Annotated in this window: 79 protein-coding genes, 2 rRNA genes, 2 pseudogenes and 1 riboswitch (1 of these 84 cut by a window edge); of the genes and pseudogenes, 59 read left to right on the top strand and 24 right to left on the bottom strand. The window is 41.4% G+C overall.

Annotated features, from left to right (window positions below; genetic code table 11):
* The 10 genes from ABVF21_RS16010 to ABVF21_RS15965 all read left to right on the top strand — a co-directional run.
* Positions 1-231, top strand: a 23S ribosomal RNA gene (locus ABVF21_RS16010); the annotation flags it as partial.
* Positions 232-464: 233 nt separating this feature from the next.
* Positions 465-581: ribosomal RNA gene (gene rrf, locus ABVF21_RS16005) — 5S ribosomal RNA — on the top strand.
* Between the two features lie 840 nt (positions 582-1,421).
* Positions 1,422-1,724 carry an urease subunit gamma gene (locus tag ABVF21_RS16000; protein WP_303533629.1) on the top strand — a complete coding sequence of 101 codons (303 nt, stop codon included), beginning with the start codon at positions 1,422-1,424 and terminating at the stop codon, positions 1,722-1,724.
* A 15-nt stretch (positions 1,725-1,739) separates the two neighbouring features.
* Entirely contained in the window at positions 1,740-2,063 is a 324-nt protein-coding gene (locus tag ABVF21_RS15995) for an urease subunit beta (protein ID WP_303533631.1), read from the top strand.
* Entirely contained in the window at positions 2,060-3,766 is a 1,707-nt protein-coding gene (gene ureC, locus ABVF21_RS15990; RefSeq protein ID WP_303533633.1) for an urease subunit alpha, read from the top strand. Before ABVF21_RS15995 ends, ureC begins: the two co-directional genes overlap by 4 nt.
* A gap of 12 nt (positions 3,767-3,778) precedes the next feature.
* A complete protein-coding gene (locus tag ABVF21_RS15985; RefSeq protein WP_303533635.1) occupies positions 3,779-4,219 on the top strand; it encodes an urease accessory protein UreE in 441 nt (146 codons plus the stop codon).
* Complete coding sequence (locus tag ABVF21_RS15980; RefSeq protein WP_303534001.1) at positions 4,212-4,898, top strand: urease accessory protein UreF; 687 nt, start codon at positions 4,212-4,214, stop codon at positions 4,896-4,898. The genes ABVF21_RS15985 and ABVF21_RS15980 overlap by 8 nt, the downstream gene beginning before the upstream one ends.
* Before the next feature lie 21 nt (positions 4,899-4,919).
* Complete coding sequence (gene ureG, locus ABVF21_RS15975; RefSeq protein WP_303533638.1) at positions 4,920-5,537, top strand: urease accessory protein UreG; 618 nt, start codon at positions 4,920-4,922, stop codon at positions 5,535-5,537.
* Complete coding sequence (locus ABVF21_RS15970) at positions 5,534-6,343, top strand: urease accessory protein UreD (RefSeq protein ID WP_303533640.1); 810 nt, start codon at positions 5,534-5,536, stop codon at positions 6,341-6,343. The genes ureG and ABVF21_RS15970 overlap by 4 nt, the downstream gene beginning before the upstream one ends.
* A gap of 18 nt (positions 6,344-6,361) precedes the next feature.
* Positions 6,362-6,994, top strand: a complete 633-nt coding sequence (locus tag ABVF21_RS15965; protein ID WP_303533642.1) for an urease accessory protein UreH — start codon at positions 6,362-6,364, stop codon at positions 6,992-6,994.
* Positions 6,995-7,048: 54 nt separating this feature from the next.
* Here the strand turns inward: ABVF21_RS15965 and ABVF21_RS15960 are convergent, their stop codons facing one another.
* Complete coding sequence (locus ABVF21_RS15960) at positions 7,049-7,492, bottom strand: Hsp20/alpha crystallin family protein (RefSeq protein ID WP_194222445.1); 444 nt, start codon at positions 7,490-7,492, stop codon at positions 7,049-7,051.
* Positions 7,493-7,727: 235 nt separating this feature from the next.
* On the opposite strand from ABVF21_RS15960, the gene ABVF21_RS15955 reads away from it, so the two are divergent.
* The 14 genes and pseudogenes from ABVF21_RS15955 to purD all read left to right on the top strand — a co-directional run bounded on the left by ABVF21_RS15955 (position 7,728) and on the right by purD (position 21,419).
* Positions 7,728-8,255 (top strand): DUF2179 domain-containing protein, encoded by a 528-nt coding sequence (locus tag ABVF21_RS15955; RefSeq protein WP_194222444.1) that lies wholly within the window; start codon positions 7,728-7,730, stop codon positions 8,253-8,255.
* Positions 8,256-8,258: 3 nt separating this feature from the next.
* Entirely contained in the window at positions 8,259-8,453 is a 195-nt protein-coding gene (locus ABVF21_RS15950) for an NETI motif-containing protein (RefSeq protein ID WP_303533645.1), read from the top strand.
* A gap of 78 nt (positions 8,454-8,531) precedes the next feature.
* Positions 8,532-8,633: riboswitch (purine riboswitch) on the top strand.
* A gap of 140 nt (positions 8,634-8,773) precedes the next feature.
* A complete protein-coding gene (gene purE / locus ABVF21_RS15945) occupies positions 8,774-9,259 on the top strand; it encodes a 5-(carboxyamino)imidazole ribonucleotide mutase (RefSeq protein WP_371018570.1) in 486 nt (161 codons plus the stop codon).
* Positions 9,256-10,368, top strand: coding sequence for a 5-(carboxyamino)imidazole ribonucleotide synthase (gene purK / locus ABVF21_RS15940; RefSeq protein ID WP_371018569.1), 1,113 nt, complete (start codon positions 9,256-9,258; stop codon positions 10,366-10,368). The genes purE and purK overlap by 4 nt, the downstream gene beginning before the upstream one ends.
* 25 nt (positions 10,369-10,393) lie before the next feature.
* Complete coding sequence (gene purB, locus ABVF21_RS15935; RefSeq protein ID WP_303533653.1) at positions 10,394-11,686, top strand: adenylosuccinate lyase; 1,293 nt, start codon at positions 10,394-10,396, stop codon at positions 11,684-11,686.
* Between the two features lie 22 nt (positions 11,687-11,708).
* A pseudogene (purC, locus tag ABVF21_RS15930) lies at positions 11,709-12,413 on the top strand (phosphoribosylaminoimidazolesuccinocarboxamide synthase); the annotation flags it as partial.
* 9 nt (positions 12,414-12,422) lie between these two features.
* Positions 12,423-12,674: a phosphoribosylformylglycinamidine synthase subunit PurS gene (purS, locus tag ABVF21_RS15925; protein WP_098446125.1), complete on the top strand. Its 252-nt coding sequence runs from the start codon at positions 12,423-12,425 to the stop codon at positions 12,672-12,674.
* Positions 12,671-13,354, top strand: a complete 684-nt coding sequence (gene purQ, locus ABVF21_RS15920; RefSeq protein ID WP_303533656.1) for a phosphoribosylformylglycinamidine synthase subunit PurQ — start codon at positions 12,671-12,673, stop codon at positions 13,352-13,354. Before purS ends, purQ begins: the two co-directional genes overlap by 4 nt.
* Positions 13,338-15,563, top strand: a complete 2,226-nt coding sequence (gene purL / locus ABVF21_RS15915) for a phosphoribosylformylglycinamidine synthase subunit PurL (protein WP_371018568.1) — start codon at positions 13,338-13,340, stop codon at positions 15,561-15,563. The genes purQ and purL overlap by 17 nt, the downstream gene beginning before the upstream one ends.
* Complete coding sequence (gene purF, locus ABVF21_RS15910; protein ID WP_303533661.1) at positions 15,539-16,951, top strand: amidophosphoribosyltransferase; 1,413 nt, start codon at positions 15,539-15,541, stop codon at positions 16,949-16,951. Before purL ends, purF begins: the two co-directional genes overlap by 25 nt.
* 15 nt (positions 16,952-16,966) lie before the next feature.
* Positions 16,967-18,007 carry a phosphoribosylformylglycinamidine cyclo-ligase gene (gene purM / locus ABVF21_RS15905; RefSeq protein ID WP_303533663.1) on the top strand — a complete coding sequence of 347 codons (1,041 nt, stop codon included), beginning with the start codon at positions 16,967-16,969 and terminating at the stop codon, positions 18,005-18,007.
* A complete protein-coding gene (purN, locus tag ABVF21_RS15900; protein ID WP_303533666.1) occupies positions 18,004-18,564 on the top strand; it encodes a phosphoribosylglycinamide formyltransferase in 561 nt (186 codons plus the stop codon). Before purM ends, purN begins: the two co-directional genes overlap by 4 nt.
* A 32-nt stretch (positions 18,565-18,596) precedes the next feature.
* Positions 18,597-20,135, top strand: a complete 1,539-nt coding sequence (purH, locus tag ABVF21_RS15895; RefSeq protein WP_303533668.1) for a bifunctional phosphoribosylaminoimidazolecarboxamide formyltransferase/IMP cyclohydrolase — start codon at positions 18,597-18,599, stop codon at positions 20,133-20,135.
* A gap of 15 nt (positions 20,136-20,150) precedes the next feature.
* A complete protein-coding gene (gene purD, locus ABVF21_RS15890; RefSeq protein WP_303533670.1) occupies positions 20,151-21,419 on the top strand; it encodes a phosphoribosylamine--glycine ligase in 1,269 nt (422 codons plus the stop codon).
* Here purD and ABVF21_RS15885 read toward each other — a convergent pair.
* Together ABVF21_RS15885 and ABVF21_RS15880 are read right to left on the bottom strand one after the other, a co-directional pair.
* The gene (locus ABVF21_RS15885) at positions 21,397-21,498 is read right to left on the bottom strand and encodes an EYxxD motif small membrane protein (protein ID WP_336622850.1); all 102 of its coding nucleotides are present in this window, start codon (positions 21,496-21,498) and stop codon (positions 21,397-21,399) included. The two genes, purD and ABVF21_RS15885, sit on opposite strands and share 23 nt — an antisense overlap.
* Positions 21,499-21,566: 68 nt before the next feature.
* Positions 21,567-21,812, bottom strand: a complete 246-nt coding sequence (locus ABVF21_RS15880; protein WP_303533673.1) for a YgaP family membrane protein — start codon at positions 21,810-21,812, stop codon at positions 21,567-21,569.
* Positions 21,813-21,899: 87 nt separating this feature from the next.
* Here ABVF21_RS15880 and ABVF21_RS15875 point away from each other — a divergent pair, with 87 nt between their 5' ends.
* From ABVF21_RS15875 to ABVF21_RS15850, 6 genes are all read left to right on the top strand, one after another.
* Positions 21,900-23,645, top strand: coding sequence for an adenine deaminase C-terminal domain-containing protein (locus tag ABVF21_RS15875; RefSeq protein WP_303533675.1), 1,746 nt, complete (start codon positions 21,900-21,902; stop codon positions 23,643-23,645).
* A 158-nt stretch (positions 23,646-23,803) separates the two neighbouring features.
* Positions 23,804-24,100, top strand: coding sequence for a YerC/YecD family TrpR-related protein (locus ABVF21_RS15870; RefSeq protein ID WP_136948324.1), 297 nt, complete (start codon positions 23,804-23,806; stop codon positions 24,098-24,100).
* A gap of 625 nt (positions 24,101-24,725) precedes the next feature.
* The gene (locus ABVF21_RS15865) at positions 24,726-25,415 is read left to right on the top strand and encodes a heptaprenylglyceryl phosphate synthase (RefSeq protein WP_303533680.1); all 690 of its coding nucleotides are present in this window, start codon (positions 24,726-24,728) and stop codon (positions 25,413-25,415) included.
* A gap of 63 nt (positions 25,416-25,478) precedes the next feature.
* Positions 25,479-27,701, top strand: a complete 2,223-nt coding sequence (gene pcrA / locus ABVF21_RS15860; protein WP_371018567.1) for a DNA helicase PcrA — start codon at positions 25,479-25,481, stop codon at positions 27,699-27,701.
* Positions 27,702-27,726: 25 nt separating this feature from the next.
* Complete coding sequence (gene ligA / locus ABVF21_RS15855) at positions 27,727-29,727, top strand: NAD-dependent DNA ligase LigA (protein WP_371018566.1); 2,001 nt, start codon at positions 27,727-27,729, stop codon at positions 29,725-29,727.
* A 13-nt stretch (positions 29,728-29,740) separates the two neighbouring features.
* Complete coding sequence (locus ABVF21_RS15850) at positions 29,741-30,988, top strand: CamS family sex pheromone protein (protein WP_303533687.1); 1,248 nt, start codon at positions 29,741-29,743, stop codon at positions 30,986-30,988.
* Positions 30,989-31,029: 41 nt separating this feature from the next.
* On the opposite strand, the gene ABVF21_RS15845 is transcribed toward ABVF21_RS15850, so the two are convergent.
* Positions 31,030-31,980: a metal ABC transporter solute-binding protein, Zn/Mn family gene (locus tag ABVF21_RS15845; RefSeq protein WP_303533690.1), complete on the bottom strand. Its 951-nt coding sequence runs from the start codon at positions 31,978-31,980 to the stop codon at positions 31,030-31,032.
* A 648-nt stretch (positions 31,981-32,628) separates the two neighbouring features.
* Here ABVF21_RS15845 and putP point away from each other — a divergent pair.
* The 7 genes from putP to ABVF21_RS15810 all read left to right on the top strand — a co-directional run bounded on the left by putP (position 32,629) and on the right by ABVF21_RS15810 (position 40,900).
* Complete coding sequence (gene putP / locus ABVF21_RS15840; RefSeq protein ID WP_303533693.1) at positions 32,629-34,092, top strand: sodium/proline symporter PutP; 1,464 nt, start codon at positions 32,629-32,631, stop codon at positions 34,090-34,092.
* A 234-nt stretch (positions 34,093-34,326) separates the two neighbouring features.
* The gene (gene gatC / locus ABVF21_RS15835; RefSeq protein WP_226616418.1) at positions 34,327-34,617 is read left to right on the top strand and encodes an Asp-tRNA(Asn)/Glu-tRNA(Gln) amidotransferase subunit GatC; all 291 of its coding nucleotides are present in this window, start codon (positions 34,327-34,329) and stop codon (positions 34,615-34,617) included.
* Positions 34,618-34,631: 14 nt separating this feature from the next.
* Positions 34,632-36,080 carry an Asp-tRNA(Asn)/Glu-tRNA(Gln) amidotransferase subunit GatA gene (gene gatA / locus ABVF21_RS15830; RefSeq protein WP_303533695.1) on the top strand — a complete coding sequence of 483 codons (1,449 nt, stop codon included), beginning with the start codon at positions 34,632-34,634 and terminating at the stop codon, positions 36,078-36,080.
* A 16-nt stretch (positions 36,081-36,096) separates the two neighbouring features.
* The gene (gene gatB / locus ABVF21_RS15825; protein WP_303533697.1) at positions 36,097-37,530 is read left to right on the top strand and encodes an Asp-tRNA(Asn)/Glu-tRNA(Gln) amidotransferase subunit GatB; all 1,434 of its coding nucleotides are present in this window, start codon (positions 36,097-36,099) and stop codon (positions 37,528-37,530) included.
* Positions 37,531-37,837: 307 nt separating this feature from the next.
* Positions 37,838-38,785 carry a diacylglycerol kinase gene (locus ABVF21_RS15820; RefSeq protein WP_194222420.1) on the top strand — a complete coding sequence of 316 codons (948 nt, stop codon included), beginning with the start codon at positions 37,838-37,840 and terminating at the stop codon, positions 38,783-38,785.
* A 214-nt stretch (positions 38,786-38,999) separates the two neighbouring features.
* A complete protein-coding gene (gene rlmD, locus ABVF21_RS15815) occupies positions 39,000-40,367 on the top strand; it encodes a 23S rRNA (uracil(1939)-C(5))-methyltransferase RlmD (protein WP_371018564.1) in 1,368 nt (455 codons plus the stop codon).
* A 221-nt stretch (positions 40,368-40,588) separates the two neighbouring features.
* A complete protein-coding gene (locus ABVF21_RS15810; protein WP_303533702.1) occupies positions 40,589-40,900 on the top strand; it encodes an iron-sulfur cluster biosynthesis family protein in 312 nt (103 codons plus the stop codon).
* Positions 40,901-41,000: 100 nt separating this feature from the next.
* Here ABVF21_RS15810 and katG read toward each other — a convergent pair whose 3' ends face one another.
* Both katG and ABVF21_RS15800 read right to left on the bottom strand, forming a co-directional pair.
* Positions 41,001-43,238: a catalase/peroxidase HPI gene (katG, locus tag ABVF21_RS15805; RefSeq protein WP_303533704.1), complete on the bottom strand. Its 2,238-nt coding sequence runs from the start codon at positions 43,236-43,238 to the stop codon at positions 41,001-41,003.
* Between the two features lie 301 nt (positions 43,239-43,539).
* A complete protein-coding gene (locus ABVF21_RS15800; protein WP_371018563.1) occupies positions 43,540-44,364 on the bottom strand; it encodes a Cof-type HAD-IIB family hydrolase in 825 nt (274 codons plus the stop codon).
* Positions 44,365-44,752: 388 nt separating this feature from the next.
* Here ABVF21_RS15800 and ABVF21_RS15795 point away from each other — a divergent pair, with 388 nt between their 5' ends.
* On the top strand, positions 44,753-45,403 hold the full coding sequence (locus tag ABVF21_RS15795) for an SDR family oxidoreductase (protein WP_371018562.1): 651 nt from the start codon (positions 44,753-44,755) through the stop codon (positions 45,401-45,403).
* 172 nt (positions 45,404-45,575) lie between these two features.
* On the opposite strand, the gene ABVF21_RS15790 is transcribed toward ABVF21_RS15795, so the two are convergent.
* The 7 genes and pseudogenes from ABVF21_RS15790 to hxlA all read right to left on the bottom strand — a co-directional run bounded on the left by ABVF21_RS15790 (position 45,576) and on the right by hxlA (position 51,591).
* A complete protein-coding gene (locus ABVF21_RS15790; RefSeq protein ID WP_371018561.1) occupies positions 45,576-46,610 on the bottom strand; it encodes a hypothetical protein in 1,035 nt (344 codons plus the stop codon).
* A gap of 156 nt (positions 46,611-46,766) precedes the next feature.
* Positions 46,767-46,853 (bottom strand): annotated as a pseudogene (locus ABVF21_RS15785) (YjcZ family sporulation protein); the annotation flags it as partial.
* A gap of 419 nt (positions 46,854-47,272) precedes the next feature.
* Positions 47,273-47,872 (bottom strand): response regulator transcription factor, encoded by a 600-nt coding sequence (locus ABVF21_RS15780; RefSeq protein ID WP_194222401.1) that lies wholly within the window; start codon positions 47,870-47,872, stop codon positions 47,273-47,275.
* Positions 47,869-49,005, bottom strand: a complete 1,137-nt coding sequence (locus ABVF21_RS15775; protein ID WP_303533718.1) for a sensor histidine kinase — start codon at positions 49,003-49,005, stop codon at positions 47,869-47,871. Before ABVF21_RS15775 ends, ABVF21_RS15780 begins: the two co-directional genes overlap by 4 nt.
* 132 nt (positions 49,006-49,137) lie before the next feature.
* The gene (locus ABVF21_RS15770; protein ID WP_194222399.1) at positions 49,138-50,196 is read right to left on the bottom strand and encodes a fatty acid desaturase; all 1,059 of its coding nucleotides are present in this window, start codon (positions 50,194-50,196) and stop codon (positions 49,138-49,140) included.
* 204 nt (positions 50,197-50,400) lie between these two features.
* Positions 50,401-50,955 carry a 6-phospho-3-hexuloisomerase gene (gene hxlB / locus ABVF21_RS15765; RefSeq protein WP_194222398.1) on the bottom strand — a complete coding sequence of 185 codons (555 nt, stop codon included), beginning with the start codon at positions 50,953-50,955 and terminating at the stop codon, positions 50,401-50,403.
* A gap of 6 nt (positions 50,956-50,961) precedes the next feature.
* Positions 50,962-51,591 carry a 3-hexulose-6-phosphate synthase gene (gene hxlA / locus ABVF21_RS15760; RefSeq protein WP_194222397.1) on the bottom strand — a complete coding sequence of 210 codons (630 nt, stop codon included), beginning with the start codon at positions 51,589-51,591 and terminating at the stop codon, positions 50,962-50,964.
* 185 nt (positions 51,592-51,776) lie between these two features.
* On the opposite strand from hxlA, the gene ABVF21_RS15755 reads away from it, so the two are divergent.
* Positions 51,777-52,139 carry a winged helix-turn-helix transcriptional regulator gene (locus tag ABVF21_RS15755; RefSeq protein WP_371018559.1) on the top strand — a complete coding sequence of 121 codons (363 nt, stop codon included), beginning with the start codon at positions 51,777-51,779 and terminating at the stop codon, positions 52,137-52,139.
* Positions 52,140-52,182: 43 nt separating this feature from the next.
* Here the strand turns inward: ABVF21_RS15755 and ABVF21_RS15750 are convergent, their stop codons facing one another.
* The 5 genes from ABVF21_RS15750 to ABVF21_RS15730 form a co-directional block, all read right to left on the bottom strand.
* A complete protein-coding gene (locus ABVF21_RS15750) occupies positions 52,183-52,983 on the bottom strand; it encodes an alpha/beta hydrolase family protein (RefSeq protein WP_303533725.1) in 801 nt (266 codons plus the stop codon).
* Between the two features lie 134 nt (positions 52,984-53,117).
* The gene (locus ABVF21_RS15745) at positions 53,118-53,306 is read right to left on the bottom strand and encodes a spore germination protein (RefSeq protein ID WP_371018558.1); all 189 of its coding nucleotides are present in this window, start codon (positions 53,304-53,306) and stop codon (positions 53,118-53,120) included.
* A 143-nt stretch (positions 53,307-53,449) separates the two neighbouring features.
* The gene (locus tag ABVF21_RS15740; protein WP_371018557.1) at positions 53,450-55,099 is read right to left on the bottom strand and encodes a lactate permease LctP family transporter; all 1,650 of its coding nucleotides are present in this window, start codon (positions 55,097-55,099) and stop codon (positions 53,450-53,452) included.
* Positions 55,100-55,131: 32 nt separating this feature from the next.
* Positions 55,132-56,082, bottom strand: a complete 951-nt coding sequence (locus ABVF21_RS15735; RefSeq protein WP_371018556.1) for an L-lactate dehydrogenase — start codon at positions 56,080-56,082, stop codon at positions 55,132-55,134.
* Positions 56,083-56,270: 188 nt separating this feature from the next.
* The gene (locus ABVF21_RS15730) at positions 56,271-56,513 is read right to left on the bottom strand and encodes a hypothetical protein (RefSeq protein ID WP_303533730.1); all 243 of its coding nucleotides are present in this window, start codon (positions 56,511-56,513) and stop codon (positions 56,271-56,273) included.
* A gap of 176 nt (positions 56,514-56,689) precedes the next feature.
* Here ABVF21_RS15730 and ABVF21_RS15725 point away from each other — a divergent pair, with 176 nt between their 5' ends.
* The gene (locus tag ABVF21_RS15725) at positions 56,690-57,517 is read left to right on the top strand and encodes a nucleotidyltransferase (protein WP_371018555.1); all 828 of its coding nucleotides are present in this window, start codon (positions 56,690-56,692) and stop codon (positions 57,515-57,517) included.
* Positions 57,518-57,566: 49 nt separating this feature from the next.
* Here the strand turns inward: ABVF21_RS15725 and ABVF21_RS15720 are convergent, their stop codons facing one another.
* The 5 genes from ABVF21_RS15720 to ABVF21_RS15700 form a co-directional block, all read right to left on the bottom strand.
* A complete protein-coding gene (locus tag ABVF21_RS15720) occupies positions 57,567-57,716 on the bottom strand; it encodes a hypothetical protein (RefSeq protein WP_283153130.1) in 150 nt (49 codons plus the stop codon).
* Between the two features lie 63 nt (positions 57,717-57,779).
* Entirely contained in the window at positions 57,780-59,237 is a 1,458-nt protein-coding gene (locus ABVF21_RS15715; protein WP_303533737.1) for a carbon starvation CstA family protein, read from the bottom strand.
* 137 nt (positions 59,238-59,374) lie between these two features.
* The gene (locus tag ABVF21_RS15710; RefSeq protein WP_303533740.1) at positions 59,375-60,103 is read right to left on the bottom strand and encodes a LytR/AlgR family response regulator transcription factor; all 729 of its coding nucleotides are present in this window, start codon (positions 60,101-60,103) and stop codon (positions 59,375-59,377) included.
* Positions 60,104-61,840, bottom strand: a complete 1,737-nt coding sequence (locus ABVF21_RS15705) for a sensor histidine kinase (RefSeq protein ID WP_303533742.1) — start codon at positions 61,838-61,840, stop codon at positions 60,104-60,106.
* 184 nt (positions 61,841-62,024) lie between these two features.
* Positions 62,025-63,401: a sigma-54 interaction domain-containing protein gene (locus ABVF21_RS15700; protein WP_371018580.1), complete on the bottom strand. Its 1,377-nt coding sequence runs from the start codon at positions 63,399-63,401 to the stop codon at positions 62,025-62,027.
* A gap of 296 nt (positions 63,402-63,697) precedes the next feature.
* On the opposite strand from ABVF21_RS15700, the gene ABVF21_RS15695 reads away from it, so the two are divergent.
* Complete coding sequence (locus ABVF21_RS15695; RefSeq protein WP_303533744.1) at positions 63,698-64,900, top strand: ornithine--oxo-acid transaminase; 1,203 nt, start codon at positions 63,698-63,700, stop codon at positions 64,898-64,900.
* A gap of 106 nt (positions 64,901-65,006) precedes the next feature.
* Here ABVF21_RS15695 and ABVF21_RS15690 read toward each other — a convergent pair whose 3' ends face one another.
* Positions 65,007-65,384 (bottom strand): PH domain-containing protein, encoded by a 378-nt coding sequence (locus ABVF21_RS15690; protein ID WP_194222382.1) that lies wholly within the window; start codon positions 65,382-65,384, stop codon positions 65,007-65,009.
* Between the two features lie 214 nt (positions 65,385-65,598).
* On the opposite strand from ABVF21_RS15690, the gene ABVF21_RS15685 reads away from it, so the two are divergent.
* From ABVF21_RS15685 to ABVF21_RS15600, 18 genes are all read left to right on the top strand, one after another.
* A complete protein-coding gene (locus ABVF21_RS15685) occupies positions 65,599-66,405 on the top strand; it encodes an alpha/beta fold hydrolase (protein WP_303533747.1) in 807 nt (268 codons plus the stop codon).
* 292 nt (positions 66,406-66,697) lie between these two features.
* On the top strand, positions 66,698-67,996 hold the full coding sequence (locus ABVF21_RS15680) for an extracellular solute-binding protein (RefSeq protein WP_303533749.1): 1,299 nt from the start codon (positions 66,698-66,700) through the stop codon (positions 67,994-67,996).
* Positions 67,997-68,060: 64 nt separating this feature from the next.
* A complete protein-coding gene (locus ABVF21_RS15675; RefSeq protein WP_194222379.1) occupies positions 68,061-68,936 on the top strand; it encodes a carbohydrate ABC transporter permease in 876 nt (291 codons plus the stop codon).
* Positions 68,937-68,957: 21 nt separating this feature from the next.
* Positions 68,958-69,842 carry a carbohydrate ABC transporter permease gene (locus ABVF21_RS15670; RefSeq protein ID WP_371018554.1) on the top strand — a complete coding sequence of 295 codons (885 nt, stop codon included), beginning with the start codon at positions 68,958-68,960 and terminating at the stop codon, positions 69,840-69,842.
* Positions 69,843-69,878: 36 nt separating this feature from the next.
* Positions 69,879-71,660 (top strand): sensor histidine kinase, encoded by a 1,782-nt coding sequence (locus tag ABVF21_RS15665; protein ID WP_371018553.1) that lies wholly within the window; start codon positions 69,879-69,881, stop codon positions 71,658-71,660.
* A gap of 1 nt (position 71,661) precedes the next feature.
* Positions 71,662-73,197 carry a response regulator transcription factor gene (locus ABVF21_RS15660; protein ID WP_303533756.1) on the top strand — a complete coding sequence of 512 codons (1,536 nt, stop codon included), beginning with the start codon at positions 71,662-71,664 and terminating at the stop codon, positions 73,195-73,197.
* A complete protein-coding gene (locus ABVF21_RS15655; protein ID WP_371018552.1) occupies positions 73,194-75,728 on the top strand; it encodes a beta-mannosidase in 2,535 nt (844 codons plus the stop codon). The genes ABVF21_RS15660 and ABVF21_RS15655 overlap by 4 nt, the downstream gene beginning before the upstream one ends.
* Before the next feature lie 68 nt (positions 75,729-75,796).
* A complete protein-coding gene (locus ABVF21_RS15650; protein WP_303533759.1) occupies positions 75,797-76,570 on the top strand; it encodes a sugar phosphate isomerase/epimerase family protein in 774 nt (257 codons plus the stop codon).
* Positions 76,567-77,643 (top strand): mannonate dehydratase, encoded by a 1,077-nt coding sequence (uxuA, locus tag ABVF21_RS15645; RefSeq protein WP_371018551.1) that lies wholly within the window; start codon positions 76,567-76,569, stop codon positions 77,641-77,643. Before ABVF21_RS15650 ends, uxuA begins: the two co-directional genes overlap by 4 nt.
* Before the next feature lie 188 nt (positions 77,644-77,831).
* Positions 77,832-80,399, top strand: coding sequence for a beta-mannosidase (locus ABVF21_RS15640; RefSeq protein ID WP_371018550.1), 2,568 nt, complete (start codon positions 77,832-77,834; stop codon positions 80,397-80,399).
* Positions 80,400-80,529: 130 nt separating this feature from the next.
* Complete coding sequence (locus ABVF21_RS15635; RefSeq protein WP_371018549.1) at positions 80,530-82,467, top strand: BglG family transcription antiterminator; 1,938 nt, start codon at positions 80,530-80,532, stop codon at positions 82,465-82,467.
* Positions 82,468-82,570: 103 nt separating this feature from the next.
* Complete coding sequence (locus ABVF21_RS15630; RefSeq protein ID WP_371018548.1) at positions 82,571-84,520, top strand: fructose-specific PTS transporter subunit EIIC; 1,950 nt, start codon at positions 82,571-82,573, stop codon at positions 84,518-84,520.
* 207 nt (positions 84,521-84,727) lie between these two features.
* A complete protein-coding gene (locus ABVF21_RS15625; protein WP_371018547.1) occupies positions 84,728-85,762 on the top strand; it encodes an ATP-grasp domain-containing protein in 1,035 nt (344 codons plus the stop codon).
* 15 nt (positions 85,763-85,777) lie between these two features.
* Positions 85,778-86,446 carry a vWA domain-containing protein gene (locus tag ABVF21_RS15620; RefSeq protein WP_371018579.1) on the top strand — a complete coding sequence of 223 codons (669 nt, stop codon included), beginning with the start codon at positions 85,778-85,780 and terminating at the stop codon, positions 86,444-86,446.
* Between the two features lie 261 nt (positions 86,447-86,707).
* A complete protein-coding gene (locus ABVF21_RS15615) occupies positions 86,708-87,313 on the top strand; it encodes a TerD family protein (protein ID WP_194222368.1) in 606 nt (201 codons plus the stop codon).
* A 30-nt stretch (positions 87,314-87,343) separates the two neighbouring features.
* Positions 87,344-87,925, top strand: a complete 582-nt coding sequence (locus ABVF21_RS15610) for a TerD family protein (RefSeq protein ID WP_194222367.1) — start codon at positions 87,344-87,346, stop codon at positions 87,923-87,925.
* A 71-nt stretch (positions 87,926-87,996) separates the two neighbouring features.
* The gene (locus ABVF21_RS15605; RefSeq protein ID WP_194222366.1) at positions 87,997-88,575 is read left to right on the top strand and encodes a TerD family protein; all 579 of its coding nucleotides are present in this window, start codon (positions 87,997-87,999) and stop codon (positions 88,573-88,575) included.
* 88 nt (positions 88,576-88,663) lie between these two features.
* On the top strand, positions 88,664-88,840 hold the 5' portion of the coding sequence (locus ABVF21_RS15600; protein ID WP_306558473.1) for a TerC family protein. The gene runs 549 nt beyond the window's last position; only the first 177 of its 726 coding nucleotides appear in the window; it begins with the start codon at positions 88,664-88,666; the stop codon falls past the right edge of the window.

The following is an 88,840-nucleotide window of genomic DNA, read 5'->3' as shown; positions in this document are numbered from 1 at the left end:
GATGGACACACCGCTGGTGTACCAGTTGTTCCGCCAGGAGCATAGCTGGGTAGCTACGTGTGGAAGGGATAAGTGCTGAAAGCATCTAAGCATGAAGCCCCCCTCGAGATGAGATTTCCCACAGCATCAAGCTGGTAAGATCCCTTAGAGATGATGAGGTAGATAGGTTCGGGGTGGAAGCGTGGCAACACGTGGAGCTGACGAATACTAATCGATCGAGGGCTTAACCTAAACGAAAAGCGAAGTAAGCCGTTTAAATCCGACAAGCGTTGGAGGCTTTTGAGTCAGACGCGCTTTATGCGTCAGAATTAAAAGGTGAAACGATCGAGGATTTGGCTTACGTAGCTGGACATATTGGAAAGTTGTGCGTGCTATCTAGTTTTCAGGGAACACCTGAAATAAGGAAGTTCGATTAAGTGCCACCACGTCCTGTGGTGAACACCGAACGGCTAACATCCTGTTAGTCTAGTGATGATGGCGAAGAGGTCACACCCGTTCCCATGCCGAACACGGAAGTTAAGCTCTTCAGCGCCGATGGTAGTTGGGGGATCTCCCCCTGCAAGAGTAGGACGTCGCTGGGCAACTAAGAAAAGCGAGAGACCAAATGGTTTCTCGCTTTTTTGTATTCAAAAAATGTTGAAAGCTCGTAAGAGAAAAAGCTGCTGGAAAGACAATCAAAAACTTCTTCGAAAGCTTCGTAGGGGTGGGAGAAGCAAGAAATTCGAGGAAGCAAGTGATGTCAGACCGGAGTGGATATTCGTGAGATCCATGAGGATCTGGCATCGCGCAGCTGACGAAGAAGTTCGCCGCTTATCGCGCCCCGTATGAGAACACGGAAGTTAAGCTCGAGCGCCGATGGTAGTTGGGGGATCTCCCCCTGCAAGAGTAGGACGTCGCTGGGCAATGAAGAGAAGCGAGAGACCAAATGGTTTCTCGCTTTTTTATATGTTTTTTCACGTTCGCGGAATAAATCTCAAATTCGTGGGATTATCATGGAAAAGCACGGAATTATATAAAATATCTCGGAATCACCTTTCATTTCTAAGTTATTCACCTGATTCATTCACCATCCTCGTATTAAAAGTCCTGCATCTCAAAAAACTACATTAAAACTTGGAAATCTAACGAGTAATATTTCATAAGTAGGATGATGGGAGAAGCGAATTGCTTCTTTTTTTTATGTTGATCTTGCTGATTGTCAGTTAATCTAACATATTATTTTCAAATGATTTCATCTAGGAAATAGAAATTGTATACGCAGTCAAAACCTTATATGTTAAGGATTTTAGGTAGAAGAGAAGGCATAACTTAAAATAAGATTTTAACACAAAACATCCAAAACATATTTTTTAACTTACTATTTTATGTATAATATGAATTATCTTAATTTTCGGTTTCTATGTGCGGGAGGAGAAATTTCTTTGAAGCTAATGGCGAGAGAACAAGAAAAATTGATGATCGTTGTGGCGGCAGATTTGGCGAGAAGAAGACAGGAGCGAGGGTTAAAGCTCAATTACCCGGAAGCTATTGCGATTATTACATATGAAGTACTTGAAGGGGCGAGAGATGGGAAGAGCGTTGCAGAATTGATGCAGTATGGAAGAACGATTTTAGCAAGAGAAGATGTAATGGAAGGTATCCCAGAAATGGTCACAGATATTCAGGTAGAAGCTACTTTTCAAGATGGAACAAAATTAGTAACCGTTCACGATCCAATTATATGAAAGGGGTTCTGAGCATTGATTCCAGGTGAATATAAGTTAAGATCTTCTTCTGTTACATGTAATGTTGGGAAAGAATCCATTGAAATTGAGGTAACCAATATTGGCGATCGGCCAGTGCAAATTGGATCTCATTTTCATTTCTATGAGGTAAATGATGCTTTAAAGTTTGAACGTGACCTTGCTTTTGGGATGCATTTAAATATTGCTGCAGGTACTGCTGTCCGCTTTGAACCTGGGGATGCTAAAGAAGTCACGCTAGTCGCGTTTTCAGGTGATCGAAAGGTGTTTGGACTTAATAATAAAACAAACGGTTCGTTAGATAGAGAGGTAGATCAATGAGTTTTGAACTTTCAAGAAAAGCGTATTCTGATATGTTTGGTCCGACGGTTGGGGATCAAGTTCGGTTAGCAGATACAGAATTGTTTGTTGAAGTAGAACGAGATGAAACTTCTTATGGTGATGAAGTGAAATTTGGTGGCGGCAAGGTGATTCGCGATGGAATGGGTCAACATCCACTTGCTACGAGAGGCGAATCTGTAGATCTTGTTGTAACGAATGCGTTGATCATTGATTATACGGGGATCTATAAAGCGGATATCGGTGTGAAGGATGGTCATATTGCTTCAATTGGAAAGGCAGGTAACCCTTATTTGATGGACAGCATTGATATAGTGATTGGTGCTTCTACAGAGGTTATTGCGGCAGAAGGAATGATTGTAACAGCAGGTGGAATTGATTCTCATATACATTTTATATGTCCACAATTAATCGAAACCGCGATCGAGTCTGGAATTACAACGATGCTTGGAGGAGGGACAGGTCCAGCGACTGGGACAAATGCAACAACTTGTACTCCAGGGGAATGGAACATTCACCGTATGCTTGAGTCAGCAGAAGCTTTCCCTGTTAATCTTGGGTTTTTGGGCAAAGGAAATGCTTCAGGTGAAGAAGCTTTACGCGAACAAATAGAAGCGGGTGCGATAGGCTTGAAGCTTCATGAGGACTGGGGAACGACGGCAGCTTCCATTGACACGGCATTAACCGTGGCGGATGAATATGATGTTCAGGTCGCGATTCATACCGATACATTAAATGAGGGCGGTTTTGTAGAAGATACGTTGAACGCGATTGATGGGCGCGTCATTCATACATACCATACAGAAGGCGCAGGTGGGGGACATGCCCCAGATATTATTAAAGCCGCTTCTTATGAGCATATCCTTCCATCCTCGACGAATCCTACTAGACCATTTACAACAAACACAATTGCGGAGCATCTTGATATGCTGATGGTTTGCCATCATCTTGATTCTTCCGTACCGGAGGATGTGGCATTCGCTGACTCAAGGATTCGAAAAGAAACCATTGCTGCAGAAGATATTTTGCATGACATGGGTGTCTTCAGCATTATTAGTTCAGATTCACAGGCAATGGGACGAGTTGGAGAAGTGATTTCAAGAACGTGGCAAACGGCGGATAAAATGAAAAAGCAACGTGGGGCATTACCAAAGGGTTCAGAAAACGATAATGAGCGGGTGAAACGTTATATTTCGAAATACACGATAAATCCGGCCATTGCCCATGGTATATCAGACGAGGTGGGGTCCATAGAAGTAGGGAAACTAGCGGACTTTGTTCTATGGAAACCTGGTTTTTTCGGAGTAAAGCCCGAACAGGTCGTTAAAGGGGGGATGATTGCTTGGAGTGTAATGGGGGATCCGAATGCATCCATTCCTACTCCTCAACCAGCTCTCTATAGGCCGATGTTTGGCCAATACGGGAAAGCGAAATTCAGAACCTCCATTACCTTTTTATCACAATCGGCTATTGAAAAGGGTGTTCATAACCAGCTTTCGCTGCAGAAAATCATTCGTCCTGTTCAGAATATTCGTAAGCTAAAAAAGAAAGACATGAAGTACAACGGTGAGACTCCTGATATTCAGGTGGATCCGCAAACGTATGAAGTCTTGGTGGATGGTGAGCTAGTTACGTGCGAACCGGCAACGAGCGTACCGCTTGCACAAAGATACTTTCTATTTTGAGGTGGTAAACAGATGATCATTAGTGAGATAAAAGGAAACATTCGTGACGAAAAGGATACGCTACCGCATGTAGAAAGAGTTTATCTTCGAAGTGATGAACTTGTGAAACGAATTCAGCGAGTAAAGACCGATCACGGAAAAGAGCTTGGGATTAAACTTTCTAAGCCAAAAGATTTAGTCGATGGTGATATTCTGTATCGTGCGGATGACAATATGATTATTGTCAGTGTGATGGAAGATGAAGTGATCGTTATTTATCCTAATTCTTTGAAACAAATGGGAGAAGTCGCTCATATGCTAGGCAATCGCCATTTGCCAGCACAATTTGAAGGAGATGAGATGATTGTGCAGCATGATTATCTAGTTATTCAGTTGCTAACAGAATTAAATATCTCTCATGTGATTGAAAAACGAAAAATGAAAGTAGCTTTTAAATACATTGGGCATGACTAATGCACTCTTTCCGATCCTTCAATTAAGTGATTCTCAGTTTCCGTCGGGGGCCTTTTCGCATTCGTTTGGAATTGAAACATATATTGCAAATGGCACCATTCATGACTCTTCTACATTTCAACAAGTTCTTGAGCTTTTTTTAATGAACCAGCTAGTTTATACGGATGGACTTGCCTGTCGATTAGCGTATGAAGCCTTAGAAGTGGATGACACGGATCGTCTATGGGAGCTGGATCAATCACTGTATGCGTTGGGGATGGCTAGGGAGACCCGAGAAGGGAACAGAAGAATTGGTAATCGCTTAGTTAAGGTAGTTTCCGCCCTTTATCCGAACGCGATATTTAATCAGTATATGGATGCAATGAAGGAGAAAAAGGTGTACGGCCATGGGGCACTGGTATTTGCGATTGTATGTTATCACCTTGGTATTGATGTTGAAAGTGCGGTTTCATGCTACGGATTTGCAACTGCTTCGTCACTCGTTCAAAACGCCGTTCGAGGCGTCCCGCTTGGTCAAACAGAAGGACAGCAAATTCTTGTTTCGATTCAGCCACTTTTAACAGATTGTGTGAAGCAGATCATGTCTCTTGAAGACAGTGACTTTGGGATAGGCGCTCCTGGCCTTGAAATTGCACAAATGAAGCATGAGGCGATCAATGTTCGTCTATTTATGAGTTAATGAAGAAAGGATGATTGAAAAATGAGTGAGCCTATACGAATAGGAATTGGCGGACCAGTTGGCGCTGGCAAAACACTATTAGTGGATCGCTTAACAAGAGCGATGAATAACGAATTTAGTATGGCTGTCATCACAAATGATATTTATACGAAAGAAGATGCGATGTTTTTGAATAAGAACGGGATTTTGCCTTCGGACCGCATCATCGGCGTAGAAACAGGAGGATGTCCGCATACGGCGATTCGAGAAGATGCATCGATGAACTTTGCTGCTATTGATGAATTGAATGAACGTCATGAAGATCTTGATCTCATTTTTGTTGAAAGTGGTGGCGATAATCTAGCTGCAACTTTCAGTCCTGAGCTTGTTGATTTTTCGATTTATATTATAGATGTGGCGCAGGGAGAGAAAATCCCCCGTAAAGGCGGTCAGGGGATGATTAAGTCGGATTTGTTTATTATTAATAAAACGGATCTTGCTCCATATGTTGGCGCCAATCTTGATATCATGCGAGAGGATACGTTGAAATCAAGAGGAGATCGTCCATTTTTCTTTACTAACTTAAAGAATGAAACTGGCGTTAGTGATGTTGTACAGTGGATTAAGGAACAGGCGTTTTTTGTAGGACTTGAGCAGTGACCTACACAGGTTATCTCAAGATAGAAGCAACTGATCGATACGGGAAATCCGTGCTTTCGGATGCTTACTATAACGGTGTTTTTAAGATTTCACGCCCTACTTACAATGAGGATGGACTTCCTCTGTTGCAAATGATTCATGTAGGTGGAGGATATGTAGACGGTGATACGTATTATACGGAGATTCTTGTGAAGGAGAAGGCTCGGTTAGCTGTTACAACCCAGGCTTCCACTAAGGTTTACAAAACACCAAATAAGCAAGTTATACAAAAAGCGTTCTATAAATTAGAAGAGCATAGTGAATTACATATGAAGCTGGATCCGCTCATTGCTTATCGGGATGCTCGCTTTACGCAAGAAACAGAAGTTCACATGGATGAAAGTGCTGTTTTCTTTTTGACAGACATTGTAACGCCGGGATGGTCAAAGGATGGCGTCCTCTTTCCTTATGAGTGTATAACCTCTAAGGTGAAAATCTATCAGAATAAGAACCTCAAAGTATATGATCATTTGCGGTTGAAGCCTGAAGAAGATATGAAGAGGTTGCTTCAGTTAGAGGGGAACACACATATCGGTTCATTGTACTTTATTCATTCGAACGTAACAGAGGAGTGGATAGAGAAGTTAAGAGAGTACCTTGCTTCGTTCGGTGATACTCAATACGGAATATCGTTGTTGCAGGTTCCGGGGTGCTGTTTCCGAATTCTTGCGAAGCGAACGGCACATATTGAGAAGGTTTTTGCTGCTATCGAAAGGTTTATTCATAACACCATTTACAATAGGAATGCGATTTCCTGGCGGAAGTAGTGTATATAGGAGGAAAAAATGGACGCTAGTTTATTATCAATTTTAGTGATTGGATTTCTACTTGGAATCAAACATGCTATTGAACCAGATCATGTAATAGCCGTATCGACCATTGCGAGTAAAACACGTAGTTTGTGGAAATCTTCATTAGCTGGAGTGTATTGGGGGATTGGGCATACCACCACGCTTTTCCTAGTAGGAATGCTTCTATTTCTCTTCAATACGACGATAACAGATACATGGGCGATGTCGCTTGAGATGATTGTTGGATTTATGCTCGTATTTCTAGGGATAAAAACCTTACGTACAAAAACGGCAAATACAGGATTGAAAGGAAACCAAACATACGTACAGTCTGGAGTGATCGGGTTTATCCATGGATTAGCTGGAAGTGCCGCGATGGTTTTGTTGACGATGAGTACGGTTGAAACGATGTTTCAAGGAGCTATCTATATACTAGTGTTCGGTGTAGGGACATGTGTTGGTATGCTCGGGTTTACAACCATTCTTGGACTTCCGTTCGTCGCAACGAGGAAGCAGTTAAAGCTCAACCATCGATTAACTCAAGTGACTGGGATTCTCTCGGTCGGGTTTGGATTCTATTATATTTATCGTATTGGTATAACTGATGGATTATTTAGCTTTTTATAAAGTGATTCATAATAAACAGAGACGATCGATATCGCTTATCGATCGCCTCTGTTTTTAGGTTTCATCTGATTCTACGTCTTTAATCTTTAATCGTTTTTTCTCTTCCTTCGATTCAATAAGTCGGTGAAGATGAATTAAGAGTATGCCCCTACTGTAACTCGCATCAATCGGTTTTTCGCGAACGGGGAATGGTAACTCAACGATGCGTTCGAAGGGACCGTGCTTATATTCTTCCTGAACATTACGATAGCCTTTAAGGTTCATCGCTGTTTGGCCTTTTACTTTAAGTGTCCGATAATGGATATACACGTCAACATCATCGATTTTCTTAATTCCAGGAAGATAAACTGTGCAGATGAGTTCGTTTCCGGCTTCATAGAGATTAACGAGAGGTCCATTTGATACGAACATATCCTGAAAATCCGTCCAAAAATCATCTCCCATAAATTTATTCATTTTATTGCGCCAGTCATACATTTGTCCCCAATGGTCTCCCATGAGGTCACCTCCTGGGCTTTTTGCCAGTATATGCACCGAAAAGTGGAATGTTAAAAGAACGTCACGCTGGTATAAAACCTTTTAAGGAGTGGATGGGAAAGAAATAGGGGAAGTTTGGAAAAAATAGTCGAAAATTATTAGTCAAATTCGATAAATATCGCATGCGGTTTCAGGTTTCCTCGTGTTATGCTAGGGAAAGTTCGAGTTTGAACGATAAGGGAAAAGGAGGATGGACATGCTGGATACAGGTCTTGGCATGGTATTGACCATTTTTGTTATCAATATCTTTTATGTATCGTTTCTCACGATGCGTACGATACTTACACTTAAAGGTCAGCGATACCTTGCAGCTGTTACAGGAACAATTGAGATAGCGATATATGTTGTAGGGCTTGGTCTCGTCCTCGATAATCTAGGGCAAATTCAAAACGTTATTGCATACGCCCTTGGTTTTGGTGTAGGAATTATCGTTGGCATGAAGATTGAAGAATACCTTGCGCTTGGTTATATTACAGTGAATGCCATTACAACAAAGCTTGAAGATGATATTCCCAATAAATTAAGAGATGTCGGTTACGGTGTTACACATTATCTTGCGCACGGGCGTCAGGGAGAACGTCTTGTCATGCAAGTTCTAACATCGCGTAAATCGGAGCGTAAGCTTTATCAGGCTATTGAGGAACTTGATCCTAAAGCCTTCGTTATCTCTTATGAGCCCCGTACCTTCCAGGGTGGATTCTGGGTTAGAAAAATTCGGAGGTAATGTATGGAAAAGAAAGCGAAGAAAAAGAAGTTTGAAGTTAAAGAAAATGAATCACTTTCTGACTGCTTAAAACGAATGGACGACGAAGGGTACATGCCCGTTAGACGCCGGGAAGAACCAGTCTTTAAAGAAGGCAAGGGTTCTAAAGAACCTGAGCTATGCGGTCAGAAAATTGTTTTTGAAGGAAAGTTAAAGTAAAAACCGAACATTAGACTAAATACAAAACACATCGTTCGATTTTCGTTGACAGTTGAACGTCGCTCTTGTTACTATGTAAGAGGAGCAAAAAGGATACCTCATATAATCTTGGGAATATGGCCCATAAGTTTCTACCTGACGACCATGAATCGTCGGACTATGAGGGGGAAAGTCGTGTTTTGCATTCGCAGAACAGGATGGATGTGTTTTCGCCCGAGGTAGAAGCTTCTTCTAAATAAATAGAAGAATTCTATCTCGGGCTTTTCTGTTATTTTCACACTATTTTGATTAATTAGCACCTTCATTTAAGGAGGAATAGCATGAACACAAAAGTTGGCGTCATCATGGGAAGCACTTCAGATTGGGATACGATGAAGCATGCCTGTGACATACTAGAAGAGCTTCAAGTGCCATTTGAGAAAAAAGTTGTTTCGGCCCATAGAACGCCGGAATTGATGTTTGAATATGCAGAATCAGCAAGAGAACGCGGTTTGAACGTCATTATTGCGGGAGCAGGTGGTGCCGCTCATTTACCAGGGATGGTCGCTGCTAAAACGACACTGCCAGTCATCGGCGTACCCGTACAATCGCGGACGTTAAATGGATTAGATTCGCTTCTATCAATCGTGCAAATGCCAGGTGGCGTGCCTGTTGCGACAGTTGCGATTGGAAAAGCGGGAGCGAAAAATGCAGGACTACTAGCTGCGCAAATACTAAGTACGGGTGATGAAACGATCGAGAAGAAGCTTAGCGACTATCGAAATCAGATGAAAGAAACAGTACTCGAAAGTAGTGACAGCTTATGAGGAAAACCATTTTACCCGGTAGCACAATTGGGATTCTAGGCGGTGGACAATTAGGAAGAATGATGGCGTTAAAGGCAAGAGAGATGGGCTACCAAATCGCCGTTCTCGAACCGAAAAAAGATTCTCCCTGTGGCCAGGTCTCTAATCATGAAGTGGTTAGTGGTTATGATGATTTGGATGGCGCTCGTAAGCTAGCTGATCTAAGTGATGTGATCACTTATGAATTTGAAAACATTACACACGATACTGCAAAGTGGTTGGAAGAAAATGCGTATATGCCTCAGGGTGGAGAATTGCTTCGCGTAACGCAGGATCGCTATGTTGAGAAGACAGCGATTCAGAAGTCGGGACTTCAAGTAGCACCTTTTGAAGCGGTCGATTCTCATCAAGATCTTAAGGATGCGCTCGAGAAGATCGGTTTCCCTTCAGTCCTTAAAACACGTACTGGTGGTTACGATGGAAAAGGCCAGTGGGTTTTAAAAACAGAAAAAGATGTTGAAGCTCTCTCTTTTCCTAATGTACCTTGCATTCTGGAGAGTTGGGTACCGTTTCAAAAAGAATTGTCAGTGATTGTGACACGCAGCGTAACTGGGGAAACAACAACGTTCCCTGTAGGTGAGAACATTCATGTGAACAACATTCTTCATCAAACCATCGTACCAGCTCGAGTAGACGAAGCGGTCATTACGAAAGCGGATGGAATCGGAAAGAAGATTGCAAATACCCTACAGCTTGTCGGTACACTTGCAGTTGAGCTGTTTCTTAAAGATAATGAGATTTATGTAAATGAGCTTGCACCACGACCACATAATTCTGGTCATTATACGATGGAGGCATGTGAGACATCGCAATTTGAGCAGCATATTCGAGCAATATGTGGACTACCACTTGGAAGCACTGAACTTCTAAAGCCGGTTGTCATGGGGAATTTGCTCGGTCAGCACGTCACACCGCTAATGGACAGTATAGAAGAGCTCGGTGATGCAAAGCTTCATTTATATGGGAAAGACGAAGCAAAGCCTAATCGGAAGATGGGACACATTAACTTTCTTGCACCTTCAACAGAAGAAGCAATTAAGCGAATGAACTCATGGAAGTTATGGCAGTAAAGACAAGAGACCAGGAGGACTTACAATGATTGAACGTTATACCCGCCCCGAGATGGGAGCCATTTGGACAGAAGAAAACCGCTATAACGCGTGGCTTGAAGTCGAGATCCTAGCATGCGAAGCGTGGGCAGAACTTGGCATTATCCCAAAAGAAGATGTACAAAAGATCCGTGAAAATGCCGGGTTCAATGTCGATCGCATTCACGAAATTGAAGAGGAAACGCGCCATGATGTTGTGGCATTCACAAGAGCGGTATCTGAAACGCTTGGAGAAGAACGGAAATGGGTTCACTACGGTTTAACATCAACGGATGTCGTTGATACAGCACTGTCTTATCAGTTGAATCAAGCGAACGACCTTCTGATTAAAGACATTGAGAAGTTCATTGAAGTCCTAAAGGCTAAAGCGCAGGAACATAAATACACGGTCATGATGGGAAGAACGCACGGTGTCCACGCAGAACCAACAACATTTGGTCTGAAATTGGCGCTATGGTATGAAGAAATGAAGCGTAACCTTGAACGATTCAAAACAGCTTCAGATAACGTTCGTTTCGGCAAACTATCTGGTGCAGTTGGAACATATGCCAACATCGATCCATTTATCGAGCAGTATGTTTGTGAAAAGCTTGGCTTAGAACCAGCACCGATTTCAACCCAAACGCTTCAGCGCGATCGTCATGCTCATTACATGTCGGCTCTAGCACTTGTGGCAACATCCATTGAAAAGTTTGCTGTTGAAATTCGTGGTCTACAAAAGAGCGAAACTCGTGAAGTAGAGGAGTTTTTCGCAAAAGGACAAAAAGGGTCATCCGCAATGCCGCATAAGCGTAACCCGATTGGTTCTGAAAACATGACTGGCATGGCGCGTGTGATTCGTGGCTATATGACGACAGCTTACGAGAACGTTGCTCTTTGGCACGAACGTGATATTTCTCACTCATCAGCAGAACGCGTTATTCTTCCGGATGCAACGATTGCGCTCAACTATATGCTGAATCGTTTTGCAGGAATTGTTTCGAAACTAACGGTCTTCCCTGAGAACATGAAGCGCAACATGACAAGAACATACGGCTTGATTTACAGCCAGCGCGTTCTTCTTTCTCTTATTGATAAAGGCATGGCACGTGAAGCTGCCTATGATCTTGTTCAACCAAAAGCAATGGATGCTTGGGAAAGAGGCATTCAATTTAGAGAGCTTGTTGAAGCTGACCCTAAGATTACAGATCAGCTGAGTGAAGCAGAAATTGAAGATTGCTTTGACTACAATTACCACCTAAAGCCGGTGGATATGATTTTTGAACGTCTCGGACTTTAATTAAGCATCGGAGGGGATCACCATGGAAAAGCAAACATTGTTGTACGAAGGAAAAGCGAAGAGAATTTATGCAACAGATGAAGCGGAGGTTGTCTGGGTCGAGTATAAAGACTCAGCAACCGCTTATAACGGGGAGAAGAAAGCAACAATTACAGGCAAAGGTCGCCTGAACAATGAAATTACAAGCCTGCTCTTTGATTATTTAAAAAGTGCTGGAATCCAAAGTCATTTTATTGAAAAGCTTTCTTCTACTGAACAGCTTGTGAAACGCGTTTCGATCATTCCACTCGAAGTGGTTGTTCGAAACATCGCAGCTGGGAGCTTTTCCAAACGCACGGGTGTGGAAGAAGGGAAGTTACTAAAACAGCCGATCGTTGAATTTTATTACAAGAATGATGACCTTGGTGATCCTCTTCTTACGCTTGATCATGTGTTAGAACTTGAACTTGCAACAGAAGAAACCGTTCAAGAATTAAAAGAACGCGCGTTAAAGATCAATACGCTATTACGCGAATACTTCCTTGAGCGTGACGTGAAGCTCGTTGATTTTAAATTAGAGTTTGGTGTAACACCGGAAGGCAAGATTATGTTGGCGGATGAAATCTCTCCAGATACTTGCCGCTTATGGGATAGTAAAACGAATGAGAAACTAGATAAAGACGTGTTTCGAAGAGATATTGGAAATTTGACAGAAGCGTACGAACAAATTTTAACTCGCCTGGGGGGGCTCCGAATCATGTACAAAGTAAAAGTCTATGTAACGTTAAAAGAAAGTGTTCTAGATCCACAAGGAAGTGCCGTAAAGAATTCATTGCACAGTCTTTCATATCATGAAGTGGAAGACGTACGGATCGGGAAATACATGGAACTCACAGTGAAAGATACGGAAAACCTGGATCAGCGAATTAAAGAAATTTGCGAAAAGCTTCTTGCGAATACGGTTATTGAAGACTACACCTACGAAATCGAGGAGGGAGTCGCACAGTGAAATTTGCGGTGATTGTGTTCCCGGGTTCTAACTGCGATGTGGATATGTATCACGCCATCAAAGATGAGCTTGGAGAAGAAGCGGTTTATGTCCGGTACGATGAGCAAAATCTAGCAAACTATGATGCGATCCTTCTCCCAGGCGGTTTCTCTTACGGCGATTACCTTCGAAGTGGTGCCATTGCACGCTTTGCACCGATTATGACTGAGGTCGTGAAGGCAGCTGAAGCAGGGAAGCCAATTCTAGGTGTTTGTAATGGATTCCAAATTCTCTTGGAAGCAGGTCTGTTACCAGGAGCGATGAAACGAAATAAGAACTTGAAGTTTATGTGCCGACCGGTTACACTTCGCGTTCAAAACAATGAAACGATGTTCACTTCAACTTATGAAAAAGAAGAAGAAATCACGATTCCAATCGCACATGGTGAAGGTAACTACTATTGCGACGAAACAACACTTACTATGCTGAAGAATGAAAACCGTATTGCCTTCACATACGCGGATAATCCGAACGGATCAGTGGAAGATATAGCTGGAATCGTAAACGAAAAGGGCAATGTCCTCGGGATGATGCCTCACCCTGAACGAGCGGTAGATGAGCTTTTAGGAAGTGCAGATGGATTAAATCTATTTAAATCGATACTACGCAACTGGAGGGAATCCCATGTCACACATGCATGAACCAACACCTGAGATGATTAAAGACCAAAAGCTCTATAGTCAGATGGGTTTAACAGATGACGAGTTCGGTATGGTGGAAGCGATTCTCGGCCGTACACCGAACTATACGGAGACGGGGCTATTTTCTGTTATGTGGTCGGAGCACTGTAGCTACAAGAATTCAAAGCCAGTGTTAAAAAAATTCCCTGTTACGGGTGAGCGCGTTCTTCAAGGTCCTGGTGAAGGAGCTGGAATCGTTGATATAGGTGATGAACAGGCGGTGGTATTTAAGATTGAAAGCCATAACCACCCGTCAGCTATCGAGCCGTATCAAGGTGCTGCAACAGGAGTTGGCGGCATTATCCGTGATGTCTTTTCGATGGGTGCACGTCCTATTGCCCTTCTTAACTCGCTTCGTTTCGGAGAGCTGAGCAATCCAAAAGTGAAGTATCTTTTTGAGGAAGTTGTAGCCGGTATTGCAGGATATGGAAATTGCATTGGTATTCCAACAGTTGGTGGGGAAGTTCAGTTCGATTCTTCTTACGATGGAAATCCTCTTGTAAATGCGATGTGTGTTGGCTTAATTGATCATAAAGACATTCAGAAAGGGATCGCATCAGGAGCTGGGAACACGGTCATGTACGTTGGCGCGAGCACGGGACGTGACGGGATCCACGGCGCAACCTTCGCATCTGAAGAATTGACAGATGCTTCTGACGAAAAGCGTCCTGCCGTTCAAGTTGGGGATCCATTCATGGAAAAGCTTCTGCTTGAAGCATGCCTTGAACTTGTTCACTGCGAGTCACTTGTCGGTATTCAAGATATGGGAGCAGCTGGACTAACGTCTTCAGCTTCCGAAATGGCGAGTAAGGCAGGCATGGGACTTGAAATGAATCTTGATGAAGTGCCACAGCGTGAAAAAGGAATGACGCCATACGAAATGATGCTTTCTGAATCTCAGGAGCGTATGCTCGTTGTTGTGAAAAAAGGTCATGAAGATGAAATTAAAGCTATAACAGATCGCTGGGGTCTTTTAGCGAAAGAGGTTGGTGTAGTAACGGAAGATAAGCGATTCCGTCTCCTTCATAAAGGAGAAGTCGTTGCGGACGTTCCTGTGGATGCATTAGCAGAGGAAGCACCTGTTTATCACAAACCATCTCGTATCCCAGAATATTATATTGAAAATCAGCAGCTTTATAAGCCAATTCCAAATGTGGAAGACGCGAAGGAAATGCTCTATACCTTGTTAAGTCAGCCGACAATTTCAAGTAAGGAATGGGTTTTTGATCAGTACGACTATATGGTGCGAACAAATACAGTTGTGTCACCTGGGTCAGATGCCGCTGTTGTTCGAGTGCGTGGAACAAACAAAGGGTTAGCGATGACAACGGACTGTAATTCCCGTTATTTATATCTTGATCCTGAAGTAGGCGGTCAAATTGCAGTTGCAGAAGCAGCGCGTAACATTGTCTGCTCGGGTGGCGAGCCACTAGCGATTACAGATTGCTTAAACTTCGGTAACCCTGAGAAGCCAGAGATCTTTTGGCAAATTGAGAAAGCGACAGACGGAATGAGTGAAGCGTGTCGTATGCTGAACTCACCAGTTATTGGTGGGAATGTCTCACTTTATAATGAAACAAACGGCATCGCTGTTTATCCAACACCGGTTGTTGGAATGGTTGGCCTTGTCCACGATCTGGATCATGTGACAACACAAGCCTTTAAAGAAGAAGGAAACTTAATATATATGCTAGGTGAAACGGGAGAAGATTTTGGCGGTAGTGAGCTTCAAAAGTATCTTGATGGTAAGATCTCAAGTCAAGCTCCTACACTTAATCTTGAAATTGAAAAAGAACGTCAAAACCAACTTCTAACAGCGATTCAAGATGGACTTGTTGAATCAGCTCACGACCTCGCAGAAGGTGGCCTTAGTGTTGCACTTGCGGAATCGCTCATTGGAACAGAATTTGGTGCTAATGTACGGATTGACGGAGATACGACAACAGATCTTTTCAGTGAAACACAATCTCGTTTTCTTGTAACCATCAAGGGGGAACATCAGCAGGCATTTGAGCAGCGTACAGGAGCGAAGCTGATCGGTGAAGTAACCGGTACTGGCGTATTAACGATTATGCACGAAGATGAAACGCATATTTTCGATGCTCCGGTTCAAGAGCTTGAAGCAGCCTGGAAAGGAGCTATTCCATGTTTGGTGAAATCAAAGGCTTAAATGAAGAGTGTGGCGTATTTGGTATCTGGGGTCACCCTGATGCTGCTTCGCTAACGTATTACGGACTGCATAGTTTACAGCATCGTGGCCAGGAGGGAGCGGGCATTGTCACAACTGACGGTGATCGCCTCTATCATCATAAAGGACTTGGACTAGTGAATGATGTGTTTGGACCTGGTGATCTTGATCAGCTTAAAGGCAATGGTGCGATTGGTCATGTGAGATATTCGACAGCGGGTGGCGGCGGATATGAGAATGTTCAACCCCTTGTATTTCGCTCGCAGAATGATGGTCTTGCGCTTGCGCATAACGGAAACCTTGTAAATGCGAATGCTCTTAAGCATCAGCTTGAAGGACAGGGAAGCATTTTTCAGACGACTTCAGATACAGAGGTATTGGCTCACCTTATTAAACGAAGCGGCTACTTGAGTCAGCGTGAAAAGGTTAAGAATGCTCTTACAATGGTGAAGGGTGCTTATGCCTTTATTATGATGACAGAGAAAGAAATGATGGTGGCGCTAGATCCACATGGCTTAAGACCACTATCACTTGGTATTTTAGAAGGGGCTTATGTTGTTGCTTCAGAAACGTGTGCGTTTGATTTAATCGGTGCGGAATATATCCGTGACGTGCAGCCAGGTGAGCTTTTGATTATTAGTGAGAACGGACTTGAATCAGAGAGGTTCTCGTCTTCAATCTCACGTGCGATTTGCTCGATGGAATACATTTATTTCTCTAGACCGGATAGTAACATTGAGAATATTAACGTTCACACAGCACGTAAACAGCTTGGTAAGCAACTCGCTAAAGAAGCCCCGATTGAGGCAGATATTGTAACCGGAGTGCCGGACTCAAGTATTTCAGCAGCAATTGGCTATGCTGAAGAATCTGGTATTCCATATGAAATGGGATTAATTAAAAATCGCTATGTTGGCAGAACCTTTATTCAACCTTCTCAAGAGTTGAGAGAACGTGGTGTGAAAATGAAGCTTTCGCCTGTTCGAGGAGTTGTTGAAGGTAAGCGTGTTGTTATTGTCGATGATTCGATTGTACGTGGTACAACTAGCAGACGAATCGTGACGATGCTTCGAGAAGCGGGGGCAAAAGAAGTACACGTTCGAATCAGTGCGCCACCAATTATTAGCCCATGCTACTACGGCATTGATACATCCAATTCGGGTGAATTAATAGCGGCGAAGATGAGTGTAGATGAGATGTGTGAAGAAATTGGAGCCGATTCCCTGACGTTTCTGACAACGGATGGGATGACTACAGCGATTGGAAGAGAAGAAGACGGCTCATCGTGCGGTCAATGCCTTGGCTGTTTTACAGGAAATTATCCGACTGAAATTTATCCTGATACCGTACATCCTTACGAAAAAGTCTAACTGAAGGAGGCCGTTATGGCACAAGCATACAGGCAGGCAGGCGTTAATATAGAAGCAGGTTATGAAGCGGTAGATCGGATTAAACCGCATGTGAAAAAAACGATGCGTAAGGGAGTTATGGGAGGACTTGGTGGCTTTGGTGGCATGTTCGATCTGTCAGAACTCAATTATGAGAAGCCAGTTCTCGTTTCAGGGACGGACGGAGTAGGCACGAAGCTCATGCTTGCGATCCAACTCGATCAGCACGACACAATTGGGATTGATTGTGTTGCGATGTGCGTAAATGATGTTGTCGCACAAGGCGCAGAACCGCTCTATTTCTTGGATTATATTGCAACCGGTAGGCTTGCACCAGAGCGGATCGAACAAATTGTGAAAGGCGTTGCAGAAGGCTGCTCACAGGCAGGATGTGCACTCATTGGTGGTGAAACGGCTGAAATGCCTGACATGTACCAAGAGAATGATTATGACCTTGCTGGCTTTACAGTTGGCGCTGTAGAGAAGTCTCAGTTGATTACAACAGAGAATGTGACAGAAGGTGATGTTCTCATTGGCCTCGCATCAAACGGTATTCATAGTAATGGCTTTTCCCTTGTACGTAAAGTGCTTCTCAAGGATAATGATATGGATTTGAAAGCGTCATATAACGAACTTGGTATGACGCTTGGAGATGCTTTGCTGACACCGACGCGTATCTATGTTAAACCTGTTCTAAATGTTCTTCAATCTAACACTGTTCATGGGATTGCACACATTACAGGCGGAGGTTTTGAAGAGAATATTCCGCGTATGCTTCCTGAAGGGCTGGCTGCACAAATTGATTATGGTTCATGGCCGGTTCCTCCTATTTTTGATTTGATCGAAAAGAAGGGAAGTCTCGCTCGTAAGGAAATGTTTACAACATTTAATATGGGTATCGGGATGGTCCTTGCTGTTCCAGAAGATGTTGCGGTTAATGTCATCAAAGCACTTGAGCAGGATGGTGAGCGTGCTTACATGATTGGACGCGTTGTAAAGGGAGAAGGAATCGAATTCGGAGGCGGTGACTTGTCGTGAAGAAGCTAGCCGTATTCGCATCTGGGAGCGGCTCGAACTTTGAAGCGATTGCCGCAGCGATTGAAAAGGGACAGCTTGAAGCAGAAGTGGCACTCGTAGTCTGTGATCGTCCTGGAGCTAAGGTTGAAAAAAGGGCAGAACGCTTTGGCATTCCTGTCCTTTCCTTTTATCCTAAATCGTATGAATCGAAAGCTGACTTTGAAACATTTATTCTTCAGCAGTTACATGATGCTGGTATTGAGTGGATTATTCTCGCAGGTTATATGAGGTTAATCGGTCCAACATTGCTTCAAGGCTTCGAAGGAAGAATTGTGAATATCCACCCATCTCTTCTTCCTTCTTTCCCCGGAAAGGACGCAATCGGACAAGCATTTGAAGCAGGTGTTAAAATCACAGGCGTAACCGTTCATTTCGTGGACGAGGGAATGGATACCGGAAAAATCATTGATCAAGACAGTGTTCGGATTGATGAGGGCGACACGAAGGATGACCTGGCAAGTAAAATCCAGGCAGTAGAGCATCTTTTATACCCTGCCGTCATCCGTTCCCTTCTTTAGGAAAAAAACAAAAGGTAGTAGGAGGAATCATTATGGCTATTAAACGGGCGTTGATTAGCGTTTCTGATAAAACAGATATTACAGCATTTGCAAAAGGACTTGCGGACAAAGGGGTTGAGGTGATCTCAACAGGGGGGACAAAGCGTGCTCTAGAAGAAGCTGGTGTAGACGTGATTGGCATCTCTGACGTAACTGGTTTCCCAGAGATTCTAGATGGTCGCGTAAAAACCCTTCATCCAAACGTACATAGTGGTCTTCTAGCTGTGCGTGATAATGAAGCTCATCAGAAACAGTTGGATGATCTTAATATCAAGCCAATTGATCTTGTTGTTGTGAATTTATATCCTTTCCAGGAAACAATCGCAAAACCAGATGTTACTTATGAAGAAGCAATTGAAAATATTGATATTGGCGGACCGACGATGCTTCGTTCTGCTGCAAAAAATCATCGGGACGTAACAGTTGTAGTGGATCCTTCTGATTACAATCGGGTTTTGCGACAAGTTGAAGAAAATGGTGATACAACCGGAATTCTTCGTCGTGAGCTTGCCGCAAAAGTATTTCGCCATACAGCTTCATATGATGCTGTGATTTCGGAATATTTAACTGCTCAATCAGGAGAAGAAGAACCTGAGTCACTTACGGTAACATTTGAACGGAAACAAACGCTTCGCTATGGTGAAAACCCCCATCAAAAAGCTGTTTTCTATAAAAAACCTTTATATACTGGAGCTTCACTTGCTTCAGCAGAGCAGTTAAATGGTAAAGAGCTTTCTTATAATAATATTAACGATGCCAATGCGGCGCTTAATATTGTGAAGGAATTTGATCAGCCGGCTGTTGTAGCTGTGAAACATATGAACCCGTGCGGAGTTGGTACTGGTGAAACGGTTGTAGAAGCTTATCAAAAAGCATATGAAGCTGATTCCACTTCGATTTTCGGTGGAATTGTCGCGATTAATCGTGAAGTGGATGAAGCAACAGCGCTTAAGTTAAAAGAAATTTTCCTTGAAATTATTATGGCACCTTCGTTTACAGAAGAAGCTTTAGCTGTGTTAACCAAGAAAAAGAACCTTCGCTTATTGAAGCTTGATGTTTCTGCCTCTCCTGCGATTGAACATCAGTTAACTTCCGTTAATGGTGGCCTTTTACTTCAAGAGCGTGATCGTTATGGATTCGATGAAGCTGATATTTCGGTTCCAACCGATCGTGAACCGACAGAAGAAGAGTGGGAAGCACTGAAGTTAGCATGGAAAGTTGTGAAACATGTGAAATCAAATGCTATCGTTCTAACGAAGAATGACCAAACGATTGGAATTGGTGCAGGACAAATGAACCGTGTAGGTGCTGCGAATATTGCCATCGAGCAAGCAGGTGAGAAGAGCAGGGGATCAGTTATGGGTTCAGATGCTTTCTTCCCAATGGATGATACTGTTGAAGCAGCAGGTCGCGCTGGCGTAACAGCTATTATTCAACCTGGCGGCTCCATTCGCGATGAGGACTCCATCAAGAAAGCGAATGAATACGGCATTACAATGGTCTTTACTGGCATTCGTCATTTTAAACATTAAGAGGAGGTTTTTCGAGTGAAGGTATTGGTAATTGGTCGCGGTGGCCGCGAGCATGTAATGGCATGGAAAGCGGCGGAAAGCAGCCTTGTTGATCAAGTCTTTGTCGCTCCTGGTAATGCAGGTATGACGGATGTTAGTCAGCTTGTGGCAATTGAAGAGAGTGATCATGAGGAACTTGTTGCCTTCGCAAAAAGGGAAAACATTGATTTAACGCTTATTGGCCCTGAACAACCTCTTCTCGACGGGATTGTAAATCGCTTTGAGGAGGAAGGACTGCGTGTATTTGGCCCAAGACAGGAAGCAGCCTTGATTGAGGGAAGTAAAACGTTTGCTAAAGAATTAATGGTTGCGCATAACATTCCTACCGCATTTTCTAAATCCTTCACTGACTATATCGAAGCGAAAGCTTATGTTGAAAAAGTCGGGGCGCCGATCGTCCTAAAAGCAGACGGACTTGCTGCAGGTAAAGGTGTTGTGGTGGCAATGTCACTAGAGGAAGCACTTGAAAGCCTTCATGATATGATGGAGAACAATCAGTTTGGTGCTGCTAGTGAACGTGTTGTAGTAGAAGAATTTCTAGAGGGTGAGGAATTCTCTTTAATGGCTCTTGTCGAAGGTGATCGTGTTTACCCACTTGTTATTTCTCAAGATCATAAACGTGCTTTCAATGGTGACGAGGGTCCAAATACAGGAGGGATGGGAGCCTATTCTCCTGTTCCGCAAATTTCTCAAGATACTGTGGATCATGCGGTTGAGACGATTTTACGTCCTGCAGCAAAAGGAATGAAATCAGATGGCCGCTCCTTTACCGGAATTCTCTATGCTGGCCTTATGTTAACAGTTAATGGACCGAAAGTGATTGAATTTAATGCGCGCTTTGGTGATCCAGAAACGCAAGTCGTTCTCCCAAGAATGACATCAGACTTCGTCCAGGCTATCCTTGATCTCCTCGAGGGTAAAACACCTAAGCTTGAATGGAGCGAACAGTCCGTTATTGGTGTTGTCGTTGCTTCAGGTGGTTACCCAGGTAGCTATGAGAAAGGCAAGGCGATTACTGGGCTTGATCAGGTTGGATCAGAGTCTCTTGTTTTTCATGCCGGAACAAAACAAATCGGTGGAAAGCTAGTAACAGACGGAGGTCGTGTACTACTTGTTGCTTCTGCAGGTGATGATTTGAGAGAAGCGAGTCAGGTGGTATATAAAGAATTAGAAAATGTAAAAGTAACGGAAGGCTTCTATCGAACAGACATTGGGCATCGCGCTATTTCACACGTTTCTTCCTAATGTAGGCGAATGTAATCGCAACGATACTTCCAATAATCATCGTATAAATTAACCATGTATCTGTTATATACTCGAGCATAAATAGACCTCCTTTTGATAAGGTAGATGAAACTTCCCTGAATGCAGGGAAGTTTTTTTATGAAAACGTTAAGAAGGATTAATCACTCTTTCAAGTGCCGTTTCATCTGCATCAAGTTTTTCATCGGGAGTCATGAGGTCAACGATGGGGCAATACCTCGTATGTCCTTCAGCTACTTTCATGGCACCGATTGCGGCGATTATCCAGGCTGATTTGGATTCTTCTTTCGAAAGCTTTGCGGTTGAATAAGCAAGAAGTGTGAATCCAGTAGCCAGTCGAATAAAGGCATTCATCATACTAATGTTTGGCTTCAATTGAAAAACTCCTTTCTTCATTCACAAATCTAAAGTAGCAACGTGTCGAAATTATGTTAAAATAAAGAAAACTTCTTGAAGCGGGTGATGGTTTTGGCAAAACGAAAAAATTTATGGACAAAGCAGCAATTACGACAACACGTTCAAGTAGTGTCTGGAGAACTGCCTCCATCGATCGTTTTTTACAATGCAACATATTTAAATAATGGACTTAAAAAATGGATTACATCGAATATATGGGTTTATGAAGATCGTATTGTGTACGTAGGCGATGATCTCCCTGAAAAGCACCCGTCAACTGAATGGATTGATTGTAATGGGAAATATCTCGTGCCAGGTTATATTGAACCACATGCACATCCATTTCAACTATATAATCCCCTTACACTTGCGCGATATGCATCGCAGCGGGGGACAACAACAATGATGAATGATAACCTTTTATTCCTTCTAGGTTTGACAAAAGAGAAAGCGCTTACATTGATTGAGAATTTAGATGAGTATCCCGTTTCGATGTATTGGTGGGCGCGATATGATTCTCAAACACAGCTTCTCGATGAAGAGGCCATTACGAATAAAAATATGAAGGAATGGCTGGCCCACCCACTTGTGATACAGGGTGGAGAGCTTACCGCATGGCCTGATGTTCTCGGAGGAGATGATGAAATATTAGAATGGATGCAGGAGACGAGAAGACTCGGTAAACCAGTGGAAGGACATCTCCCTGGTGCTTCTCTCGCAACATTAACGAAGATGGGGCTTCTTGGCGTTTCGTGTGATCATGAAGCGATGACAGGAGAGGAGGCGATTCGTCGCTTAGAGATGGGTATGATGACGTCCCTCCGTTATTCTTCGATAAGACCTGATCTACCTGTCATTCTCGAATCATTGCTGAAGAAAGGAGTTACTTCCTTTGACCGCGTTATGATGAATACAGATGGATCGACGCCTTCATTTCTGGAAAATGGCACAACGGACAAGTTAATTGCAATAGCACTTGAGAAAGGAGTCCCTTCAGAAGATGCGTATTCTATGGTGTCATATAATGTTGCAAACCATTACGGTATAAGCGATACGCATGGTATGATAGCACCGGGTAGAGTGGCTCACATTAATATTCTTGCATCAAAAGAAGATCCGCTTCCGGTCTCTGTTCTAGCGCGTGGAAAATGGTTAAAGCGCGATCGTGATGAAGTAGAACAGGATTGGTCTTTTGATTGGGAAGGTCATGGGCTTTCTCCACTTGATAATTCGTGGGAAATCCAATCAAACGATTTAACTTTCTCTGGTCCGGCAGGAATTGAAATGGTGAATGCTGTTATTACAAAGCCTTATAATCTCTCTGTCGAGACGTCCGTTGAAGAGCTACCTTCAGGTTCTGATGAAAGCTTTATGATGCTTCTCAGTCGTGAAGGGAAATGGCGTGTAAATACGATCATTAAAGGCTTCGCTAATCAAGTGAAAGGGTTTGCAAGCAGCTTTTCAAATACGGGTGATTTTATTATCATTGGGAAAAATAAAGCGGATATGATGACAGCTTTTAATCGAATAAATGAAATTGGTGGGGGGATCTCTCTTGTAGAAGATGGAGAAGTTATATCCGAAATTAAACTTCCTCTCATGGGCAAAATGTCTGATCTTCCACTTGAAGAACTAATCAAAGTTGAAAAGAGAATGATACAAGAACTAGAAGATAGAGGCTACTTATATAAAGATCCCGTTTATAGCTTGTTGTTCTTTTCTTCAACACATTTACCTTTTATTCGATTGACGCAGCAAGGAATTTATGATGTGAAAAGGAAAATGGTACTTTTTCCTTCGATAATGCGTTAAACTATAACAAAGTAACCTCTTAACGGAGTGAAGTGCATGATTTTATTCGGTTGAATTGTTAAAATGAATATAAAGCTGTAAAAATAGCACATCAAGATGAACGTTACAGAATGCAACATATAGACGAAACATACTTAAGTAAGGAGAGTGGATTTAGAATGCAAATTGATAAACTTCGAGGTAAGACACTTGACCAACTTTTTGAAGCGATTCTTTCATTGAAAGATCTTGAAGAATGCTATTTATTCTTTGATGATCTAGCGACTGTAAATGAGATACAATCGCTTGCTCAGCGTTTGGAAGTAGCAAGAATGCTACGTGAAGGGTTTACGTATCATAAAATTGAAACAGAAACAGGCGCAAGCACCGCAACGATTTCCAGAGTAAAGCGCAGCTTAAACTATGGAAACGATGGCTATCAAATGACGCTTGATCGTGTTCACAATAAAGAGTAGAAAATGAGCCGGCTTCCGGCTCATTTTTGTTTTGGTTGGCGTGTTGGTGGATATTTGTCTTTTCGCGGATATATTTGAGAAATCGCGGAAATAATGATCGATTTCGCGGATAAAATTAGATTATCGCGGAATTATCGAGGAAATCGCGGAATTATGGATTTTAAATGGTTGCAGATGTTTGTGAAGGCTAAACGAGCGCTTCCGCTTTTTGTAGATCTAGCTGTAGTGGGCAGGTCCTCGATCGCTTCACCATTTCATCCGAACACAAAGGACGTGTTCAAATGAAATGCCTCCAGCGCTTGTCGGACCTAAACGCCCACTTCCGCTTTTCATGATCCAGCTGCAGCCTCCAGACCCTCTGTCACTTCACCCTCCAACTCGAACACAAAGACCGTGTTCAATTTGGAGGGCTCCAGTGCCTGGCGGGTCTAAACGGAGGCTTCCGCTTTTCATTATCCAGCTACAGCGCCCAGCCTCTCGATCGCTTCACCCCATAAAATGAACACAAAGACCGTGTTCTTTTTATGGGGCTCCAGCGCTTGTCGAGGCTAAACGGGCGCTTCCGCTTTTAGGGTATTCTTTGATATAATCCAATTTATGAGGAAAAGTGGGAGGAAGGGTTAGGATGTTTGATTTTCGAGAGTGGAAGCATGTGTTTAAGCTGGATCCGAATAAGGAGATAGAGGATTATGATCTTGAGGCGATTTGTGAGTCTGGGACGGATGCGGTGATTGTTGGTGGTAGTGATGGCGTTACGCTTGATCGGACTTTAGATTTACTTGCTAGAATTCGCCGTTACGCGGTACCATGTGCTCTTGAGGTATCCACTGTTGAGGCAGTGACACCAGGATTTGATTTTTATTTTATTCCGACAGTGTTGAATACGGAAGATAGCCGATGGGTGACCGGATTACATCATGAAGCTGTGAAAGATTTTGGTGAAATCATGAACTGGGATGAAATTGTGATGGAAGGGTATTGTATTTTAAACCAGGATTCTAAGGTTGCTCAGTTAACTTCTGCTCATACTAATCTAGATGAAGCTGATGTTCTTGCTTATGCTCGGATGGCAGAGAAAATGTTCAAACTGCCCATTTTTTATGTTGAATATAGCGGAACATATGGAGATGCAGAACTTGTTCGGAAAGTGAGCCAGGTTCTTGACGATACGAAACTTTTTTATGGTGGCGGAATTGACTCTCCTGAGAAAGCGAAAGAAATGGCAGCTTCTGCAGATACGATTATTGTCGGGAACGTCATATACGATAATATGAAGCAGGCGATAAAAACTGTTGCTGCTGTGAAAGGAAATTGATTCTCTCCTGTCGATCAGGTAAAATAAGAAACAAGAACATACGTTTGTGAGGAGTGCGAAAACATGCAACGAATAGTTGATAAGTTACTAAACGGGCTAAATCCCGAACAACAAGAAGCGGTCAAGCACACGGATGGACCGCTTTTAATTATGGCTGGAGCAGGTAGTGGAAAAACGAGAGTGCTGACGCATCGTATTGCGTATCTTCTTGTGGAGAAACAGGTATCTCCTTGGAATATTCTTGCGATTACGTTTACGAATAAAGCGGCGCGAGAAATGAGAGAACGAGTAAATTCGATTACGGGACCAGTCTCGGAAGATATTTGGATCTCGACATTCCACTCTATGTGCGTACGTATTTTAAGAAGAGACGGTGATCGGATTGGAATTAACCGCAACTTCACCATTCTTGATTCTGGGGACCAGCTGACTGTTATTAAGAAGATTTTGAAAGAGCAGAACGTAGATCCAAAGAAATTTGAGCCTAGAGGGATTCTTGGCAGTATTAGCTCTGCAAAAAATGAACTCGAAACTCCTGAAGATTATAAAGCGAATGCAAAGGGGCCTTACGAAAGTGTTGTTGCTGATGCATATGAGCAATATCAGAAGCAGCTTCGTAAAAACCAGGCGCTTGATTTTGATGATTTGATTATGCGGACGATCACGTTGTTCAAAAAGGTGCCGGAAGTACTCGAGTTTTATCAGCGTAAATTTCAGTATATTCATGTTGATGAGTATCAAGATACAAACAAGGCACAATATATCCTTGTTAAACTCATGGCTGAGAAATATCAGAACCTTTGCGTAGTTGGTGATTCTGATCAGTCGATCTACCGCTGGCGTGGTGCAGATATACAGAACATTCTTTCCTTTGAGAAGGACTATCCAAGTGCACGTGCGATATTCCTTGAGCAAAACTATCGTTCAACTAAGAAAATTCTACAAGCGGCCAATGTGGTTATTGAAAATAATACGAATAGAAAGCCTAAAAAGCTTTGGACGGATAATGATGATGGGCCACATATTACTTATTATCAGGCAAACGATGAACATGATGAGAGTCGTTTCGTAACAGGGAAAATCCTTGATATGGTGAATACCGGACAGAGAACGAATTCACAAATAGCGATTCTTTATCGTACGAATGCCCAGTCGCGTGTGATTGAGGAAATTTTAAATAAGTCGAACATCCATTACAACATTGTCGGCGGTACAAAGTTCTACGACCGTAAAGAGATTAAAGATGTTCTAGCATACCTCCGTCTCATTGCTAATCCAGATGATGATATTAGCTTACTTCGAATTGTAAATGTTCCAAAGCGTGGTGTTGGTGCATCGACAATGGACAAGGTAGCACAATATGCGGCTAATCAGGATATTTCTATCTTTACAGCTCTTCAAGAAGTCGAGCAGATCGGGTTAAGCGCTCGTTTCACTAAGACTCTTAAATCATTTGGTAATCAAATGGCAAACTGGTCACAAATGCAGGAATATCTAGCCGTATCTGAACTTGTTGAGGAAGTAATTGATAAGTCAGGGTATCGTGATGCGTTAAGAAATGAGAATACAATCGAATCACAAACACGACTTGAAAACATTGATGAATTTCTTTCTGTTACACAAGAATTTGAGAAAGCAAGTGAAGATAAAAGCCTAATCGCTTTTCTAACAGACCTTGCGCTCGTTGCGGATATCGATAAGTTAGATGAGGATGAAGGTGAGCAGAGGGAAGCTGTTACACTTATGACGCTCCATTCAGCTAAAGGTTTGGAATTTCCCGTTGTTTTCCTCATTGGGATGGAAGAAGGAGTATTCCCGCATAGTCGTTCCCTATTTGAGGAGGAGGAGATGGAAGAAGAGCGTCGTCTAGCATATGTTGGTATTACAAGAGCAGAAGAAGAGCTTTTCTTGACAAATTCTCGTCTTAGAACACTCTACGGAAAAACAAACGCGAACCCTGTGTCCCGCTTCATAGGAGAGATACCAGAAGAATTACTTGAGAAGCAAGGTCAAGAAAAGCCAGCTACACCGTTTGGTGGGACTAGTTCCCGACCTTCTTCAAGACCTGCTACTCCTAAGACGCCTAGACGTCCTCAACTTACTTCAACAGGTGGAGATTCACTCGATTGGAAAGTAGGAGATAAAGCAAGTCACCGTAAATGGGGCGTTGGTACGGTCGTTAGCGTTAAGGGTGAGGGTGACTCGACTGAGCTTGATATTGCTTTCCCTAACCCGGTAGGAATTAAGCGTTTGTTAGCGAAGTTTGCGCCTATTGAAAAGCAATAGTCATTTTAGAAGGTGAGGTTTGACGATGGAAGAAAAGCAAAAGCGCATCGAAGAGCTTCGTCAGCTCTTAAATCAGTACAATTACGAGTACCACGTTCTAGATCAGCCGACCGTTCCTGATGCCAAGTATGATCGGATGATGAATGAATTAATTAACCTGGAAGAAGAGAATCCTGAACTTAAAACGGAAGATTCTCCAACTCAGCGCGTCGGTGGCACGCCGCTTGAAGGCTTTCAAAAAGTTGAACACAGAGTACCAATGCTAAGCCTTGGTAATGCTTTTGGTGAAGAGGACTTGAAGGACTTCGACCGACGTGTACGTGATCGAATTGGCGAAAACTTTTCGTATGTATGCGAGTTAAAAATAGACGGTCTTGCCGTTTCACTTATTTATGAAGATGGAGTTCTTGTGCGTGGAGCCACACGTGGGGATGGCACGGTAGGAGAGGACATTACTCAGAATTTGAAAACCATTCCAGCTATCCCACTTCGTTTAAGCGAAAATGTTAGCATGGAGGTGCGTGGTGAGGCGTTCATGCCAAAGCCATCCTTCATGAAATTAAATGAAACACGTGAGAAGAATGATCAGGATTTATTTGCAAATCCTCGAAATGCAGCGGCTGGTTCTCTTCGCCAGCTTGACCCAAAGATTGCTGCTAGCCGCAACTTGTCTATTTTTGTATACGGTGTAGGTACGGTTGAAGGCAGGGAAATTAGTTCACATTCAAATGGCCTTGATTTTCTCAAAGAGCTAGGATTCAAAACCAATCCAGAATGGAAGCGATGTAACACGATTGATGATGTTATTGATTACATCGGTGGTTGGTCAGAGAAACGTCCTGATCTTTCATACGAGATCGATGGGATTGTTGTGAAAGTAGATGCCCTCAATCAACAAGAGGAGCTAGGATTTACTGCGAAAAGTCCACGATGGGCCATTGCATACAAGTTTCCTGCTGAAGAGGTTGTAACGCAGCTCTTGGATATTCAGCTTAATGTGGGCAGAACTGGTGTCGTCACTCCCACTGCTGTTTTAGAACCAGTACTCGTTGCTGGGACAACCGTGCAGCGTGCATCTCTTCATAATGAGGATCTGATTCGTGAGAAGGATATTAAAATTGGAGACTATGTCGTTGTGAAAAAAGCAGGAGACATTATTCCTGAAGTCGTTTCAGTGCTTGAAGATCGTCGTTCAGGTGAAGAAAAAGCATTTTCTATGCCTGAAAAATGTCCTGAATGTGATAGTGATCTCGTTCGATTAGAAGAAGAGGTCGCACTTCGATGCATTAATCCAAAATGTCCAGCTCAGCTCCGTGAAGGACTCATTCATTTCGTTTCACGCAATGCAATGAATATTGATGGACTAGGTGAACGGGTGATTACTCAGCTGTTTCGAGAGGAATTAATTCATGATGTAGCAGATATCTATCAGCTGACACACGATCAACTTATTGAGTTAGAGCGAATGGGTGAGAAGTCAGTCTCCAACCTTCTTGAGGCGATAAGCGTCTCAAGGAATAATTCATTAGAAAAACTGTTGTTTGGTCTTGGGATACGCCATGTCGGTGCAAAAGCTGCGAAAACTCTTGCACAACAATTTGGCTCTATGGACAGTATTGTTCAAGCAAATATAGAAGATCTTGAAGCAATTAATGAAGTGGGACAGAAAATGGCTGATTCTGTTGTGCGATATTTTCAAAACGAAGAAGTGCATGAACTAATTGAAGAATTAAAAGAAGCTGGCGTTAATATGACCTATAAAGGGCCTAAGCCAGTTGCGGTAGAAGACATTGATTCCGTGTTTGCGGGCAAAACAATTGTACTCACTGGTAAGTTAGAACAGTTGAGTCGCGGGGAAGCAAAGAAGAAGCTTGAAGAACAAGGCGCAAAGGTGACAGGTAGTGTAAGTAAGAGCACAGATCTTGTCATTGCAGGGGAAGATGCTGGTTCTAAGCTTGAAAAGGCAGAGTCTCTTGGCATTGACGTGTGGAGTGAGAACAGGTTCCTTGAAGAGTTAAACGAATGAGGAGAGGGAAGTAATGCCAAAGAAGCAAACGTTCATCGTTAGTATCATGGCCCTTTCGCTCGTATTATCCGGTTGTGTTCCAAGTTTTATGAAGGGCGATCAGGACGATACAGTGAAAGTGAATGATTCAGAAGGCGAAGATAGCGAAGAAATGATTGTTAGTGAAGATATCAAAACATCTGAAACGTATTATCGTTCAGTACTTGAGAAGGATGGGGATAAAAATTCTCTTGATACTTCACAAGTTAGGGGATTAATCACGGCTGGCGTTGATAACCGTCTCGATGTTGATGCGCTTGAGATGGGTTTAATCAGACTTTCTCAAGAGCAATTTGATCCTGAGAAATATTTCTTTAAAGAAGGTCAGCTTTTTGATACAGAGCAAATTCATAGCTGGCTGTATCGAGATAATGGTGTAACGAAAGAAGAAGCTGAAAAAGATAAAGAGAAGGAAGTAAATGAGGGACTTAATCCACAGCTCGGAGTGGAAGAAAATCCTGCTAATTATGAGCAAGTAATTGAAGCAGAGAAGAAAAACCCTAAATTCTTATCTTATATACATGAACAAGATTACTATGTTCAAAACAAAGATGACGAGTTACAACTAGGCGGAATCTCGATTGCCTTATCGCTTTATTCTGAATATCCTTATTCAGTTCTTGATGAGAATGGCCTGAAATATACTGGTTCAGTGGAACTAGGGAAAGAAGAAGTGATTTCTAAGGCGAAGGAATCGATTGAACCAATTGTGAAGAAAATTCGTGCTGAGCATGACGTACCTATCATGTTCACTCTGTTTTTAGAGCAACCAAGACAATCAGTTGTCCCAGGAAACTTTGTGGCGAGCACCATTGTAGGAGAAGGGAAATCCAGCCCGGATTCTTGGAAGGATTTAAATGAGAAGTACGTTGCTTTTCCTTCCTCTGCAGCCTCCGACGAGTACCCTGCTGAAGCAGAGAAGTTTGATGATTTCACACGTGAAATCCAGGATTTCTTTCCAAACTTTGTAGGTGTCATTGGCACCGGGTTCTACAAACAGGATGAGCTTACACAATTGAAGGTTGAAATACCAATCCAATTCTATAGCAAAGCGGAGGTCATTTCGTTTACACAGTTCGTAAACGGTCTTGTCAAGAAACGAAATGATACATTTCCTCAGGAGCTTCCGGTCTCCATCTACATCACAAATAACGGAGAAACAGAAAGTATGATTGTGAAAGATCCTAACGAAGAAGAACCGTTTGTTCATATTTATCAATAAACAAAAAACCTCCCAGTGTAAAAACACTGGGAGGTTTTTTGTTATTCAGACAAGGCTTTTTGGAGTGTTTGAATGTTTTTTTCCATTAATGTGAAATATGTTTCGTTATTTTCGATATCTTCTTCGGTTAAAACAGATAGATTATGGATGCGAAGCGTATTGAGTCCAAGCTCTTTTTGAACTGCTTTAGCAGGCTTGGGGGTAGCATTTTGTTCGAAAAGCATATACTTCAAATTGTGGCTTTTTGCTGTTTCGATAATTTCTTCTAATTGTTTTTGAGTAGGTTCTTGAGAAGGAGAAAGACCCGAGACGCTTAATTGTTCAAGGCCATAACGACTTTCCCAGTAGCTATAAGCATCATGAGAGATGAGAAATTCTTTCTTATCTGCACGATCAGCCATTTCTTGGAAGGATTGATCCAAGGCTAATAATTCTTCTTGCAAATAACTAAAATTAGTTTCGAATGTTTCTTTCTGATCAGGATCGAGAGCGATTAGAGCATCTTTAATATTTTCAGCTTGCTCTATTGCAAGAATTGGATCGATCCAAATATGGGGATTCATATCACCATGGTCGTGGTCGGCGTGCTCTTCGTGCTCATGCTCTTCATGCTCTTCTTCGGATTCATCTAGATGGATGTCTTTAGCAGACTCAAGAACCATGACATCCTCATTGCTTAGCGTATCTTGTGCAGCATCAGCAAACCCTTCCATACCTGCACCATTATATATAAACAAATCTGCTTCAGCTAATTCGGCCATTGTTCTAGTTGTTGGCTCGAAGCTATGTGCATCGCTACCTGGAGGAATGATTGACTCAGCCGTTACATCTTCTCCTCCAATCCGTTCGGCAAAGTATTCAAGAGGATAAAGTGTTGTATAAATGGTAAGCTTTCCATCCGCTTTAGAGTCTGACTCATCTTGACCACAAGCGACAAGGATAAACGTAGAAATAGATAATAATAACGCTAATTTAAAAAAGCGATTATTCATAAGTGATTTTCCCTTCCGTAAGTTTCTCTGCCACTCATTATATCGTAATGATTACGTTTTGCAAACAGTAATCTTTCCGATTTGTTTTGTTCATTATAGTAAAAAGTCTTAAAAAGGTATTGGAGTGGGAAGGGTGAAAATTACATGGAAAAAATAGTTGTGATAATTAGCATTATGGAGGTATGAAAAGAAGGGGAACGCGGCAATCTATAAAAAAATATTTCAATTTGAAGATTAACATTACAAAATAGTGGGTAAATGTTACTAGAGTATGTAGATGAGGGAAATATTGGTCAATTAATTTAAATAAATTTTCTTGAATACTTATGACATAAAAGTTGCTAAAAGAAGGGAAATCTCTTTCATTATGTATTTTTATTCATTGAAAAGTTTATCTTATAATATTTGCATTGTTCAGAAAAATATTTTGTGATATAGTAATCATTGGTTTGTAAAGGACTAATGGTCTACTGGAATAATTTGAATTCACAGCAAAAATGCATAGTTGTGAATATTGACTTTGGAGGGGGTGAAAGTGTGGAATATACCTTAACTACCGCAACATGGTTCTGGCTACTTATACCAATGCCTTTATTAGTCGTATTATCAATAATAACTTTTTTTACCGAAAGGAGAGAATAGTACTCGATGAGTATTGAGACGCCAACGTTAGTCACATTTATAGTGTACCTTGTCGGTATGCTCGCAATTGGATTAATTGCTTACAAAATGACAAGTAACTTATCTGATTATGTTCTTGGAGGAAGAAGATTAGGTGGATCTGTAGCCGCACTTAGTGCCGGAGCATCAGATATGAGTAGCTGGCTCTTACTAGGCCTACCTGGTGCAATGTATGCAGGTGGTATGAGTCAAATTTGGATTGGGATTGGGCTCGCAATCGGAGCTTACCTGAACTGGCAGTTTGTTGCATCGCGTCTTCGCCGTTATACAGAAGTGGCGAATGATTCGATTACGGTTCCTGATTACCTTGAAAACCGTTTTCGTGATAGTTCGAAAGCACTACGCGTGATTTCAGCAATTGTCATTCTTGTATTCTTTACGTTCTATACGTCTTCAGGTCTTGTTGGGGGCGCAATCCTGTTTGAAAGCTCGTTCGGAATGAGCTATGAAAGCGCATTGTGGATCGGTGCACTTGTTATTATTTCTTATACGTTCCTTGGTGGTTTCTTAGCGGTAAGCTGGACAGATTTCTTCCAGGGAATACTTATGTTCCTTGCACTTGTTGTCGTGCCAATTGTTGCCCTAAATGAAATGGGTGGCTGGAGCGAAACAGTTAATCAAGTCGGTGCAACGGATACAACTTATCTCGATATCTTTACTGGTATGAGCTTTATGGGGATTATCTCCCTGCTTGGTTGGGGACTTGGTTACTTTGGCCAACCTCACATCATCACTCGTTTTATGGCAGTTAAATCTTCGAAAGAGATTCCTAAAGCACGCCTTGTTGGTATGTCATGGATGGTTCTTTCACTGTTTGGTGCAATCTTTACTGGTTTCATCGGTATTGCCTATTTCGATGCGGGCCTTCCGAACTCGGAAACAGTCTTTATTGAATTTACACAAGTGCTCTTTAATCCATGGGTTTCCGGCTTCTTGCTTGCTGCAATCCTATCTGCGATTATGAGTACAATTGACTCTCAGCTTCTTGTATCTTCAAGTGCTGTTGCGGAGGATTTCTATAAAGCGATCCTTCGTAAGAATGCTAGTCAGACTGAGCTTGTATGGGTAGGTCGTATCGCGGTTCTTGCGATTGCGTTACTTGCTATTCTACTTGCTTACAACCCTGATAGCAGTGTTCTTGATCTTGTAAGTTATGCGTGGGCCGGCTTTGGTGCCGCATTTGGGCCTGTTATTATACTGAGTCTATTCTGGAAACGTATGACGCGTAATGGTGCCCTTGCTGGTATCATCACGGGTGCAGTAGTCGTTATTCTATGGGCTCAATTATCAGGCGGACTATTCGACCTTTACGAATTGATTCCAGGCTTTATTCTTGCATGGATCGCTGTTATGGCATTCAGCTTTGTAGGTAAAGAACCTGGTAAAGAGATTGAAGATGAATTTGAAGCAGCTAAGACATCTGAATTTTAATCAGCTTTATTCAAGAGGCTCATCCCAATAAGGGGTGAGTCTTTTTTTGAAATAAGAATGGGACAAGCTATAGACGCAAGCCCTAAAACAGAAGTTAAACAAACGTTTGATTAATCCGACTTAATTAAACGTTTGTTTAAAATTGGAACAGACGGCGTTCTGTTGCTTAATGAAGCTTGTTTTTGGTATCATCTATATATTGCAGGTTGTTCGAAATTTGTGGAGGTGAAAGTGATGTCCAGAATTACCAAAGAAGAGGTTAAGCATGTAGCGAACCTCGCTAGACTAGAAATGGATGAGGCAGAGGTCGAGAAGTTTACAACTCAGCTTGATGACATTATTTCAATGGCGGAGCAGCTGAATGAATTAGATACAGAGAACGTTGAGCCTACAACGCATGTTCTCGATTTAAAAAATGTACTTCGTGAAGACAAAGTACAGCCGTGGTTATCTCGTGAGGAAGCATTGAAGAATGCACCTGATAAAGAGAATGGTCAAGTAAAAGTTCCATCAATATTTGAGTAAGGGAGGCAACGTCCTTGTTTGATAAAAGCATAAGTGAGCTTCACAGCTTGCTTCATAAGAAAGAATTATCCGTCAGTGAACTTGTTCAAACCTCGTTTGATCGTATTCATACGGTCGATGAAAAGGTAAAAGCATTCATGACGTTAAATGAAGAAGGAGCAATGCAATCAGCAAAAGCGCTTGATGAAAAGCTCGGTACAGAAGATGCAAGAGGGCTTCTTTTTGGTCTCCCTGTAGGTGTGAAAGATAACATTGTTACAAAAGGACTTCGTACAACAGCGTCAAGCCAGCTTCTAAGCAACTTTGACCCATTACATAATGCAACAGTGGTTGAACGTTTAAATGCAGCGGAAACCATCACTGTGGGCAAATTGAATATGGACGAGTTCGCGATGGGTTCTTCTAATGAGAACTCTGGCTTCTTTGGCACGCGTAACCCATGGAACACCGATTATGTACCTGGTGGCTCAAGCGGCGGCTCAGCTGCATCTGTTGCTGCTGGAGAAGTTTTCTTCTCACTTGGCTCTGATACAGGTGGTTCAATCCGTCAGCCAGCTGCTTTTTGTGGTGTTGTAGGATTAAAACCTACTTACGGACTCGTTTCTCGATTTGGCTTGATCGCGTTCGCATCATCACTCGATCAAATTGGACCAATCACAAACACCGTAGAAGATAACGCCTATCTTCTTCAATCTATTGCAGGTCACGATAAGATGGATTCAACATCAGCGAACGTTGACGTTCCAGATTACCTTTCTAGCCTAACTGGCGATGTAAAAGGTCTTCGTATTGCTGTACCGAAAGAATACCTTGCTGAAGGTGTAGATGAAGACGTGAAGAACAGCGTCCTTCAATCACTTAAAAAGCTTGAAGAGCTTGGCGCAACTTGGGAGGAAGTATCTCTACCTCACTCTAAATATGCTGTAGCGACATACTATCTTCTTTCTTCTTCAGAAGCATCAGCTAACCTTGCTCGCTTTGACGGCGTCCGCTATGGCGTTCGTGCTGAAGCTGAGAACCTTCTTGATCTTTATAAGAAAACAAGAAGCGAAGGCTTTGGTGACGAAGTGAAGCGACGTATTATGCTTGGTACATTTGCACTTAGCTCTGGCTATTACGATGCTTATTATAAGAAAGCACAAAAAGTTCGTACGCTCATCAAGAATGACTTTGAAAAAGTATTCGAGGACTACGATGTGATTATCGGACCTACAACGCCGACACCAGCCTTTAAAGTAGGCGAGAAGATTGATAACCCGCTAACGATGTATGCGAATGATATTCTCACAATCCCGGTTAACCTTGCAGGCGTTCCTGCGATTTCCGTACCTTGTGGTTTATCAAATGGCCTACCTGTTGGACTTCAAATAATCGGAAAGCACTTTGATGAGAAGACCGTTTACCGCGTAGCTCATGCATTTGAGCAAGCAACGGATCATCATAAGGCTAAACCAGAGCTGTAAGGGGTGACGACTGAAAATGAATTTTGAAACTATTATTGGTCTGGAAGTTCACTCAGAACTGAAGACAAACACAAAGATTTTCTGTAATTGTTCAACGAATTTCGGTGCGCCGCCTAACACGAACGTTTGCCCGATCTGTCTAGGTCATCCTGGTGTTCTTCCAGTGATGAACGAACAAGCTGTTGATTATGCGATGCGTGCGGCAATGGCATTGAACTGTGAAATTGCACAAGATACGAAGTTTGACCGTAAAAACTATTTCTACCCAGATAATCCGAAAGCTTATCAGATCTCACAATATGATAAGCCAATCGGTGAAAACGGATGGATTGATATTGAAGTAAACGGCAAAACAAAGCGTATCGGTATTACGCGTCTTCACCTTGAAGAAGATGCTGGTAAGCTCACGCACGTTGATGGAGAGAACCACTCTCTTGTTGACTTCAACCGTCAGGGTACACCTCTAGTTGAGATCGTATCTGAACCGGATATTCGTACACCTGAAGAAGCGTATGCTTACCTTGAGAAGCTAAAAGCGATTCTTCAATATACGGAAGTGTCTGACTGTAAAATGGAAGAAGGATCTCTTCGTTGTGATGCGAACCTTTCTCTTCGCCCATATGGACAAGAAGAGTTTGGTACTAAAACTGAGCTTAAGAACTTGAACTCATTTGCTAACGTACAAAAAGGTCTTCAATTCGAAGAAGTACGTCAGGAGAAAGAACTTCTAGCAGGAAACGTGATCGGCCAGGAAACGCGTCGTTATGACGAAGCTGGTAAGAAAACAATTCTGATGCGTGTGAAAGAAGGATCTGACGACTACCGTTACTTCCCAGAGCCTGACCTTGTTCGTCTAGCGATTAATAAAGAGTGGATGGACCGCGTGCGCGAAGATATTCCTGAACTTCCAGATGCTCGTCGTGAGCGCTATGTGCAGAAATATGATCTTCCAGAGTACGATGCGATGGTACTCACTCAGTCTAAGAAAATGTCTGATTTCTTCGAAGTAGCGATTGACCAGGGGGCTGATCCTAAACAAGCCTCAAACTGGTTGATGGGGGAAGTATCGGCATACTTAAATGCGAACTATAAAGAAATTGATGAAGTTGCCCTAACTCCGGAAGGATTAGGCAAACTGATTTCTCTAATCGAGAAAGGAACAATTTCTTCTAAGATCGCGAAGAAAGTATTCAAAGATCTTATCGAAAAAGGCGGCGATCCTGAACAGATCGTTAAAGACAAAGGCCTTGTTCAGATTTCTGACGAAGGCGAGCTTCGTTCAATCGTTTCAGGTATTCTTGACGAGAACGAACAATCCATCGAAGACTACAAAAACGGGAAAGACCGCGCACTCGGCTTCCTCGTTGGTCAAGTGATGAAGGCAACCAAAGGAAAAGCAAATCCTCCAATGGTAAACAAACTCATTGTTGAAGAAATGGATAAGCGATAAATTGTGAAACCCTCCCATTGCGGAGGGTTTTTTTATTGTCTATATAGAAGTGCAAGCTTGTTCCACTCATCCGCATTTTTTCGGCTTTGCTTTTTTTTAGGGAAAAGCCTATAATCAGAACAGAAGGTTAAGCGGTGGAAAACGGTCACGAGAATGTGGGCGTTTTTTGTTTGCGACTATCATATAAATAAAAGAAGACATTACTTAAGAGAACGCGTACGATTGTTGTCCAAACCAAATCAAAAAAGTAACCATACATGCAAATCAGAATGAAAGAATTAAGATAGAGAAGATAGGATGATGAAGGATGAAACGTGCAAGACTAATTTATAATCCAACGTCCGGTAGAGAACAAGTGAAGCGCTCGCTGCCATATATTTTAGAACGCCTTGAAGTAAATGGATACGAGACGTCTGCCCATGCAACCACTTGTGAAGGGGATGCAACGGAAGCAGCGCGCATCGCTGTAGAAAGACGATTTGATCTTGTCATTGCTGCGGGTGGAGACGGAACGATTTATGAAGTAATCAATGGCATCGCTGAGCAGCCGTATCGTCCGAAAATGGGGATTATTCCAGTTGGTACAACGAACGATTTCGCACGAGCGATTGGCGTTCCTCGCACAGTTGAAGGTGCTATGGATGTCCTATGCAACGGCCTTGAAATGCCAATTGATATTGGTCGTGTAAACGAACATTACTTTATCAACATCGCAGGTGGCGGACGTCTGACTGAATTAACGTATGAAGTGCCTAGTAAGCTTAAAACAATGCTTGGCCAGCTAGCTTATTATATGAAAGGCATCGAAATGCTTCCATCCATTCGCCCGGCGAGGACTCGGATTGAATATGATGGAAAACTCTTTGAAGATGAAATTATGCTTTTTCTAGTCTCTAACTCAAACTCCATCGGCGGATTTGAAAAGCTAGCCCCTCATGCGTCATTGAATGATGGACTGTTCGACCTCATGATTTTGAAAAAGACGAACATCGCAGAATTCATTCGGATCGCAAGCAGTGCGCTACGTGGTGATCATATTAATGATCCGAATGTGGTCTACAAAAAAGCAAGTCACATCAAAGTAGAATCAGTCGATAAAATGCAGCTCAACCTGGACGGAGAGTACGGCGGCCCACTTCCAGCAGAGTTTACGAACTTATATCGTCACATCACAATGATCGTCCCGAAAGAAACGAGCGAAAAACATACAAATGAAGAAGAAGCCGCGCACAAGCGCGCGATTTCAGGTGAGTAGAAGTGAATGGGAGAAGTCAGAGACTGAGAGCTCTGGCTTTTTCTGTTGTAGTGGAGGATCTGGGAGTGGAGGAGGAAATTTGGGTTTGGCCAATAAACCATGAAATCGAGCTCGCTTCACGTGCAAAAAGCACCGCGCTGTTACATTTCGCGATCCATTCACACTGTGGTACAATTTTTGTACATGAAATTGAACGGAAAAGGACGGAAACCAAATGAGTAATCAAGAAGTACCTGTAAAAAAGAATGACGTTGTTGAAGTAGAGTTCAGAGACCTTTCCCATGACGGGGCAGGGGTTGCGAAAATAGACGGTTACACGCTTTTCGTCCCGTACGGTATCCCTGGCGAAACAGCGAACGTGAAAGTGATCAAAACGAAGAAAGGTTACGGCTTCGGAAAGATTCTTGATGTGAAAGTTGAGAGCGAAGACCGTAACACGCCGCCATGCCCGATTTTCTATCAATGCGGCGGCTGTCAGACCCAGCATATTACGTATGATAGTCAGCTAAGATTCAAGCACAAGCAAGTTCAAGACGTGATGGAACGCATCGCGAAGATCGATGTGCCCGTTTATCCTGTGATAGGTATGGAAGACCCATGGCGCTATCGTAACAAAGCGCAGGTTCCTGTTGGTGAACAGAACGGTAAAATCGTCGCTGGCTTCTACCAGCAGCGCAGCCACCAGATTATCGACATGGATCAGTGTTTGATCCAGGAACAGGAAAACGACGAAGTTCTTCGCGTTGTGAAAGAGATCGCTGAAAAGTACGGCATCCGCGCTTACGACGAGCGCTCTCATCGCGGAACGCTTAGACACGTTGTTGCAAAATACGGGAAGCAAACGGACGACATCATGGTCGTTATTGTCACAAAGAATAAAGACTTGCCGAATCGAAAAAACATCATCAAAGACATCACTGAGCAACTTCCAAAAGTGAAATCGATCGTTCAAAACGTAAATCCAAAGCGCACAAACGTGATCTTCGGTGACGAAACCCGCGTCCTGTGGGGCTCACCATACATTTACGATACGATCGGCGACATTAAATTCGCGATTTCAGCACGCTCGTTTTATCAAGTAAACCCGGATCAAACGAAAGTCCTTTACGATCAGGCGCTTGAATACGCTGGACTCACTGGAAATGAAACAGTCATCGATGCTTATTGCGGCATCGGGACGATTTCTCTTTTCCTCGCGCAAAAAGCAAAGCAGGTATACGGCGTTGAAATCGTACCAGAAGCGATTGAAGATGCGAAGCGAAATGCCGAGCTAAACGGCATCACAAACGCAGAATTTGCGGTTGGCGAAGCAGAAAACGTCATCCCGGCCTGGAAAGAGCAGGGCATCAAGCCTGACGTGATTGTCGTTGACCCACCACGTAAAGGCTGCGACGAAGCGCTGCTACAAACGATTATTGATATGAAGCCTGAGAAAGTTGTGTACGTATCTTGTAATCCGGCTACGCTCGCTCGTGATCTACGCATCTTAGAAGATGGCGGGTTTGAAACGAAGGAAGTTCAGCCTGTTGATATGTTCCCGCATACGACGCACGTGGAGTGCGTAGCCGTACTAGAGCTATAATAAACTTCACTAAATCCCACCTTAACTCCAGAGTTAAGGTGGGATTTTAATTAGTTGTAATAAAGAGGTCGATTTATAGGAAGATACGTCTTTATAATTGTAATGACTGTTGAGAATATATTTTGTGCAATCGAATAGAGTGCAATTAAATTGAATCGGATATAGCGGTGTGATATGGTTTAGGCGTGAAGCATTATTGTATTCTTGAAGGAGTGAGGACCTTGACTATTACGTTTACGGACGCTGCAATTGAACAGTTAACTACAGAGGATTACGTAGCTTTTCAGCTTAATCCTAGTTTAGGTGGATGTAGCATTGGTGCGGACTGGATTACATTTAAAGCTTTGTCATCCAATAAAGCACAGACAGGTGAGAAGTTGGTAGAGACTAATTATAAGCCTGTGATTTTAGGAGTTAAGCACGAATCCTTTTTCAAAGAAGATATGATCATTGACTACTCTAGTAAAAGAAATGCATATATGTTAAAAAGCAAAAGTGAAATTCTCAGTTCTCGTTTGCCATTAGAAAAATAAGTTAGATTTACGAGTGAAAACATCAGGAATAGAAAGACGATCGAAAAAAAGCACCATCTCAAACGCTTAGAAGCGGTTGAGATGGTGCTTTTATGATTTATTAAGCGTTAGACGCCATCTTATCCTTACTCGTTTTCAGATCAAAACGATCGGCATTCATAATCTTCACCCATGCCGACACAAAGTCGCGCACGAATTTCTCTTTATTGTCCTCTTGTGCATAGACTTCTGCGTAAGCACGGAGGATGGAGTTTGAACCGAAGACGAGGTCAACGCGTGAAGCAGTGCGGACGAGTTCGCCTGTTTTACGGTCGCGTCCTTCGTATTCATTGAAGTCAGCTGGCTTCCATTGAATTCCCATGTCGAGTAGGTTTACAAAGAAGTCGTTTGTTAGTGTACCAACGCGATCAGTGAACACGCCATGCTTCGTACCCTTGTGGTTTGTCCCGAGTACGCGCATACCACCAATAAGAACGGTCATTTCAGGAGCAGTTAGACCGAGAAGCTGTGACTTGTCGACTAGAAGTTCCTCAGGACTTAACGTGTATTCCTTCTTCTGATAGTTACGGAATCCGTCAGCCATTGGCTCTAATACGTCAAAGCTTTCAACATCTGTTTGCTCTTGCGTTGCATCCCCGCGTCCTGGTGCGAATGGAACAGTAACGTCAACACCAGCATCTTTTGCCGCTTTTTCTACAGCTGCACTACCACCAAGAACAATCAAGTCAGCAAGGCTAACTTTTTTATCAAGTTTGCTTTGGATTTTCTCATATACGGATAGGACTTTTGATAATTGTTCTGGTTCATTTACATCCCAGTTCTTTTGTGGTTCTAAGCGGATACGTGCACCATTAGCACCACCGCGATAATCAGAACCGCGATACGTACTTGCAGAAGCCCAAGCTGTTGTCACAAGCTCGCTGACACTTAATCCGGAGTCCAGGATTTTAGCTTTCAGGTTTTCAACTTCAGCAGCAGTCAATTCGTAATCCACATTCGGGATCGGGTCCTGCCAGATCAAATCTTCCTGTGGTACTTCAGGGCCAAGGTATCTTTCTTTCGGTCCCATGTCACGGTGAAGCAATTTGAACCATGCACGTGCAAATTGATCAGCGAAATATTCGATATCCTCGTGGAAGCGACGTGATATCTTTTCATAGATTTCATCTTCACGAAGCGCCATATCTGCTGTTGTCATCATAGTATTCACTTTGATTGAAGGATCTTCAGCATCTGGTGCAAGGTGCTCTGGTTTAGGATTCACTGGTTTCCATTGGTGAGCTCCTGCAGGGCTTTTCGTTAATTCCCACTCATATCCGAATAGTAAGTCGTAGTATCCGTTATCCCATTTTGTTGGATTAGCGGTCCATGCGCCGTCTACACCACTTGTAATTGTGTCTCGACCTTTACCACTTCCGTAAGAGTTCTTCCAACCAAGTCCCTGCTCTTCAATATCAGCAGCTTCCGGTGAGGCTCCAACGTTAGCTTCAGCGTCTCCTGCTCCGTGCCCTTTACCGAACGTGTGACCACCAGCAATCAAGGCAACTGTTTCTTCATCATTCATTCCCATACGGGCAAATGTTTCACGAATGTCACGTGCGCTTCCTAGCGGATCTGGTTCGCCGTTTGGTCCTTCTGGATTTACATAGATAAGTCCCATTTGAACAGCAGCTAGCGGGCTTTCGAGCTCGCGGTCGCCTGAATAACGGTTGTCACCGAGCCATTCTTTCTCGGTACCCCAATAGATATCCTCTTCTGGATGCCACACGTCTTCGCGGCCACCGGCAAAACCAAATGTGTTCAAGCCCATTGATTCAAGAGCAACGTTACCCGTAATGACGAGTAAATCAGCCCAAGAGATCTTATTTCCGTACTTTTGCTTAATTGGCCAAAGGAGACGACGTGCTTTATCAAGGCTTGCGTTATCAGGCCAGCTGTTGAGCGGTGCAAAACGCTGTGAACCTGTAGCGCCGCCGCCACGTCCGTCACCAGTACGGTATGTACCGGCTGCGTGCCATGACATACGGATGAAGAGAGGGCCATAATGTCCGTAATCAGCTGGCCACCAGTCCTGGCTGTCTGTCATTAAGTCACGAAGATCCTGCTTCAGTGCATAATAGTCCAGTTTTTTGAATTCTTCAGCATAATCGAATTCTTCACCCATTGGGTTGCTTTTGCGGTCGTGCTGTTGAAGTAGTTGCAAGTTTAACTGGTTCGGCCACCAGTCTTTATTTGTAGTCTTCACTTTAGTTGTGGTGATGGCGCTATCTTCCTTTGTTTGGCCGTGAGAGACAGGGCACTTCCCAGCTTGACTGTCATGCATTTCGTTTTTATCCATATTTCAATCTCCTTCCGAATTTAAGAAATTAATTATAACTTCTATTAGATTATAATTATAATAAATTAATAATCATTTTGGAAGAGTTATGCACTAATTTTTACAAAATAATTTTAATACCGCGTATTATAAAACGGTTACAATTAATGAAAATGAAGGAGCCACCCTTGTTTCGGGTTTATTTATCCACTTACTATATATTTTCGATTTCATTACGAGTTTACCTCTTTCAAAAAACAGTTTATGGCACATCAAATAATAGAAAAGAGAGGCGGTAATCCCCGCCTCTCTTTTTAGTAACTTATTTTGTTATAAGCTGACCCTTCAAAAGAAACTTTTCAACCACTTTTGCGACACCATCATTCTCGTTCGTATCTGCAATATAGTCGGAAATCTTTTTGATGTCATCGGGAGCATTACCCATTGCAACACCGAGGCCTGCAAATTCAATCATTTCTTGATCATTATAGCTGTCTCCAACTGCAATGACTTCTTCCCGTTTAACACCGAGCTCGTTAATAAGCTTCTCGATGCTCGTGCCTTTCGTAATCCCTTTATCAGTAAACTCGAGAAAGTAAGGCTTAGAACGCATCACGCTGAATTCTTCACCTAACTCAGCTTGAAGTTTAGTTTCCACTTTCTTCAGGTGCTCCGGTGCACCAACCATCAGAACTTTTACAACCGGTTCTGTGACACGGTCGATAAACGAATCGACGACAGTGATTGGTAGACCTGTTAGATCAGACTCAATTGTTGTGTAGGGATTTTCTTCGGCGGTAATAATTTCATTCTCGACATAAGTATGGATATAGACGTTCTCTCGAAGACTGATTTCATAAAGTCGTTGAACAGCTTCGACAGATAATGTCTGACTGAAGAAATCTTTTTTGGAATGACAGTTAATAATCTTTCCGCCATTAAAAGAAAGCATATAACTCCCATAGTCTGCAAGAAGGAGCTCCTCGGCATATGGAACCATTCCGAATGTTGGGCGTCCAGACGCAAGCACGACTTTGTTTCCTTCTTGCTGAGCTTGCATAAGAGCTTCTTTACTTCGAGCAGAAATCATTTGATCAGCATTGAGCAATGTATCGTCTAAATCTAATACAATCATTTTATATGACATATGTGATTTTCATCTCCTTACTAGTTTCCTTTCCCATTTTACTAGAAATCATGAGAGAGAGGGGGAGGGATTAGTAAATGGAAAAAAGTAATTAATGTATTAATTACGAGTAGAAGGTTAAATCATAATCGATATAATAGAGAACTAGTTAAATTCATTGGGCTGCTCATGGTCAATTCCGTGAGACTTCCCCACACTTTTAGAATACTTATAAGCTAATTTAATAGAAAGATTTATCCATTTTACTAAACTCTTATGCTTTACGTATTGAGTTAACGGGTATAACTAGTGTAGAGAAGTGATGTTACGAAACCATTTATAAGAATGGATAACATTGTGCTAATGATCATTTGATAGCTTAATATACTTAGAAAGGGTGTAGTAAAGAATGAAAGTACTTATTGTTGGAGCAAACGGTCAGGTTGGAAAGCATCTTGTTTCATTTATTCAAGATCATAAAGACTTAGAAGCGAAAGTTATGATTCGAAAAGAGGAGCAAGCTTCCTACTTTAAAGATTTAGGTGCTGAAACAGCGGTAGTTGATTTGGAAGAAGACATCCCCGCTCTAGCAAAAGCTGCTGAAGGCGTAGATGCTGTTGTATTCACAGCAGGTTCTGGACCAAACACTGGAGCAGACAAAACCGTTCTTGTTGATTTAGACGGTGCTGTAAAAACAATTGAGGCTACAAAACAAGCTGGTGTGAAGCGTTTTATTATGATCAGTTCTTTTGATACATCTCGTGAAGCCATCCAGTCTGCACCTTCTTCATTTTCACCATACGTGGTCGCTAAACATTATGGAGACAAATGGTTAAGAGCAACTGATCTGGATTATACAATTATCCATCCAGGTTTATTAACAAATGATAATGGAATTGGCAAAGTGAATGCAGCCTATGAAGTAGAGAGAAATGAAATTCCTCGAGAAGATGTGGCAAGTGTCATTGTGGCCACTCTTGAAAATGATGCAACCATTGGGAAAGAATTTCAGGTTGTAACTGGAACGAATTCAATTAAGGATGAAATTGGTTCACTGTAATTGAAAGGTTATGCTTGTGAATTAGTACTCGTCTCACGATACTCATAAGTTTGAAGCTTCAGAGACTGGAATTGAGAAATGTATGAGTCAGTGAATGAAGCGATAGGAATAGATTAAAAGGAGAGCACCTGATATCAGGTGCTCTCCTTTTGTGAACGATAAAATCTAGCACTTACCTTGCAGATGGAATAAATGTATCTGAAATATGAGTCGTCACCGGACCATAAACATCCTGTTTATTTTCAGGGTATGTAATAATAAAACGATTGAAAATGTCATCTCCATAAAAGAATTTCACATAAACTATCATTCCATTTTCTACGTAGGATAGCACAAACCAATTATCTGCTAACCGATCATAGGCAATAGGGACTGCAATATTATTAAGCGCTTGCTGATAAATTGTTTCGATTGATTCATCCAAACTATTATGTGAACCAGAGGCTGTTATTTCCAACTCATCATTATAAAAATTCAATCCATCCCTGTTCGCTGGTGGAGAACCTACGTTCAAATTCGATGGATATTCAATCGTGAACCCGAATCTGTCATTTGTATAGGTATCATAAGTCACTTCTTCTTCAACTTCTGTAGGATCTTCTTTTGGCTCAACAGGTTTTTCTTCAGGCACATTTGTAGAGGAGGAAGCATTTGCATTCTCTAACTCATCTAAAGCCTCGTTTATTTTTTCAGTGAGGTTCGCCAATTCATTCTCATAATCAGTAAGTGTGTCTTCAGATTCAACCTTCATATTTAACAATTGAAGTTGCTCGAGTGCGTTAGTATATTCTTCTGCAGAAATAAGATGATTGATTGTATCGATTTCTTCCTCGGTAGAGGCAAGTTCTTCTTGCTCCTCAAGAATGGTCATTTTCCATTTTTGGGCTTCAGATTGAACTGTTTGTAATCCGTCATCCAGATTTACAACTGCTTCAAATACTTCTAATGCAGATAAGTATTCTTCCTGTTCATAGAAGTTTATAGCTTCTTCCATTTGGCTTGCCTGCTTAAAATAAGTATTGGCCTTTTTATCATTTTCTTGTTCTGATGAAGCGACTTCAAAATAAATGGAAGCTTGATGATAATTTTGCTCTCCTAAGCTAGCAATCCCTTTGTCCATTGCGTTCTGGTAGTCGCTGTTCGCACAAGAGGTGAGCAGGCTAATACAAAGGGCACAAACAGACAAATAGGTGAAACGAGTTTTCATAAAAGAACTCCTTTAAAATGGTAGTTACTAACAAGTGTATTTTATCAGAAACGAACCAGTATGAATGTTCTTTTTCCAAATATTTCTGAAGGGGATATGAACAGAAGGACAAAAAACAACCACCAGGAATTCTCCCTGATGGTTGTGATATAAAAATTAGCAATCTTGCCCTTTAACAAACGCAGCGCCAACGATAATAAGAAGAATGAACAAAACAACGATCAACGCGAAGCCATTCCCGTAACGAGCGCCACCTACCTGGTTTCCACAGCCGCCGTATCCAGCGCCGCCTACCTGGTTTCCACATCCGTAACCATAACTCATGAAATCATCTCCTTTCATAGGATCTTCTTTAGTGTATGAAGGAGATATGAATCGTGCTTAGGTGATGGACTAGGTAGAAGAAAGTTAGGTAGATCTTTATAAGACCAATAACAAAATTCTGCTTTACTAAAGTAGAATTTTGTTATTTCTATTTAAATGAAGCATACCCTTCATCAGCCATTACGACGCTACAATTAGCAACTAAGAGAACGTGATATCGTCATGGTAGAGATCGAAGAAGGGGATCATGAAAGGGTTTATCTTGCTCTTGTTCGTCATCGAGAAGGAAAAGTTTGTAACTAACATGAAAAAACATTTCTAAAAAAAGGACCGGTTCATTACTTGAACCAGCCCTTTTCCTTAAATCGCGATATCGCTTCAATTCGATTTGTTACTTCTAATTTATCCAGAATCACAGAAATATAATTACGAACCGTTCCAGGGGTGATGTAAAGTTCACTTGAAATGTCTTTTGTGTTTTTACCATCAGCCATTAACTGAATGACTTGCTTCTCACGTTCTGTTAGCGGATTTTCATTACCGAAAGCTAGATCCACTAACTCAGGCGAGAAAATCCTCTGACCCTCAATGATCTTTCGAATCGAGCTTGCGAGCTCATCACTCGGACTATCCTTCAGAAGATAGCCACTAACGCCAGCTTTACGAGCGCGTTCGAAATAACCAGCACGAGCAAAGGTTGTTAGTATAATGATTTTACATGAATGACTGCTTAGTTCTTCAGCTGCATCAAGTCCGCTTTTAAGTGGCATTTCAATGTCCATAATACAAATGTCTGGCTGTAATTCTTTTACTAAAGAAATCGCTTCTTCACCATTCGTCGCCTGACCGACAACTTCCATTCCTTCTTCTAGATCGAGTAAGGAGCCAAGCGCCCCAAGTAGCATACGCTGATCCTCCGCAAGCACGATGCGTATCACACCGATCCCTCCTGTTCTTTTTGTTGAATCACATTTGGTACACGAATATTTAAAGTTGTTCCTGTTGAAGAATTAATATCAAGAGAGCCGTTTACGAATTCTAGTCGCTCTCTCATCCCCTGTAGTCCGTGTCCTTTGAATGAAGTTGTTCCTTCTGGGATGCCATCACCGTTATCTTCGACTTGAATGAGGACATCTGTTGGAGATTGTTCAATCAGAACTCTGCACCATGAAGCGTTACTGTGCTTGACGATATTCGTCACAGCTTCTTTGAGACACATACTTAAGACATTTTCTACGAGTAACGGTGTATTCTCAAGTTGTTGATTACCTTCAAAATGAAATTCCATCTCTGCGGCCTGTAAAATTTGTTGTACGCGTAAAAGCTCGTCTTCAACTCTTGCTCCACGCATATTCGATACCATTTCACGTACTTCTTTTAGAGCGGTTCTGGCTGTTTGTCGAATATCATGAATTTCATTAATAGCAGCATCAGGCTTAACAGGAATTAGCTTTCTAGCTAAATCACTTTTAAGCCCGATCATCGATAGTTTTTGCCCGAGTGTATCATGTAAATCTCGCGCAATCCGTTCTCTTTCTTCAATCACCATCAGCTGCGAAATTTTCTCATTCGCGTTTTGGAGTTGTTGCTCCAAGCGGTGCTGTTTGTTTCGATAGCGAATGGTAAAAGGAAGCAGAGCCACTCCAAGCACACAGATGAAGATAAATGGGAGCTGTGGTAGTAATGTATCATCGTGAGTGAAGAATATAATCACTGTTGCTGCAATCGTCGTTGTGAGATGAACAATATAGAGTGTTAGAAAGCCTGCTTTATTTTCGATGCTACCAATGAAAAACGCTAAAAACAGAGCGAAGTAGACATAACCGAATAAGATCGTCATCACAATACTTATGGCCATTTCAATGCTGACCCATAAATAGACTAATTTACTATTTGATATGAAAGATAATCGATAGGATAAGAAAAATAAAAGAATGACGAAGATGCCGATTGTAATTTCTATAACCGATGAAGAACGGAAAATAAAAAAGAAGGGTAGCAAACAAAAAATAATCCACACGTAAGAACTGATCCCAGTGTTCTTAGGAATGATATGATACCAGCTTTGCATAGGGATCTCCTTTCGAGGTGCTTTAATTACAGGATATACCATCAGTATTCGCCTGTCACTTATCTACCATTAGTATAATCTCTTTAAAGATATTGAAAAACCCATCCAGGCTGAATGGGTTTTTCAGTAATGTTATTTTTCCTGGAAGCTTGGTCTTTTCGTAGTCATCATCGCAAGCTTTGCAGGGTTTTTAAGAAGTGGTTTTACTTCTTTAAATGTAACGAACGTTTTATTCTTTGTATCATATAGACGGAATCGAATGGATTCAAGACTTGATAATAACGTAATCGTCGTCGCCTTATGCAATGGAGGCGTTGATTCATGCGCCTTTTCAAGATGATAGTTTGGCACTCTTGGACTTAAGTGATGCACGTGATGATACCCGATGCTTCCGGATACCCACTGAAGAAGTTTAGGAAGTTTATAGTAAGAACTGCCATCCACGGCTGCTTTTACAAAGTCCCACTCTGTTTCATCTTCATAATAAGAGTCCTCGAATTGGTGCTGAACATAGAACAACCAGATTCCAAGTGACCCAGCAACATAAAGAATTGGAAGTTGAATGATTAGAAACGCTTCCCATCCAATAGCCAGGATCAATAGGGAATAGATCGCAACGATTGATGCGTTGGTAATGTATGTGCTCATACGCTCTTTACGTTTCGCGTCTTTGCGATTAAAACGGTTAGCGATAAGGAAAAGGTAGATCGGACCAAGCCCGAACATCACAATCGGGTTACGGTAGAGACGATAAGCGAGTCTACCCCAGAATGTAGCCGCAGCATACTCTTCAACTGTCATCACCCAGATATCGCCTGTTCCACGCTTATCTAAGTTTCCACTTGTTGCGTGATGAATATTATGCTCGCGTTTCCATTTTTCAAACGGGAAGAGAGTAATGATCCCAGAGATCGTACCAACTATCCGGTTTGCTTTTTGACTCTTGAAGAAAGAGCCGTGTGTGCAATCGTGAAAAATAATAAAGATTCGAACGACAAATCCTCCTGCGATCATCGCAAGTGGAACGGCTAACCAGGCAGACACGCTTAAGCTCTGATAAGCTAGAAACCATAGCAATAAGAATGGAAGAAGGGTGTTCAAGAGCTGTCGTACCCCTACGACCGTGTCGGGTTTTGCGAAAGTTGATACACTTTTTTTCAATTCTTTTTGTTTTTGTTTTTGTTCATTCATATGGTTACCCCTTTGTTAGGCATAGTTGAAATAACGTTAAGCCTAATGATAGAGGATTTGGTGTCATGGTGTAAGACACAAACGTCAGGACATAACCATGATAAATGTCATGGGTTTGTTGGGGATAAAAGGAAGGTGGAGTGGATTATCATACAAAAAAGCCTGTGAAACCTCTAAAGTAGAGGTTTCACAGGCTTTTTAACACTATTCTAAGTTCGCATGCTTTCCATACATCTTATTCGTATCCAACCCTTTCTTATCCATAAAGCGTAAAATGATCGCATCATAGAAAAGTAAAAGAGTCTGTTCAAATAAAGAGCCCATTGGCTGAATCGTTTCATAATCACCTGACTGATCCTTTGGTGAACCTGGTAGTGTTACGATGATGTCTGCTAGCTCGCCAATTGTTGAGTCGGGATTAATTGTTACAGCAGCGATCTTTCCGCCGATATTGGCGGCCTTATTCGCAATGGAAACGAGCTGTTTCGTTTCACCAGAACCTGATCCGATGATGATAAGATCACCTTCTTCAAAGTTTGGTGTAACCGTTTCGCCAACAACGTAAGCATCAATTCCCATGTGCATCATGCGCATCGCAAAAGACTTTGCCATAAAGCCAGATCGACCACCGCCAGCAACAAAAACCTTGTTCGCTTCGAGAATTTCGTTAGCGAGCTGTTCCGCTTCTTCGTCAGCAATGAGATCTACTGAACGATTTAGCTCATCAATGATTTCAGCTAAATAGTGAGTAGTCTGCATGATTGATTATCCTTTAATAAGCTCTTGCATTTTTGATGCAACGGCTTTTTTGTCGTCTTCACCAGTAATACCGCCACCTACGATGACAAGGTCTGGTTGTACTTTTACAACTTCTTCAAGAGAATCAAGCTTAATGCCACCAGCGATTGCTGTTTTCGCGTTCTTTACGACGCCTTTAATTGTTTCAAGGTCTTCGAAAGAATTCTGGCCTTTTGCTTGAAGATCGTATCCAGTGTGGACACAAATATAGTCAACGCCAAGTGCGTCTACTTCTTTCGCACGAGTTGCGAGATCTTTCACTGCCATCATGTCAACAAGGATTTCCTTACCTTGTTTCTTCGCTTCTTCAACAGCACCTTTAATTGATTCATCTTCAGCAGCACCAAGAATTGTGATGATATCTGCGTTAGATTCAGATGCTTTCATAACTTCATAACCTGCTGCATCCATAATTTTAAGGTCTGCAAGGACTTCAAGGTTAGGGAATGCTGCTTTCATATCTTTGACAGCACGAAGACCTTCATTGATGACGATCGGCGTACCGATTTCAACGATATCAATATGTTCCTGAACTTCTTTCACAAGTTCAATTCCTTCTTCTGTGTTTACCAAGTCTAATGCTAGCTGTAATTTCATAATACGTTCACTCCCAATCCATAATTTTCTTTCTCTCTCTCTTGTCCGACACCAATATAATCGATCTGTTGGTGTAGTAGCAAGTATACTGCTTACAACCTATTAATGTAAGTACGCACATTAAACTTACATAGTGTCAAAAAGTATACTATGAGTTATACTAGGCTTAAACGGAGGTGATGTGTATGTCACGTACCCAGGATAAAACATTTTATTGTGAAAAAGAATTAACGCTTGCGGTTATCGGAGGCAAATGGAAAATGCTTATCTTATGGCATTTAGGCAAGCAGGGAACGAAGCGATTTGGTGAGCTAAAGTCACTAATGCCGGGAATTACACAGCGTATGCTAGTCAACCAGCTACGAGAATTAGAAGACGACCAAATCGTACATCGAGAAGTATACCCTGTTGTCCCTCCGAAAGTAGAGTATTCCCTTACCGAGCAAGGTGAAACATTGATGCCTATACTCGACTCCATGTATGAGTGGGGTAAGAATTACAATCAGAACGTCCTTGGCAAACCGATTGAGTCGAAAGAGTCTGTATAGAAATAAACGAAAAGCCGGGGCACTCCCCGGCTTTTCGTTTATTTTAATATTCGACTAATAGTGAAAGTTCTTCCTTAATCGTTTCCCATGCAAATGAAGTCGTATTGGTCAGCACAAAGTGTTCTGCTGAGGGGAGTTCGATCAATTTAACAAAATCGCCTTCGCCCTCAGCTTCGCGCTGGTAGTAATCACTAATCCCGATCGGAACATTGATATCTAGCGCACCATGAACGAGAATCTGTTGAACACCAAGTGGAAGAAGTTCCACAGGGGAAGCATTTTTGTAGCGCTCTGGATATTCTTTAGGCGAACCACCTAATAGTTCTGCAGTAGGATTATTTGGTTTAAGAGAGAGGACTTGATCTCTGTACTCATGCACACCATGCATCATCTCAAGGTCGTTCACACCTGCAAGGCTAACCACTCCGTGAATAGGAAGAGGGGTGTCCGTAATGAATAACTCACTATTTTTATCCATGCGGTGACGGGCAGCAATCCATGTAGCAAGATGGCCCCCAGCTGAATGTCCAATCGTAACCACTTTGTTTAGATCGAGCGGAAAGGATTCTGCAAGTGTCCTTATGTAGTCAGTTGCTTCTGCAGCATCTGTAAGTGTTCCTGGATAACCTCCGCCTTCTTGTCCCGTTCGACGGTATTCAATGTTCCACGTGGCAAATCCACTCGCTGTTAAATCTTCCGCCACTTCTCTCATAATCTCGAGTGTGAACGGTTTTCTCCAAAAGCCGCCGTGAATAACGATTGCTACGGGGAAAGGTCCTTCTCCTTCTGGAAGTCGTAGTTCGCCAAATTGATTTTCGTTCTCTCCGTAGAAAAATTTCTCCATGTTACTTAACACCTCTCAGATTGGATTAGAGTCCTTTTCATTATCGCATATCTCCTGAAACTTTCATTACGTTAGGAATTGAAAAAACCAATCGTTAATCGATTGGCTTTACTTCATAAAAAGAATAATGATGCCTATTGTCCGGACTTTATTCCCTTTGCAACGCTATAAAAATTATTTACAATCATGAATGATCCTGTATTGCCCCCACCTGATCCGCTAACCGTATTACTTACGGAGATTGGGGAGATCGTGTGTGCACATTGAACTACCGTTCCGCTGTTGTTTGTAATGATCACTGATCCTCTAATAAAACAACCCATTTATTTCACTCCTCAAAAGCCATCTTCTGATAGCAGTATATGGACAAACTGATTGAATGGTGTGGACATGTCTTTAAAATTAGCGTCTAAATTTAGTTAAGCAAAAAAATAGAAGTCAGTTTCCTGACTCCTAAAATAAATGGTTAACTTATGAAAATCGCTTGCGCAAAAGTGATGCCCCCGGTGATGAGTAAAAAGACGAAGCTATATTTGAGAGTGAACCGGAAGAGATCTCCTTCTCGTCCTACTAGGCCAACCGCACCTGTTGCAACAGCGATAGACTGTGGAGAGAGCATCTTAGCCATAACACCGCCTGCTGTATTCGCAGCAACGAGGACAATCGGAAGAACGGCAATTTGTTGAGCAGTAATTTGTTGCAAGTTTCCGAATAAAGCATTGTTAGACGTAACAGAACCAGTTAAGAATACGCCAATCCATCCTAGAAGTGGAGACAGGAATGGGAAGACACCTCCGGTAGCAGCAAGAGCTAGACCTAATGTGGAGCTCATGCCACTATAATTCGCAATGAAGGCAAATCCTAGCACCATCATAATTGTAAGAACGGGCTTTTGAAGTTCCTTTACTGTTTCAACAAAAGCTTCTAGCGCTGCTTTAGGACTCATTCTAAGAATGAAGATGGATAGGATCGCAGCGATGAAGATAGCCGTTCCTGTTGCTGAAAGAAGATCAAGTTTCAACATCGCACCGTAGGGTGTTTGTTCACTTACAATTGGTGCTGTTTTAATAACGAGATTATGGAGTCCGGGTACAGGAATCTGAAGGATTGTTGCTTCAAGTAATCCCCCTTCTACAAATAAATTCTTGAAAGGTTTTAGACTCCAAATCGTGACCATTGCTGTTAATGCAATGAACGGAGACCATGCTTTTAATATTCGTCCAGCTGTTAGCTGAGCTTCTGGATCAAGAGACACAGCAAGCTGTGCTTCAGCTGGGTCAATCGTATGGTTTTGCTGCATTTTTGGATGCCAAACCTTCACGAATACAGCTACGGCTACTAAACTAACGATTGAAGACGTGATGTTAGGCAGCTCTGGTCCAATAAACGTTACTGTTGCCCATTGTGTAATGGCATAAGTACTTCCGGCTACAAGAGCTGCTGGCCATACTTCTTTCAAACCTTTCATACCATCCATAATGACGACGAGTAGGAATGGAATTGTGAAAGAGATAAATGGAAGAGACGTGCCAAGAAATTGACCAATTTCCATTGGAGCGAGCCCGCTCACTTGACCAGCAACAATGACAGGGATGCCCATTGCCCCAAATGCTCCACTAGCTGTATTGGCGATTAAACAAAGGCCCGCTGCTTTAAGTGGTTCGAATCCAAGTCCTACAAGAAGAGCAGCTGTAATCGCAATCGGTGCTCCAAAACCAGCTGCGCCTTCAAGAAACGCATTAAATGAAAAGGCGACGAGCAACATTTGGATTCGTTTGTCATCTGTAATGGATACAATGGAACTTCTGATAATATCGAATTGCCCACTTTTTACAGAAAGTTTATAAAGGTAGACAGCACCAATAACGATGTAAGAGATTGGCCATAAGCCAAATGCAAATCCGTAACCAGTAGTTGCTGCAACCATCGTAATAGGCATATCATAGAAGAGGATCGCAATTACGATAGCGAGCATCACTGTAACTGTAGCAGCGATATGCCCTTTCATTCGAAAAGCGGTAAGAGCAAGAAAGAAAAAGATAATCGGAATAAGAGCAATAAAAGCGGATAGCCAGATGTTATTAAATGGGTCATATACTTGTGTCCATGTTTCCAAGGGGATCACCTCTTAAGCGTTATAGTAGGTATTCATTTCATCGTCTCAAAACACGGTTTCATTGCTTCGCGTAACGTCCTTGCAGAATGATGCAGTTGTTTCATCTCGGTTTCTGTGAGATCAAGCTCTACAATCTCTCGAATACCGTTTCTGTCGATAATGGCTGGGGCGCCAATATAGATGTCATTAAGGCCATATTCACCTTGCATCAACGTAGAGATCGTTAGAATAGAGCTTTCGTTTCTTAGAATTGCTTTGGTCAGACGAACAAGTCCCATTGCAATACCGTAATAAGTTGCGCCTTTCCGATTAATAATGTGGTAAGCTGCGTCGCGGACGTTCGTAAAAATCTCGTCAAGTACTAGCAACTCTTCTTCTGATATCATTTTCGTTACTGGGCGGCTACTAATGGTAGCGTGGCTCCATGCTGGAAGCTCCGTATCGCCATGCTCGCCGAGGATATAAGCATGTACATTTCTAGAATCGACTTGGAAATGATCGCCGATTAAGTAACGAAGTCTTGCGGTATCGAGAATCGTACCAGAACCAATAACGCGTTCCATCGGTAGTCCAGAGAATTTCCATGTAGCATAAGAGAGGATATCTACTGGATTGGTTGCAACGATAAATAGTCCGTCAAAACCACTCTCCATAACAGCAGTGACAATTCCCCTAAAGATGTTTACATTCTTTTCAACAAGATCAAGTCTCGTTTCCCCAGGTTTCTGATTTGCGCCGGCTGTAATCACGACAATATCAGCATCTCGGCAGTCTTCGTAATCCCCTGCCCAGATTCTCATAGCTGATCTAAACGGCATCCCGTGATTTAAATCTCTGGCTTCTCCTTCGGCTTTTTCTTTATTTAAGTCAATGAGCACCATTTCATTTACAACTTCTTGATTTAATAAGGCGAAGGCATAGCTTGTTCCAACAAATCCCGTTCCAATGACAGCCACTCTCGTTGTATATCGTTCGTTTTTCATATTCATTCCACCAATCTATTGTATGTGATGTCTTTCACATACTTAATATAACGTGGATTAAAATGCTCATATGTGACAAAGATCACATGGAAGGGTTTACATATAAAATTAATTTTAAAAGGTAAAATAAACATGATTAAATGAGAAGTCTATGTAAAAAAACGCTCAAAATCTGAGCGTTTTGTTTTTTACCAGAAAAAGAAAGGTGACCAGCTATAAGCGGCGATGGAGGCAAGACCGACTGCAATGAGAGCCGCTCCGAAAAAGAAGTGGCTACCAAAGCCTGGCCCATCGTTTTCGCCATCCATCGGGCGAAGGTAGACATTGTCGCGGTCACAGTGATCGATGTAACCGTAATGCGTTTTGCCATCATGACATCGAATGGCTACACACCTACCAGCGTTTTTAGTAAATTCGTCGTGATAAGACATGTTATTCCTCTTTTCTTGTTAAATGTAAGATTCGGGAAACTCTTAGATCGTGCATTATTACCTTATGAAATTCAAATAGGTGAGGTTTGGACAGGAATGGAGATAAAACAAAATAACAGCTCTTTTATAAAAGAAATAAAGTAGCTATGATAAGGATAGAACGAAGGAGGGGTGAAATGGACGGTATTAAACAAATTGGGTCTTTCTATCAAGTCGATCATGAGGGGTACCTTGTAAATGATACGTCTTGGGAGAAAATCAATAGAAACTATCGAAACGCGATCGATCGTGCTGTGGAGAATTTAACTATAGCTATGCCTTTAAGCAGCATTTATTTAAGAGGATCAGTGCCAAAGGGGAAAGGGATAGAAGGTGTGTCTGATCTCGATCTCATTGTTTTAACAGAGAACGGGAATGAGCAAGTAGCAGAATTATTGAATCAACAATTAGTTGATGAATTTCCATGGTTAAATGGGTGTGAGATAAGTTTCCATTCAGCTAAAGAGTTAGAGGGGTTAACTTCCTTTTCAATCATTCCATTCATGCTGAAAACGTCCAGTCTCTGTGTTTATGGAAAAGATATGGCAAAAGCTATTCCTAGGTTCAAGCCAGATAGAGCTCTTGCAAATGATCATCTGATTCAGTTAGAAAACCACATCGTTCAGGCAAAAAGCGAGCTTGTTGGAAATGAAGATAGTGAGGATATAGCGGATTGCTGCGGATGGATTATGAAAATTATTGTCCGGAGCGGTCTCGCGCTTGTGATGGAGAAAGATCCAATGTATACAAGAGACCTTTATCCAGCTTATAAGCTGTTTAGTAATTTTTATCCACATAAAGAGTCTTATATGAAACAAGCCTTAACATACGCTGTATTTCCTACATCCTCAAGAGAAGAGATTACTCACTTTTTGGATCAGTATGGGGGTTGGCTTATTCAAGAAGCGAATGATTGGCTAAATGAGTATAACCCTGAAAGAGTTCGGCATCTTTCGATTGAGTAGTAAAAAGGGAGCGAGATCATGGATTCGATCTCGCTCCCTTTTTAAAATTTCATAAATAGGTGATTAGCGCAATTCCGCAAAGAAACAAAACGCTAAGAATCACTTTTCCAAAGAGAGGGAGCTGTTCTTTTCCCTTCTCATTAATACGTTCTTCTTCCTCTTCAAGAGTCGTTTTATCTTTCGATTGGCAGCAGCCCATATCATCACACCTTTTCGGTTTAATACGCTATCCGTCAAAGGGGATTCTCTGTTCAATGTATCCCTAAGCGACGCTATCCTTATCCCAACCGGAGATATCGATTTCTAGTGGAATGTTGGCAGCGCGTTGCTTACGAGCAGAGTAGAAGAAAGCTACAATAACGGCGATCGTAATGATGGTTGCGCCGATGTAGGCGACATTCATTGGTAAGCGAAAGCCGATTGGTGCATTGAGAATGTAAGTTGTCGTTGCCATTGTGATAAAAATTGCTGGGATCATGGCAATCCAGTAGTTTTTCTTTGCAATAAACAAGTACATCGCGCCAACCCATAAGGCAATCATCGCTGTAGACTGGTTAGCCCATGAGAAGTATCTCCACAGAAGGGTGAAATCAATTTTCGTAAGCCCAAATGCGACAACGAAAAGCGGTAGTGCGATCCAGAGGCGATTTGTTACTTTGCGCTGTGAGTAATTAAAGTAGTCTGCAATAATCATACGAGCACTTCTGAAGGCTGTATCACCGGACGTGATTGGAAGGACAATGACACCAAGAATGGCAAGCGTCCCGCCGATTGCACCGAGCATGAGAGTAGAAGCTTCACTTACAATCGCAGCCGGTCCACCATTAGCAAGGAGTTCATTTAACCCAACCGGTCCATTGAATAAGCTCATAGCAGCAGCAGCCCAAATCATCGCAATGACACCTTCTGCAATCATCATTCCGTAGAAAATGTTACGACCTTGTTTTTCATTTTGCGTAGTACGTGAAATGATTGGCGTTTGTGTAGCGTGAAATCCAGAAAGTGCGCCGCAAGAAATTGTTAAGAATAGTAAAGGAAAGACTGGTGCGTTGTCAGGGTGGAAATTACTTAGCGTGATTTCAGGAATCGGTGCGCCAGTGAACACAAGTCCAGCACCAACGCCGAGTGCGCTAATAAGAAGAAGTGCACCAAAAATCGGATAAAAGCGTCCAATGATTTTATCAATCGGTAACAATGTAGCTAGGATATAGTAAACAAAAATTGCTCCTAGAATAAGACCTATTGTTGCCCAGCCGTTCATTAAGTTGTTCAATAGTCCAGCTGGTGCTGTGACAAACACCGTTCCTGTTAGAAGGAGAAGTAGCACAGCGAATGCATTTACAACGTGCTTCATCACTTTTCCAAGAAACTTTCCTGCAAGTTCAGGTAAGTGTGCGCCTCTGTTACGAATGGAGATCATTCCTGTAAGGTAATCGTGAACAGCTCCTGCGAAAATACAGCCAAACACGATCCAGAGAAAAGCGACTGGCCCGTAGAGTGCACCAAGAATCGGTCCGAAGATTGGACCAACTCCTGCAATGTTCAATAATTGAATCAAGGAGTTCTTCTTCGTGTTCATTGGAAGGTAATCGACGCCATCCTGATGCGTATAGGCGGGGGTTTGCCGTGCTTCCTTAATGCCAAAAATTTTCTCAACAAATTTTCCGTAAGTAAAATAACCAATTATAAGAAGTGCAATTCCTGCTAGAAATGTATACATGAAATCATCCCTTTCCGTACAATGTATGCGTTTACATAAAGTATAAGAGATGAGAGGGAGGAATGGACTAATTCCGCTCTAACATGTCTGAAAGTTGGATTGAGATGTCTGTATGAAAGACTGAAATGCACTCGGAATTATAATTCTAGTTCAGTACGTAGCGCTTTTACATAATTACGACTTACAGAAAGCTTTTCTTGAACACCTTCTAATTCAAGCTGATAAGCACCATTGAACCATGGGGTCAGGCGCGTGACGTAGTGAAGATTAACAAGATATCCTTTATGGATTCTAAAAAACGAAAAGGAGGATAGTCTGCTTTCCAGTTCTTTCAGCGCCATCTTCACTTCGTACTCGCCATTTTTTACAACGATCCGTGAGACTTTTTCATCGCGAAAAATAAAGAGGATATCATTGGGATCGAGGTAATGAATCTCACCTTCTAGTTCAACTGAGAGCTTGCCTTTCTTTGGCGGAGGTTCTTCTTTAGTAGATACTTGCATCAACTTCTCTAGACGTTGTACGGTTTGATGAAGCTGTTCTTCATCATAGGGTTTCAGAAGATAGTCAATCGCTTCATATCGAAAAGCTTCTGCAGCAAATTCAGGATAAGCAGTCGCAAAAACAATTAGAGGAGATTTCTTAAGTTCCAATAAGGCTTTTGCTGCTTCCATCCCATTCATTTTGGGCATCTCAACATCAAGAAAAACAACATCTGGTTGAAGTTGAAGTGCTTTGATCACTGCTGTTTCACCTGAATCAGCCTCACCGATCACATTTATCGACTTAAAATGTGAGAGTAAATGAACGAGTTCCTGGCGGCTGTATCGTTCATCATCCACGATTAAACATTTCATTTCGTTCATCTATTCGTCCTCCATTAGTGGAATCAAAAAGCAAATGGTTGTACCGTTGCTAGGCTCGCTATGAATGGCAAGGCTTGCTTCGCTTCCAAATAGCATTGTTAGGCGACGATTAACGTTATAGAGGCCAAGCCCTGTACCAATTTCTGACGACACGTGTGCTCTACCAAGCTCTGGTAAACGATCAGGTGAAATCCCTTCACCGTTATCAGTTACGCAAACAGTAACCCCGTTTGGATTTTGAGCAATTGTAATTTCAACAAGACAATCGTTTTCCTTATTTTTGATACCATGTTTAATAGCATTCTCAACAATCGGCTGTAACGTGAGTGGAGGTAGTTGGACAGATAATACACTTTCATCGATTGTATATTTAACGGTTAGTCTGTCTACAAATCGTGCTTCTTCCACTTCAAGGTAGGCTTTCACGTGTTTTAACTCCTGGTTAAGCGAGGTCATGTTCGCTGTAGTACCAGATAAATTTTGTCTTAAAAAGTGTGAAAGGGAAACGAGTAATTTACGTGCTTTATCAGGTTCAATTCGAATTAACGAAATGATCGTATTAAGTGAATTAAAGAGAAAGTGCGGACTGATTTGTGCTTGTAATGCTTTGATTTCGGCTTCTTTTGCAAGCTGATAGGCTTTATCCGCTTCAGCTATTTCTAACTGATTACTAAGAAGATTGCTGAGACCGAGAACGAGCTCAGTAATAATATGGGTAATCTCTTTTTCCGATCGGAAATAGAATTTTAGCGTGCCGATTGTTTTACCACGCTGTTTAAGGGGAGCAATAATGGCTGCTCCGAGCGGACAATTTTTCTCAGCACAGTGAATGGTTTGATCGTTTGCTATAACAATTTCACCTTTATGAATAACGTCTTTCGTAATGGTCGTTTGAATCTCGTGTCCTGATTGATGATGGTCGTTCGCAAGGCCGACGTGACTTAAAATGTGTGTACGATCCGTTATAGCTACTGCGCTACCTTCAATTTCTCGATGAAGAATCTGACAGACTTCATGAGCTGAAGCTTCAGAAAGCCCTTGTCTGAGATAACCAAGTGTTTGATCTGCGATACGAAGGGTTTTCTGTGCCTGAAGAGCACCAGCTTTTTCTTCCTCGTTTACAACATTTTTTATGATAAGGAGGAAAAGAGCACAGCCAATTCCGTTTGCGAGAATCATTGGAATTCCGATCACTTCTACAAGAGCCATGGCATTTTGAAACGGTTTTGAAAGAAGCAAGATAATGAGCATTTGAACGGCTTCTGCACCTGCACCGATCATAAAGGCTGATCGAAGTTTTACATGACGGTTTCGTCTGTGTAGAGAGCCAGCGATAAGTCCAGCAATAATGGAGGCAAGTCCACAAGCTACTGCTGTAAATCCACCAAGCATATAGCGATGAATCCCTGCAATAAGTCCTGCACCAAATCCAACCCTCTTTCCACCAAGAAGTCCAGCAAGAACGACTCCGATTACTCTTGAATTCGCGATGGCTTCGTCAGAAGAAACTTCTAGTGGCCATGAATTAAATTGGAGTGAATCTGTACTAAATGTTAATCCTGTATATGTTCCTATGATCCCAAAGAAACCAAAGAAGCCAATCGCAACATACTGCTGCTTACGAGCAAGCTGATCGCTGTATATCATATCTCGGAAGAAGCGAAAGCGGGTTAGCACAAACGCAATTGTGACGATAATGCCAAGTCGCTCTAGCATCGTAAGCAAGAGTTCGAACATGAGGGGAAGCTCCTTTCTGGTTTCTGGTTTCTGGTGCCTGTCACCGCCCGGTTTAAGTCAAATTCTGTCGAATGGTAAAGCGGTTACTTCTTATTATACGGGTTTTAATGTAGAGATAAAATGGATGGAAGAGAGAAGACGAATCACTTGCATATCAGCTCCGATTTCATCTAACCGCTTATTTTTACGTTAGAATATCAAATTTCCTTAACCGGTACTGCAAGCTTTGTCTACTCAGACCTAATACTTTTGCGGTTTGGGAGATATTGTTTTTGTTTTTTTGAAGCACCTTTTGGATATAAACTTTTTCAGCTTTCTCCATTTGTTCCTTTAATGGGATGATTTGATTGGAATGATGAATGGTAAGATGATCAGCCTCAATCAAATGTCTTTCCTTTTGTAATGGAGTTTTATTTCGATACTGAATGGGCAAATGAGAATAGTGTATGATGTCTTCGCTCATCATTAAATTCATGGCACCTTCAATAATATGCTCTAATTCTCGTACATTCCCTGGCCAGTCGTAAACCTGAAATGATTCAGAGACTTCGGTATCTACTCCTTTAACATCCATTTGAAAGAGTTCGTTATATTTTGAGATAAACGAATCCACTAATAAAGAGATGTCCTCTTTCCTTTCTCTAAGTGGAGGGATAAATAGCGTCACAACCCCAAGTCGGAAATACAAGTCTTTACGCATTCGTTCCTGCGCAATGGCTTCAATGGGATCTTCGTTCATTGTAGCGATGATTCTAACGTCAATGGTCTTATCTTCTGTGTCACCAATGCGCCGAATTGTTTTTTCCTGTAGGACTCTCAATAGTTTCGCTTGTAAATTCATACTTAAAGAATTGATTTCATCAAGTAATAACGTCCCGCCTTCTGCTTGTTCAAATAAGCCTGGTCGCTCAGTTGCTCCTGTAAATGCGCCTCGCTTCGTACCGAATAGAAGGCTTTCAATCAAATTATCAGGTAAGGCAGCACAGTTTTGTGAAATAAATGGAGCGGAAGAACGGTGGCTACCATTGTGGATGCTTTGAGCAAATAATTCTTTCCCTGTTCCGGTTTCCCCAACGATCAAAACAGACGACGATGTCCGTGTGCTTCGTTTTGTATTTTCAATCACTTCTTGAATGGCAAGGCTATCTCCAATAATGCTATCGAATGTGAATCGAGTGTTTCCTTTTCGATTCATATTGTCACGAATTAACCGTTCAAGCTTTGTTACGTCGTTAGAAATCTCGACAGCGCCTTTAATAGTTCCATTTACTATAATGGGAAATGAGTTGTTAATTGTTGTGATTTCTTTCCCTTTATTATTGAAATATGTTTGCTTCACATTCGACGTTTCGATGCCTTTTTGAAGTGCCTTAACAAGCGTGCTGCTTTCATTCGCTGAGAACATAAAGACGTCTAATAAATATTTATCAACCACATCCTGGCGATCCATGGCTTCAATTTGCATCATTTTAGGATTATAAATGATCGTTTTGCCTTTTTCATCAATCACATGAACGCCGACGTCGATTTCATCGATGATTTTTTTATATACCTGGTTCATGGTGTTAAGTACTTTCAAATCGTTCTCCGTTTCATTATCCAAGTTACGTACCTCCTTTGTTGCTATCGCTATTGTATGTATGAAAGTACATGGATTGCAATATTATTTTGCACACACATGCAAAATAAATCAATTGTATGCAAAGATGTTTTGCATGGCAAAAATGAATAATCCCCGTTCTCCCTAAGATTTAATCGTTTTAAAAAGTTGGCATAAAACTTGCTTGTTACTAACGAGAGGGAGAGCGAAGATTTTTTGCTCCTCTAGGTGAGGCGAACTTTTAAAGGAGGAAGAACATGAAGACACAATCAACGACTGAGAATGTGATTGAAAAAACAACTCAATATGGAGCGAATAACTATAACCCGCTTCCAATTGTGATTACGGATGCAGAAGGGGTGTGGGTGAAAGACCCTGAAGGTAACCGATATATGGATATGTTGAGTGCTTATTCAGCAGTTAATCAAGGACACCGTCATCCGAAAATTATTCAAGCCTTGAAGGACCAGGCAGATCGCATTACATTAACATCCCGAGCTTTTCATAACGACCAATTGGCTCCGTTTTATGAGAAGGTCGCAAAGCTAACAAATAAAGCAAAAGTTCTTCCAATGAACACTGGGGCAGAAGCAGTGGAAACCGCTATTAAAACGGTGCGACGCTGGGCATATAATGTCAAAGGCGTTTCTGAAAATCAGGCTGAAATTATTGCATGCGTCGGGAATTTTCATGGACGTACAATGACGGCTGTCTCTCTCTCTTCTGAGGCAGAATACCAAAGAGGATTTGGTCCAATGTTACCGGGAATTAAATTGATTCCATACGGTGATATTGATGCGCTACGAAATGCCATTACACCAAATACAGCTGCTTTCCTCTTTGAACCGATTCAAGGAGAAGCAGGGATTGTCATTCCTCCAGAAGGCTTTTTAAAGGAAGCTTATGATGTTTGTAAAGAAAGTAATGTGCTTTACGTCGCGGATGAAATTCAAGCTGGTCTTGGGCGCTCGGGTAAAACATTTGCGTGCGATTGGGAAAATGTGGAGCCGGATATTTACATTCTTGGAAAAGCGCTAGGTGGAGGCGTCTTCCCAATCTCATGTATTGCTGCTAATGAAGAAATTCTTGGTGTCTTTAATCCTGGCTCACACGGATCCACATTTGGTGGAAATCCGCTTGGCTGTGCCGTTTCTGTTGCTGCTCTTGAAGTTTTAGAAGACGAACAGTTAGCTCAGCGGTCACTCGAGCTTGGAAACTATTTTCAAGAAAAATTAAAGGAAATCAATAACCCTCTAATTAAAGAAGTACGCGGTAAAGGATTATTTATCGGAGTTGAATTAACAGAGGCTGCAAGACCTTACTGCGAAAAGTTAAAAGAAGAAGGGCTTTTATGTAAGGAAACGCATGATACGGTGATCCGATTTGCGCCACCGCTTATCATTTCAAGAGAAGATCTTGATTGGGCCATAGCTAAAATCGTAAATGTGTTGTCCAAGTAATAAAGCAACCTTATTTTATAAATTTATGAATATTGAAAACTGAACAAAGAAGCTAGTGAACTAAGGTTCGCTAGCTTCTTTGAATTTTTTTTAGGATTGTAATACATTATCCACAAAGTTCAGTAAGGATCTTTTGAATTGTGTAGATGCTATCATCCTTCTTAAACTGCTTCGAGAAGGTAGGAGCTTGTGAACTGGAAATCCAGATTTTAAGCTCTGCATCAAGATCAAAGTGTCCTGCCGTTTCAATGCTGAAGTGCGAAATGCTCTTGTATAGAACAGAATGATATTCCACTTTCTTACCTGTCATGCCTTGCTTGTCAACAAACAAAAGGCGTTTGTCTGTAAAGACAATTAAATCCCTCACAAGCTTAAATGCGGCATTCACCTCTTCTGTTTCTGAAAGAATGGTAGAAAGCTCTTTTTGCACATCTTCCTTCTTCATCGTTGAAGCATTCCCCATAAATCCGCTTAAAATACCCATTGTAACTCCTCCTTCACATTTGTATTATGTTCTCTCTCATATTCTAGCATAGGTAGTGCCTGTCACCACCCGAACTGACTCGAATGCTGTCGAGCAATATATGGATAAAAGAAGAGGTTCTTGCATACGTATCGTATGATGCTCGTGATAAACTTGAGTTAGCTATACGATGAGGATTAACGGCAATTATTTCTTATTTATAGGAGGGGTAACAATGCCATTTTTGAATATTGAAGATGATGTAGAGCTCTATTATGAAGATGTTGGTATGGGGCAGCCTGTGATTTTCATTCATGGCGTTTGGATGAGTAGCCGCTTTTTCAAAAAACAGCTTCCGTACTTCAGGCAGAAGTATCGTGCTATTTCTCTAGACTTAAGAGGTCATGGGCAATCCTCTCACGTTCAAACAGGGCACTCAGTAGCAAACTATGCTCGTGATCTGAAGAAATTTATTGATCAGCTTCATCTGAAGGACGTAACGCTAGTTGGATGGTCAATGGGTGCCTTTGTTATATGGGAATACTTACAGCAGTTCGGTGAGGATAACGTGAAGGGGACAGTTATTGTTGATGAGCTAGCATCGGATTTTAAGTGGCCAGATTTTGAAATAGGCGCATTTGATCTCCCGGCACTTATTGGAATGATGAGAGAGATTCAATCGGATCAAAAGGGATTGCTTCAAGGATTCATTCCACTGATGTTTAAAAAAGATTTGTCTGAATCTGAGCTCGAGTGGATGTTAGCAGAGACAACCAAAGTGCCTGCTTCCATTGCAAGTGCAATTCTTTTCGATCAATCCATCATTGACTGCCGCCCTTATTTAAACCAAATAACGAAACCAACATTACTATGTTTTGGGAAAGAGGAGAAGCTTATACCAGTAGCAGCTGGGGAGCACTTAAATCGAGCGATCCCTAACTCGAAACTTGAGTTGTTTGAAGAAAGCTGTCACTGTCCGTTTATAGAAGAAGCTGATAAGTTTAATCGAGTTGTTGATGAGTTTATTGGAGGTTTAAATTAGTTATTGTTTATTAGTGCCTGTCACCACCCGATTAAGCTCAAATTTTGTCGAGTAGGATAATGGGATATCGTTAAAGAAAAAGTTAAGGATTATAAGTCCTTAGCTTTTTTTATTTGTTTTATTTATCTAATATTATAATAATAATCGTGAAGTAATCTTTTGGAATGTGCGGAATAATCTAAAAACTAAATAATTTTTAGGATAGTATCTTAATTTTTTCGGATTATCAGTTTTGTCGAATCCGTTTACAATTTATTTGTAAGCGCTTTTAAAACGATAAGGGGGATGGGGAATGTTGAAAAAGATAAGATCTCATAGTTTATTTATCGCTATGCTGGTCCTTGTACTGATGCTTTCGGCATGTTCAGGTGATGATACTTCAAGCGGTTCATCTGGGGGAGACGGAGATAAGGTCGAATTAACGTTCTGGAACATTTGGACCGAGCCTTCACCACAAAATGAAGCGAGTCTTAAGCAGATAGAAAAGTTCAATAAGGAACACCCTAATATTGTCATTAATCAACAGAGTATTCCACATGACCAATTTAAAGTCAAAGTTAAAACACAAGCTGCAGGTAAGCAGTTACCAGATCTAGTTCAGGTTTTTCCTGGAGCAGAACTTAAGCCTCTAGTAGATGGGAAACTCGTTCAACCAATTGATAATATTTTAAGTAACTGGGACGACCTTATCAAAGAAGGGCAGCTTGGTGATTACCGCGTTGATGGTAAGCAGTACGCACTCCCAGCAAATATCACACCAACAAGTCTTGTGTATTATGACAAGGATATGCTTAAGGAAGCTGGTTATGATGAGTTTCCACAAAGGTATGATGAGTTCAAAAAGTTAATAAAAACACTTAAATCAAATGATGCAATTCCGATTGCACTTGGTAACAAAGCGCAGTGGGTATTACAGTCTTCGTATATCAGTACGATTGGAGACCGCATGACAGGCAGTGAATTCCTGTCAGAAGTACTAAATGGGGATAAGAAGTTTACGGATGAAAAGTTTATTGATGCAGTAAACGTGATCAAGGAGCTTTCCGACATGGAAGCATTCAATGAAGACTTCAACTCGATCGATAACATCCAGCATCGAGATTTATTTGCTATGGGTGACGCAGCTATGATGATCGATGGAGCATGGTCTCTTGGACCACTTCTTGAATCTGTACCGGATAAGAATATCGGTATCGCCCTGTTCCCTCAAATTGATGGTGGGGAAGGAGATCCCTCAGCAGTTTCTGCTGTAACGGGTACTGGTATCGCATTGAATAGTGAACTTGAAGGCGAAGATCTTGAAGCGGCACAGGAATTTTTGAAAAGCTTCTATTCTGAAGAATACTATCAAAATCTTATGAAAGCAGACATTCTAGTTGCAGCGGATATTGAACCGCCTTCTGACATCAGTCCACTCCTTAGAGAAGTTTCTGAGCTGACAAATGGTCAAATCGCGCCTGTATATGATGCGACCCTTCCAACTGACGTGACAGATACTATTAACTCTGGTTTACAGGAAGTAACACTTGGCACGATGACACCTGAGGAACTAGCGAAACAGCTTCAGAAAGCTGTTGAGAAGAGTAAGTAACGGTTAGAAGGAAATCAGGTCTTTAGAAACTTGGTTTCCTTCTTTTTTTCAAAGGAGGAGAGTTATGCATCTGTTAAGCAGAAGTAAATGGCCTGCATTTGTGGGGTTAGCCCCGGCGTTTCTTATTTATATATTGTTTGCAATCGTTCCGATACTCATCTCGTTCTATTACTCTGTCATGAGGTGGGACGGGTTCACCGAAATGGAATTTGTTGGCCTGGCTAACTTCCAGGAAGCCCTTACGGATCCGATTTTTTGGCAATCTCTCAAAAATAATCTATACGTTGTCGGGGCATCTGTATTTGGACAGATTCCGATCGCCTTATTTATTGCCCTCTTATTGAATAGAAAGATCAAAGGTGGGAAATTTTTCAGAACTGTTGGCTTTATGCCAGTCGTTATTTCTACGGTCATCATTTCGTTAGTGTGGGGAATGATGTACAACTCAAGAATAGGGTTATTCAATCAACTGCTCGAATCTATTGGCCTTGAATCTCTTACTCAGAACTGGCTAGGTGACCCGAAGTGGTCAATGATATCGGTTTGTATTACGATCATCTGGCAGTTCGTAGGTCTTTATCTCATTATCTTTCTCGCTGCACTTCAGAACATTCCGGAGGAAATATATGAAGCAGCTAGAATTGATGGAGCTTCTGGTTTAAAGCAAACGTTTTATATTACGCTGCCGATGATGTGGGACTCGATCATTGTTGCAGTCATTCTATGTATAAGCGGAAGTCTACGAACGTTTGATTTAATTTACGTTATGACTTCTGGGGGACCAGGACATTCTACTGAAGTTATGGCGATGTATATGTTTGAACAGACATTTTCTTCTACTCGCTACGGGTATGGGAGTGCGCTTTCTTTGTTTATCTTCTTCTTTAGCCTGGCACTCGTCTATCTGTCTACGAGAATTCTACGAAGAAAGTCAGTTTGATCGGATGGGAGGAATCAAGACATGGCTGAGACAGCTTATCGAAAGCAGACAAATGTTAATTATCAGGATAGTAGATTAAAAGCTAGAAAGGTCTCGAAAAAGACATTGATTTATATTTTATTACTGATGTATGCGTTGATGAATGCTTATCCTATTCTCTGGATGGTACTGAATTCATTCAAAAGCAATACTGAATTCGCAGAGAACCCTTTCTCTTTCCCGGCAACGTGGTTATTTGAAAACTATAAGACAGCATGGGAAACAGCTAGGTTAGATACTTATTTTCTAAACAGTATCATCGTTACTGTTATCGCGGTCGCTGTAACCGTACTTGCGGGTGCGCTTGCTTCTTATTTTCTTTCACGCTTTACGTATAAATGGGGCAAATACATGTATGCGTTCTTTGTATTTGGAATGCTTATTCCCATTCACGCCACACTTGTACCGATGTTTCTTCTAATGAAAAACCTTGGATTGTTAAATACACACGCGGGTCTCATATTGCCTTACATCGCTTTCAATCTTCCGATCACGATATTTATACTCGTAAGCTTCATGAAGGCTTTTCCAAAGGACATCGAAGAATCAGCGATCATGGATGGCTGTGGTGTGTTTCGAATCTTCTGGTCTATTATTCTACCGATGACAAAACCAGCACTTGCGACAGTGGTTATTTTGAACTTTATCAATAACTGGAACGAGTTCTCCTTTGCGCTCGTATTGATTAACGAAGATGCGCTTAAGACGCTGCCGTTAGGATTAGCGAATTTTGCAGGCCAATATACAACGAATTACGGAGCACAGATGGCGGGGCTAACGCTCGCGATCATACCGACCATCATTATTTACATGATTTTAGAAGAGCATCTTGTAAAAGGGATGACAGCTGGCGCAGTGAAAGGATAAGCTTTAAAGTAAACGTCAACATGAGAGGTAGATGACATGAAGCGATTGCTGTCCTTTTCCGGTTGGAAACTTCATTGGAAGTTCTTTTTCATCTTTTTCACCCTTGTATTAGTTCCGATTCTTGCTTTCAGTCTCTATATTTATTCGGAAGCGAATCAGGCGATTCAGCTTCAAGCTGTTAATAATACAAGAGGACATCTCGAGAAAATAGACCAGAATATTTCTGCATTCACTAGTGATATTGAAGATATCTCATCTTACATGATTTATAGCGAAGATATCCGCTCCTTCCTAAGAACGGAAGAGTCGCCCGGTAACCGTACGTATTTAAACGATATGGAACGCAGAATTACTGGTTTTACTACGTTTCATCTTACGTCTAAATTTTATTTACATTCGATTTCATTGTCATCTGTTAACGGCCATCACCTGGATATGGGCACCCCTCTTAAAGAAAATCAGGAGGACGTCTGGAAAGTGAAGGCGGAGGAGTTTGCTGGCAAACCTTATTGGAGCGATGCTTATAAGATTCGTGACGCGTGGGGGCGTGATCGAAAGGTCGTGAGTTTATTTCGTGTTATCAATGATGTTAATAACGTGTCACTTCCGCTTGGAATGGTTACGATTCGCTTTGATGCATTAAAATTCTATGAACTGATCGATACTGACTTTAAGAATTTAGAGACGATGTTCGTTTTAAATCACCATGGGCAAGTTGTGATGCATCCAGATGAGGACATGATCGGTAAACCTTATCCTGACGAGAATATTGTAAAAGCTATTATTCGTAACGGTGATAAAAATAGCACACTCCAATATGAGAGAGACGATGTGAACTATACTATTGTTACGCAGCCAGTTGCTGGGGCGGATCTTGTCATCCTTGGGGCAGTTAATGAGAAGAGTGTTGCCGAGGGGATCACTAGTATACAACAGTCGATTTTAATCATGATGATCGCTTTGACTCTTTTTGGATTACTCGCGATCTTTGGTTTTTACTACTTTAATATCCGAAGAATCCGTGAATTAACGAGGGAAACTCGACAGTTAGAGCGTGGGGACTTTTCTGCAAATGTCTCTGTAGGATCAAGTGATGAAATTGGGTTATTAGGAATGAGGTTTAACAAAATGGTTGAGCGTTTACGCTATTTGATCGACAACGAGTACAAGATGGAGCTAAGAAATCGTGAGTCAGAACTCAAGCTTCTGCAAAGTCAGATCAACCCTCATTTTCTTTACAATACATTGGATATGATTCGCTGGACGGCACGCTTAGAGAAAGCGATGGAGACTAGTAAACTAATTGAACAATTATCAAAGATGTTCAGAATTAGTTTGAATCGTGGGAAACCATGGATCACATTAAAAGACGAGCTTACCTACAGTCAGGGGTACTTAGATTTACAAAAAAGACGTCTTGGGAAAAAACTTCAGTACACCCTTTATTGTGATCATGCCGCGATGGGGTCTATCATGCTAAAGCAAACGATCCAGCCATTAATAGAGAACAGCCTTCATCATGGATTTGAAAATATGAGGACGGAGAGGAAAATCTATATTCGTTGTTTTCGGGACGACCAGGATCTGGTGATCGATGTACTGGATAATGGTAAAGGATTCGGAGAAGGAACTACAATGGAAAGTATTCAATCTGGATATGCGCTGAAAAATATACAAGATCGGCTACTCATTGCGTTCGGATCAAGAGCTTCTCTGACGATTGAAGACAAACCTTCGCCTGGAGCCTGGGTCAGAGTGAGATTCCCCTATCTTGAAACAGAAGAAGAAATTGAAGTCTGGAAAAGTGCAGGTGAATGATATGAATCTCAAAGTGTTGATTGTTGATGATGAACCAATTATTTGCGAAGGTTTAAAAAATACTGTGCCCTGGGATGAAATGGGGGCTGAAGTGATTGGAGAGGCCTATGACGGTGAAGAAGCACTTGAGGTGATTGAAGCACATGATGTGGATGTCGTTTTATCCGATGTGAAGATGCCCATTATGGACGGACTTGAACTAGCGGGTGAGGTGTACAAGCGCTATCCATCGATTCGGATGATCATAATCAGTGGATATGATGAATTCGAGTACGCGAAGCAGGCTATGAAACTTGGGATTAAAGATTATTTACTTAAGCCTGTTGATATCGATGAGCTGATGGAATTGATCATCTCCATTAGAAAAGAGACCGAACACTTAAAAAAACAAGAGTGGGAAAGCGGCGCCAAGCAGATTCTCTCTTCACTTGCTACAGGTCAGGAGCTGAGTTATTTACCAGGAAGTGTGAAAACAGCAATTTCTGGAGGGATTCAGTTAGTTGGAAGTGAGATTCAACACTTCTCGAATGTTGTAAATAACTGTTCATCGTTGGAAGAAATCGAACTTAAGAAACAATGGATGAAAGAGTTAAGCAAGGCGATGAGTGAAAGAGGGATAAGAAACGTTTCGATCGTAGTGGGAGAAAACAGTCTTCTTACATGTTGTGGAGGAGCTTCCTTCAGTGAGCATAAGAGTCTCCTTGAGCAAACGTCTCGAAAGTTGGGATTCTCGCTAAACCTAACGATCTCTCATGAGGCAAAAACAGCTGATACTCTTCAACGACAGTATTACTTATTAAACGAAGCGATGAAAGCTCAGGCTTTTCATAGTGATGAGGTGCTTGAAGTGGAAGCTGTTCTTCATCAAGTAAACATCCCTTTTTCACTAGAACCCTTTGAGAAGGATGTGAAACAACTACATAGTGAAGAAGAGTACGAGGATTTTAGTGTGCGTCTTTTACAAACGTTTAAACAAAATCGCTGGTATCTTGAAAATATCGTGCGATCTTTAGAAGATTTCGAGAAAAAAATATTCAAAGAATTTTATCCGGAGATCAATGTGAATCTATATGGCAAATTGAATGTTGGAGTTCATAACTCGTATGAGCAGCTGGGAAAGCTCTTTTATCAAGATCTTATCGCGTATGGAGCCTACCAGGAGACGACGGCAAATGCAGGTTCACGCTGGTTGATCAGGAAAGCGGTTTCTTATATCGAAGAAAATTATGGGCATGATTTGAAAGCTTCTGAGGTAGCGGATGTGATCAATGTTTCTCCTAATTATTTTAGCCAGCTGTTTAAACGGGAGACGGATCTTCACTTTAATGATTACCTACATGAAATTCGAATTGGAGAGGCAAAAGTGCTCTTGAAGGAAACGCCTTATCGTGTCTTTGAAATCGCTCAGATGGTAGGATACCACGATTATAAGTATTTTGTTCATAACTTCAAAAAAGTCTCGTCCATGACGCCTACTCAATATAGAAGTATTATTTTTCAAAAGAGTAAGGCGCATGGAGAAAGGAATGGATTATGAAACTTAGTAGCGAATGGAAATTACAGTGGTTTGAAGCGGGAGAAAAGAATCCGCTCGAATTAGCCGCTCCTTACTATATCGATCATTTTTGGATGACGACAGCTGTACCGGGAGATGTTCATTCTACTCTTATCGATAAGAAGTTAATTAAAGATCCTTTTATCGGTCATAATGACCTGGATTGTCGCTGGGTAGAGGAGAAAGAATGGTGGTATCGTACATCTTTTAGCTGGGACGAGTCTTTGTCTAAAAGTGAGAAGCTTGAATTGGAATTTGAAGGTCTGGATACTTTCGCAACTGTCTATCTGAACGGACTGGAAATAGGAAGTACCGAGAATATGTTTATCGAGCACTCCTTTGACGTGAGTAGAGCGATTAAACAGGGGAAGAATAAGCTTGCTGTTCGATTCGATCCAGTGACTGAAGAGGTGGAAGGCAAAGAGCGTAATTATTGGTGTAGCTATGGTAAGGAGAGGATTTGGGCTCGAAAAGCTGCAATGAACTTCGGATGGGACTGGGGGCCGCGACTCGTTACGACTGGTATCTGGAAAGCTGTTCATCTTCACAAGCGAACGAAAGGGAAGTTTGACGGTGTGTTCGCTAAAACCGTTAAGGCGAATGAGGAAAAGGCTCTGGTTGAAATTAAAACAGACATCAAGTCCTTTTATCCATTTCATACAGAAAATTTCCGAATTGAAGTAGAGCTGCTTACAGCTGATGGTGCAGAGGTATGTTTTGTTAAGTCAAATCTGACGACACTACACCTTGAAATCGATCATCCTACGCTATGGTGGACGCATGATCTTGGTGAACCATATCTTTATGAATTGAACGTGAAGTTGAAAGATGAAGACGGTACCGTGGTGGATGAACATTCTCAGCAGTTTGGCATTAGAACGGTTACTGTTGAGCAAAAACATGAAAATGGGGAGAACCTCTTTGTTTTTAATTTGAATGGTGTTCGGTTATTTGCTAAAGGTGCGAACTGGATACCCGTTCATAGTTTCATAGGTGCAGCGCGGAATGATCGATATTCGAACCAGTTGGAATTAGCGAAAGACGCTCACATGAACATGATGCGAGTATGGGGTGGGGGTATTTATGAAAAAGATATCTTCTACGAAGAGTGTGATCGATTAGGGCTCTTAGTCTGGCAGGACTTTATGTTCGCTAATGCGCTTTATCCAGATTATAACGAAAACTTCATGGAGAATGTACGAAATGAAGTAAGTAAGGTTGTGAAGCGTTTAAGAAAGCATACGTGTCTAGCTCTATGGTGCGGAAATAATGAAATTGATTGGATCTATGATCGTAAACATTCCGATGGTGAGATCACGACTCCTTTCTATGGTGAACAAATTTATCATAGCCTTATCCCGGAAATACTGAAGAAGCTGGATAACACCCGTCTTTATTGGCCGAGTTCACCATTTGGAGGAAATGATCTGGACGCTGAGGAAATGGGAGATCGTCATAACTGGCAAGTCTGGCATGGAAATGTTGAACCAAGAAAAAAAGGGGAGGCTGTTGTTCAGGACATTTCTCTTGAAGGTGTTTCATTTAAGAATTATAAGAAAGACTACACTCGTTTTTCGAGCGAATTTGGGATGCATGCATCTTCTAACCAGTTCACATTAAAAAGCTACATTCCTGAAGGTGAATTTTATTGGAAAAGTGATGAAATGTCTTATCGAAATAAGGACCATTTTCATGAAAAAGGAATACTCCTTATGGAAGGTTATACTGGCATACCGGAAACGATCGATGAGTATATGAATTACTCTATGTTGACTCAGGCAGAAGGACTAAAGTATGGAATCGAACACTATAGAAGGCAGAAACCATTTACAGCTGGCGCATTGATCTGGCAGCTTAATGATTGCTGGCCAGGTACAAGCTGGTCGATGATCGATTATGAGCTCCTACCGAAGGCTTCCTATTATTATGCTAAGAAATTCTTTGCTCCTGTTATGGCGGTAATTGATCATGATCCAGGAGAGTCATTAAAACTCTCTGTTATAAATGATCGGCTGACTTCTATTAAAGATTCACTTAACGTTGACGTAGTAGGATTTAATGGGGAAGTGGTTTTCTCAAGATCACTCGACTTTTCAGTAGAAAGCAATTCGGTAACAGAATTAGCTGTCTTATCTGAAGAAGAAGTGCTAAATGGTGCATCTGCTTCTAAAGTAATTGTTAGAGCGTATGCAGCGACTGGCTCTTTCGAAGAAAATCGTTACTATTTAAGAGATTATAAAGACATGAACTATCCTGCTGCTGTAGTGGAGATTGAAAATAACGAGGCCGAGAACACGATAACGCTAAGCTCACGAGAGCTAGCGAGGTTCGTGAAAGTGGACTTTAATCAAAGCGGCGTAACGTGCTCAGATAACTTTTTTGATCTTCTACCTGGGGAATCCAAAACGATCAATCTCTGTCAATTGAATGGAGAGGCGATTCAGTTTGAGGGGATTTCCGTAAGTTCTATGAATAGCAGAAAGACAATACCCATTAAAGAACTTCAGAGATAATGTATTGACTCCCCCCTAGAACTAACAGGTCGGGTGAGGATCTTTTAATACGAGAGGAGAGAGAGAAGTTGGCAAACATCACCCTTCAGCTTTATTCACTGAAAGAAGAAGCCGAAAAAAATTTTCTTGGCATGATCGAACGTGTTGGTGATATGGGATACGATGGCGTCCAATTTGCGGGTTTTTTTGATGCCTCAGCAGAACAAGTTTGTGAAAGCTTAGATAAGAAGGGATTAAAGCGAGCCGGTTCACATGTGGGCATTCATCAGCTAGGAGAAGATCGACTTGAGGAACTCTTCTCCTATCATGAAGCGATCGGTGAGCATTTACTGATTTGTCCTGCCTTACCAGAAGAAATGAGGAAAACAGCCGATGACTATAAGCGTTCGGCTGAAAAGCTAAACCGTATAGGCGAAAGCTGTAAGAATGCAGGATTTGAATTTGGTTATCATAACCACGCTTTTGAGTTTACGGATATGGGCGAAGGTACTGGCTTCGATCTTTTGTTTAAAGAAACATCCAAAGATCTAGTGAAAATGGAATTGGATTGTTATTGGGCAGCCTATTCGAGTCATGATCCTCTTCAAATCATTCAGATTTACCAAGATCGAATCGTCTCGTTGCATATTAAAGATATGATAGGAGATGGCACGAAAAGGTCAACTGAAGTAGGTAAAGGAATGATTGATTATCCCGGGCTGATGCGTGAAGCGGATAAGGTCAACATCGATTGGTTCACTGTAGAACAAGAGGAATTCGACGGGAACCCATATGATAGTCTTGTAGAAAACTTGGCAGCATTGAAGCGCTTTTCTCCTAATGAAAGAGGTGGGACAGGTTGAAAATGATGTTCAGATGGTTCGGTGAAGGAAATGATACGGTGCCATTGCGCTATATCAAACAAATCCCTGGTACTGAAGGAATCGTTTGGGCACTGCATGATCTCCCTGCTGGAGAAGAATGGCCTATGGAAAAGATAGAGGCAGTGAGAAAACAGGCCGTTGATAGCGGATTATCTAATGAAGTTGTAGAAAGTGTCAATGTACATGAGGCGATCAAATTAGGTCATTCCGATCGAGACTACTATATTGAAAACTATAATAAGACGATAGAAAAGTTAGCAAGCGTTGGGGTGAAAGTGATTTGCTACAATTTCATGCCTGTGTTTGACTGGTTTCGAACCGATTTAAAAAAACGGTTAAAGGATGGGTCGACGGCTCTTTTCTATGAGCATGAGAAAGTAACTAATATGAATGTAAGGCAGATCGTTAAGCAGAATGCGGATGATCTTGATTTTCACATGCCCGGTTGGGAACCCGAGCGCTTAGGAGAATTATCCACTCTGCTTGATTCCTATCAGGGCATTACAGAGGAAGATCTTTTTAGCAATTTGCATTATTTTCTTAATGCGATTATTCCTATGGCAGAAGCAAATGGCGTGAAAATGGCGATTCATCCGGATGATCCGCCTTGGTCTACCTTCGGTTTGCCGAGGATTATCACGAATCGAGAAAATATATCTCGCATGCTGAAGATGGTCGACAGTGCCTCGAACTGCCTGACATTTTGTAGTGGCTCTCTTGGAGCGAATCCTAAGAATCATCCCGGCAACATAGTGAGAGAGTTTGCTGATCGAATTGCGTTCGCACATATCCGCAATGTAAAAACCGAGGACAACGGAGACTTTATAGAGGCTTCCCATCGAACTCAAGATGGATCTGTTGATATTTATGATGTAGTAAAGGCTCTTCATGAGAGTGGCTATAAAGGGTACGTGCGTCCGGATCATGGGAGACATATATGGGATGAAGTTTGTCGCCCTGGTTATGGTTTATATGACCGAGCACTTGGAATCATGTATTTGCTTGGAGTTTGGGATTCATTAAACCGTATTCCGAGTTTAAAAGAGAAATGAAATTTATTTACAACAAAATAGATGGAGAGCTTGCATACAAAGTAGCTAAAAAATTCAAACATCATACCGCTTATTTCACATGGAGGGAGAGACAATAATAAAGTCCTCTTTTTTTTGAACATTCGTTTCGAATTTTTATTCGGTGTCATTATGATTGAATCAAAAATATAAAAAAGGGAGAGTTTCTGATGATTAAAGTTTCGCATCATTCAACTGTAAATGAAGAAAAGGCGGTATTGTCAGATTGGAAATTCAGACAGACTGAAGGAGAGGAATGGCTTCCAGCAAAAGTTCCAGGATGTGTCCATACCGATCTATTAAAGAACAATCTTATTTCAGATCCTTTTTACGGTGAAAATGAACTGGATCTGCAGTGGATCGATAAAAAAGATTGGGAATATGAGGCTTCCTTCGACGTACCTGCAGAACTGCTGAATAAAAATCAGATCGAAATCGTGTTCGATGGTCTGGATACTTATGCGGAGGTCTTTCTTAATGATGAACATCTACTATCTGCCGACAATATGTTTCGTTCATGGAAAGCAAATGTAAAGCCATTCGTCAAAGAAAAGGGAAACGTACTTCGGATTCATTTCAAATCTCCGATCCAAACGGATCTTGAAAAGCTCGAAAAACAGGGGTATAACTTCCCGGCAGTTAATGACCATTCTGAAGATGGCGGTGTGGGCGATAAGAACTTAAGTGTGTTTGCTAGAAAAGCGCCGTATCACTATGGATGGGATTGGGGTCCTCGCTTTGTTACAAGCGGAATCTGGAAGGACGTTCATCTTCGCGGATGGTCTGAAGCTAGAATAGAAGACTTGTCGATTCTTCAGAAAAATGTAACCGCTTCAGAGGCTAATTTGACTGCTCTTGTAGAGATTGAGGCTGAGGAAGAAGGAGAACGAGAACTAAGAATTCAAACTGAAGAAATCGAGCTGATTCAAACCGTACAATTAAAGCGTGGCATGAATGAAGTAAGTTTAGATATGAAAGTTCAGGATCCGAAGCTATGGTGGTCACGGGGACTTGGCGATCAGAATATGTATGAGTTCATAGCTGAAATTAGAAAAGACGGATCTCTTGTTGCTGGGAAAACAACGCGAACTGGTTTACGATCGATTAAGGTGATTAGAGAAAAAGACGATGAAGGAAAAACATTCTATATCGAGTTAAATGGTGTTCCGGTATTTGCGAAAGGTGCAAACCATATTCCGAATGATAGTTTTGTAACTGAAGTTACGCTTGAACGATACCGACATGAAATCCAAAGTGTAGTTGAAAGTAATATGAATATGCTTCGGATCTGGGGCGGAGGTATTTACGAATACGATGCGTTTTATGAGCTATGCAATGAATATGGCATTCTTGTCTGGCAGGATTTCATGTTTGCTTGCAGCATGTACCCGGGTGATGAAGCATTTCTAAAGAATGTGAAAGCTGAAGCGATAGAAAACGTGAAGCGACTTCGCAATCATCCGAGTATCGCACTCTGGTGTGGGAATAACGAGATCGATACTGCCTGGTCTGCCTATGATGAAGATGGTGGTTGGGGATGGAAACAGCAGTATTCTAAACCGATCCAGGATGAAATCTGGCAAGCGTATGAAGATGTTTTTCATACCATTCTACCTGAAGCGGTAGAGAACCATATGCCAGGTGTCTACTACTGGCCATCTTCACCGATGAGTGATTGGACAGGTGATAGTCGTCAGCATACTAGTAATACATCTACTAGTGGAGATATTCATTATTGGGATGTCTGGCATGGTTTAAAGCCTTTCGAAGAGTATAATCACCATGTTGGTCGTTTTATGAGTGAATACGGTTTTCAATCGTTTCCGGAACTGAAGACTGTAGAATCATACGCTGGAGAAGGAGATATGGCTCTCGATTCTAAGGTCATGCTGCACCATCAGAAAAATGGGCGAGGAAATTATTTAATCAAAGAATACATGGAGACCTATCTCCCAGAGCCTAAAGATTTCCCCTCATTTCTTTATATGAGTCATGTTCTTCAAGCAGAAGGAATCAAGACAGCAATTGAAGCTCACCGAAGAAAGAAACCTTACTGTATGGGAACTCTGTACTGGCAAATGAATGATTGCTGGCCAGTGGCATCATGGTCAAGCATGGATTATTACGGTAGATGGAAAGCTCTTCAATATTATGTGAAGCGAAGTTTCCGGGATATAACGCTCTCAATAGATGGTACTAATCGCACCAAAATAGATATTCATATTATTTCAGATATATTAAGTGACATGAACGGTTCGATTCGCATGAGTTTGTCGACTTTCGATGGAACGTTGCTTCGTGAATGGAATGAGTCATTCGCATTAAAAAGCAACTCTGCAACTAAGTTTGTTACATTAGAGACTGAAGAAGTAATTGAGAATCGTGACCCTAATAACATAGTGTTCAAAGCTGAACTTGAATTAGAAGGTGAAATCATAGATGCAAAATATCATTATTTTACATCAGTGAAAAACCTTTCACTTTGTAAACCTAATTTAAAAATAGAAGAGGTTTCCACATCTTCAGGGAAGCACTACACTTTGGAAACAAATACACTTGCTAAGCAGGTATATGTAACAAGTGATTTGGAAGGAATCTTTACGGATAATTACTTTGATCTCATACCTGGAGAGCAAAAAAGAATTGAATTTCTAACTCGATCAAAAGATCAAGGTTTTACAAAAGGGATTGCGGAGGGAATAAAAGTTCATTCGATGTCCGATTTTATAAAAGAATAAGAGTGATTATAGAACCCTTTATATACTAATGTGTATGGAGGGTTCTTTATTGTAGTGATTTTCTCCTCTTACTTTTCTTTTGCTATAATTCTTATAGGTACTAAGTCGACCATCTAAAGTAGGTGAGAACATGAATGAAAGACAAAAAAAGTTAATGTGTATTCTTTTGGAGACAAGTGGAGAATTTTCCCTTGTTAAAGATTTGTCTGTGCGTCTGAGTTGCTCAGATAAAACGATAAGGAATGATCTTGATGTCATACAACCTTATATAAGAAAAGAAACAGGTGGATCACTGATTCGTAAAACAGGACTTGGAATTCAACTAGTAATAGAGAATGAAGAACGTGATTGGCTTTATCAGAAGTTTTCGTATGAAAGTAGCCATGCTGACGAGTTGTCCCAAAGTGAAAGGTTGCTTGAACTTGCATATAAGCTATTAACAGCTAAAGGACCGATGACATTACAAAACCTTTCCACCTGTCACTTTATTACTCGCTCTGTTCTTAAGAAAGATCTTGAACAAATCAATCAGTGGTTAAAGACCATGAATTTAACATTACATTCAAGACAAAAAGTAGGAGTAATGATCGAAGGAAAAGAGCGGTTGCGTCGAAGCGCTCTTGTTAATCTAGGTAAGCTTGTACAAAATGAGGCACTTATTCGTCCGTTCTTGAAGAAGCAGTTCACGTTATATGAAATAGAGCTTGTTGAGAAGGAATTAAGAAATCTGCAAAACGAGCACTCGATTACGTATACCGATGAATCTTTCGAAAATCTTCTTTATCATACCCTTTTTATTATTAAAAGAACAAAACTGCGTCAATCGATTCAAGTTACGGATAAGGAAGAAAAACAAATTAAAGAGTATGAAGAGTATGAGTGGTCAAAATCACTTCTTAAAAAGCTGGGCATCGTCTTCGTCGCCCATTTCCCGGTAGGTGAAGTTGCTTACCTTGCCCTTCATTTGATAGGGGCTAAACGTACTGGTGTTTCGATCATACGAGAGCCAGAGGTGGAGAGAATTGGATTAGCGTTAATCAATGAAATGACTGAAATGACGAATCTGTCTTTTAATGCTGACGCTAACCTTATGGAAGGCCTTCGCGTGCATCTGTATGCTGCTCTAAACCGCATACAGTATGGGCTGTCTGTGTCTAATCCCATGCTTCAAGAAATTAAGAGGATGTATCCCTACTTGTTTGATTTATTAATCCAAATAACAGTAGGAATGCAGGATAAGTGGAAATTATCGATTCCAGAAGATGAAATAGCTTATTTAACCCTTCATTTTGAAGCCGCGGTTGAGCGATTACAATCAAATCGTGGAGAAAAGAAGAGTGTGGTGATTGTTTGTCATTTAGGTGTTGGAATGTCTCAGTTGCTACAAACAAAGCTTGAACGGAAATTCTCTTCTTTAATAATTTTAAACTGTATCGGACGTACGGCTTTACATGATTTTCTTACTCAACATCAGGTGGATTTTATCATTTCTACAGTCGAGATGGAGCCTCAGTCTATACCGCATATTGTCATTTCACCACTACTTAATACTGAGGAGGAAAGTAAGTTAGAATCCTTTTTAGGAGAAATGGATCAAGCGAACCGCGAAGAAAGGCGGAATGCCGTATTTTCTAATTACCTTCAGTCGGATCTTGTGTTCGTTCAGCACGATGGAAATCATCGATATAAAGTAATTGAAGTTCTCTCGAATGCATTGTATGAGAAGGGATTTGTAGAAAAGGAATACGTGCATCAAGCTCTTATAAGAGAACGAACATCTTCTACCGCAATTGGTTCTGGTATCGCGATTCCACATGGTAACCCTAACTTTATACATACACCAGGTATAGCAGTGGCTGTCTTGAAAGAGCCGATTGAATGGGGCGAAGAACGAGTTAATTTAGTATTTTTATTAGCCCTTGGAAATCAAGGGGACGGAGTTACTCGCGAATTATTCAGGGAGATTTCTTCAATTAGTGAGCAACCTCTTTTCTTAAAAAAGTTAACAGAACAAACAAGTGCAAATGCTTTTATTAATTGTTTGGAAACGAATGCAATCGAGAAATAAAATCAACTTTACCGAAAGCTTCGGTAAAATATAGCTCCTTTTTCTATCTAATCTTACGTTACTATTTATGTAAGCGATTACGATTGAAGAGGGGGAATAAGAAATGAAACTGTTAGCGATTACATCGTGTCCAAATGGAATTGCGCACACTTATATGGCAGCTGAAAATCTTCAAAAAGCAGCCGATAAGTTAGGTGTTGAAATGAAAGTTGAAACTCAAGGATCAATTGGAGTAGAGAATGAGTTTTCTGAGAGAGACATCGAGGAAGCCGATGGCATTATTATTGCGGCAGATAAAACGGTTGAGAAAGGACGTTTTATCGGTAAAAAAGTTCTCATAGTTGGGGTTCAAGATGGGATACGTAGGCCGGAGCAGTTAATTAACAAGCACCAAAATGGAGAGGTGCCTGTTTTTCATTCAGACGGTAAAGCAGCTAATGAGTTTAAGAAGGAAAAGAAGGATAAGCAAAATCCCATTTATCGCCACCTTATGAATGGTGTATCTTACATGATTCCTTTTATCGTTGTAGGAGGATTATTAATTGCAATTGCCTTAACCATAGGAGGAAAGCCGACAGAGAGTGGTCTTGTTATTCCTGAAGATTCATTTTGGAAAACGATTGAACAATTAGGGGGAGCATCGTTCACATTCATGATCCCTATCCTTGCAGGTTTTATTGCCTATAGTATTGCTGACAGACCTGGACTTGCGCCTGGTGTCATTGGTGGTTACATTGCTGCTAACGGAAGTTTTTATGGAAGCGAGGCTGGAGCTGGTTTCATTGGTGGTATGATCGCTGGTTTTTTAGCGGGTTATGTAGCACTTGCTATTAAGCGAATGAAAGTACCTAAGGCAGTACAACCAATCATGCCGATTATTATTATACCTGTTTTTGCATCGCTCATTGTGGGATTAGTATTCGTTTATATTGTAGGTGCGCCAGTTGCGCAAGTATTTGAATCATTAACGAACTGGTTAGCAGGTATGCAAGGAACAAGTTCGATTCTTCTTGCGGTCATCCTTGGAGCGATGATCTCCTTTGATATGGGAGGACCTGTTAATAAAGTTGCTTTCTTATTCGGAGCTGCAATGATTGGAGAAGGAAATTATGAAATTATGGGGCCTATCGCGGCCGCTATCTGTATCCCTCCAATCGGGATGGGACTGGCAACATTTCTTAAGAAGAAAAAATATGAAGAAGCTGAGAGAGAAACTGGTAAAGCATCTTTTACTATGGGATTATTCGGTATTACGGAGGGAGCCATTCCGTTTGCTGCTCAGGATCCGATTCGAGTGATTCCGAGTATTATGGCAGGGTCAATTACGGGATCCGTTATAGCGATGATAGGTAATGTGGGAGATCGCGTTGCTCATGGTGGGCCGATCGTAGCCGTCTTAGGAGCAGTTGATAACGTATTGATGTTTTTCATAGCGGTTATTGTAGGGGCATTCGTAACAGCTATTCTCGTTAACCTTTTGAAAAAAGATGCCGTTGTAGAGGTAGCTGGAGTTGGGATGGAAATCAGTAGTGAAGAACTAGTGGAGGAGGAGCCTGTTCAAAGTATGGGAGCGACTCAATCTACTACCGAGGAGATTTCAAAGCTTACAGATATTACAAATGAAAGACTTATCGATATTGATTTAAAAGGGTCAAATCGAGATGCTGTGATCGATGAGATGATTGCGAAATTAGAAGAAGATGGCGTTCTTAATTCAAGGAAGGAATTTAGAGAAGCAATCCTTAGCCGTGAGAATGAAAGTTCAACTGGCATCGGAATGAATATCGCGATTCCACATGGAAAATCTTCCGCTGTACGTAAGCCAAGCGTGGTCTTTGGATTGAAACAAGAAGGAATTGATTGGAACAGTTTAGATGGCACAGAAGCTCGATTAATCTTTATGATTGCTGTCCCTAAAGAGAGCGAAGGGGATGCTCACTTAAAGATTCTCCAAATGCTTTCACGACAATTAATGGATGATCAATTTAGAGAAAAGCTTCTAACAGTTCAAACAACGAAAGAAGCTTATCAACTATTAGAACAAATTAAATAAACGTTTAATTAAGAATAGAGTGTGGACCTATTAAGGTTCGCACTTTATTTTTTACTAGATAGAGGAGAATTTTGAAACCTGTCGAATGTTTAAGTTTGGAATGAAATGATAAACGGGGAGGGTGAAATCTCGAGATAAGTATTCATGTTAAGCTAACTATATTAGCTGAATCGAGAAACAACTTTCACAGCAAAGAAGGAGTCAAACATGACAAAAATTTGGTTTAATAGATGGTTTACTACTGTGGCACATTACATAGAGTTAATTCGACAAAACGAAGATGGAGCAGAATTTGAAGTGTATGGTTCACACCCGAACGAAGATGCTTTGTATTTACAGTATTGCGATCATTCTTTTGTTGAACCTGATATTAGTGGCGATGCGTACGTAGCGTATTGTTTACAAGTTTGTGCTGAAAAGAACATCGATTTGTTCATACCTCGTAAAGAAAATGTCCTCATCTCGAAAAACCTTTCGAAATTCCACAGCATCGGTGTAAAAGTTCTCGTATGTGACGCTGAATTAATGGCTCTTATGGATAATAAAGCGGCTATGTACCAATCCATTCTTACAAAGGAAGCAGAGAAAAAAACATCGCTCGTTCCTATTCCAGATTACGCAGTTGTTACCAATGTAGAAGAATTCAAAAAAGCTTATCATCATCTTCGTAAAAAAGGACATACTGTCTGTTTTAAACCTGTGATAGGTGAAGGCGCCAATGGCTTTCGGGTTATTAGTGAGGGGCAGGAAACGATTGAAGAACTTTTTACGGGTGGGGGATCTAGAAGAATTTCAATTGAGCATGCTTGCTCTATTTTAAGTCAGAAAGATTCGTTCCAAGACTTAATGGTCTTAGAGTACTTAGATGGTTATGAGTATAGTATCGATTGTCTTGCGTATGATGGAGAGCTGCATCTTGCTATCCCTCGTAAGAAAGTTGAGGGAAGAGTAAGAGAACTTGAGAACAATGAAGAGTTACTAGAGATTGCACGAGCTATTCATAAGGAATATAACATTGATTACATCTCAAATATTCAAGTTAAGTTCAGCAATGGAATTCCAAAGCTTCTTGAAATTAACCCAAGGATGGCTGGGGGATTGAATATTAGCTGCTTATCGGGTGTAAACATCCCGTACGAAGCGATTAAACTGTTGCAAAATGGTGGTAATCCGTTCCTTAATTTAAATCCAGAAATGGGTATTCGCGCTAGCCATATAGAAAAAGAAGTTGTTCTTTCTTAATTTAAGGGAGGTACTCTGATGAGTATTACATTAATGAAGAAAAACGCTGGTATTGTTTTAAAGAAAAAGAATTTAGATCAAGTTGTAGCTAGAGTAGGTCTTGTCCTTGATATTAGCGGTTCAATGCGGAATTTATACAAAGAAGGTGTCGTTCAAAAAGTCGTCGAGCGTGTTCTTGCAGTCGCAAGTCAATTCGATGATGATGGTTCACTAGATGTATGGGTATACGATAATGAGTTTAGTCGATTAAAGCCAGTAACAGAATTTGATTTCGAAGGATACGTGGATCGTCAAATTCTTTCGAACGATCTCGTTCATAAATTTGGTCGAAATGATGAACCTCTCGTTATGGAAGATGTCATTAATAAATACGTCGAAGAAGATCCATCGAAAGAACCGGTGTTCATTGTGTTTATTAATGATGGAGGCTGTAAACGTGGAATTAAGAAAGCGATTGTCGAATCTTCAGACCAACCTCTTTTTTGGCAGTTTATTGGTATAGGAGATTCAAACTTCGATGTATTAGAGAAGTTGGACACAATGACGGGACGGTTCATTGATAACGCCAACTTCTTCCATATAGAAGATATTGACCGGACAAGTGATGAAGTGTTGTACAATAATCTTCTAGGTGAATTTCCAGATTGGTTGAAGGAAGCAAAAGATAAAGGAGTTATTCAGTAAGTAGCTAATTCCCTATGTTAACAGAATCGACAAAATTCTTTCATATTATCATCGTTGCTCAATGGTTAAAGGATTCATTTTAGCTGAAAATATGTTAGTTTTAAATAGAAAGAATCAATTTTTCTTGTTAAAAACAATTTTTTTGTTGAAACATGAAACTTTCTGAATCTAGGCACGTATTACAGAATAGGCAGTTAACTATTAAACTTAACACGCACCATCTCATATTTAACTTAAATCTACTAACAGGAGTGAAACGATTTGACAATTTCTTTGCAGAAAGGTCAACGAATTGACTTAACAAAAGGAAATGCCGGCTTATCGAAAATTATGGTTGGCCTTGGTTGGGATCCAGTTGAGCAAAAGAAAGGTGGTCTTCTAGGCGGTCTTTTTGGAGGCGGAAGCGGTGGCGCTAACGTCGACTGTGATGCTTCTCTCCTTATGCTTGAGGACGACAAATTAACTTCTAAAAAAGATTTAATTTACTTCGGTAACTTAAAAAGCGCATGCGGAAGTATCAATCATACTGGTGACAACCTGACTGGTGCTGGAGACGGTGATGACGAGCAAATTATGGTTGATCTCGGTAAGGTGCCACAGCGTATCACAAAACTTGTTTTTGTAGTAAACATCTATGATGCTGTGAAACGCAAACAGGATTTTGGTATGATTCAAAATGCGTTTATTCGCGTAGTAAACCAGTCGAATCAAGAAGAAATGATCAAATTTAATCTCACAGATAACTATTCTGGTAAGACAAGTCTCTTTGTAGCAGAAATCTATCGCCACGGCAGTGAATGGAAATTTGCCGCGATTGGTAATGGAACGAACGATGCTGGCTTAAGCGACATTGCAAAAAAATATTAAACTACTAAAATTCTAAAGGGGTTGACGAGCATGGCTGTATCATTATCTAAAGGACAAAAAGTAGATTTAACAAAAACAAATCCAGGTCTATCAAAGGTTATTGTAGGACTTGGATGGGACACAAATAAATACGATGGCGGAAATGACTTTGACCTTGACGCAAGTATCTTCCTATTAGACAGCACTGGTAAGTGTTCTTCTGATAAAGATTTTGTTTTCTATAATCAAACAGAAGGTGGCGGCGGTTCGGTTGTTCATACAGGCGATAACCGTACTGGTGAAGGAGAAGGAGATGACGAACAAGTAAAAGTTCATCTTCATGATGTTCCAGCTGAAATTGAGAAAATTTCTTTCGTCATTACGATACATGATGCTGAAGCGCGTAATCAGAATTTCGGACAAGTATCTAATGCATTTGTACGCATCCTAAATGAAGATTCAAATGAAGAGCTCATTCGTTATGATCTTGGAGAAGATTTCTCGATTGAAACAGCGATTATTGTTGGAGAACTTTACCGTCATAACGGCGAATGGAAATTCTCTGCAGTAGGATCTGGTTATCAGGGAGGACTTGCTAGAATCGCAACTGATTTTGGTTTACAAGTCGGATAAACTCTTCTTTTTTGGCAAGAGGGATGCCTCCCTCTTGCCATTCCAATATAAACGCGAATTGGGGGATCACATTGGGAATTCAACTATCTAAAGGACAGAGAATTGATTTAACAAAGACAAATCCAGGACTCGTTAAAGGACTTATAGGGCTTGGTTGGGACACGAACAAATACCAGGGAGGCTCTGACTTTGATCTAGATGCATCGGCATTTTTAGTTGATGCAAATAATCGGTGTCAGGACGATCTGGATTTTATTTTTTATAACAACTTAGAGCATCCAAGTAAATCAGTCATTCATACAGGTGATAACCGAACAGGTGAAGGTGATGGAGATGATGAACAGCTGATCGTCGACTTCTCAAAAATTCCTGCGCATGTTGATAAAATTGGGATCACCGTCACGATACATGATGCTGAAGCGCGTCACCAGAACTTTGGACAAGTATCAAACGCATTTGTTCGTCTTGCGGATGAATCTTCTGGAGAAGAGCTATTGCGATTTGATCTTGGCGAAGATTTTTCAATTGAAACAGCCGTCGTCGTTTGTGAACTATATCGACACGGTAACGAATGGAAATTCAATGCAATAGGTAGCGGATTCTCAGGTGGACTTGCATCTCTTTGTAAAAATTATGGCCTTGAGGTTTAAGGCTTAGCTAGTTGACATTAGGAGGAAACATCAAGTGGAAATCTTACAAGAAATTCTAAACACATATGCCTCTTTCTTTGATTGGGAAATGTGGGGAGAAGTTTTAACTGACCCTGTTTCATGGGGACTTATCGGTACGCTGGTGCTTTTAGAAGGGCTACTATCAGCTGATAACGCACTAGTACTTGCTGTTATGGTTAAACACCTTCCACCAGAAAAACGTAGAAAAGCGCTAACCTATGGGTTAATAGGGGCATATTTCTTC

The sequence above is a fragment of the Pseudalkalibacillus sp. JSM 102089 genome, assembly GCF_041366475.1.
Taxonomy (GTDB): Bacteria; Bacillota; Bacilli; order Bacillales; family Guptibacillaceae; genus Guptibacillus; species Guptibacillus hwajinpoensis_B.
The sequence above is the reverse complement of the archived record's forward strand: the minus strand, read 5'-3'. Positions and strand labels throughout refer to the sequence as shown.

Bases quoted from the DNA above. Each gene is read 5' to 3' on its own strand.
- ABVF21_RS15980 (WP_303534001.1), top strand. From the start codon at position 4,212: ATGACTAATGCACTCTTTCCGATCCTTCAATTAAGTGATTCTCAGTTT.
- ABVF21_RS15710 (WP_303533740.1), bottom strand. From the start codon at position 60,103: ATGAACGAAATGAAATGTTTAATCGTGGATGATGAACGATACAGCCGC.
- ABVF21_RS15700 (WP_371018580.1), bottom strand. From the start codon at position 63,401: ATGAACCAGGTATATAAAAAAATCATCGATGAAATCGACGTCGGCGTT.
- ABVF21_RS15965 (WP_303533642.1), top strand. From the start codon at position 6,362: ATGGACGCTAGTTTATTATCAATTTTAGTGATTGGATTTCTACTTGGA.
- putP (WP_303533693.1), top strand. From the start codon at position 32,629: ATGAGTATTGAGACGCCAACGTTAGTCACATTTATAGTGTACCTTGTC.
- ABVF21_RS15770 (WP_194222399.1), bottom strand. From the start codon at position 50,196: ATGAATGAACAAAAACAAAAACAAAAAGAATTGAAAAAAAGTGTATCA.
- purH (WP_303533668.1), top strand. From the start codon at position 18,597: ATGGCTATTAAACGGGCGTTGATTAGCGTTTCTGATAAAACAGATATT.
- ABVF21_RS15720 (WP_283153130.1), bottom strand. From the start codon at position 57,716: ATGGGCTGCTGCCAATCGAAAGATAAAACGACTCTTGAAGAGGAAGAA.
- ABVF21_RS15870 (WP_136948324.1), top strand. From the start codon at position 23,804: ATGCAAATTGATAAACTTCGAGGTAAGACACTTGACCAACTTTTTGAA.
- ABVF21_RS15985 (WP_303533635.1), top strand. From the start codon at position 3,779: ATGATCATTAGTGAGATAAAAGGAAACATTCGTGACGAAAAGGATACG.
- ABVF21_RS15950 (WP_303533645.1), top strand. From the start codon at position 8,259: ATGGAAAAGAAAGCGAAGAAAAAGAAGTTTGAAGTTAAAGAAAATGAA.
- ABVF21_RS15655 (WP_371018552.1), top strand. From the start codon at position 73,194: ATGAAACTTAGTAGCGAATGGAAATTACAGTGGTTTGAAGCGGGAGAA.
- purB (WP_303533653.1), top strand. From the start codon at position 10,394: ATGATTGAACGTTATACCCGCCCCGAGATGGGAGCCATTTGGACAGAA.
- ABVF21_RS15715 (WP_303533737.1), bottom strand. From the start codon at position 59,237: ATGTATACATTTCTAGCAGGAATTGCACTTCTTATAATTGGTTATTTT.
- ABVF21_RS15850 (WP_303533687.1), top strand. From the start codon at position 29,741: ATGCCAAAGAAGCAAACGTTCATCGTTAGTATCATGGCCCTTTCGCTC.
- ABVF21_RS15630 (WP_371018548.1), top strand. From the start codon at position 82,571: ATGAAACTGTTAGCGATTACATCGTGTCCAAATGGAATTGCGCACACT.
- ABVF21_RS15875 (WP_303533675.1), top strand. From the start codon at position 21,900: ATGGTTTTGGCAAAACGAAAAAATTTATGGACAAAGCAGCAATTACGA.
- ABVF21_RS15670 (WP_371018554.1), top strand. From the start codon at position 68,958: ATGGCTGAGACAGCTTATCGAAAGCAGACAAATGTTAATTATCAGGAT.
- ligA (WP_371018566.1), top strand. From the start codon at position 27,727: ATGGAAGAAAAGCAAAAGCGCATCGAAGAGCTTCGTCAGCTCTTAAAT.
- ABVF21_RS15960 (WP_194222445.1), bottom strand. From the start codon at position 7,492: ATGGGAGACCATTGGGGACAAATGTATGACTGGCGCAATAAAATGAAT.
- ABVF21_RS15790 (WP_371018561.1), bottom strand. From the start codon at position 46,610: ATGAAAACTCGTTTCACCTATTTGTCTGTTTGTGCCCTTTGTATTAGC.
- ABVF21_RS15755 (WP_371018559.1), top strand. From the start codon at position 51,777: ATGTCACGTACCCAGGATAAAACATTTTATTGTGAAAAAGAATTAACG.
- ABVF21_RS15695 (WP_303533744.1), top strand. From the start codon at position 63,698: ATGAAGACACAATCAACGACTGAGAATGTGATTGAAAAAACAACTCAA.
- ABVF21_RS15665 (WP_371018553.1), top strand. From the start codon at position 69,879: ATGAAGCGATTGCTGTCCTTTTCCGGTTGGAAACTTCATTGGAAGTTC.
- ABVF21_RS15685 (WP_303533747.1), top strand. From the start codon at position 65,599: ATGCCATTTTTGAATATTGAAGATGATGTAGAGCTCTATTATGAAGAT.
- purL (WP_371018568.1), top strand. From the start codon at position 13,338: ATGTCACACATGCATGAACCAACACCTGAGATGATTAAAGACCAAAAG.
- ABVF21_RS15795 (WP_371018562.1), top strand. From the start codon at position 44,753: ATGAAAGTACTTATTGTTGGAGCAAACGGTCAGGTTGGAAAGCATCTT.
- ABVF21_RS15690 (WP_194222382.1), bottom strand. From the start codon at position 65,384: ATGGGTATTTTAAGCGGATTTATGGGGAATGCTTCAACGATGAAGAAG.
- ABVF21_RS15725 (WP_371018555.1), top strand. From the start codon at position 56,690: ATGGACGGTATTAAACAAATTGGGTCTTTCTATCAAGTCGATCATGAG.
- ureG (WP_303533638.1), top strand. From the start codon at position 4,920: ATGAGTGAGCCTATACGAATAGGAATTGGCGGACCAGTTGGCGCTGGC.
- ABVF21_RS15705 (WP_303533742.1), bottom strand. From the start codon at position 61,840: ATGTTCGAACTCTTGCTTACGATGCTAGAGCGACTTGGCATTATCGTC.
- ABVF21_RS15640 (WP_371018550.1), top strand. From the start codon at position 77,832: ATGATTAAAGTTTCGCATCATTCAACTGTAAATGAAGAAAAGGCGGTA.
- ABVF21_RS15660 (WP_303533756.1), top strand. From the start codon at position 71,662: ATGAATCTCAAAGTGTTGATTGTTGATGATGAACCAATTATTTGCGAA.
- ABVF21_RS15610 (WP_194222367.1), top strand. From the start codon at position 87,344: ATGGCTGTATCATTATCTAAAGGACAAAAAGTAGATTTAACAAAAACA.
- gatB (WP_303533697.1), top strand. From the start codon at position 36,097: ATGAATTTTGAAACTATTATTGGTCTGGAAGTTCACTCAGAACTGAAG.
- pcrA (WP_371018567.1), top strand. From the start codon at position 25,479: ATGCAACGAATAGTTGATAAGTTACTAAACGGGCTAAATCCCGAACAA.
- ABVF21_RS15955 (WP_194222444.1), top strand. From the start codon at position 7,728: ATGCTGGATACAGGTCTTGGCATGGTATTGACCATTTTTGTTATCAAT.
- hxlB (WP_194222398.1), bottom strand. From the start codon at position 50,955: ATGCAGACTACTCACTATTTAGCTGAAATCATTGATGAGCTAAATCGT.
- purK (WP_371018569.1), top strand. From the start codon at position 9,256: ATGAGGAAAACCATTTTACCCGGTAGCACAATTGGGATTCTAGGCGGT.
- ABVF21_RS15735 (WP_371018556.1), bottom strand. From the start codon at position 56,082: ATGAAAAACGAACGATATACAACGAGAGTGGCTGTCATTGGAACGGGA.
- ABVF21_RS15820 (WP_194222420.1), top strand. From the start codon at position 37,838: ATGAAACGTGCAAGACTAATTTATAATCCAACGTCCGGTAGAGAACAA.
- ABVF21_RS15865 (WP_303533680.1), top strand. From the start codon at position 24,726: ATGTTTGATTTTCGAGAGTGGAAGCATGTGTTTAAGCTGGATCCGAAT.
- hxlA (WP_194222397.1), bottom strand. From the start codon at position 51,591: ATGAAATTACAGCTAGCATTAGACTTGGTAAACACAGAAGAAGGAATT.
- ABVF21_RS15675 (WP_194222379.1), top strand. From the start codon at position 68,061: ATGCATCTGTTAAGCAGAAGTAAATGGCCTGCATTTGTGGGGTTAGCC.
- ABVF21_RS15750 (WP_303533725.1), bottom strand. From the start codon at position 52,983: ATGGAGAAATTTTTCTACGGAGAGAACGAAAATCAATTTGGCGAACTA.
- ABVF21_RS15845 (WP_303533690.1), bottom strand. From the start codon at position 31,980: ATGAATAATCGCTTTTTTAAATTAGCGTTATTATTATCTATTTCTACG.
- ABVF21_RS15745 (WP_371018558.1), bottom strand. From the start codon at position 53,306: ATGGGTTGTTTTATTAGAGGATCAGTGATCATTACAAACAACAGCGGA.
- purF (WP_303533661.1), top strand. From the start codon at position 15,539: ATGTTTGGTGAAATCAAAGGCTTAAATGAAGAGTGTGGCGTATTTGGT.
- rlmD (WP_371018564.1), top strand. From the start codon at position 39,000: ATGAGTAATCAAGAAGTACCTGTAAAAAAGAATGACGTTGTTGAAGTA.
- ureC (WP_303533633.1), top strand. From the start codon at position 2,060: ATGAGTTTTGAACTTTCAAGAAAAGCGTATTCTGATATGTTTGGTCCG.
- ABVF21_RS15730 (WP_303533730.1), bottom strand. From the start codon at position 56,513: ATGTCTTATCACGACGAATTTACTAAAAACGCTGGTAGGTGTGTAGCC.
- ABVF21_RS15680 (WP_303533749.1), top strand. From the start codon at position 66,698: ATGTTGAAAAAGATAAGATCTCATAGTTTATTTATCGCTATGCTGGTC.
- purM (WP_303533663.1), top strand. From the start codon at position 16,967: ATGGCACAAGCATACAGGCAGGCAGGCGTTAATATAGAAGCAGGTTAT.
- ABVF21_RS15635 (WP_371018549.1), top strand. From the start codon at position 80,530: ATGAATGAAAGACAAAAAAAGTTAATGTGTATTCTTTTGGAGACAAGT.
- ABVF21_RS15800 (WP_371018563.1), bottom strand. From the start codon at position 44,364: ATGTCATATAAAATGATTGTATTAGATTTAGACGATACATTGCTCAAT.
- purE (WP_371018570.1), top strand. From the start codon at position 8,774: ATGAACACAAAAGTTGGCGTCATCATGGGAAGCACTTCAGATTGGGAT.
- ABVF21_RS15885 (WP_336622850.1), bottom strand. From the start codon at position 21,498: ATGCTCGAGTATATAACAGATACATGGTTAATTTATACGATGATTATT.
- purS (WP_098446125.1), top strand. From the start codon at position 12,423: ATGTACAAAGTAAAAGTCTATGTAACGTTAAAAGAAAGTGTTCTAGAT.
- gatC (WP_226616418.1), top strand. From the start codon at position 34,327: ATGTCCAGAATTACCAAAGAAGAGGTTAAGCATGTAGCGAACCTCGCT.
- katG (WP_303533704.1), bottom strand. From the start codon at position 43,238: ATGGATAAAAACGAAATGCATGACAGTCAAGCTGGGAAGTGCCCTGTC.
- ABVF21_RS15625 (WP_371018547.1), top strand. From the start codon at position 84,728: ATGACAAAAATTTGGTTTAATAGATGGTTTACTACTGTGGCACATTAC.
- ABVF21_RS15775 (WP_303533718.1), bottom strand. From the start codon at position 49,005: ATGCAAAGCTGGTATCATATCATTCCTAAGAACACTGGGATCAGTTCT.